The sequence below is a fragment of the Mycobacterium kiyosense genome, from assembly GCA_021654635.1.
Classification (GTDB): domain Bacteria; phylum Actinomycetota; class Actinomycetes; order Mycobacteriales; family Mycobacteriaceae; genus Mycobacterium; species Mycobacterium kiyosense.
Map to the genome: position 1 here is coordinate 5,580,883 of AP025179.1, position 115,343 is coordinate 5,696,225.

Here is a 115,343-nt window from a genome sequence, read left to right on the forward strand (position 1 = left end):
AGCTGCGACACGGTTGGATGTGACCCAGCGGAAATGGAAGTGGAGGTGCGCCGGATGCGTCGTCTCACCGGTGTCGACAACCTGTTTCTCAAACAGGAGAAGAGCACGCAACCCCAGCACACCATCAAGGCCGTCGTCCTCGATCCCGCCGCGGCACAGCAACCACTGACCTTCGAGGCGATCCGGGCGGCGTTACCGGCTCTGGTGGAACGGATCGAGCCGCTGCGCTGGCAGTTGCTGCGATCGCGGCTGGGCCGACCCTGGTGGATCGAGCGTCCCAATATCGACCTCGACCACCACGTCAAGCGGGTTTCCGTGCCGGCTCCCGGCGGTGACCGGGAGTTGTCCGCGCAGATCAACGAGATCAACATGGGCGGGCTCGACCACAGCCGGCCGTCCTGGCAACTGTGGTATGTCGACGGGCTCGTCGACGGCCGAATCGCGTTGGTGCTCAAGCTGCATCACACGCTGGCCGATGGTATGGCGTCATTGCGTCTGCTCGAGACGATGCTCAGTGCCGATCCCGACGAACCCTTGCCGGGCGTCACACGCAGCCTGACCGATGAGCGCCGGCCCGGTGCGGCTCGGTGGTATGGAACGCTGTTGCGGCACCAGGCTGCGGCGGCCGCAAGGTTTCCCAATGTGCTGGCCCGATCGGCGCGCACGATCCAGACGGTCCGTGCCCGCCGTAAGGCCGGTCGCCCCGGCTTCGCCGAGGCTTTCGCGGCTCCGTCCGCCCCGTTCAACGCTCCGTTCACCGAGCGGCGCGAATTCGCCTTCGTGACTTGCGATCTCGATCAGATCAAGACGGTGAAGACGGCGTTCGGGGTGACGGTCAACGACGTGTACCTGGCTGTGTGCAGTGGCGCCGTCCGGTCGTACCTGCAGCGGCACGGCGAGTTGGCTGCCGAATCGTTGTCCGCCGTTGTCCCAGTGGCGATTCGGCCGCGCGGCGCCGAAGTGGACTGGGGCAATCAGGTCACTACTTGGTACACCTCGCTGGCCACCGACATAGCCGATCCCGTCCGGCGGTTGCACCAGATCTCGGCCAACACCAAGGCCGCGCGAGCGGTCCACGACGAGCGCGACCTGTGGTTGTTCGGCGACTGGATGGAGTACTGGCCGTTGTTCTGGTTCTACGGGCGCGCCCTGCCGATCCTCGGGGCGGCGACCAAAAAGCGTCCGACGTACAGCCTGATCGCCTCCAACGTTCCCGGACCTCGGGGTCGGCTGTATTTCGGTGGGGCGCCGGTGGAGAAGCTGATCTCGGTGGGGCCCATCGTCTATCCGTACGGCTTGAACTTCACCGGCTGGAGCTACAGAGACGATATGACCATCGGGATGCAGGCATGCAGCGACCACATTCCGGACATCTGGGAGATTGCCGACGGCATTCAGGTCGCGCTGGCCGAATTGTGTTCGCTGGCAGGGGAATCGGTCGCTGTCGGTCAGGCGGGCACGGGGTAGGACGACGCGGAGCTGCGCCGGCGCGGCTTGGATTATCCACAGTTGGGAGTTTGTCCACAGGGTCGCGCTCGGGGGCGGTGTCGTGTCACACCCCGGCGATATCATTCGAACATGCTTGCGAACACGCGTGCGGAGATCGTCGAGGTTCTCGACGCGTGCGATGCGGCCGTCGAGCGGTTGTGCGAGTTGCGGTTTGAGGTGCTGAGCACCCCGGAGCGGATGGCGATCCTGGAGCGCTTGGAGACGGTGGTGCGGCGGCTGCCGGTGCCCCAGCATCAGTTGTTGAATCAGCTCGCCGCGGTGAGCAAGGAGGAGTTGGGTGACACCCTGCGTAACGCGCTGGCCGATCGGCTGCGGATCACGACTTCGGAGGCTGGCCGGCGGATCGGCGACGCCGCCGATCTCGGTGAACGGCATGGTTTGACGGGGGAGCCGTTGGCGCCGCGGTTGGAGGCCACCGCCGCCGCCCAACGCCGCGGCCGTATCGGTAGCGGCCACGTGAACGAGATCCGCGACTTCGTCAAACACTTACCGACGGAAGTGGATGCCGGCACCCGCGAACAGGCCGAAGCCGACCTGGCCGGCCAAGCCGCCGCCATGCGCCCCGACCAACTCAAGGACTACGCCCTCACGCTGCTGGCCTACCTGCACCCCGACGGGGAATTCTCCGACGACGAACGCGCCCGCAAGCGCGGCCTGAGTCTGGGCAAACAAGACCCCGACGGCATGTCCAAACTCACCGGCTGGATCACCCCGCCCTGCGCGCCGCCCTGGAAGCCGCCTGGGCCAAACTGGCCGCCCCCGGCATCGCCAACCCCGAGGACCACCTGCCCCACATCGACGAGGGCGAGCCGGACCCCGAAGCGGTCCGCCGCGACACCCGCGGTACCGCTCAGCGTCAGCATGATGGGCTGCACGCCGGGCTGATGGCGCTACTGGCCTCCGGGGACCTCGGCCGCCACCACGGGCTGCCCGTCACCATCGTGGTCACCACCACCCTGGCCGAACTGGAAGCCGGCACCGGCACAGCCCGCACCGGCGGCGGCAGTCTAGTGCCGATGTCCGATGTGATCCGCTGGTCGGGCGCCGCGCACCCCTACCTCGCCCTGTTCGACGGCGCCACACCCCTGGCGCTCTACCACACCAAGCGGCTGGCCAACCGCGCCCAACGCCTGATGCTGTATGCCCGCGATCGCGGCTGCACCCGACCCGGCTGCACCGCTGCGGCGTATCACACCGAGGTCCATCACCTCACCGCCTGGCACACCTGCCTGAGCACCCACATCACCAACCTCGCCCTGGCCTGCGGCATCCACAACCGCCTCGCCGAACACGGCTGGACCACCCGCACCAACCACCGCGGCCTCATCGAATGGCTACCCCCGGCACACCACGACCGGGGCCAACCACGCATCAACACCATCCACCACCCCGAACGACTCTTCGCCCCCGACGAAGACAACGACGATCCCTAGGTAGGCAAGAGTTTTGGCACACGTCTTCGGCCCTACAGGTCGAAGAACTCCAGCAGCAGTTCGTTGACCACGGCGGCCTGCTCGATCTGCGGGCAGTGCCCCGCACGATCGACCACGACCGAACGCGCGCCGTCGATCTGCCCGGCGATCGCGGCTGCCCAGCCCGACGGGAGCAGCTTGTCACCTCTGCCTTCGATGACCAGCGTCGGCACCCGGATGCGCTGATAGGCCCGTTCACTCGACGGCGTCGTCATAGCGGCGGCGTTGGGCCGCCGAAAACGGGCTGCCGCCACCGCTTCCCACGCTCCGGGCGCGATGCTCGATTGGTAGCGGCGCCAGACGTAATCGTCGTCAGCCGGATAGCCGGGGCCGTAGAACAGCGCTTCGACGATGTTGCGCATCGCCGGCAGCGTCGCGTCGTACTGCTGCAGCGCGTCGAAGTGGTGGTTCTGCTGAATCTCCCCGCCCCCACAGATGATCGCCATGCTGCGCACCGGCAGCAGCGGTGTCTCCGACGTGGTGTCAGTCAGCAAATTGATTGCGCCCATGGAGTTTCCGGCGAAATGCGCGGCTTCGACGCCGAGGATCTCGCAGAATCGTGCCACGTGCCTGATCCGCATCGCACGGCTGTTGACGAAGTCGATGACCTTCGCCGATTCGCCGAACCCGAGCTGGTCGGGCGCCAGCACGTGAAACCGGTCGGCAAGCGCGGAAATGTTTCGCTCCCAGCCCAATTCAGCGCTGGCACCGAATTCGCCACCGTGCAGCAGCACCACCGGGTCACCCGCACCCGCCTCGAGGTAGGCCGTGGTGAGTCCGTCGACCTCGACGGTTCGGCGCTGCACCTCCATCACTTGATCGCGATCGGGTTCAACGGCGAACCCACCGCACCGGTGAACCGCAGCGGTGGCGCGATCAGCTGGAACTCGTACACGCCGTCGGCCGCACAGTCTTCGGCGAGCGCGGTGAAGTCCCAGTACTCCCCGAGCATCAGCCCCATGTCGCGTAGACACAACAAATGGAAAGGCAGGAACAGCCCCTCGACCCCCGACACCGGATCCTCGACCTGCAGGTTGTCGGCCGCCACGGCGGCCACCTCGTTGTCGTGCAGCCACTGTGCGCAACGCCAGTCCAGCCCGGAATAGGGCTCGACCTTATCGCCGGTCAACGCAAACCTCGTCCACCACCCGGTGCGGACCAGCACGATGTCGCCGGTCTCGATGGTCACTCCCTGAGCCCGCACGACGTCGTCCAATTCTTCGGGCGTGATCGGGTTTCCGTGTTCCAGAAAGACATCGGCGCCGCGGTGCCGCACCAGGTCCAGCAGCACACCGCGCGAGGTGATCCCCTTGACGTCGACCTTGTCGATGCCGCAGTGCAATGCCCCCAGGCTGGTCACCGAGTCAGCCGGAAAACCGTTGTACAGCTTGCCCTCGTAGTAGACGTGCGACAAGGCGTCCCACTGGGTCGCGGCCTGCAACGGCATGATGATCATGTCGTCGTTGAAGCGAAATGGATTGTCGGCGAAGTAACCGCTCAGCTGCGCCGCTGTCGGGTTCTTCGCCCACCCGGGCCCGTACTGCGCCAGCGAGGTCGCATCGCCACCGTCGACCGTCATCACATGAATCGGGTTGTGCCGGAAACCGAATGCCCCCTGCGGACCCGACGAACCGAAGTCCACGCCCAGCGGGAACACCTTGCCGTGCCGGACCAGGCCGGCCGCCTGCCGCACCTTCTCGGGGGTGATCAAGTTCAGGGTGCCCAGCTCGTCCTCGTCACCCCACCTGCCCCAGTTGCTGACATCGGCGGCGACCCGGCGAAAGTCGGTCATGGTGGCCATCAGGCCCGTCCTTCCTCGATTTCCGCCGCGATTGCGGCGCCCACACTGCCCCCGTCGACCCACACCACCTGGCCCGAAATATAGCTCGCCGCGCGGCTATTCAGGAACAACAGCACCGCGGCCTGCTCCTGCGGATCCGACACCCGCCCGAGCGGCTTGGGAATGTCGTCGAGGAACTGCGGCCCGTAGGCGGTGCGCAGCTGGTCGAGGATCGGTGTCTCGGTGACACCCGGCCCGGTGCAGTTGATCCGGATCCCGCGCGCCCCAAGATCGTTGACGCTGCGCATCGTGTAGAGGATGAGGGCTTCCTTGGATAGCTGGTAGCCGGTGCCCACTAGGTCCGGGTGACGCTTGCACCACTCGATGCCCTCCGGCATGGTCGCCGTCCGCAGCAGCGGAGCCACGTCGCGCAGATGCTCCCGGTAGGCCGACGCCGCCAGCGACGACACACTGACGATCGACGATCCCGCGGCCAGCCGCGGCAGCAGCGCCTCGGTCAGATGGCGCAAGCCCAGGAAGTTGATCGTGACCACCAACAGCGGGTCGCCGATTCCCGACGAGACACCGGCGATGTTGAACAAGGCGTCGACCGGCCCGGCGATGCACGCCACAGCCTGGTCGATCGACGCCGGCTCGGACAGGTCGACTTCGTGAAATTCGTTGAGCCCCAGCGCAGGTCGGCGCCGATCCAGCCCCACCACCTCCGCTCCGAGTTCGCCGAGTTGCGACACCACCTGCGCGCCGATGCCCGAGGCGCATCCGGTGACCACGGCACGGCGGCCGTCATAACGCAGCAGCTCGTCGACTCTGGCCAACGCTCAGTTACCCTCGGACGCTGCCTGCTCCTTCAGCCGCTGCGCGGCCTGCACGCGGCCCTCGTTGATCTCGGCCATCGCCTCGGGAATCTCACTGGCGGTGAACTTTCCGCCGCGCCCGGTCGGCAGGCCGCCGAACGAGTAGTGCTCGTCGAACGGCGGAGTGGTCGACTCGGGCCGGCGTGCCTCCACCTTCTCGATCACCGGCGCCAACCGGGCGGCCTTCTCGGCGACCTGCTTGGCGTCGCGTTCGATGAACTCGGGCAGCACCTCCTTTGCCCATCAGCTCGATGGACTCCATGGTGCCCTCGTGGCTACGCGGGTTGAGCAGCAGGATGATCTCGTCCACGCCGCTTTCCTCATAGCCCCGTAAGAACTCCCGCACCGTGGCCGGCGAGCCGATCGCCCCGCGTCCCGGCCCGTACGCCAGCGTCGGATCCTTCTCCACCTCCTCGAGGTAGCGTTCCCACACCCCGGTACGCCCCGGCGTGTGCACGCCGGTCATGTAGTAGTGCATGATGCCGAACGAGAAGAATCCGCCGCCCTGGCCCAGCCGCTGCAAGGCCACCTCGTCGGTCTTGGCGACCATCATCGACAGGTCGCCGCCGATGGCCAGGATGTTCGGGTTGATCTGCGGGGTGATCGGCACCCCGTTCTCCTCGAACTCCTTGTAGTAGCCGTTCACCCGCTCAGTGAGCGGCCCGGGCCCGGTGTAGGCGAAACTCAGTGCGCCGATGCACTTTTGCGCCGCCATCTGCACGCTGGCCGGCCTTGTGCAAGCCACCCAGACGGGCGGGTGCGGCTTTTTGCAGCGGCTTGGGGATGACGTTGCGGGCAGGCATCTGGATGTGCTCACCCTTGAAGCCCGAGAAGGGCTCCTCGACCATGCAGCGGATCGAGACCTCGAGCGCTTCCTCCCACTGGGCGCGCTTGTCCGCGGGGTCGATGTTGAAGCCACCGAGTTCGCCCACCGACGAGGATTCGCCGGTACCGAACTCGACGCGACCGTTGGAGAGCAGATCCAGGGTGGCGATGCGCTCGGCCACCCGGGCCGGGTGATTCACCGCAGGAGGCAGGTGCATGATGCCGAAGCCCAGTCGGATGTTCTTGGTGCGCTGGCTGGCTGCCGCCAGGAATATCTCCGGTGCGGTGGAGTGACAGTACTCTTCGAGGAAGTGGTGCTCGGTGAGCCAGACGGTGGAGAAGCCGGCTTTGTCGGCGGCCTCCACCTCGTCCAGGCAGTCCTGCAGCATCTGGCGCTCGTCGTCGGGAACCCAGGGCCGCGGTAGCGCGAACTCGTAGAACAGCGAGATTTTCATTGCTTCCTCCTATGGGGGTCAAAGTCCGGTGGGCTGTGGGCGTCATGGTCCGGTGGGATAGAGGGATCGTGCGGCGGGCTGTTCGGCGATGTGCTTGGCCGCCACGTACCCGAAAGTCATTGCCGGCCCGATGGTTGCGCCCGCACCGGCGTAGCTGCGGCCCATCACCGGCGCGGAAACATTGCCCACCGCGTACAGCCCGGGCACCACCGTGTCGTCGGCGCGCAGCACGCGGGCGAACTCGTCGGTGCGCAACCCCCCCGAGGTGCCCAGGTCACCGAGCACGATGCGGAACGCGTAATAGGGCGGATCACCCAGCGGATACAGGTTCGGGTTGGGCAGCGTCGGGTCGCCATAGTAATTGTCGTAGACACTGTCGCCGCGATTGAAGTCGTCATCGTGCCCGCGACGCGCCAGCTCATTGAACCGGGTGGCAGTGGCCCGAAGTTGTTGCGCCGGAACGCCGATCTTCTCGGCGAGTTCCTCCCAACTCGACGCTGCCTTGACGACGCCGGAATCCAGCCAGGCCGCCGGCACCTTGCGTCCGGTAGGCACCGGCGCGCCGGGGATCTTCGGAATCGGCAGGTGGCCGCCGACCACGTAGCGGTTGAACGAGCGGTGGTCGGTGACAAGCCAGCACGGGATATGCGTGACACCGGACTTCTGGCCTTCGATCATCGCGTGGCCGAAATCCATGTACGGCGCCGCCTCGTTGATGAACCGCTTGCCGTCGCCGTTGACGATGAACTGCGCTGGCATCATCCGCTCGTTGAGCATGAATTGCATTCGCCCGTCCGGCCATTGGATGGCCGGGAACCACCACGCCTCGTCCATCAGCTCGGTGGCGGCACCCACCTTTTCCCCGGCGCGGATCCCCTCGCCCAGTGCCGCCGGGTTGCCGAAGCTCCAGTCCTGGTCGATTACGGGCTGATGTTCCTTGCGCCGTGCCATGTCGTGGTCGAAGCCGCCCGAAGCCAATATCACTCTCCGCGGCGCGCACCGATCCGCAGCTGTTCGCCGCCGCGCTGGACCAGCGCACCAACCACGGCTCCTTTTGCATCCGTGAGCAGTTCGAGCATCGGCGTGTCCAGCCAGAGCGGGATCCCGCGATCCTTCATCGCCAGCCGCAACCGCGCCGCCAGCGACTGCCCGATCGCCGCCATCCGCTCCCCGAACACCCTGGCCCGGACCATCCGCGACACCAGCTTCAGCAACACCCCTTTGCCGGCCCAGGACTGCCGGATCCGGTAAAACGAACGAAGTTCCTTTGGGACCCAGCCAGATACCCTTCGGCGCCAACGCCAACGGCGTCAGCAGCCGCTGTTCGTCGTCACCCAGTGCGCGCAGGTCGATCGGGGGCACGTTGATGGTGCTGCCGAGTTCCGAGCCGCCCGGCAACTCCGGGTAGTAGTCGGCATAGCCCGGCTTCCAGACGAATTCGAGCCACGGGCTGAGTTTCTCGAGAAACTCCAACATTTGCGGCGCCGCCTCGACGTAGCGGCGCAGCCGCGCCTCGCTGACCAGTCCGTCGGTGATCTGCCGCAGGTATTCCACGACGCCTTCCGGGGAAGGCCAGTAGCCCGCGCGGCGCTGCGCGGGTGCGCCCGGCACCCAGATGCCACCGCCGGACAGAGCAGTGGAACCACCGAACTGCGGCGACTTCTCGATGACCAGCGCGTCCAGACCCGAGGCGTTCGCGGTCAACGCGGCCGTCATACCGCCACCGCCGGACCCGACCACGAGCACATCCACCACTCGATCGAAACCCGCTGATCCAGTCATGCGCTGACCGCCGTCCGGATGGCGAATCCGGCGATCAGGTCGGCGGCCTGCCGGTAGTAACGCGTGATTGTGCGGTAGGGTCCGGCGCTCGCCATGGCCGCGAAAGCCGCAACCCAGGTGCGGATCTCATGCGCCGAGCTGCCCCCCTCGTGCGTCACGAACGAATTGGACCACTGATCCAGCTGAGCCAGTTGCCCGGTATCGACGATATCCAGAAATTGCCGGTCCCAGACCGGGTTCAGCGGTTGCAGGTCGCTGTCGCCCCCGGGCGAAACTGCGGGCCGCCTCGATCACCTGCGTCTGCCGGGCTTGGCGCTGCTCGGCGGTCATCGGCCGGCCCTGCACGATGCGTTCCAGCACCGCCGGCGCGGCCGTGGCCAGGGTGGGCACCGGGGGGCTGTGCGACAGGCCGCCGGAGCCGACCAGCAGCACCCTTTTTGTCCAGCTTGCCAACGAAATTGCCGACAGCGGTGCCCAGCGCCCGGCAGCGGTGCAACGGCCCCAGCGGAACCGCGATCGCGTTGACGAAAATCGGGATCACCGGCACGGCGGTCGCCGAACCACACAGCTTCTCCAACGGCTGCACGGTGCCGTGGTCGACATCCATGCCCGCCGACACCGCGACATCGACGCCGGCGTCCAGCACGGCTGTCGCACAGTCGAGGGCGAGGTCTTCGGCCACCTCGAGTGGGCCGGCGTGGGTGCCGTAGTCGCCGACTCCGCTGGCGCGCATGCCGATACAGAACGGTGGCATCACCTTGTAGAAGAACCCATTGTAGTGGTCCGGGGAGAAGATCACGACGAGTTCGGGGTCGTAGTCGGCGACGAAGGCGCGGGCACGGGCTATCTCGGCCTCGACCTCGTCAAGCAGACTCCGCGGCGGCCCCGGTAGATTCAGCAGCGGGCTGTGGGACATACAGCAAAGAGCTAGTGGCACTGTCGTTTTCACCCCCCTCCGGTGTCAGCGAGAGGGCGTCGATCAGCGCGGCGCTCAATTCCGGCGATCGTTGTGCGATGCAGGCACCGGCGATGCACCGGTCCGGGCGCAGGAAAACCACCGATTCCGGATGGGTGTCGAACCAGGCCTTGAGATCACCGCACCGGTCACCGACGATCACGACGTCGGGATCGTCCTGACCGGTCCAATGCAGCTGCGTGGCCGGCCGCAGCGCAACGAACTTGGCGCCCAGCGCTTTCCAGTCCGCGAAGGCCTGCTCGCCGAGGATCTTGCGTGGGTTGTTGTTCCAGCACGCGACCGCAAACCAGGTGCCCAGCACATCGTCGAGCAGCACGTTCTGCTGGGTACGGGTGTCGACGCGGGGCTGAATGAACAACGTGCCGGCCGGCGAGCTTGCCGCGGGGGTCGAATGCACCACCGCACCCTGCTCGTAGCGCGGCATCGGCTTGAACCGCATTTCCAGCACATACCGTTTGAGCGTCGGCACGATCGACGCCGAACGGATCAGCAGGTCCCGCGCGCCGGCGACCCGGCGATTGGTCGGCGAGATGACGCGGCCCACCATGGTCGACAGGTCGATCATCGCGCGTGCATGCTTGCGCCGTTCCACGTCGTAGCTGTCCAGCAGCGTCTCGCCGGCGCGGCCGTTGACGACGGCCGCCAGCTTCCAGCCCAGGTTCGCCGCATCGCGGATTCCGCTGTTGTAGCCCTGTCCCTGCCACACCGGCATCAGGTGTGCGGCGTCCCCGGCAAGCAGCAGCCGTCCGCTGCGGAAGGAGCCGGCGATGCGCGAATGGTGGGTGTAGACGCGGCGGCGGATCACCTCGACACGCTCGGGGTGCGGGACCATCCGGGCCAGCATCCGGGTCAGAAACGCCGGGTCCTCGGCCTGCTCGTCGGTCTCGTCGGCGTGAATCATGAACTCGAAGCGACGAATTCCGTGCGCGATCGAGATGGAGGCGTACGGGCGTTCCGGATCGGCGCCGACCTCGCTGTTGGGGTGGCCGAGCGGATCGTTGGCGATGTCCACGACCAGCCACCGGGTAGCCGAGGTGGTGCCGTCGAACGACACGCCCATCATGCCGCGGGTCATGCTGCGCCCGCCGTCGCAGCCCACCACGTAGCGCGCCCGCACGAAACTCCCGTCGCTGCCGCCCAGCTCGACGGTCACCCCGCCGTCGTCCTGCACGCACGCGGCCATCGGGCTGCTCCAGCGCACCTGCACATGGTCGAATCTGTCCAGCCCGCGCAGCAATTCGGCATCGACGAGCGGCTGGACAAACCCGTTGCGCTTGGGCCAGCCGAATCGCGCGTCCGGCGGCGCCATTTCGGCCAGCACCCGGCGCTTGGCATCGTAGAAGCGCAGTATCTGATTCGGCACGGTGTGCGGCAGCACCCGTTCCACCAGGCCGATCGCCTGAAAGGTGCGCAACGACTCGTCGTCCAGCCCGACGCCGCGGGGATAGTCGATCAGCGACACCCGTTCCTCGACGACCAGCGTCCGAACCCCTTGCAAACCAAGGATATTGGCAAGAGTGAGGCCCACCGGCCCGGCGCCGACGACCAGGACGTCGACGTCCGCGACACCAGTGCCGTCACCCTGGGCCATCAGCGACCCAGCAGGAAATCGATGTGCAGGCGGTTGAATGTCTTGGCGTCTTCGTACTGCGGCCAGTGGCCACAGCCCGGCATCACCTCGAACCGCGCACCGGGAATCATCGACGCGATGCGGCGACCTTCGGGCACGTCGGCGGTGGGGTCGTCGCTGGTCCACAGCACCAGCGTGGGAGCGGTGATCGCGTCGTATTCGTTCGGGCCCAACAGGTTCCGGGCCCGGACCTCGGGGTCCTGCAGCGCCATGATGTCGCGCATCGCGGCCACGAAGCCCGGCTGACGGTAGATCCGCTGCCGACTGGCCACCAGGTCGTCGTAGCCTTTGGACTTGTCCGCCATCAGCCATTTGATGCGGGCCTGCACAGTCTCCCAGGACGGGTCCTCGGCGGCGGCCATCGACAGGGTGATGATCCGTTTCATCACCTCCGGGTCGGCCTGCGAGCCGCCGGCGGTGTTGAGCACCAATCGGTCGATGACGTCGGGGTGATCGATAGCGGCGCGTGCCGCCACCCAGCCGCCCAGCGACTCACCGCTGAGCTTGATGCGGTCGGCGCCGATGGCGTGCACCACTGCCATCAAATGCGCTACGTAGTGCGGTATTTCGAGCGGGTGCCCGGGCTTGTCGGTGTAGCCGTGTCCGAGCATGTCGATCGACCAGGTCCAGAAGTGCTCGGCGTGCGCGGCGAGGTTGCGGACGTAGGCCTCGGCGTGGCCACCCGAGCCGTGCAACAGGATCAGCACCGGCTGGCCGGGGTCGCCGGCCCGCAGGTAGCGGGTCCGCACTCCGCCGGCGCTGAGGTATCCCTGCTCAAACGGCACGCCCTGCAGGTCGCTCCAGACGCTCTCGAACTCCGTCACGGTTCCCCTCTGCCTGGCCCGGTGAAAACTTTGCTCTCGTTTCCGGCATATCTGCTGTGCTAATATCGCACACTGATGTGCGTTATATATAGAGCTTGGCTCTCCCGCCGAGGTCTGTCAAGACCGTGAGCGGTTCCCAGACGCTGGCCCGTGGGCTCACCGCACTGCACTGGTGGCCGCTGCCCCGGGCGGGCTCACCATGCAGGAGGTCGCCGATCAAGTCGGCGTGCACCGAACCATCGCCTACCGGCTACTAGCCACATTGACGCAGTTCAAGCTGGTCGCGAAGGGAGAAGATGGGCGCTATCGGCCGGCTGCGGGGGCTGGTACCGCTGGGCGCGTCGTTCGACCGCAACGTCCGCCAACTGTGCCTGCCGACACTGCGCTGCCTGGCCGATGAACTGGGTACCACGGTGTCGCTGCTGGTGGCCGAGGGAGACGAGCAGGTGGCGCTGGCGGTGATCGTGCCGACGCAGGTCGCCTACCAACTCGCCTTCCACGAGGGCAGCCGGTATCCACTGGACCGCGGCGCCGCCGGAATCGCGTTGCTCGCGGCCATGCCGCCCCGTCCCGCGGAACGCGACCTGGTCAGTGCGACCCGGCAACGAGGCTGGGTCACCACCCACGGGGAGATCGAACCGAACACCTACGGTCTGGCGGTCCCGGTCATCCGGCCGACGCCGTCACCACCCACCTGCATCAACCTCATCTCGCACCGCGAAGACGTGGTGATGCGCGGCAAGGATGCCGTCATCCGGGCCGCCGCGAAATTATCGGCGCTGTTGAGCTAGCAGCTGGAAGGGGACACACCGATGCCAGAGGACCGACCTTGGGACCACGAATGTGATGTCGTGGTGCTCGGCAGCGGCGCCGCCGGCCTGACCGCCGCGCTAGCTGCGGCCGTCACCGGCGCTACGGTGGCGGTTTTCGAGAAGGCGGCGACGGTCGGCGGCACCACCGCCGTCTCCGGTGGGATCGCCTGGATTCCTGCGCACAATCGTTGCCCTGGAAGGGAATTGACGACCGAGGACGCGTTGCGCTACCTGCGCGCACAGTCGTACGGCTCGATGGACGACGAACTGGTGGAGACGTTCGTGCGGACCGGCCCGGTGATGCTGGATTTCGTCGAATCGCACAGCGGCCTGCGCTTCGAGGTGGCCGCCGGATTTCCCGACTACCAGCCCGAGTTACCGGGTGGCCAACCAACCGGCGGTCGATCGCTCAGCGCGGCGCCGTTCGACCTGGGCCTGCTCGGCGACTGGGCCACCCGGATCACCGCGTTTCCCGCGGACTGGTCCAACGTCGGATTCGACGCCGAGACCCGGGCCCGACTGCACGCCGACATCGAACGGGCCGGCGAACTCTGCGTGGCCGGCACCGCGCTGATCGCCGGACTGCTCAAGGGCCTGCTGGACATCGGGGTCACGCCGGCCACCGGGTCGCGCGCAACCGAACTGCTCACCGACCGTGACGGCGGTGTCGCGGGCGTGCGCATCGCCGGGCCCGAGCGGACCACGGAGGTGCGGGCCCGCCGCGGCGTCATCCTGGGCACCGGCGGCTTCGAATGGGATCCGTTGTTGGCGCAGGCTTTTCTGCGCGGACCCATGCACGGCGCCGTCTCGCCGCCCAACAACACCGGCGACGGATTGCGCATGGCGATGGCCCTGGGCGCGGACCTGGCCAACATGGGCGAGGCCTGGTGGGTGCCGATCGTACGGATTCCCGACGACACCATCGAGGGCAAGCAGCGCAGCCGCAGCGTGCGACTGGAACGCACCCGGCCGCGCAGCATCATCGTCAACCGCGCAGGCCGGCGGTTCGTCAACGAGGCCGGCGAATACAACTCGATGGCCGGAGCGTTCCACTACCTCGAACCCGGCAAGGGCTACGTCAACGATCCCGCGTGGATGGTCTTCGACTCGGTTCACCTGCGCCGCTACGGTTTTCTCGGTATCGCGCCGGGCGACCCGGTGCCCGACTGGTTCTGCGGGTCCGCTGACCTGGCCGAGCTGAGCGCAAAGACCGGCATCGACGCCGCCGGACTCGCCGACACGCTGCAACGGTGGAACCGCAACGTCGCCGCCGGCAGCGATCCCGACTTCGGCCGCGGCTCCAGCGCCTACGACGGTTATTGGGGGGACGACAGCGCCCCCACCCTGGCCGGAAAAACATTGGGGCCCATCGACACCGGCCCCTTTTACGCGGTGCCGATCAGCGTGGGTTCGATGGGCACCAAGGGCGGACCGCGGACCGACGCCGACGGCCGCGTCCTGCACGTCACCGGCCGGCCGATACCCGGGCTGTTCGCGGCGGGCAACGCCATGGCCGGCGCGACCGGCCGCGCCTACGGCGGCGCGGGCGGAACCATCGGGCCGGCAATGGTTTTCGGATACCGGGCCGGTTATGCCGCGGCGACCGGCGAGTCGGTCAAGGTTTGAGCGGTAACTCGACACAGACGTGTGTGCCCGCCGGCGCGTCCAGAAAGACGAAGGTACCTCCGGCGGCGTCGACACGAGCCCGGTGTGAAGCCAGCCCGATGTGCCCCTCCCCAACCGCCGGGCCATGGTCTCGCCGTTGACCCCACCCCGTCGTCGGACACCTCCAACACACACATCCCCTCGGCCACCCGCAGTCTCACCGAAGCGTGCGCCGCCCGGGAATGACGCACCACATTGGACAACAACTCCCGCACCACCCCGAACACGATCGGGTCCACCTCGCTGCGCACCGGATAGTCGATCTCGGTACGCACCTCGATGCCCGACCGCTGCGCGGTGAAACCCGCCAACTGCTGCACCGCCGGACCCAGCCCGACCTGCTCGAGCACCGCCGGATGCAACTCGAAAGTGGCCTGCCGCAACCGTTCCGAGGCACTCTGCAGTCCCACCAGGGCACGGCCGACCCGATCGTCATCCGGATCTTCGGTGGCCAGCTCCACCATCTCTTGACGCGCGGCCAGCACATCCTGCAACGGCCCGTCGTGAATGGCCTCCGAGATGCGGCGCTGCAACTCCTCCGAGGCCGTCATCGTCTGCGCCAGCAACTCCTCGCGCAACGCGCTCAACCCTGCGACCGAGCGTGCGTGCCGTTCCTCGATGCGCACCACCACCAGCGCGGTACCGCACAGGAAGGCGTACAGCGCGAACCGAAAGACGGCTTCGGGCCAACCGATCGCACGCACCATCACCGGGTCCTCGACGACGGCGATCGCGAAGCCGACCAACGTGAACGCCAGCACCACCGCCGCCCGCCGGGTCGACACGTCGAGGCCTACGAACACCGGCAGCAGGGTCATGATCAGCAGCGGATAGATCCCGTCTGAGGACAGCAGCTGGAAACCGGTCAGTGCCACCACGTCGAGCACGGTGAAAGCGAACGGCTCCAGCCGCCACGCGCCGACCTTGGGTCCCATGCCCACCCGCCGGCGCAGCGGCGCAAACGCCAGTACCACCGAACACAGTGCGATGAACGCGTACACCGCGATGAGGACTGTTTGCTGAGGCCACTCCGAGTGGCGGGTGCCGATGCGCATGGCAGCCACCATGAGCGCCACCACGCCGATCCGCAGCACCGAGGCGATGCGAAAGGAGCGCAACCGGTGCACGGTACGAACGCGATCCAGTTCCACGTCGCTGGCCGCCACACGAACACCGTACTAACGGCGGCCGCCCGTCCGGCGGTCGCGAACAGTTCTTTGCGAGGCAACCACTAGACTTTGCGCCATGGTCGGCGCTGTGACGCCCGAAAAGGTGCGTGTGGTGGTCGGCGATGATCACCCGCTGTTTCGCGAGGGTGTGGTGCGCGCGCTGTCGTTGAGCGGCTCGGTGAACGTCGTCGGCGAAGCCGACGACGGCACGGGTGCCCTGGAACTGATCAAAGAACACCGGCCAGATGTCGCGCTACTGGACTACCGCATGCCCGGAATGGACGGCGCTCAGGTGGCCGCGGCCGTCCGCAACAACGATCTGCCCACCCGGGTGCTGCTGATCTCGGCGCACGACGAATCCGCGATCGTGTATCAGGCCCTGCAACAGGGGGCCGCCGGATTTCTGCTCAAGGACTCGACGCGCACCGAGATCGTCAAAGCGGTGCTCGATTGCGCGCAGGGCCGCGATGTCGTCGCACCGTCACTGGTCGGCGGCCTCGCCGGTGAGATCCGCCAACGGGCCACCCCGGCCACTCCGATGCTCAGCGCACGTGAAAAGGAAGTGCTGCAACGCATTTCCCGCGGGCAGAGCATCCCCGCAATCGCCGCGGAGCTGTATGTGGCGCCGTCGACGGTCAAGACGCACGTGCAGCGCCTCTACGACAAGCTCGGCGTCAGTGATCGCGCCGCCGCGGTGGCCGAGGCGATGCGCCAGGGGATACTCGACTAATCGGTTGTTCGCAACGGAAGTCGCACGCTGACGTGCGTGCCTGCCGGCGCATCGGAGAAGACGAAGGTGCCTCCGGCGGCGTCGACACGAGCCCGGTGCGAGGCCAGCCCGATATGCCCTCCCCAACCGCCGGGCCATGGTCTCGCCGTTGACCCCCACCCGTCGTCGGACACCTCCAGCACGCACACGCCATCAGCCACCCGCAGCCTCACCGAGGCATGCGCCGCCCGGGAATGACGCACCACATTGGACAACAACTCCCGCGCCACCCCGAACACGATCGGGTCGACCCTGTCGCGTACCGGATAGTCGATGTCGGTACGCACCTCGATGCCCGACCGCTTCGCGGTCAACTCCGCCAACTGCTGCACCGCCGGACCCAGCCCGACCTGCTCGAGCACCGCCGGATGCAACTCGAAAGTGGCCTGCCGCAACCGTTCCGAGGCACTCTGCAGTCCCACCAGCGCACGGCCGACCCGATCGTCATCCGGATCTTCGGTGGCCAGCTCGGCAACCTCGAGCCGCGCGGCCAGCACATCCTGCAACGGCCCGTCGTGAATGGCTTCCGAGATGCGGCGCTGCAACTCCTCCGAGGCCGTCATCGTCTGCGCCAGCAACTCCTCGCGCAAGGTACACAGACCCGCCACCGAGCGCACGTGTCGTTCCTCGATGCGCACCATCACCAACGCTGCCACACACAGAAACGCGTAGAACCCGAACAAGAACGCGGTATCCGGCCAGCCGATCGCCCGCTTCTGCAGATGGTCCTGGATCCCGGCGAACGCGAACCCGACCAGGGTGCACGCCAGCAACGCCGCGGCCCGGCGGGTCGACATGTCCACGCCGACCAGCACCGGCAACAGGATCATGATCAGCAGCGGATAGATCCCGTCACTGGACAGCAGTTGCAGGGCAGTCAAGACGACCACGTCGATCGCGATGAAGGCGACCGGCTCGATCGGGCTCAGCTCGGCGAACCGGCTCATCCCGAATCGCCGAAACGGCATGAACGCCAGTATCAGAGCGCTGACGGTGGCAACCGAGTAGAGGGCGACGAGCGTGAGCTGCCCACCCCACTCCGAACGGGGGGTGGCCACCACCATGGCGCCGACCACGAACGCCAGCACACCGATCCGCAGCACGGAGACAACTCGATAGGAGCGCAGCGTATGAACCCTGCGCACCCGCTCCATCTCACGGTCACCGGCCCGCCCAGCAGCACTGGCCACCGGAACACCGTACTCACATGACGGGCTGCTGTTCAGAGTCGCGCGCCGGTGCAGTTTCGGTGCTTTGCGGTGGCGCAGCGACGACCGCCGCCGGCCGGGACGCACGCTGTTCGGCTCCGGCGCGCGCTATTCGCGACTCGATGTCGTAGGGCACGATGATCGCGGTCGCCCCCCGGATGCGACTGACGGCGCGCGCCATCTTGTCGGCGGTGCGATCGTGCAGCAGCCTGCCCAGCAGTGGCGAGTAGGTCCGGCGCGGCAACAGCACGGTCACCTTGCTGTCGGGGTGCTCGCGGAGCACCCCGACGACCAACTCGTAGGCGGCCTTACTCAGATGACGATCCGGACAGTCGACCATCCGCAGCGCGGTGTCGTGCTCGAAACGCTCCCAGCGTTGTCGCAGCAGCGCGGCATGATCGGCGTCGATCACGAAGTGCACCGCGGTCAGATCGTCGGCGTGCAGCCCGTTTCCGTAGCGCAGCGCCTCGATCTCGGCGAGGTCGACCGAATCCACGAAGATCAGCACCCGCAGTCGCGCATGCTTGGCCACTACCGGCTTTTCGGTCCGCGACATCTCCAAAACCGATGCCTCCGAACGATATTGGCGGTTGAGCCGCATCAGGATCAGCACCAGCAACGGGAAGATGACGACCACCAGCCACGCGCCCTCGGTGAACTTGGCCACCGCGAAGATGCCGACCACGATCGTCGACAGGACTCCCGCCGCAAGATTGACCGCCACGTTGACCCGCCAACGCTTTCCACGATGGACCAGGTGGTGCTTGGTCATGCCGTAACCGGCCATGGAGAAACCGGTGAACACGCCGATGGCGTAGAACGGCACCAACGCGGTGACCGAGCCCTCGGTGACCAACAGCAACGCCACGGCCAGCGCGGCCAGGGTGATGATGCCGTTGGAGAACACCAGGCGATGACCCCGCTTCATCAGCGGGCGTGGCAGAAAGCGGTCCTCGGCCACGAAACTGGCCAACCCCGGAAAGCCGTTGAAGCTGGTGTTGCATCCGGTGAACAGAATCGCCGCGGTCGACGCCTGCACCAGGAAGTACAAGGTGTTGCCCAGAACGCCCTTCCCGAAGACCGCCCGGGTGATCTCGGACAGCATCGAGGGGTATTCGTGCAGGTAGGGCGTGGCGTGAGTGACGTGCGCCAGCCAGGCCACCCCGAACAGCAGAAAGCCCAGAATGCAGGCCATCACGGTCAGCACCCGGCGCGCGTTGACACCCTCGGGCTTGCGGAAGGCACTGACGGTGTTCGAGATCGCCTCGACCCCGGTCAACGAGGTACCGCCGTTGGCGAAGGCACGCAGCACCACCAGAACGGTTGCGCCCATCACCAGACCGCTGCCCTGGTGCACCGGCACCGTGCCGACCAGCTTGTGCGGATCGTATTTCGGTAAGCCCCAGAGGATTTCACGAACAAACCCGGTCACGATCGTCAGCGTGATCATCGCCACGAACGAATATGTGGTGATCGCGAACGCCCGGCCCGACCGCCGCAATCCCCGCAGGTTGGTCAGACACATCAGTACCACCACACCGACAGTGAGCTCCAGGTGGTAGGGGCGCAGCTCGGGAATCGCGGAGACCACCGCCAACGTGCCGGCCGCGGGTTGGACGGCCACGGTCACCACATAATCGATCAGCAGCGCTGCCGCCGCGACCTGTGCGGTGCGGGGACCGAAGTTCTCCCGCGCAACCATGTATGCGCCCCCGGACCGGGTGTAGGTCGTCACGACCTGGCGGTACGAGGCGGTGACCAACACCAGGATCAGCAGCACCACACCGGTAATCGGCAGCAGCAACGTGAATGCCGCCATCCCGGCGGCAGGCAGCAACTCGATCATCACCTGCTCGGGGCCGTACGCGGTCGATGAAATCGCATCGGGCGCAAGTGCGCCCAGCGCAATGGGATTGGACAATCGCTCGGAGTCCAGTTGATCGCTGGTCAGTGTCTTGCCGAGGAAGATCCGCTTCCAACGGTCGGAAAACGACTGCGGTATACCGCCAGCCGGGGTCGTCGTCACGATAGGTTCGCTTTCTTGTAGTACATCGGGGATTCCGGCGCGCTCCTACAGCGGGTCCACTCCGGATGGGACAACCTGCCGATCAGCCCACTCCGGTCACTTCCGCCACCCGGGATTCGATGTCGAAGGGCACGATCTGCGCGGTGGCGCCGGGAATTCGGCTGACCGCGCGGGCGATCTTGTCCGCGGTGCGGTCGTGCAACAGCCGGCCGACCAGCGGCGAGTAGGTTCGCCGCGGCAACAGCACCGTCACCTTGCTTTCGGGGTGGTCACGCAGCATCCGCGCGATCAACTCGTGCGCAGCCCTGCCCAGATGGCGGTCGGCGCAGTCGACCATTTGCAGTGCGGTGCCGTGCTCGAAGTGCGCCCAGCGCTCGGTGAGTCGCGCCGCGTGGTCGGCGTCGATCACGAAATGCACCGCGGTCAGTTCGTCGGCGTGCAGTCCGTTCCCGTAGCGCAGCGCCTCGACCTCCGCCAGATCGACGGCATCGACGAAGACGACGACCCGGTGTTTGGTGTAGCGGGCCAAATCCGGCGGTTCGGTCTGAGACAACTCCAACACCGAGGCCTCGGCTCGGTACTGCCGATTGAGCCGCATCAGCACCATCACCAGCAGCGGGAAGACGACTACCACCAGCCACGCGCCCTCGGTGAACTTGGCCACCGCGAAGATGCCTACCACGATCGTGGACAGGATCCCGGCCGAGAGGTTGACCGCCAGTTTGCGCCGCCACCCCTGGCCGCGATGGACCAAATAGTGCTTGGTCATGCCATAGCCCGCCATGGAGAAACCTGTGAATACCCCGATCGCGTAGAACGGCACCAACGCGTCGAGCGAGCCGCCGGTGACCACCAGCAAGGCCACCGCCAGCGCGGCCAAGGTGAGGATGCCGTTGGAGAAGACCAGCCGATGGCCCCGCTTCATCAGCGGACGCGGCAGGAAGCGGTCCTCGGCGACGAAGCTGGCCAGCGCCGGAAAACCGTTGAAGCTGGTGTTACCGCCGGTGTAGAGGATCGCCGCGGTCGACGCCTGCACCAGGAAGTACAAGACGTCGCCGATGGCGCCATGGCCGAAGACCGCGCGGGCGATCTCGGACAGCATCGACGGATACCCGTTGACGTACGGGGTGGCATGGGTGGCGTGCGCCAGCCAGGCCACCCCGGCCAGCAGAAACGCCAGGATGCACGCCATCACGGTCAGCACCCGGCGAGCGTTGAGACCCTCGGGCTTGCGGAAGCTGGTCACGGTGTTGGAGATCGCCTCGACACCGGTCAGCGACGACCCGCCGTTGGCGAAAGCCCGCAACACCACCAGGATCGTGGCGCCCATCACCAGTCCGTTGCCCTGATGGACCGGTACCGCGCCGGCAATGTGCGCCGGGTCGTAGACGGGCAGAGTTCCCATGACTTGGCGGACGAGGCCGACCACGATCGTCAGCGACACCATGACGACGAATGCGTAGGTCGGCACCGCGAACGGCGCCCCGGCCTCCCGCAAACCACGCAGGTTCGCCAGGCACATCGTCAACACCACACCCACCGTGATCTCGAGGCTGTACGGGCCCAGCACCGGCACCGCGGAGACCACCGCCACCGTCCCGGCCGCACATTGCACCGCGACGGTCACCACATAGTCGATCAGCAGGGACGCCGCTGCGATCTGGGCCACTCGCGGGCCGAAGTTCTCCCGGGCCACCACATAAGATCCGCCGGATCGGGTGTAGACCATAACCACCTGGCGGTACGACGCGGCGACCAGCACCAGGATCAGCAGGATGACTCCGGTGATCGGAAGCAGCAACGCGAACGCTGCCATGCCGGCCGCGGGCAGCAACTCGATCATGATCTGCTCCGAGCCGTAGGCGGTCGACGAGATCGCGTCCGGCGAGAGAACACCCAGCGCGACGGGATTGGACAACCTCTCGTGCTGCAGCTGATTGTTAATCAACGGCCTGCCGAGGAAGCCTCGTTTGCACACGTCGGAAAACGACGACCAGCTTTTTTGTCCGTGATCCAAAGTTGTTGCCAAGACGCAATATTCCTTTACCCAATCGGCAATTGACGTCAAAAGCCTAGCGTCTCAGCACACCTCGTCAGCCGGTCAGAGGGCCACAGACAGGATGTTGTCAGGATATTCCCAAGATAACTTGATATCGATGTAATTATGACAAGCCAGTATGGAGTCCGGAGCGCGCCACGGCGGCCGCTGCGCAAGTACGATTCCGACGAAGATGGAGGTTGGCGCGCCATCACAGCCAGGCACGGCAACACAGTCCGCCGCGACCTCGTAGGCTCGCCGGCGCCCGCCCCGGCTGTTGTTCGGCGTTCATCGGGCACCGCACCATTGACGAGTTCTGTCGCAGATCGACTGACGCGGCAACCATTCAGCACGGCCAAATTGGCTATGGCAGCAGCGTTTAGCGAAACGACTGCGAATAGCCGAAACAATAGGGGAACGGATGTTGCAGCAAGATCAATGCTCATGTCAGACGAACAATATTGATCAGCAAAAACATTCGCGTCGATCACGCCGCAATCTGGTCGTAGCCAGCGCAGGTCAGCACCGCGAGGAGTCGAATCAGATGCAGCAGCGTGTAATCGTCAGCGGTGACGACGCGCTCGCCACGACGATCATCGACGAATTGAAGCGAGCGGGTGCCAGCGTCGTCAAGCTCATCGGTCCAGAACTGGCCGGCACCAGAGTCAAGGCGGAGCTGGCTCGGGCCGGAGTTGCCGAGGCGGTAGCCGTCATCTGCGCCGGGGACGACGATGCGACCAACCTCGAGATCGCCTTGCTGGCAAGAAAAGCCAACCCGGAAATCCGGGTGGTGTCACGGCTGTCGAACGAAGTGCTGCGCGAAGCGGTGGCCGATGACGAGGGACCCAGCGCAATCTTCGGTGTCGCCGAACTCGCCGCACCGGCGGTCGTCGAGGCATGTCTGTCGCGCACCACGCACCCCTTCGAGGCGGCCGGCATCCAATTCGCGGTTTTCGGCACCGAGGCGCCGCGCGGGGGAACGCTGCGCGAAATCTACGGAGACCTCGCCCCAGTGGCGATCATGCACGGCCAGAACGCATCTGCGCCCGGTCAGGTCGTGGTGTGCCCAGGCCGCGATGAAGAAGTCTGCGCGGGCGACTGGACGGCGTTGATCGGAACACAGGACGAATTAACCACTTTCGGTGTTCAGGTTCCGCAGCAGACGCGGACGCTTTCGCACCATTCTCGATTGCGCCGGATGCTCGACGCCGCTCGCATCCTGCCCGCCGAGGTCAACCCGGCTTTCTACCCGGTGATAATCGCGCTGTTCGTGCTGATTCTCGGCTCGACCATGCTGCTGCACTTCTCCTACACGCACCCCGGTATGTCATGGGTCGACGCGTTCTACTTCACCATCGAGACCATCACGACGACCGGTTACGGCGACTTCAGCTTCGCCGAGCAACCCACTTGGCTGCGCGTGTATGCGGCCGTGTTGATGCTGGGCGGGGTCACCACCACCGCCCTGCTGGTCGCCTTCGTCGCCGACGTGCTGTTGTCCCGTCGCTTCGTCTGGTCGTCCGGACGACCACGGGCACGCCACCTGCGCAACCACATCATCGTCGTCGGACTCAGCGCCCTGGGCATCAAGGTCGTCCGTGACCTGACCGAGGCCGGACACGACGTCGCGGTGATCGAACGAGACCAGGGCAACCCGTTCGTGGCGGAGGCGAACGAATTGGACGTCCCGGTCATCTACGGCGACGCCACGCTGCGCCAGACGCTGGAGTCCGCCCGGGTCGACACCGCGCGTGCCGTGGCGGTGCTGACGCGTGACGACATGGTCAACATCGAGGCGGGAATGGTGCTTCGGGAGATGCTGAGCGCCCAGGTGACCCCGGAGGTCAACCGGTGGAACGAGGTACCGCTGGTCTTGCGGGTCTTCGACCACGACCTGGGCTCCGCGGTGGCGCAGCGCTTCGGCTTCGACAACGTCCGCTCCACGGTGGAGATCGCCGCGCCGTGGTTCGTCGGCGCCGCACTGGGCCTGGAGATACTCGGCACTTTCTCGGTGGGCAACCGCTCCTTTCTGATCGGAAAGATGCATGTCCAGCCGGGCAGCGAACTCGACGGTCTGCAAATGTTCGAGATGTCGACCCAAACCCGCGTCTTCGCCATCACCCGGGACGACACCCCGATTCAACTGCATCCGCGCCGCGATGCTCGGCTCTGCGCCGGTGACACCGTGTACCTGGCCGGGCCGTACCGGGAACTGCTGGCCACATTGCGTAAGGGACAGCAGTCCAAGCCGATTTCTGACGACGAGTCCCTGGGCGCTGAACAAGGGGTGAGTGCCGGCTCGAACAACTGACGTCCGTCCGGCTGGTGTGACCGGCATCTGACTGGACAGCAACGCCTTTGACGGATGCACACGGTTGCCACTCACGTTCAGCCACGGACGCCACCGTTTTCCATCGTTGTCCATGACCGACCAGGACGGGGCAAAAACGCTCCGTCTGACTTGAATTGTGAATCACTGCAATGTATTTCGCTGCTATACCACCTGAAGTGAATTCCGGCCGAATGTACACCGGCCCGGGTTCGGCACCGATGCTGGCCGCCGCCGCGGCGCGTGGGAGAGTCTGGCATCCGAGCTGCATTCGGCGGCCGGCTCCTACCAAGCTGTGGTGTCGGGGCTGGCCGCGGGACCGTGGCTGGGTCCGTCGTCGGCGATGATGGCCGGCGCCGCGGCAACCTATGTGAGCTGGCTCAGCGGCGCCGCGGCGCAGGCCGAGGAGACGGCCGACCAGGCCACCGCCGCGGCCGCGGCCTTCGAGTCCGCGTTCGCCGCCACGGTGCCCCCCCGAGGTGGTGGCGGCCAACCGCAGCCTGCTGGCCGCGCTGGTGGCTACGAACCTGTTGGGGCAGAACACACCTGCCATCGCTGCCACCGAGGCCCAGTACCTCGAGATGTGGGCGCAGGACGCCACCGCGATGTACGGCTACGCCGGTTCGTCGGCGAGCGCCACACGGTTGACTCCGTTCAGTGCGCCACAGCAGGTTGCCAGTCCGGCCGCAGCGGCCAACCAGTCCGGTGCCGTCAGCCAAGCCGCCGACACCGCCGCCGGCTCCGCGCAGAGCACGGTGTCGCAGCTGGCGCAGATCTTCTCCGCCGTGCCCGACGCGCTGGGCAGTCTGCTGACCTCGTCGCCGAGCGCCGCCGGCGTGTCGTTGTCACCGCTCGACCTGCTCGACATCGGGGCCGACCTGATCGCGTTCGGGATCGATGCGCCGATGTCCCCCCTGGGCGTGATCTCGCTGCCGATCGACCTCGTCGGCGCGCAGACCGGTTTACACACCGACGACATCGTCTCCGGCTGGGATGACGCGGGCGCCACCGCCCCCGAGTTACCGGAAGGGTCAACGTTCGAGCCGGTGCCGCAATCGGTTTCGGCGGGTTTCGGCGAAGCCAACGCCGTCGGCGCGCTGTCGGTGCCGCCGACCTGGACCGCCGCCACACCCGCGGTGCGGCCGATCGCGCTGGCCCGACCGGCCAGCTTCGGTGTCGACCAACAGGCGCTGACGGCCGGCCTGTCGAACAGCCTGCAGAACAGCGTCGACAACGCCGCCGGCGACATGGCCATGGCGAGCGCGGCCGGCCGAGTCGTCGGCGACACCGCAGGCGGCCGGGGCGTCCAGGTCGCCCAGGCCGCCACCAGGGGCCGGAAAGCCGCGGCCGAGAACACCAAGGCCGGCGCCGACGAGGCACCCGATCACGAGGAACCGCGCGCCGTGGTGACCGGAATCGCGGCCGAGATACGCGAATTCGCCAGACTTCGCGACGAAGGCCTGATCACCGACGAGCAGTTCGTCGAGCAGCGGAATCGGCTGCTCGGCCTCTAGCATTCGGGCGCGATGCTAGTCCGGGGGCGCCGACAGCAGTCGCTCAGCCGCCGCGTAGGGGTCGTTGCGGCCGTCGACCACCGACTCGGCGAGCAGCTCGAGGTCCGGCCGGGTCCGCAGCCGGGTCTGCGCCAGCGACAGGATCTGCGCCCGCGCGCGGGCCAGCCGGCGCGCACGATTGTCGGCGCGGTGATGCACCTCGATCGCCTCGACCAGGTCGGCCAGCCCCGCACCGCGGGCGGCGACCAGACTCACGATCGGGGCCTTGGTCTCGGCCCGCAGGTCCCGCACGGTTTGTTCGGCGCCGTCCCGATCCGCCTTGTTCACCACCACGATGTCGGCGACCTCCAGGAGACCCGCCTTGGCCGCCTGCACCGCGTCGCCGGCGCCAGGATTGAGGATGACGATGGTCGGATCGGCGACGGCGGCGATCTCGATCTCGGACTGGCCGACGCCCACCGTCTCGGCGAGCACCACGTCGTAGCCGATGGCCCCGACCAGCCGGATGGCCGCGGGCACCGCCGCGGCCAGGCCACCGAGGTGCCCCCGGCTGGCCACCGATCTGATCAACACATCGGAATCGTTGATGTGCGCGGTCATTCGAATGCGATCGCCGAGCAGCGCACCGCCGCTGAACGGTGACGAGGGATCCACAGCCAGCACCGCCACCCGGCACCCGCGCTGCCGGTAGGCGCCGACCAGTGCCCCGATCGTCGTCGACTTGCCCGCTCCGGGCGGCCCGGTGATGCCGATGACACGTACGTCGGATACCGGCGCCCCCAGGGCGGCGAGGGTGGACAGCACCTCGTCGCGGCGGTCGCTTTCCACCAGGCTGAGCAGCCGGCCCGCGGCGCGCGGAGATCCGTTGCGCGCCTTGATGATCAGCTCAGAGACGTCCGTAGGGTGGTTGCGCACGGCGTCGGGCACGGACCGTTCTCCACTTCGGTGGCGCGCGGCGGAAGATCCGGCCGCGCGTTTGTGAGAATTATATTCTCTCAGTTTGAGAGTACGAGTTGCAAGCGGGCTCCGGCCCGCCCGTCCCGATCGCGGCATGGGACTCTGTGTGCTCACCGACGAAAGGACGCCCGGGTGATGACGCCGCAGCCGACGATCTCCGTCCCCGGCGGACTGGTGTGGGCAAAGCGGGTCCGACCCGCTCAGCCGAGCGCTGCCCGCCCACTGCTGGTGGTGCACGGCGGACCCGGGTTGCCGCACTATTACCTGAGTGCGCTGGAACGCCTGTCCGACGAGCGCGAGGTCATCTTCTGGGATCAGCTGGGCTGCGGCAACTCGCAGCGGCCCGCCGACCGGACGCTGTGGACCATGCCGCGCTCGGTAGCCGAAATGGCCTCGGTGATAACGACTCTGAGACTGTCCGACTTCCACGTCTTCGGCAATTCGTGGGGGGCCATGCTCGCCCTGCAGTACCTGCTGGATGCGCCCGGCGGCGTGCGCACCCTGACCCTGTCCAATAGCGCAGCCTCCATTCCGGTGTTCGCCGCCAACGTGATTCGGCTCAAAGCCGACCTGGACTGGGCGACCCGGGACGCCATCGACCGGCACGAGGCCGCCGGCACCACCGGCTCCGCCGCGTACCGGGCCGCGGTCACCACGTGGAACCAGACACACCTGTGCCGCCGCCAACCCTGGCCCGACGACCTCTACGACGCCTTCGCGGACATGGGCACCGAGATCTTCGAGACGATGTTCGGGCCCAGCGTCTTTCGTATCGTCGGGACGATGCGGGACTGGGATGTGGTCGATCGGCTCGGCGGGATCACCACGCCGACGCTGCTGCTCGCCGCGCGCTACGACGAGTTTCCACCCGAGCACATGCGCGAGATGCACCGCCGCATCCAGGGTTCGAGCTTCGAGTTTTTCGAGCACAGCGCCCACCTGCCGTTCATCGAAGAGCCCGAACGCTTCGACGCACTGATGCGCGATTTCCTGCGTCGGCACGATTGATGCACTCGGCGGCGGCAAGGGGGGTTCGAAACTGCGGATGCGGGTATAGGCCCGGCGTGATTGGCTTCAGAGGATGAAGTTGCGACGGGATCGAAATAGACATCGGGATCGGGGAAAAACAGTGACCAAGCGTGAGGTCGGGGCCAGCCTGCAAGTTCGCGTGACCGAGCCGACGACGCTGGAGTTCCAGATCGCGGTGGCAGCCCTGCCCGGCTTGCAGGTGAACGAATCGCTGAAGGTGACCCTGGACGGCACCCCGGTGACAGTTCGGGAGGTCGCCGGCGACCACGGCTCCCGGATCCACACCGGCGAATTCGGTGTCGGGGATGTCCGGATCGACTACGAGGCGACCGTCACCGGCCGGGCCGAGCCACCTCCGATCAACGAGATCGACGCCTCGACCTACCTGCGGCCCAGCCGGTACGCCGAAGCCGACAAGTTCTTCGGTTTCGCGGGCACCGAGTTCGGCCAGTTCACCGACTCGGTGACCGTGCTGGAGAAGGTGTCGTCGTGGGTGGGCACCCGGCTGAAATATGTTCCAGGTTCCAGTGATCCGATCGACGGCGCGACGGACACGCTGCTCGCCGGCGCCGGGGTGTGCCGCGACTACGCCCACCTGGTGATCGCGTTGCTGCGGGCGGTCAACATCCCCGCCCGACTCGTGTCGGTGTACGCACCGGGATGTGACCCGATGGACTTCCACGCCGTGGCCGAGGCGTTGATCGACGGACAGTGGCGCGTTGTCGACGCGACCTGCCTGGCCCCGCGGCAGGCCATGCTGCGCATCGCCACCGGCCGCGACGCCGCCGACACCGCCTTTCTGGACAACCACCGGGGTGCAATCGAGCTGAGCGACATGGTGGTCACCGCGGTAACCAGCGACGACCTGCCCCGGGACTCCGTCGAAGACCTGGTGACACTGGGCTGAGCCCCTGGGCCGGCTGGAGTGATTGATCCCATAATCAGGTGGTCGCTCGACCCCGCGCGGGGTATGCGCCGGCTAGACGTGATTCCACGGAATCAAACCAGTCAAGCGAAGGGAGCGCAGCAGTGAGTAACCGCGACAGTGGCCCGGTGGCGGCCGTCAAGGGCATCGTCGAAGACGTTATCGGCAAGTCCAAGGAAATCGCCGGCATCGTGATCAACAACGAGAACCTTCGCAACGAAGGCCGGGCGCAGCAGGACAAGGCGCAGGCCCAGCGCGACGTCGCGAAGAAGGAAGCCCAAGCCGAGTCGGCGCGGGCGGCCGCGAGCGCGGCCGAGGCCCGGCAGAAGACCAAGTCGGCTAAGTAACTCGCGCGTGCGGTGGGGCCGTCCCGGTGTGGGCGGCCCCATCGTCGTGTGGTGGCGCGCTAGTTTTTAGTCGCGTTGAGTTTGGTGACGATCGAGCGGAAGTCTTCGGTGACGAAGGACTGATGCTCCGCAGATAGCGCGTAGTCGATGCTGGCGAGCACCGCGCGCTCCAAATGGATGTTGAGCACCCGCTTGGTGCTTTCCACCGCCTGCTGCGGCAACTTCAGGATGCGCTCTGCGCAGGCCACCGCCTCGGCGACCGGATCGTCGGCGACATGGTTGGCCAGGCCGAGCTCGACTGCCCGCTCGGCGCGAATCCTGGTGCCGGTCAACGCATATTCCTTGGCCAGCAACAGGCTGATGTGCAGCGGCCAGGTCAGCGGGCCGCCGTCGGCGGCCACCAGTCCCACCTGCACGTGCGGGTCGGCCAGAAAGGCGTGCGGCGCGATGTAGACGATGTCGCTGAGTGCCACCAGGCTGCAGCCCAACCCGACCGCGGGGCCGTTGACCGCCGCCACCACCGGGATTCGGCAGCGGGCCATGCCCAGCACGATTTCGCGGCCGTCCCGGATGGTCTTGGCGCGCAGGTCGGCGTCCTCGGCGAGTTCGGCCAGGTACGCGAAGTCACCGCCGGCGGAGAATGCCTTCCCGGCGCCGGTCAACACCGCCGCGCGCGCCGACGCATCGTCGGTGAGCCGCTGCCACAGCCGCGCCAGGCCGACGTGCAGGTTGTCGTTGACCGCGTTGAGGTCGTCGGGCCGGTTGAGCGTGATGATCCGCAGCGGCCCGTCGGCGCGGACGTCGATTTCGCTTGGCATGTCGTACATTTCAGACTCCCAATCCCAGGATTCGTGAGGCGATGATGTTCTTCTGTATCTGTGACGTGCCGCCCATGACGCTTTGCGCGCGGCTGTAGAGGTAGGCGCTGAGCAGGTCCGGGTCGCGGGTGCCGCCGACGGCCAGCGCGGCGTGCCCGACGGACTGTTCCACCCAGGTCATCAACAACTTGTCCAGCGAACCTTCCGGGCCGTGCGACACACCGTCGAGTTGTTCGGACAGCCGCCGGCGCACGTGGTGGGTCAGCATCTGCGCCTGCACCGCCGCCCACGCCACATCGTCGTCCACTTCCCCTTGGCTACGGTCCACCAGCTGCGCCACCAGTTTGTTGTATCGCGCGGCGTAGCCCAGCGTGGACGGTTCACGCTCGTGCCCGACGACGGTCATCGCGACCGCCCAGCCGTCGCCGGGGGCGCCCACCATCCGATCCGCGGGCACCCGGGCGCCGTCGAAACTCACCTGCCCGAATTCGTTGGTGACGCCGTTGATCATCTGCAACGGCCGTTGTTGCACCCCATCCTGTTTCATCGAGATGACGAACGCGGAGATGCCGCGGTGCCGCTTGGCGACCGGGTCGGTGCGCGCCAGCAGCAGGCACCAGTCGGCGACGTCGGAGTAGCTGGTCCAGATCTTGTGGCCGTGGATCACGTACTCGTCGCCGTCCGGCCTGAGGGTGGCGGTGGTGGTCAGCGACGCCAGGTCCGATCCCGCGCCCGGCTCGCTGAAGCCCTGACACCAGCGTTCGGTGCCGTTGATGATGCCCGGCAGGAACCGTTGCCGCAGTTCGTCGCTGCCGTGCCGGCCGATGCCGATCACCAGGTAGCCGACGCTGGGCCGCGGCGGGGCACCGGCGCGCGCGATCTCCTCGTCGACGATGACGTCGTAGACCGGCGGCAGCTCCCAACCGCCGTACTCCCGCGGCCACGACAAACCGAAGAACCCCTCCTGGTAGAGGGCCCGATGCCAGTCCGCCTGGCGCGCCCAGTACTCGTCACCGGAGCCGCCGAACTCCTTGGCGTGCAAGGCAAGCCACGACCGCAGCCGTTCCCGGAACTCCGCCTCCTGCGGTGAGTCACGAAAGTCCACGGCCGACCTCCCTCAAAGTGACCGGCCACAGCTCGGTCGACGTCAGGGCCCGGCGCAGGTACACGTGCACCAGGCATTCCCAGGTGTTGCCGATCCCGCCGTGCACTTGGATGGCGGTCTCGCACACGGTTCTGGCGGCGCGGGCACAGTAGACCTTGGCCACCCGCGCGGCCTGGACGGCCTCGGTTGGTTCCAGTTCGTCGACGGCCCACGCGGCGTGGCGCAGCACGCTCACCGAACCCTCGATGAGCGCCAGGGATTCGGCCAGCAGGTGGGCGATCGCCTGATACGACCCGATCGGTTTGCCGTACTGCTCGCGGATCTTCGCGTAGTCGCAGGCGACGGCGTGTGCTCCGCGCGCGGCACCGACCAGGTCGGCGGCCGTGGCGACCAGCGCCAGCGCTCGCCACCGCTCGGCGGCTTCGGCGGACACCTCGCCCAGCGGCGTCGGCGACCCGGTGAGCCCGACGCAGGACCGGGTCAGGTCGGCGCCGTCGGCGTCCGCACCGAGGTCGCAGGCCAGGACCGTGGTGCCCGAAAGCGTAACGGCGCGTTGGTAACCGCGGGCGTCGATGGCGCGATCGTCGACGGCCACGGTGGCCTGGCCGGCGCCCGAGTCGAGATGGCGGGTCAGGTCGTCGGCCAGCACCGGGCCCAGGAACGGGGCGTCGACGAGCCGGCGTCCGAATTCCTCTGCGACGATGGCAACTTCGACGCCCGAGGCGTCATCCGAGCGCAGCGACCGCCATCCGGTCAACTCGATCTGCTTGTCCAGCCGGGCGATTCGGCTCTGGTCGGCCAGGTCTCCCACCGCGCCCGGCCCGAGGTCGTCGGCCAGCTTCGCGGCGGCGTCGCGCAATTGCTGCTGTTCAGCCGTCAGACGTACATCCATAGCTCTCCTTGAGCACTCTGCGTAACACCTTGCCCGAGGGCAGGCGGGGAATATCGGGCACGAACACCACCCGGCTCAGCCTTTTGTAGGACGCCAGCTTCGCGTCCACCCGCGCACTGAGTTCCGCGGCGAGTTCGGTGTCGTCGAACGCGGCTTGCGTGCCCTGCCTGGCGATGGCGGCCACCACCGCCTCGCCGTTGACACCGTCGGGAACGCCGAAAACAGCGCAGTCCCGCACCGCCGGATGGCCGTGCAGCACCGTCTCGATCTCGGCGGGCGCGACCTGGAAGCCGCGCACCTTGACCATCTCCTTGAGGCGGTCGGTGATGCGCAACCAACCGTCGCCGTCGAGGTGGCCGACGTCCCCGGTTCGGTACCAACCGTCGTGCAACACCTCGGCGGTCGCCTCGACCGGCAGGTAGCCGGCCATCAGGGAGTCCGACCGCGCCTGGATCTCGCCGACCTCGCCGGGCCCGACCGGCTCACCCGTCTGCAGCGACACCACCCGCACCTGCACCCCGGACACCGCGCGGCCGACCGAGTCCAGCCGGGGCGCCTCGATCGGGTTGCACGCGATCACCGGCAACTCGGTGGTGCCGTACGCCGGAACCCACCGAACGCCGGTGCGCCGGGTGACCGTCTCGGCGACGGTGGCGGTCACCGGCGTCGCACCCCACATGAAATACCGCAACGACGAGAGGTCGTAGGACTCCAGGCCGGGGTGCGAGGCGATGGCCAGCGCGATCGGCGCCACGGCCATTTCGACTGTGATGCGGTCTGTTTCGATGTGCCGCAGCATCCGGTCGACATCGAAGCGGCGGTGCAACCGCACCCAGATGCCGGTGCGCAACGCGGTCAGGATGTTCAGCAGACCGAGGATGTGCGACGGCGGGGTGGCGACCTGGATGCGGTCTCGGTAGCTCAACCCGAGCGCGTCGCGCCAGTGCCGCACGGCCGCATCCAGCGACGCGTGCGTGTGCCGCACGGCCTTCGGCAAGCCGGTGGTGCCGGAGCTGAACACCAGCACCGCGTCGCCGCCGGGCGGCACGGCGCCGGCGGTGTCACCGGGGTCGATCGGTTCGTCCAGGTGCAGCATCGGCATCAGTCCGGCCAGGACCGGGTGGTCCCCCACGGCGTCGGTGGGTCCGGTGAGCGCGACGGCGTGCTCGACCTCAGTGCGCTTCCAGGCCGGGCTGACCAGTACCGCCGCCGCACCGAGGCGCCAGATCGCCAGCACGGCGGCGACGAACTCGGGCCGGTTGGACGACATGACCGCCACCCGGTGGCCTGGACCTACCCCCCGTTTGCGTAAAGCGGCGGCCAGCCCACCGGTCAGCGCGTCGAGTTCAGGCAGGCTGAATTGCTGCTCCTCGAACACGAGCGCGGCCGGCTCGGTCACGTCCCGCCCTCCTAGCTGCCTGAGAGAAGATACTATCGCTAGGTGAGAATAGTATTCTCTATACTGAAGAACGCAAAGTACGCAGCAATGGTGGCGACCCGGTGGTAGATAGGCGGTCATGACGGAGCTGGGCACGGTAACGATTCATCTCGACCGTAAGAAAGTCACGGTGCCGCTGGTTCCCGGCGAAACACTGCTGGAGAGCGCGCGCCGCGCCGGGCTGGAACCACCGTTCAACTGCGAGGCCGGCAACTGCGGCACCTGCATGGCCAGGCTGACCGAAGGCACCGCGACGATGCGGACCAACGACGCCCTCGACGACGACGAGGTCGAGGACGGTTACATTCTGACCTGCCAGGCCGTACCGGACGCGGCACCGATCACCGTGCTGTACGAGTAACCAGGAGGCGACGATGGCAAAAGGCATCATCTACGTCGAGACGTACCCCAGTTCGCCGGACCGCGAGCAGGAATACAACACCTGGTACGACGAGGTCCACCTGGGCGAACTCGTCGCACTCGACGGCATCGTCTCGGCACGCCGGTTGCGGCCGGTCAACGGCGAAGGTCCTTACATCGCCCTCTACGAGATCGAGGGCGACGACCTCGAGGCCGTGCTGCGCGGTATGAGCGGCGCAAAGCTGACCATGTCCAGTGCGCTGCAACTCGATCCGCCGCCGATTCCGCGGCTGCTGGAGACCATCACGGAGCACCACGGCTGACCGGGTCAGCTCGGGCCGCTGCGCGGAAAGGACTGCTCGATGAAGGATGACGACCTGATTCTGGTGAGCATCGACGACCACGTGGTCGAACCGCCGGACATGTTCCGGCGGCACGTGCCCGCCAAATATCGAGACGAAGCCCCGATCGTCGTCACCGACGACAAGGGTGTGGACCAGTGGATGTACCAGGGCAGGCCGCAAGGGGTGAGCGGACTGAACGCGGTGGTGTCCTGGCCGGCCGAGGAATGGGGCCGCGACCCAGCCGGTTTCGCCGAGATGCGCCCCGGTGTCTACGACGTCCACGAACGCGTCCGGGACATGAACCGCAACGGAATCCTCGCGTCGATGTGCTTCCCGACCTTCACCGGATTCTCGGCCCGGCACCTCAACATGACGCGCGAGGACGTCACCCTGGTGATGGTGTCGGCCTACAACGACTGGCACATCGACGAGTGGGCCGGGTCCTATCCCGACCGGTTCATCCCGATCGCGATCCTGCCCACCTGGACGCCCGAGGGGATGTGCGCCGAGATCCGCCGGGTGGCCGCCAAGGGCTGCCGAGCGGTCACCATGCCGGAATTGCCGCATCTGGAAGGACTTCCGAGCTATCACGACGAGGACTACTGGGGACCCGTGTTCCGCACCCTGTCCGAGCAGAACGTGGTGATGTGCCTGCACATCGGCACCGGGTTCGGCGCGATCAGCATGGCGCCCAACGCGCCGATCGACAACCTGATCATCCTGGCCACCCAGGTCTCGGCGATGTGCGCCCAGGACCTGTTGTGGGGCCCCGCCATGCGCAACTATCCGGACCTGAAATTCGCCTTCTCCGAAGGCGGTATCGGCTGGATCCCGTTCTACCTGGACCGCAGCGACCGCCATTACACCAACCAGAAATGGTTGCGCCGCGACTTCGGGGACAAGCTGCCCAGCGACGTCTTCCGGGAGCACTCGCTGGCCTGCTACGTCACCGACAAGACGTCGCTGAAGCTGCGCCACGAGATCGGCATCGACATCATCGCCTGGGAGTGCGACTATCCCCACTCGGACTGCTTCTGGCCGGACGCCCCGGAGCAGGTGCTGGCCGAGCTGAACGCGGCCGGTGCCGACGACGCCGACATCAACAAGATCACCTGGGCCAACGCCTGCCGGTTCTTCGGCTGGGACCCGTTCGCCCGAACCCCGCGCGAGCAGGCGACGGTTCAGGCGCTGCGCGCCAAGGCAACCGACGTGGACGTGTCGATCCGGTCGCGGGCCGAGTGGGCACGGCGCTACCGGGAAAAGCAGCTCGAGACGCTTTAGCTTTGCGGCAACTCCGGCGGCGGCCGGTACTCGGGTTCGTACCCTGAGACGTGAATGGGGCTGCCGACCAACCGGAATTCGCCCGCTCGCACCACCACTTCCGGAGTGGCTTCCAGCGCCTCGGGCAGGGTCCGCACGGCGGCCGCCGGAACACCGAGCGGACGCAGTCGTCGTTCCCACCCGACGGCACTGTCGGTGGCCAGCATCGCGGTGACGACGGCGAGTACTTCGTCGCGGCGGGCGACCCGCTCGGCCATCGTCTCGAAACCTCCGATGCCGGCTTCGGCGGCGAAGGATTTCCAGAATCCGTCGTGCGTGATGAACAGCGCCAGATAGCCATCGGAGGTCGGAAATAGTTGCGCGGGAACGTAATACGAGTGAGCACCGTACGGGCGGCGCTGCGGTTCGATGCCGCTGTTGAGATAGGCCGAGGCATGGTAGTTCAGCTGCGACAGCATCACGTCGCGCAGCGACACATCGACCTGGCCGCCGGTGCCGGAGATGATCTTGGCCAACAGCCCCAGTGCCGCGGTCATTCCGGTGGAGTTGTCGGCCGATGAATAACCGGGCAGGGTGGGCGGACCGTCCGGGTCACCCGTCAAGGCGGCGGTGCCGACGCCGGCCTGCACCACGTAGTCGAACGCCGGGTCGTCGCCACCGTACAGACCGAAGCCGGTGATCGCCACGCAGACGATCTGCTCGTTGTGCCGCTTCAACTCGTCGTAGGTCAACCTCAGCCGGCGGATGGCCGACGGCTTCAAATTGACCAGCAGCGCGTGCGAGTCGGCCACCAGTTCGCCCAATCGCCGTTGTCCCGCATCGGAATTCAAGTCCAGTACGATACTGGACTTGTTGCGGTTGAGGCTGGCGAAGTAGGTGGCGCCAACGCTGCGGGATATCTCACCGCCGGGCGGCTCGATCTTGGTGACCTCGGCACCGAGGTCGGCCAGCAGCATAGTCGCGTACGGGCCCGCCAGCATGGTGCCGACCTCGAGGATGCGTATCCCCGACAGCGGCCCGGCTCCGGTCACCGCAGCTCCCTGGCGAGTTCGGCGATCATCTCCCGGGTCCGGCGCTTGGACGCGACGAGTTCGTCGCGGTTCTCGCCGATCGGCAACAACCGCACCGACAGATCTGTCACACCGGCGTCGGCGAAACGTCGCATCCGCGCCAGGATCTGTTCCGGGTCACCGGCCGCGCACAGGTCGCCGACGTCGCGGGCGTCGCCACGCTCGAGCAACCGCTGATAGTTGGGCGACACCTCGGCCTCGCCCAGGATACGGTTGGCCCGCTCTTTGGCCTCGTCGACTTGCGAAGGCGCACAGAGGCATACCGGGATACCCGCGACGATGCGCGGCGCCGGGCGGCCGGCGTCCGCGGCGGCCTTGGTGATCTTCGGCGCGATGTGCTCGCCGATGGCGCGTTCGTCGGCCATCCACAACACGGTGCCGTCGGCCAGTTCGCCGGCCAGCTGCAGCATCACCGGACCCAATGCGGCGACCAGCACCGGCATCGGCGTGTCGGCTCCGATCGCCAGCGGGTTGTGCACGGTGAACGAATCATTCTCGACGTCAACGGGTCCCGGCCCGGCGATAGCGGCATTGAGCACCTGCAGATAGTCGCGGGTGTACGCGGCCGGCTTCTGGTACGGCAGGCCGAGCATGTCCCGGATGATCCAGTGGTGCGACGGCCCGACACCGAGCGCCAACCGGCCGTCGGCCACCGCGTGCGTCGAAAGTGCCTGGCGGGCAAGGGCAATCGGGTGTTGGACCTGCAGTGGAACCACTGCGGTGCCCAGCTCGATGCGCGAGCTGTGCGCGGCCATCAAAGTCACCATGGTCAGGCAGTCGAAGTCGTTGGGCACCTGCGGCATCCACGCCGTGTCCAGGCCCGCCGATTCGGCCCACTCGATATCGGAGACCAGCTTGGCCACCTTGCGGGCCATGTCGCCGCGCTCGGCGCCGATCATCACTCCGATACGCACGGTTCCTCCTGTGCCGGTTCGGCCGTGCCGGTCAGTTGGCGGATCTCGCGCACCAGTGCATCCAGCGGCGTGCCGGTCGGAAACACCGCTGCCGCACCGGCTTCCAGCAGCTTGGGGACGTCGGCGTGCGGAATGGTGCCACCCACCACCACGGCGATGTCGCCGGCGTCGGCGGCGCGCAGCGCCTCGATGGTGCGCGCGGTCAGGGTCAGGTGGGCACCGGACAGGATGCTCAGGCCGACCACGGCCACGTCCTCCTGGACCGCGATCGACGCGATGTCCTCGATGCGCTGCCGGATGCCGGTGTAGATGACCTCGAAGCCGGCGTCGCGCAGGGTGCGGGCGACGATCTTGGCGCCGCGGTCATGTCCGTCCAGACCGGGCTTGGCCACCAGGATGCGGGCGGTCATCAGAACACCACCGGCTGCTGGAATTCGCCCCAGACCGCCTTGAGCGTGGAGACCATTTCGCCCACCGTGCAGTACGCGTTGGCGCAGTCGATCAACTTGTGCATCAGGTTGTCGTCTCCCTCGGCGCTGCGGGCCAGCGCGGCCAGGCTGGATTGCACTGCGCCGCTGTCCCTTTCGGCCTTCACCTTGGCCAGGCGCTTGAGCTGCAGATCGCGGCCCTCGGCGTCGAGTTCGTAGGTGGCGATGTCGGGTTCGGGTTCCTCGGAGACGAACCGGTTGACCCCGACCACCGGCTTGGCGCCGCTCTCGATGTCCTGGTGCATGCGGTAGGCCTCGTCGGCGATCAGGCCCTGCAGATAGCCGTCTTCGATCGCGCTGACCATGCCGCCGTGAGCCTCGAGGTCGGCCATGATCTCGATGATGCGGGCCTCGGTGGCGTCGGTGAGCGCCTCGACGAAGTACGAGCCGCCCAGCGGGTCGGCGACCTGGGTCACCCCGGTCTCATACGCCAGCACCTGCTGGGTGCGCAGCGCCAGGGTGGTGGACTCCTCGGAGGGCAGCGCGAACGGCTCGTCCCAAGCGGCGGTGAACATCGATTGCACGCCGCCCAGCACCGCCGCCATCGCCTCGTAGGCCACCCGCACCACGTTGTTCTGCGCCTGCGGTCCGTACAGCGACGCCCCGCCACACACGCAGCCGAACCGGAACATCGACGCCTTGTCCTTGCTGGACCCGTAGCGTTCCCGCACGATCGTGGCCCAACGCCGCCGTCCCGCACGGTATTTGGCGATCTCCTCGAAGAAGTCGCCGTGGGTGTAGAAGAAGAACGAGATCTGCGGTGCGAACTCGTCGATGCTCATCCGGCCGCGTTCCACCACGGTGTCGCAGTAGGTGACACCGTCGGCCAGCGTGAAGGCCATCTCCTGCACCGCGGTGGCCCCGGCGTCGCGGAAATGCGCGCCGGCCACCGAGATGGCGTTGAACCGGGGCACCTCGGCGGCGCAGAACTCGATGGTGTCGGCGATCAGCCGCAGCGACGGTTCCGGCGGCCAGATCCAGGTGCCGCGGGAGGCGTATTCCTTGAGGATGTCGTTCTGGATGGTCCCGGTGAGCTTGGCGCGCGGTATCCCCTTCTTCTCGGCAGCGGCGACGTAGAACGCCAGCAGGATCGCCGCGGTGCCGTTGATCGTCATGCTGGTGCTCAGCTTGTCCAACGGGATGCCGTCGAACAGGATCTCGAAGTCGGCCAGGGTGTCCACCGCGACACCCACCCGGCCGACCTCCTCGCCGAAGTCCGGATCGTCGGAGTCGTAACCGCATTGGGTGGGCAAGTCGAGCGCGACCGACAGGCCGGTACCGCCCTGGTCGAGCAGATAGCGATAGCGCCGGTTGGACTCCTCGGCGGTGCCGAAGCCGGAGTACTGCCGGAAGGTCCACAGCTTGCCCCGGTATCCGGACGCGAAATTGCCCCGGGTGAAGGGGAACTCGCCGGGCGGCGGCGGCTCGGTGTGTCGGTCCCCCGGGCCGTACACCGGCGCGAGCGGTATGCCCGATGGGGTCTGGGCTGCGTTATTCATCGGTGAATAACGTACTTGCAAAAAAAGAGAATGCCAATACCAGTAGGTTGACCTGGCGAAATGCCCCGCCGCGACGGGTTTGGGAACCCTTTGCGGCGTTGATTCTGCGCTGGGGGCGCGGTGGTCTCGTACTTTTGCGCCCTGGACGCAGGATCGACGCGTGGCGCCGGTTTCGACCCGGCGCCGGTTTTGACACAATTGCCCCTCGTGGCTGACGAGTCCGATCGCGTGCGCAACGGGAGCCTGCCAATCGTCGGGAACCTGTTGCGCCGGCAGCGACGGGAAGCCGAACGGGCCCTGCACGGGCTCGTCGACACCGTCGTGCGGGACGGCAAGAGCCTGGAGAGACTCGTGCGGCGGATCAACATGGACGCGATCATCGCCCGGTTGGACATCAACGGCATTGTCGCGCGCATCGACCTCGACGCATTCCTTGCCCGGCTGGACATCAACACCATCGTGCAGCGGCTCGACGTCGACGCCATGCTGGCCCGCCTCGACATGCAGGCCATCGTGGATCGGCTCGACGTCGACGCGATGCTGGCCCGCCTGGATATGGACGCCATCGTCGCCCGAGTCGACCTGGACGCCCTCTTGGCGCGACTGGACCCTGCCGCGCTGGACGCCCTGGCCGCCAGAGTCGACCTGGCAAAGCGGGAAAATCGCCCACAAGACTTGTGAACATGGCCACACCTACTCGTGCCGACGGGCGTCGAGGCCCAATCTGAACACCACCGGTCACCCGCCGAAATGACTGCGTGCGCCCCGTATTGCCGGCCTGCTCGGCCGGGGTCGTCGGCGCTGCACCGGCCCGACCCGTGTTTTAAGCTCACCGAGTTGCCTTGCACAGCGTGGGCCCGGAACAAATCGCGGCGCCACGAGTTCGTACTCGGCGAATTCCCTGCATACCCTCTCAAACGAAAAGAGTTAGCGTGCGCCGCACCGGTTCTCCCGCCCCGTCGGTTCAGCGGACGGCTCGTTGGCTGGCGGCGGCTTCCGTTTCCGTCGCGGCCCTGCTGACGCCGGTGCCGGGCGACGTCGCGCGGGCCAACGCCGATCCCGGGTGCCCGGATGTCAAAGTGGTATTCGCGCGCGGGACGTTCGAGGCGCCCGGCATCGGGGCCACCGGACAGGCGTTCGTCGATGCCCTCAGCGCCCGACTGGGAGGCAAGAACGTCGCAGTCGAACCCGTCGACTATCCGGCATCGCTGGACTTCGGCAGGGCGGTCGACGGAGTCGCCGATGCCAGCACCAAGGTTGAGGCCACGGCGGCGAATTGCCCGAGGACCAAGATTGTGCTGGGTGGCTATTCCCAAGGTGCGGCCGTCGCCGCCTACACGACGGCCGACTCCGTTCCGGACGGTATTTCGCTGCCCGACGGGATAACCGGGCCGATGCCGCCCGCGGTCGCCTCCAACGTGGCCGCGGTGGTGCTGTTCGCGGCTCCCTCAGACGCGTTCCTGCACTTCGTCGATCACAGCGCACCGCCGATCAACATCGGTCCGCTCTACGCCGCCAAGACCCTGCAACTGTGCGCCGACGGAGATCCGGTGTGCTCCCCGGGCGGCCGGGACCGCGCCGCGCACAGCACTTACCGCGACAACGGCATGGCCAACCAAGCCGCCGAGTTCACCCGCAACGCCATCGTTTCCGCCTGACGTAATCACGTATCGTCATGCGCGGCAGAGGATTTCGCCGTGCGGGATGGCCAGCCAACCGTCCGGGTCGGCGGCCCACGCTCGCCATGCCGCCGAGATCTCCTCGAGCTCGGCGCCGGTGGCCAGGCCGGAATCCGCCAGTTGGCCTCCCAGATCCGAATGCAGGATCCGGTCGGCCCACATGCCGCCCCACCACTGTCGGGTGTCCTCGGTTGCGTAACACCACATGCTGGCACCGGCGGTGATGTCGGTGAAGCCGGCTCGACGGGCCCACGACAGCAGGTGCCGCCCGGCATCCGGTTCGCCGCCGTTGTGCCGCCCGGCTTGTTCGTAAAGGTCGCGCCAGCGATCCAGTGGCGCAAGCCGCGGATACCAGATGAACCCGGCATAGTCGGCGTCCCTGGCGGCGACGATTCCGCCCGGTGCGCACACCCGCTTCATCTCGCGCAGCGCCTGCACCGGGTCGGCCACATGCTGCAGCACCTGATGGGCGTGCACGACGTCGAAGGCGCCGTCGGGCAGGTCGAGCGCATGCACGTCCGAGGTCAGGAACGTGACGTTGGTCAGACCTCGCGACCGCACCTCGGCGTGGGCAAGACTGAGCGCATCGTCGGTCTGCTCGACGGCCGTCACCAGGCCGGGCGCGATGCGGGCGGCGAAGTCCGCGGTGATGGTGCCGGGGCCGCAACCGATGTCGAGCAGGGAGATGCCAGGCCGCAGCTGCGGCAACAGGTACCCCGCGGAGTCCTCGGCGGTGCGCCGCCGGTGGCTGCGCAACACGGACTCATGATGACCGTGGGTGTAGGTGGCCCGAGGTTGCTCCGTCATGCGCCCAGGCTAACGCTTATCTCACATTTTGGGTTATTCGTCTCGAATCATGAGACGCTTAGTCGACCGGGACGTTCAGGATGGGGCGCTGCACCCCGGCGCCGCGACCGTCGAAGTGCCACCACTCCCCCCGCGTACACCGACAGCCCGCCGTACTGCATCGCCTCACGCAGCCGAGCCCGATTCGCGTAGGCGGCGGCACTGACATCCTGGGTGGCGAAAGCCTTTGCACGGTCGGTGAAGTCGTCGAAATCCGTGCCCATATCGGCCAGGCAGAAATACCCCGCCCGGCGTTCGGTAGGACACGGTTGCTGCGAGCTGGTGAAGGTCACATCCACCGAACGCCCGGCCTCGTGGCTGGTCGCGTACGGGCCCGGGGCGCGCCACCCAGGCCGGATTCGGCACCACCTGATACATCTTCACCTGGACCTCGTGCGGCCGATAGCAGTCCCAGAAGACCAGGAACTGCCCTTGCGGTCGCAGCGCCGCGGCGGCGGACTCCAGTCCGTGCGCCATCGACTGGTGCACCAAACAACGCGCGTCGGCGGGGTAGAGCTGAGTGTGGGTGAAATTGTCGGTTGTGGCGTAGCGCAGATCGATCACGGCATCGGGAACCACGCTGCGCACGTCGACGAAACCCGCCGCGGCGGCGTCGGCACTCACCGGGGGGGACGCTGGGACTGAGCGCCACCGTGGTACCCACCGGCCGGACCGACGGCCCGGCCACCTGCCAACGCGCACCGCACGCAGCGACCGCACCCACCATCCAGGCGATCAGCAAGACCGACAACGCACGACGCATGGACGTCATTGTCCCGTCGCGAGCGCCGCGGACGCGGAACGCCACGACCGGGCGTCAGCGAATCCGGTCCGGCGCCGGCTGCAGGACAGCCCCGGCGATCTGGGCGGCCGGCTCGACGCCGAGCAGGCCCGCAACCCTGCTGGGAGTTCGTTCCACGGCCTGACAAGCGGCGTTCGGACTATAGTCGGGCGCATCGGGCTGTTGGTTTTTTCTGTCAGATTCCGGCGCGGAGTGAGCCATCATTTCCAGAAATAGTTTTGCCGTGACCGCCGCCGAGACGGCCCGCGTGCAGGCATTCGAGCGGTACCGCTTGCACGAAACATCGCCCGACCCGGTGCTCGGGCGAATCGCCGCGCTGGCGGCGCGACTCTTCGGTGTGCCAATGGCGCTGGTGTCGGTCGTCGGTGGAGACCGCAGCTGTTTTCTGGCCACCCACGGATTGGCAGGCGCCCCACCGGCCGCCGGCGCCGAAGGCTTGGCAGCAAGCATTGGCGTGGCCGGTCAGGCGGCCTCGGTCGAGGACGCCCTCACCGATCCGCGTACCGCCGGCAATGTGTTCGTCCAAGAACGCCGGATCCGCTTCTATGCGCAGGCACCGATCACGACCGCCGACAACCATCGACTCGGCGCCGTGGCGGTGTTCGACACCGAGGCCGGTGCCGCCAGCGAAGAACAACTGGGTCTGCTCGGCGATCTCGCCGCCCTGGTGATGGCTCAGCTGGATAGCCGGCTGTCGTCGCTGGACGACCTGCGCACCGAGCGGCGGCAACGGGACGCGGCCGAATTCGCGCGCGACGACGCCCGGCACGACCGCGACGCAGCACAGCTGGACCGCGACGATGCCCGTCGCGCACGCGACGATGCCCAGCTGGACCGCGACGACGCGATCCGCACTCGGGACATCGCACAGCACACCCGCGACGTCGCGGAGCACGAACGGGATCTGATCACGCAGTATGCGAACGTCCTGCAACGGACCCTGCTGCCACCTTCACTGCCGGAGATCGACGGGCTCGAGCTGGCCGCGCACTACTATCCGGCATCGCCACGGCAGGTCGGCGGCGACTTCTACGACGTCTTCGCCCTCGGTGACAACCGGTGGGCGTTCTTCATCGGCGACGTCGAGGGCCATGGCGCGGAAGCCGCCGTGGCGACGTCGCTGATCCGCTACACGCTGCGCGCCACTGCGCTGCACTTCGCCGATCCCACCGACGTGCTGGCCGAACTCAACACGGCGTTGCTCCGCGAGCTGGACCCGCGGCGATTCTGCACGGCACTGTTCGGGAACTTAGAACCCGACCCCGACGGCCAGGGTTTCGACGTCACCATCGCCACCGGCGGTCATCCTCCGGCGCTGCTGCTCAACCCCGGCAACGGCAGCGCGACACAAGTCCGCTCCGCCGAAGGAATGCTGGTCGGGATGACACCCAAAGCCACCTTCAACTCGTGCCGGGTTCGGCTGCGAGCGGGCCAGACGTTGCTGTTCTACACCGACGGCATCATCGAATCCCGCCAAGCCAGTCCACCGTTCGACGAGGCCAGTCTGGCCGAGTTCGCCGTCGAACACGCCGGCCTGGGCGCCGCCAGCCTGATCGACCGGTTCGTCACCCTGGTTCCCAAGTTGCATCCCGACGACGACATAGCCCTGCTGGCGATCGGTGCCCACTAAAACCTGTTGTCGGCGTTAGAGTCGCGTGTGCCTAAGATCAGCGCCTCGTCGGTGGAGGAGCACCGCGAGCAGGTCCAGCGACGAGTATTCGAGGCGTTCGCCACCCTGATGGCCGAGCAGAGCTTCGACGCCATCACGATGGCCAAACTGGCGGCGGCCGCCGACATCGGCCGCACCGCGATCTACCACCATTTCGCCGACAAAGAAGCGGTGGTGGTCGCCTTCGCGTCGCACGAGACCAGCCGCTACATCGACGGGCTGCGTGGTGACCTGGCCGACGTCGACGACCCGGTGGAACGGCTGCGGATCTACATCCGGCATCAGCTCGGCGCCGGCGAGCAGTTCCACATGGGGCTCGGGCCGCAGCTCTACGGCGCGCTGTCACACGACACGATGCGCGCCATCCGCGACCACGTGGTGGCCATCGAGGACGTGCTGCGCGAGATCCTGGCCGACGGCGTGGCCAGCGGGCAGTTCGTGATCGAGGACGAGGCCGCCACCATGTCGTTGTTGCACGCCTGCCTTGCGCCGCGCGAATTGCCGGTCGCAGCCATCGAGCGGTTTATCCTGCGCGCGCTCGGGGCACGACCTTAGGGCACGACATCCGCCGCAGGCTGTGCTATCTTTTCTGACACGTTGTCAGTATCGTTTTGACACGTTGTCAGAGTTGTTGGAGCAGAGGCCGAATACCCGGGAGTAAACGTGTCACTCAGCGCAGCCGAGGCCGTGCGACCCTTCTCCGTGGCGATGAAAGAAGGTTCGACCGCCGAGCACGAAGCCGCCGAACACTCGCCCTACGTGTCTGAGTTGCTGTCCGGTCGGGTCAACCGGCAGGGCTACGCCGACTACCTGCTACGGCTCCGGGTGATCTACCAGGCACTCGAGGAAGCCGTGCGGGCGCACCGTGACGACCCGCTGGTGGCCGCCGTCTACGACCCGGCATTGGAGCGTCTGGCCGCAATAGATGCCGACCTGGAGTACTGGGCACCCGGCGCCGGGCACCAGGTGGACTCCCCCGCCGCCCGCGCCTACCGCGACCGGCTCGCCGCAGCGTCCTGGGGCGGCGCGCTGGTGGCGCATCACTACACCCGCTATCTCGGCGACCTGTCCGGCGGGCAGGCCATCGGCAAGATTCTGGACCGCACCTTCGGCCTGGACGGCGCCGGCCTGTCGTTCTACGAGTTCCCGATGCGTCCCAAGCCGTACAAGGACGCCTACCGCGCCCGCCTGGACGGCCTGGACCTCGACGCCGAGCAGATCGACCGTGCCGTCGACGAGGTCAAGATTGCGTTCAACCTCAACCAGGCCCTGTTCAACGAACTGGCGGAGAACCTGCCGGCCTATCGGAGCTGATCCGTCACAGACTCGGGCGTAACGCCGCTGGAAGATACCCCTCAATTTTCTCAGCGGCGTTACGCTCGTTCCGCCGTTCTGGGCTGAGTTACGCTGGCCCGCAATGACTTTGAAGATTTCGTCGGGCGTTCACCGCATAAAGCCGCCGCCGACGGTGATCGTCGGCGGCGGGCTTTGTTTCGAGGGGGACGATCAGTGCGGCAACCGGGTGCGCCGGCGACCGGTGACCGCTTCGTAGATCGCGATGAACACGATCGCCACCGCGATACCGACGAAGAAGGGCACCCAGGCGACGCCGCCGTTGGCGTTGGAGTAGCCGAATTGCGCGGCCACCGCCGAGCCGACCAAACCACCGAGGGCGCCCAGTACCACCGTCATGATCATCCCGATGTTCTGTTTGCCGGGCATGACGAGGCGCGCCACCACGCCAATCACCGCGCCGACGATGAGGGAGAGGATTATTGCTCCGATCATTTTGGATCTCCTTGTCCTGGCGGGCGCCTGATCGGCCCCGTCTGCGACAACGGATTCCCCAATTCGTGCAGCCCTAACACGTCCCGAAGCGTCATTTACCCGTTGGTATGAAGGCGTTTAGCTGACCGTGACCGCGGGTAGATCGAAGGGGCGTTCGACGCACGTTCACTAGGAGGTCTCGCCGTGAGCACCAATGCCTGCCCCGCATGCGGCTACCCCACGCTGGAGCCTGTGCTGTGTGCTTTCTGCGGTCCTGACGCCATGTTTGCCGGAGACCAAGTGTTCGGATCCATCTCGCCGGTCGCAGCGCTGCGCGGCAGTTCGCTTGCCGGCGTTGCGGACGTTCGCTCGGTCGCGGCGCTACACCCCACGCTCGGACCCGCCGCATAGTCGGCGAGCGCTTTCGAATCCTGCTGCGGCACCTGTGAATCGGCTGATTCTTCGCGGGTGAACATCGTGTTCGACTGCGCGTGACCGGCTGGGCGTGGCAGCCTGCTAGGCGTGCTCACGACGCAATTGCCGGCACTGACAGCAGCGGCCACCGACGTGGCCGCCATCGGTTCTACAGTCCGTGCGGCCACCTCGACCGCGGCCCGCGCCACCACCGGGCTGGTGGCGGCCGCCGCCGACGAGGTATCCGAGGCCATCGCAGGCCTGTTCAACGCGTATGCCGTGGAGTGCCAAGCGGTCCTGCGCCAGCTCGCGGCGTTGCAAGCCGAGTTCGGCCAGGCGCTGGCCGCATCCGGCGCCGCGTACGCCGGCACCGAGTCCGCCAACCTGAGCGCCCTGGCCGCGGACCCGACCGTCACCTTCGTGATGGCCGGCAGCGGCACGCCGACACCGTCGTCGCAGTTCGTGGCCGACGTCGTCAGCCGCTACCTCACCCCCAATTTCCCGGCCGGAATCATCCAAGCGCTGACGCTGCCGGCCGGGGAATACCCCGACAGCGGAATCAAGGACCTCACCCAGGCGGTGTCGCTGTCGCGCGGCGTGACGATCCTGAACAACGCGGTCCAACAGCAACTCGCACTCGGCAACAGCGTCAACGTGCTGGGCTATTCGCAGAGCGCCAACATCGCCTCACTGCTGATGCAGCAGTTGGACCCTTCCGGGACTCCCAGCTCGTTACCGATAAACTTTGTGCTGCTTGGCAATTCGATGAATCCCAACGGCGGCTGGGACGCACGCTTCCCCGGTTTGAGTCTGCCGACCCTGGGCTTCAGCACGCTGGGCGCGGCGCCCACCAACAGCTTCCACACCATCTCCTACACCCTCGAATACGACGGCTGGGCGGACTTCCCGCGCTACCCGATCAATATCGTGTCCGACCTCAACGCGCTGTTCGGGATGGTCACCGTGCACGGGACCTACGACAGCCTGACCGCCGCGCAGCTCGCCTCGGCGGTCATGTTGCCCACGGCCGGGTCCACCATGACCACCTACTACATGATTCCCAGCCAAAACCTGCCGCTGCTGGAGCCGCTGCGGTACCTCCCGGTGGTCGGCGACCCGCTGGCCGACCTGATCCAGCCGGTGCTGCGGCCATTGGTGAACTGGGGCTACGGCGACCCGAACTACGGCTGGTCCACCGGGCCGGCCAATGTGCCCACCCCATTCGGCTTCCTGCCGCCGCTGAGCGACACCATGGCACTGGGTCCGGCGATGCTGGCTGGGATCCCGGCGGGAATCACGGCCGCTGTCAACGACATTCAGGGGATCGGCATGCCGTCGTTCGGTTCGCTCGGGTCGCTCGGGTCGCTGCTGTCGGGGACCGGAGCCCTGACCCTGCCGAAGGTGCCGATGTCGATCCCGGACCTGCTGGCGGGGCTGCAGATGGCGAACACCCAGATCATCGGTGGCGCCACGACGGCCGTCTCGACGGCCTACGCGACTCTGCTCCCGACCGCCGACATCGCCACGGCGGCACTGGTTTCGCTGCCGTCCTACGACCTGAACCTGTTCCTCGGCGGCATCAGCCAGATGGTGACCGGACAACCGCTGCAGGGGCTGCTCAACGCGCTCGGCGACCCGATCGCGGCGAACTTCGGCCTGCTGCCGTTCCTGGGCGGTCTGGAACTCACGGTGCTGGCCGAGGCGGCCGATTCGATCGTGACCGGGACGCCGTACCCGAGCCCGTGAGGAACGCCACTTACGGTGCGTCGCCATCGGAGATCGACAGAGTCGCGGATCATGCTGAAAGCCAAGGTCTTACGATCGTCGACACCTGCATCGCGCGGCGGACCGTGTGGGCTACCGGGACAGTCGAACAGATGCAGAACGCGTTCGGCGTCCGACTCAACCACTACCAGACGGCCGAACAGACCTATCGCAGCTACGAGGGGACCGCGACGGTGGACTCGACCGTCGCCGAATTCATCGAGGGCATCTACGGGCTCGATATCAAACGCACCCTGCAGCGCATCAAGCTGCGAAAGGGTGTGCGGCCGATTGTTTCACGTGGCCGGCCGACCGGGCATACCGTCCGCTGGCGCGAGGACCTCTGGTGCAGAGCAAATCGGCTCCACCTCGTTACGCGCTGGGCTGGCCGAATTCGAACCGGACCTTTTGCGGGTCGGCGGGATCAACCTGTACCGGGATAGTCGCGCCGACCTGGACGCGGGGCACATGGATAAGGTCGATGTCCCGCTCAACGTCGACGTCATAGGGTTGGCGGCCAGCGATTTCCACCCTGAGGCCAAGCCGGACCGTGAGCCGACGGTACTGATGCTCGTCGCCGCCGCCACCTACTTGCTTCACCGATAGAACCCGCGCCGTCCCCGTCAGCGCGGTACCGCGAATTTCGGGATTCCGTCGCTTCCTGTCCCGTACGAAGATGAAAGCCAGCAGGGCGAGGATGATCGGTCCGTAGACGTACGGATGATTCAGGAAGTGGCCGACCCGCGGCACTATCCCCAGGGCGTGAGCGACTTCCATTGCCGCACGCTAGCACCGGTTTCACCGCTACCGATCCCAAACTGAGCCAGTGCCCGGGGTGCTGAAAGTCGACCGTGGAAACGGTCGTCAGGTCTGCCGCTGAGAGGTCGGAGGCCGGGCCCATCCGGCCACCCGGAGCACTAGGTACAGACGGGTGCTGACAGCAGTTGATACAGGGTGGCCAGGGGCGGGATCGAACCGCCGACCTTCCGCTTTTCAGGCGGACGCTCGTACCGACTGAGCTACCTGGCCGGAAGCCGGCAGGCAGCGTGTGCCTCGCCGTGCTGGCGACCCTGACGGGACTCGAACCCGCGACCTCCGCCGTGACAGGGCGGCGCGCTAACCAACTGCGCCACAGGGCCTTGCTGCTGCCCCGCGCGATCCGCGGCGCAAGTACCCCCTACGGGATTCGAACCCGCGCTACCGCCTTGAAAGGGCGGCGTCCTAGGCCGCTAGACGAAGGGGGCCAGAACCGAATCTCTCCGGGGCACTCGCAACGAGATCAACGTTGGGAGCCAAGCCAGCTTAGGGCACCCCGGCCCCAATCCTCAAACGAGGGCTACACCGGCAGGCAGTATCCTGAGTCTCCCGCCCCTATAGCTCAGTTGGTAGAGCTACGGACTTTTAATCCGCAGGTCGTAGGTTCGAGTCCTACTGGGGGCACCAGCCGAGCGTCATTTGAGCACGTGTCGGGCCCCTTCGGGGAGCAATCGAGCACCAATCGGGGCAGTCCTTTTCAATGCCGCCCGCTTGGTTATGCTCGCGGCTATGCTTCCCGACGTGAATCAGGCTGACCAACCCAACGCCCCCGTAGCCCTGGTGACGCTCGAAATCCGTCACCCCGCAACAGACTCGCTCACCGAAACGGCAAACCGCGAACTCAAGCAGCTCCTGCTCAACGATCTGCCGATCGAGCGCCAAGCCCAGGACGTCCAGTGGGGCGTGACCGCCCCCGGCCAGCCCCCCCAGCCGGTTGCCGACCGCTTCGTGCGCTTCTCCAACCGCGACAACACCACGGCCGCGTCGCTGAAGAACCAGGCGATCGTCGTCGAGACCAGCGCGTACACCAACTTCGACTCCTTCCTGGACATCGCGATGCGGGTGGTCGACGCCCGCGCCGCGGTCTCGTCGATCGTGGGCGTCGAGCGCATCGGCCTGCGCTACGTCCTGGAGGTCCGGGTGCCCCCCGGCGTCGACGGCCGCATCGAGTGGAGCAACTGGATCGACGACAGCCTGCTCGGTCCGCAGCGCCTGGCTCCCAGCGGCCTGGCCCTGACCGAATGGCAGGGCGCCGCGGTCTACCGCGAGGCACAGCCCGGCAAATCGCTGATCGTGCGGTACGGCCCGGGTGTCGGCCAGGCGCTGGACGCCAACTACCACCTGCGCCGGGTGACCCCGCCGGCAACCGGTCAGTTCTTCCTGATGGACCTCGACAGCTTCTGGACCCCGCCCACCGGGGCGATTCCGGAGTACAGCCGCGAAGCGCTGGTGTCGACCTTCCGGGACCTGTACGCCCCGGCGCAGACGGTGTTCCAGGACATGCTGACCACGCGGCTCAAGGACGAGCTGCTGCGCAATTCCAGCACCACCAACTAACCCTCGGGCACCGCGCTGGTGCGATGACTTCGGCGAAGGCCTCAGCGACTTCGTCGTTGGGGTGGCCGAGGTCGTTGAAGGCGCGCAATCGTCGCGCAGGCCGGCGGACACGGTTCGGCGCTCGGTGGTCGGGACTACCCTGCCAGCTGTGACCGACTTCGCCCAGCGCACCATCGACCTGGCCCGTCGCAACGTCGCCGAAGGCGGCCGGCCGTTCGCGACCGTCATCGTCAAGGACGGGGCGGTACTGGCCGAGAGCGCCAATAGGGTCGCCCAGACCAACGACCCCACCGCGCATGCCGAGATCCTGGCGATCCGCGCGGCGTGCACGAAGCTTGGCACCGAGCACCTGGTCGGCACCACCATCTACGTCCTGGCCCATCCGTGTCCGATGTGTCTGGGCTCGCTGTACTACTGCTCACCCGACGAGGTGGTGTTCCTGACCACCCGCGAGGCCTACGAGCCCCACTACGTCGACGATCGCAAGTACTTCGAGCTGGCCACGTTCTACGACGAATTCGGCAAAGACTGGCGGGACCGACGGCTGCCGATGCGCCACGAGCCGCGCGACACCGCGGTGCAGGTCTACCGGTTGTGGCAGGAGCGTAACGGCGGCGACCGCGCCGCGACCCGGGTCCCGCCCGGCTGAGACCCCGGCCTTGACACCCGGACCCGCCTGTTAACTATTATCTGCGCATGCATGCAGATAACAAGCTACGGCGCCTGCCGCCGGACCAGGTCGCGTTGGTGGTCGAGGTCTTCCGCATGCTCGCCGACGCCACCCGGGTGCAGGTGCTGTGGTCGCTGTCCCACCATGAGATGTCGGTGAACGAGCTCGCCGAACACGTGGGCAAGCCAGCCCCCTCGGTCTCCCAGCACCTGGCCAAGCTGCGCATGGCACGGCTGGTGCGCACCCGCCGGGACGGCACCACGATCTTCTACAGCCTGGAAAACGATCACGTGCGCCAACTCGTCATCGACGCCGTCCACAACGCCGAACACGCCGGCCCCGGCGTCCCCCGTCACCACCGCGGCGCGGACGGGCTGCACGCCGTCAGCGAAAAATGAAGTGGCACAACCTTATAGAGGAGTCAGAAATGTCAGAGCACAGCCACGACGCCCCCCACGCGCACGAACACCAGCACGGCGGCGTATCCCACAGCCACCCCCACACAGCTCATGACCACGACCACGTGGTGCACGAGCACACCCACACCCATGACGACGGCACCCAGCACACCCACCAGCACGTGCACCAGTCCGGCCTGGAAGCCACGCACAGCCACCCGCATTAGGTAGGCCGGCGCCTCGGCGTCAGACCGTGGGGCAGTAATGCATCGGGTTGTCCCGCTCGTCCAGCGGCGGCAAGTTGCGCGCCGGCGTCTGCGGCAGCGGTGCGTCGGCGGGGATCCGACCCCTGACGCGATCCAGGCCGGCCCGGGGCCGCGGATGCTTGCGGTACCGTCGCGGCACGAAGGTGAAGACCACCCGCACCAGGTCTCCGAACCGGCGGTGCAACCATTCGTCGCGCGCGGACCAGCTGTAGCCCATCAGGTCTCGGACCGGCTGGTCGTAGAGACCCACGGTCAGCCAGACCATGAACGGGGCGAGCAGCTTGCGCTGGGCGGCCCACAGCCGATCGGGAATCCAGCTCGCGAACGGCGGCTGCGGCAGTTCGGAGAGGTCGAGTACGGCACGCGCGGCGTAGTTGTTCTCCAGCACGTTGCGGCACATGTGGTCCCAGTACTGCTGGAACTCCTCCCACGAGCCCGGCACCGGGCGCATGCTCATCCCATACATCCGGTACCACTGCACGTGCTCGTCGAAGAGCTGGCGCTTCTCCGCCTCGGTCAGACCTCCGCAGAACCGTTCGGCAACCAGGATGGTGCCGACGAAAAAGGTGGCGTGCGCCCAGTAGAAGACGTCGGGGTTCAGCGCGTGGTAGCGGCGGCCCTGCGCGTCGACGCCCTTGATGGTGACGTGATAGTCACGCACCTCCGCGGCGGTCGCCGGGGCCCGGTCGCCGTCGAACACCACCCCGCCGATCGGGTACAGCGAACGCATCAGCCGCGGCCAGCGCTCCCGGAAAAACGTCGAATGCTCCTCGACCGCGGCGCCCAGCTGCGGATGCATGTTCTGCATCGATCCCGCCCACGGACCCTGCAGCATGCCGCGCCAGTCACCGAAGTACTTCCAGGTCAACGATTCCGGCCCGAGCGGCACCGGTGGAGCGTCGTATCCCAGCGGCGATACCGGGCAGCCGCCGGCGACGGTGTCCTCGGTGGTGGTCATCGGGCAGGCAGCGGACGTATCTTGGGTCACTGGTAGCTTTCCTCGGTGTTCAGCATTTTGACTACAAGCGTTGTCAAATCGATCTTAGGAGCAGAAGTGCAGGCGGGTCAACGACGGGGCCGCTGGTCGGGCGTCCCCTTGCAGGACCGCCACGCCCTGCGCCGCGACGATCTGCTCGCCGCGGGTGTGCAACTGCTCGGCAGCGAAAACGGCCCGGCCCTCACCGTGCGCGCGGTCTGTCGCCAAGCCGGACTGACCGAGCGGTACTTCTACGAGAGCTTCACCGACCGCGAGCACTTCGTCCGCGCGGTCTACGACGACGTCTGCACCCGGGCGATGAGCACCCTGGCCTGCGCGAAGACACCACGCGAAGCCGTCGAGCAGTTCGTCGCGCTGATGGTCGACGACCCGGTGCGGGGCCGGGTGCTGCTACTGGCGCCCGCGGTGGAGCCGATATTGACCCAGTCCGGCGCCGAATGGATGCCGAATTTCATCGAATTACTGCAGCGCAAGCTGTCGCGGATCGTCGACCCGGTGGTGCAGAAACTGGTCGCCACCAGCCTGATCGGCGCGCTGACCGGGCTTTTCACGGCTTACCTGAACGGGCAACTCGGGGCCACCCGCGAGCAGTTCATCGACTACTGCGTCGAGATGCTGCTCAGCAGGGCCACCAGCTACGTCCCGCAGCCGGAGCATGGCGGCATCGAAATTCCCGTCGGTGCCCGCCCGCACGATTGACACCGCGAGCTGCCGGGCACCCTTTTCGGACAGCGGCCCATCAGGGCACACACCGTAATAATGGCGTAATACGCCACACCGCGACCAAACTTGATGCTACCGGTAGACACAGATATTCTGACTGCTACCCAAAGACACAGATAACTGGAGGGGCTATGTCAGCGGAGCTGACCAACCTGCAGCTTTTGCACGAGCTCGAGCCGGTCGTCGAGAAATACATCAACCGGCACGAAAAGATGCACAAGGACTGGAACCCGCACGACTACATTCCGTGGTCGGACGGCAAGAACTTCTACGCCCTCGGTGGCCAGGATTGGCATCCCGAGGAGAGCAAGCTGTCCGACGTCGCCCAGGTGGCGATGGTCCAGAACCTGATGACCGAAGACAACCTGCCGTCCTACCACCGCGAGATCGCGATGAATTTCGGCCTGGACGGCCCCTGGGGCCACTGGGTCAACCGGTGGACCGCCGAGGAGAACCGGCACGGCATCGCGCTGCGCGACTACCTGGTGGTGACCCGCGCGGTCGACCCCTACGAGCTGGAGAAGCTGCGAATCGAGGTGATCAACCGCGGCTTCAGTCCCGGCCAGAACCACCAGGTCCGCGAAGATCTGTTCGCCGAGAGCCTGTTCGATTCGGTCATCTACGTCACCTTCCAGGAGTTGGCGACCCGGATCTCGCACCGCAACACCGGTCGCGCCTGCAACGAGACCATCGCCGACCAGATGCTGGCCAAGATCTCCGCCGACGAGAACCTGCACATGATCTTCTACCGGGACGTCAGCGAAGCCGGCTTCGACGCAGCGCCCAACCAGGCGATGAAGTCGCTGCACAAGGTGCTGCGCAACTTCCAGATGCCCGGCTACCAGGTGCCGGAGTTCCGGCGCAAGGCCGTGATGATCGCCGTCGGTGGGGTCTACGACCCCCGCATCCACCTCGACGACGTCGTGATGCCGGTGCTGAAGAAGTGGCGCATCTTCGAGCGCGACGACTTCACCGGTGAGGCGGCCGCACTGCGTGACGACCTCGCTCTGCTGATCAAGGAACTGGAGACCACCTGCGACAAGTTCGAGGTGTCCAAGCAGCGCCAGCTCGACCGGGAAGCCCGCACCGGCAAGAAGACCACCGCGATGGAACTGCACAAAACCGCCGGCACGCTGACGATGAGCCGCCGGTAGCGGTCTTGCGCATCGGTCCGATCACGCTGGCCAGCCCGGTGGTGCTGGCGCCCATGGCCGGCGTGACCAACGTCGCATTCCGCACGCTGTGCCGCGAGCAGGAGCAGGCCAAGGTCGGCACGGTCAGCGGCCTGTACGTCTGCGAAATGGTCACCGCCCGCGCGCTCGTCGAGCGCCACCCGGTGACGATGCACATGACGACGTTCGCCCCGGACGAATCGCCGCGGTCGCTGCAGCTCTACACCGTCGACCCCGACACCACCTACGCCGCGGCCAAGATGATCGCCGACGAAGGCCTGGCCGACCACATCGACATGAACTTCGGCTGTCCCGTGCCCAAGGTCACCAAGCGCGGCGGCGGCGCCGCGCTGCCCTACAAACGTCGGCTGTTCGGCCAGATCGTCGCCGCGGCAGTGCGCGCCACGGCAGGGACCGACATCCCGGTGACGGTCAAGTTCCGCATCGGCATCGACGACGAGCACCACACCCACCTGGACGCCGGACGCATCGCCGAGGCCGAGGGTGCGGCCGCTGTCGCGCTGCACGCCCGCACAGCCGCCCAGCGCTACTCCGGGACCGCCGACTGGGACCAGATCGCGCTGCTCAAGCAGCAGGTCCGCACCATTCCGGTGCTGGGCAACGGCGACATCTACGACGCCAGCGACGCCCTGGCCATGATGGCCGCCACCGGATGCGACGGCGTGGTCATCGGCCGCGGCTGTCTGGGTCGGCCGTGGCTTTTCGCCGAACTGTCGGCCGCGTTCACCGGCAGCCCGGCACCCGTCCCGCCCAACCTGGGCGAGGTCGCCGACATCATCCGCCGGCACGGCGAGCTCCTGAGCCAGCACTTCGGCGAGGACAAAGGGATGCGCGAGATCCGCAAGCACGTCGCCTGGTACCTGCACGGGTTCCCGGCCGGCTCCGAGCTGCGGCGCGGATTGGCGCTGGTCAAGACGCTCGCCGAGCTCGACGAACTGCTGGCCAAGCTGGACCGCGACGTGGCGTTCCCGGTGGCCGCCACCGGCCCACGCGGCCGGCAGGGCTCGCCGGCGCGGGTCTGCCTGCCCGAGGGCTGGCTGGACGATCCCGACGACTGCAGGGTGCCCGAGGGCGCCGACGTGATGCACTCGGGGGGCTGATCCGCAAGGGGCAGTGGCCGAACCGAAACGGTCTCGAAATCGCGTCTCGGCCGACTAGTCAGTACGATATGAGCCTTACTGCTATTCTGCGGCGCCGATCGACGCGCTGCTGCGTTTACCTGCGCGCATCTACACGCACGCGACTGTTGGAGGCCAGTAGGACATGAGTGACGGCGATAAGGACGCCACTCCTGACCCTCGGCGCAGCTCCGGCAGCGGTAATGACTTCAGTACCGCAAACCCGCACCAGATGCCAGGCGCCGCGCCGTGGGAGCGCTTCTCCGCGCCGGTGGTGGACGAAGAACTGTGCCGGTGGTCGCCCAAACCGCGCCCGAAGGAGCCGACCGAGCACACCGCCACGCCGTCCGGGGACGCCGGCGGCCGCACCAGCGGCGCGCTGAGCGTCGCCGAGCTGATCGCCAGGCTCGGCGCCACGCTGCCGGAGCGCCCCACCCACCATCACGTGGCCGACGAGCCGGAGCCGGCCGGCGAGCAACCGGAAACCGAGCCCGAACCGGAACCGGAACCAGAGCCCGCCGAGATCGACCTGTCCGACACCCAGGTCCTGCCGATCCCCGCCTACTCACTGCAGCTGCAATCCGAGTTGCCCGACCTCGGCGCCACCAACTACCCGGCCGACTCCGCCGAGGAAGACCTGGCCCCGAAGCGACGGCTCAGGCGGTTCGGCAAGACGGCGCCCGCCACCGGCCGCCCCCCGAAGAACCGCGAGCCCAAGCAGCGAAACCGTCGACACCGGATCCTGATCGCGGGCCGCGCATTGGCCGTCGTCATCGCCATGATGTCGCTGGCGATGACCGGCGGTGCCTACCAATGGAGCGCGTCGAAGAACAACAAGCTGAATACCGTCAGCGCGCTGGATCCGCAGTCGACCGACATCGTCGATCCCAACGCGCAATACGGTGACGAGAACTTCCTGATCGTCGGCATGGACTCCCGGCTGGGTGCCAACGCCAACGTCGGGGCCGGCGACGCCGACGACGCCGGTGGCGCCCGGTCGGACACCGTCATGCTGGTCAACATCCCGGCCAACCGGCAGCGGGTGGTCGCCGTCTCGTTCCCCCGCGACCTGGCGATCAGCCCGATCCAATGCGAGGCGTGGAATCCCGAGACCGGCAAGTACGGCCCCATCTACGACCCCAAGACCAAAACCACCGGCCCACGGATGGTCTACACCGAGACCAAGCTGAACTCCGCCTTCTCCTTCGGCGGACCCAAGTGTCTGGTCAAGGTCATCCAGAAGCTCTCGGGCCTGAGCGTGAACCGCTTCATCGCCATTGACTTCGTCGGTTTCGGCCGGATGGTCGAGGCGCTCGGCGGGGTGGAGGTATGTAGCACCACGCCGCTGAAGGACTACGAGCTGGGCACGGTGCTCGAGCACGCCGGGCGGCAGGTCATCGACGGACCCACCGCGCTGAGCTACGTGCGTGCCCGCCAGGTGACCACCGAGGTGAACGGCGACTACGGACGCATCAAGCGGCAGCAGCTGTTCCTGTCGTCGCTGCTGCGCACGATGATCTCCGAGGACACGTTGATGAACCTCAACAAGCTCAACAACGTCGTCAACATGTTCATCGGCAACAGTTACGTCGACAACGTCAAGACCAGAGACCTGGTCGAACTCGGACGCTCGCTGCAGCACATGGCCGCCGGCCACGTCACGTTCGTCACCGTCCCCACCGGGGTCACCGACCAGGACGGCAACGAGCCGCCCCGCACGGCCGACATGAAAGCGTTGTTCGCGGCCATCATCAACGACGATCCGCTGCCCAAGGAGAACGACAACAACGCCCAGAGCCTGGGCAACTCAGCGGCGTCGGGCGGGGCCAGCTCGCCGTCGCCCGCCAAGAAGCCTCCGGCCAACCCGTCCAACGAGACCCGCCACGAGCAGGTGACCACGACCTCGCCGCAAGAGGTCACCGTGCAGGTCTCCAACGGGACCAGTACCGAGGGGCTGGCCGCCACCGCCGCCGGCCAGCTCAAGCGCAACGGCTTCAACGTCATGACGCCCGACGACTACCCGAACGCGCTCAAGGCCACCACCGTGTTCTTCTCGCCGGGCAACGAGCAGGCGGCCGCCACCGTGGCTGCGGCCTTCGGCAACTCGAAGACCGAGCGGGTCACCGGGATCGGCTCCGTGGTTCAGGTGGTCCTGGGCGCCGACTTCAGCACCGTGAGCGCACCCCCGCCCAGCGGCTCGTCGGTGAGCATGCAGATCACCCGCGGCACCGTCAGCACGCCCACCAAGCTGCCCGAAGACCTCACGATCACCAACGCCGCCGACACCAGCTGCGAATAACCTGTAGGTGAGCGGCATGCCTCCGTTTGACCTGATTGGACCGTAGGCTTTACCCCATGCGGACCGCGTATCACGAGCAACTCAACGAACTGTCGCAACGGCTCGGGCAGATGTGCGGGCTGGCGGGTGCGGCGATGGAACGGGCCACCCAGGCTCTCTTGCAGGCCGACCTGGTGCTGGCCGAACAAGTGATCTCCGACCACGAACAAATCTCAGCGCTCAGCACCCAGGCCGAAGAGAGCGCGTTCGTGCTGCTGGCCCTGCAAGCGCCGGTCGCCGGCGACCTGAGGTCCATCGTGAGCGCGATCCAGATCGTCGCCGACATCGACCGGATGGGCGCGCTGGCCCTGCACGTGGCCAAGATCGCCCGGCGCCGCCATCCCCAACACGCCCTGCCCGAAGAGGTGAACGGCTATTTCGCCGAAATGGGAAGGGTCGCAGTCGAACTGGGCAACAGCGCGCAGGAGGTGCTGATATCCCGCGACCCCGAGAAGGCCGCGCGGATCCGCGAAGAAGACGACGCGATGGACGACCTGCACCGGCACCTGTTCAGCGTGCTGATGGACCGCGAATGGCGCTACGGGGTGGCGGCCGCCGTCGACGTGACGTTGCTGGGCCGGTTCTACGAGCGCTTCGCCGACCATGCCGTCGAGGTCGCGCGCCGGGTCATCTTTCAGGCCACCGGCAAATTCGAGGACGACCTCCCGACCGCGTCCGGCTAGCCGAACCGGCCGGAAATGTAGTCCTCGGTGGCTTTCTGGGTGGGGTTGGAGAAGATCTTCTCGGTGTCGTCGATCTCGACCAAGCGGCCGGGTTTTCCCTGCGATTCCAGGTTGAAGAACGCCGTCTGATCGCTCACCCGGGCGGCCTGCTGCATGTTGTGGGTGACGATCACGATGGTGTAGTCCTGCTTGAGTTCGCTGATCAGTTCTTCGATCGCCATCGTCGAGATCGGGTCCAGCGCCGAGCACGGTTCGTCCATCAGCAACACGTCGGGTTGCACCGCGATGGCCCGCGCGATGCAAAGTCGCTGCTGCTGCCCACCGGACAAGCCGCCGCCGGGCCGGTCCAGCCTGTCCTTCACCTCGTCCCACAGGTTCGCCCCGCGCAGCGAATGTTCCGCGGTCTCGTTGAGTACCTTGCGATTTCGGACACCCTGCAACTTCAGACCGGCCACCACGTTGTCGCGGATCGACATGGCCGGGAACGGGTTCGGCCGCTGGAACACCATTCCGATCGCCCGGCGCACCCCCACCGGGTCGATGCGGGTCCCGTAGATGTCTTCGTCGTCGAGCATCACGCTGCCTTCGACCCGCGCGCCCGGAATCACCTCGTGCATCCGGTTCAGGGTGCGCAACACCGTCGTCTTGCCACAGCCCGACGGCCCGATGAACGCTGTGACGCTGCGCGGCAGCACCGACAGCGAGACATCGGCGACCGCGTGAAACGAGCCGTAATAGATGTTGACCTCTTTGAGGTCCAACCGTTTGGCCACGGCAAACTCCCCTAACTACGACTTCTCGGGTCAAAGATCTTCGCCACCACTCTGGCTCCCACGTTGATCATCCCAATCAATACGATCAGTGTCAGGCCAGCGCCCCACAACCGCTCGGTGGAGACCGGATCCGCGCCCGCCCCCGCCGTCGTCTGGAAATACATCATTCCGGGCAACGTCCCGATGAACCCGCTGAATACGTCGAAATTCATCGCGCGGGAGTAACCCACCAGGATCAGCAACGGTGCCGTCTCCCCCAGCACGCGGGCCAACGCCAGCAGGATGCCCGTCAATATGCCGGACCGGCCGGTGGGCAGCACCACCCGTGTGATCGTCTTCCACTTCGTCACTCCCAGCGCATAACTGGCCTCGCGCAGGTCGACCGGAACAATCCGCAACATCTCCTCGGTCGCGCGGACGATCACCGGCAGCATCAACAGCACCAACGCCAGCGAAACCGCGAACTCCGAACGAGGCAGACCCATCGCCGAAACCCACACCGCATAGATGAACAGCGCGGCAACCATCGAGGGAACGCCGGCCAAGATGTCCACCATGAAGCTGACCAGCCGCCCCAACGGGCTGCAGCCGCCGTATTCCACCAGGTAGATCCCCACCAAGACACCGATCGGAATGGACATCGCCGCACACATCAACCCGAGCAGCAGGGTGCCCACGATCGCGTGGTAGGCACCCCCGCCCGGTTCGAAGGCCGTGGTACCCGCCTGCGAATGGGTCCACCAGACGCTCGAGGTCAGCGAGCGAAACCCACGGACGACCACTGACCACAACACCCAGATCAACGGCGCCAACGCGATCAGCATCGCCGACGTCACCAACACGGTGGCGACGGAGTCGGCGAGACGACGCCGCCGGCTGATGCCCGAGATTCGGCGCCACTTCAGCGGGCGATCCAGCATCGAGGTCATCGGAGTTCCCTGCCGCCCCGGGTTCCGGCCACCACCGCGCGCGCCAGCGCGTTGACCACGAACGTGAGCAGGAAAAGCACCAGACCGGCGGCGATGTAGGCGCCGGCCTTATATGGATTGTCGAACTCGGGCGCCGCCGCGGCGATCTTGGTGGCGAAGGTGGAACCGCCGTCGAACAGCGACCAGCCGAACGCCTCCTGCGTACCGCGCAAGATGATCAGCAGCGCCATCGTTTCACCCAGGGCGCGGCCCAAACCCAAAATCGCGCCGCTGACGAATCCCGACCGGCCGAACGGCAGCACGGTCGTCTTGACCACCTCCCAACGGGTGGCGCCCAGCGCCAGCGCGGCCTCGATCTCCTCATGCGGTGTCTGCACGAACACTTCGCGGGTGACCGCAGTGATGATCGGCAGGATCATCACCGCCAGCACCATCCCGCCGGTGAAAATCGTGCCGCCACCGGACACCGAGGCGTTGCCGGTGGCGAACAGGAAGCAACCACCCAGGTGGGCGTTCAGCCAGGTGGCGACCGGCCGCAGCTGAGGCGCCAGCACGTACAGTCCCCAGACGCCGTAGATGATCGACGGCACCGCGGCCAACAGATCGACCAGGTAGGACATCGGCCCGCCGAGCCGGCGCGGCGCGTACTGGGTGAGGTAGATCGCCACCCCGAGCGCCACCGGCATCGCCACGAGCAGGGCGAACACCGCCACCAGCACGGTGACCTGCAGCAATTCGAAGATCCCGAACCGCATCGCCGAGGTATCCGCGGTAGACCAGCTTCCGGCGTAGGTGAAGAAGTTCACCCGGTTGCGCGCCAACGCCGGAAGCGCGCTGGCCGACAGGAACATGCCGATGGCGGCGATCAGCACCACGATGAGCACACCGGCGCCCTCCGCCAGCCGACGGAAGATCCGGTCGCCCAGCGACGGCCGAGTATGGCCCCACGGACTGATCGGAACGACCGGTGGTTCCGGGTATGGCGCAGCGACCACCTCACCCGAACCCGCAGCGGCTGGGTCTGGAATCGTCACTGCTATCCCGTCGCTCCCGTATCCCGCGGCTCGGCCGATCCTCGGCAGCCCACTTGTGCGCGTGCCCGGGTCATCCGTGGTCGAAAGTCACTGCAGTGCGTTGATCGCGGCGACCAGGCGCTCCTTGAGCGTATCGGGCAACGGCACATAACCGGCGGACGGAAGCTCGGTTTGGCCGTGATCGACAGCGGTGGTGAGGAACGCTCTGACAGCGGCGGCGGTGTCGGCGTCGTATCCCCTGGAACACACCACCTCGTAGGTGGCCATCACCAGGGGATACGCGGCCGGGTCCTGGATTCGGTAGATCGAGCTCAGCTCCAGCACGAGGTCGTGGCCGGAGGCGGCGAACGTGACGGAGCGGACGGCGTTGCGGGCGGTGTCGTCGCTGAGCGGCACGACACCGTTGCCGTTGTCGATCTGCGCGAACGGCACGCCGGCCCGATCCGCGAAACCTTTCTCCACATATCCGATCGCTCCCGGGGTGGACTGCACCGCCTGGATCACCCCGCCGGAGCGCTGCGCTCCTTCGCCGACCCCGCCCTGAAACTCGGTGCCCACCCCTTTGGTCCAGCTCTGCGGGGCGGCTGCGGTCAGGTACTTCTGGAAATTGTCAGTAGTGCCCGAGGAATCCTTGCGGTAGATCGACGTGATCCTGGTGTGCGGCAGGGCCACACCGGGATTGAGCGCGATCAGGATCGGGTCGTCCCACATCCGGATTCCGCCACTGAAAATCTTGGCCGCCGCGTCGGCGTCCAGGACCAGCTTCGAAACGCCAGTCAGGTTGTACACCAACGCAATTGGTCCGAAAACCAGGGGCAGGTCCCACGCCGGATTGCCGCCGCAGCGGCTGGCGGGCCGGCCCGATCTGGGTGGCAACCAGCGGCGAGTCCGAGCCGGCGAAGTCGACGTGGCCGGCGATGAATTGTTCGCGCCCGGCACCAGACCCCGTCCCGTTGTAGGCGACCTGCTTGCCCGGGCACAGCGCTGACCCCACACCTTGTTGAACAACCCCATCGCGTTCTGCTGGGCGGTCGACCCCTCGGCGGTCACCACGTTCTTTCCGCCGCATGACCCGGCCCCGGCAGCGGCACCGGACATTCCGGTTGTGCCGCGATTGTCGTCGCTGCCGCAGCCGGTCACGACGGCACCGCACACCGTCATGGTCGCCACCAAAGCAGCCGTCGTCCTGAGTATCGAACCGGGTTTCACCAACCCCACTTCCCCAACGCCTCGCCACGGTCGGCCGGCGGACTGGCCGCCCCCTGGTTCATTGCCAACCCGCGGGCAAAGTATGCGCGCCGGCGAAGATCAGCCGGCGCCCGCCGCGTACGCGGTGTCGACGCTGTAGACCACAAAGCCCGTCTTCTGGTAGGTCCGCACCGCGGCGAGGTTGTCGGACTCCACGTAGAGCAGCGCGGTCGGCTCGGGCTTGTCGGCGAGCCGCTGCGCCAACGACGCCAGGCCGATCGCCGTCAATGCCTGACCCAGACCGCGGCCCTGCGCCGCGGGATCGACACCCAGTACATAGACCTCACCCAGGCCCGCGGGATCGGGATGCACCTTGGTCCAGTGGAAGCCCAGCAGCGTGTCGTCTGCCCCGAAAGCCAGGAACAATCCGTCCGGATCGAACCACGGCTCGCTGCGCCGCTCATCCAAGTCGCGTTCGGTCCAACCGCCCTGCTCGGGATGGTAGGAGAATGCGGCGTTGTTGACCCGCAGCAGTTCGGCGTCATCGGACGGCCCGGCATAACTGCGAATCCGCACCCCGGGAAGCTGCACCGGGCCCGGTTGTCCGGTCCGCAGGGGTCGGCGCATCTGGAGCAGCTCCCGGACCGGAACCAAACCCAACGCCGCCGCGGTCGCGCGGGCCGGCTGGAGGGTGCCGTGCGCCCAGAACTGGTTGTTCCCCTGGGTTTTCTCCAGTGCCGCGCGCGCCAGGGCGGCGCCGACGCCACGCCCCCGGTTCCGCGGATGCACCACCAGCTCAGCCATCGCGGGAGAAGCCTCCCGGGCCGGGCTGAGGTTCAGATATCCGATGACCGAACCGTCAGCTGTATCCGTGGCCAGCAGATGGCCGGTGCGCCCGTGCGGCAACTCCCGAAGCACCTGTTCGCCTACCGGCGCAACACCATCGAATTCTGTTGCCGCATCGATTAATTCGCGAATCGTCCGCTGTTCGTCGGCGGTCGGGGCCGAGCGCCAGCCCAGTGTCGTCACTGACTGCGCAGCGGGTCGGCGAGGGGGTCGGCCAGACCGTCGCCGCTGGGATCCGCAGCCGAATCGTCGTCGGCGGATGCAGTTCTGCCGCGGGCCGGGCGGACCGCCTTGTAGCCGACGTTGCGCACCGTGCCGATCAGCGCTTCGTGCTCGGAGCCGAGTTTGGCCCGCAGCCGACGCACGTGCACGTCGACGGTGCGGGTGCCGCCGAAGAAGTCGTAGCCCCAAACCTCGTGCAGCAACTGCGCGCGCGTGAAGACCCGCCCGGCATGCTGCGCCAGATACTTCAACAGTTCGAACTCTTTATAGGTCAGGTCCAGCGGACGGCCACGCAGGCGGGCGGTGTACGTACCCTCGTCGATCACCAGCTCGCCCAGACTGACCTTGCCGACGCTCTCCTGATCCGCCAGGCCGCCGCGCCGACCGACGACCAGCCGCAGCCGGGCGTCGACCTCGGCGGGACCGGTGGTGGGCAACAGAATCTCGTCCAGCCCCCAGTCGGCGCTGACGGCCACCAGACCACCCTCGCTGACCACCGCCAGCACCGGCACCGACCGGCCCGCCGTGCTCAGCAGCCGGCACAGTCCCCGCGCCGCCGACAGGTCGTTGCGCGCATCGACGAGCACGACGTCGGCGTTACCCGCCTCCAGCAACGAAGAGGCCTCCGCGGGCGCTGTCCGCACGGTATGAGGGAGCAGCGACAGCGACGGCAGGACCGGGTCGGGATACAGCTCCGAGGTCAGCAGTAGTAGCTCCAACAAGCCCCTCCAGCGTCGTGGGCAAGGCCTCCAGACTCATCGCGAAATATGACGTTAGCGGCCAGAACATCTAACGATAACTTGCAACCTGGCCTTTTGCCTCGCGACGCAGCCCGCACGGACGGGCTGCAACCGCGACCGGACCAGCGGGTTCCGACCGGATGAGAAGGCCCGGCGGGGTTAGGTCGCCGCATGCCAGGCACTTTGACCTAGCGGCGCCGCGGCACCCGGCCGGGCTCGGCTGTGATCAATACAACATGGGCGACCGGCGGTGTCACAATGTCCGGGTGCGCAAGATCCTGCTCGGTGCAACCGCCGCGGCGATCACGATCGGCGTCGTCGGGCTGGGCGCCGTCGGCGTCGACTTCGGCGCCAGCATCTACGCCGAATACCGGCTATCGCGGGCCGTCCGCGACGCTGCCGACCTGGGCACCGACCCCTTCGTAGCCATCCTGAGCTTCCCGTTCATCCCGCAGGCGATGCGCCGCCACTACAACGAGCTGGAGATCAAAGCCAACGCCGTCAACCAGCCGAAGGTCGGCAAGGCCACCCTCGAGGCCACCATGCACTCCATCGGCCTCACCGACGCGTCCTGGCTGATCCGACCGGACGCCAAACTGCCGGTGGGCGAGCTGGAGAGCAGGATCATCATCGATTCGGTGCACCTGGGCCGATACCTGGGGATCACCGACCTGATGGTCGAGGCGCCGCCCCAGGAGTCCAACGACGCCACCGGCGGCACCACCGAATCGGGCATCTCGGGCAACCACGGCCTGGTGTTCAGCGGCACACCGACGTCGGCGAAATTCGACCACCGGGTCAGCGTCTCGGTGGATCTGTCCATCGCCGCCGACGACCCCGCGACCCTGGTGATCACCCCCACCGGTGTGCTGCTCGGCCCCGAAACCGCCGATCAGCCGGTCCCCGCCGACCAGCGCGACGCGGTGCTGCGCGCCTTCAGCAGCAGGTTATCCAGCCAGAAGCTGCCGTTCGCGGTGGCCCCAAACACCGTCGGCGCCCGCGGTTCCGACGTCATCATCGAAGGCATCACCCGTGACGTGACGGTCACACTCGACGATTTCCGTCAGCCGTGACCCCCGGCCACCCGCAATTGGCCTGATCACCATGCCATTAGGTAAGCTGGCCGGCGTGTCAACCCGCACCGAGCTTTCGCTCACCAAGTGCCGCGCAGTCGAACTGTGCCGCACCGCGGGTTGTTGCTGTTGCTGTAGCTGCTGAGTAGCCGCGCCGATCTGCGCAGCACTCGGAACAGCCCGGAGCCCCCACCGCGGCATGTCTCCCACGCGCAACAGGCATACCTAGGAGTAATCCGTGTCGAGCACCATCCCCACCCGAGTGCGCGGACGGCCGCGCCGAGCGGTCCGGTAGCGCCCGCACGTTCATCAGAAGAAATCGAAAGGATCCACACCATGGCACGCTCCGACGTCCTGGTCTCCGCCGAGTGGGCGGAGAAGAATCTGGATGCCGCAGGCGTCGTCTTCGTCGAGGTCGACGAGGACACCAGCGCTTACGACGGCGGTCATATCCCCGGCGCGGTCAAGCTGGACTGGCGAGACGACCTGCAGGACCCGGTCAAGCGGGACTTCGTCGACGCCGAGCAGTTCTCCAAGCTGTTGTCCGACCGCGGCATCGCCAACGACGACACGGTGATCATCTACGGCGGCAACAACAACTGGTTCGCCGCGTACGCGTACTGGTACTTCAAGCTGTACGGCCACCGCGACGTCAAGCTGCTCGACGGCGGCCGCAAGAAGTGGGAGCTCGACGGCCGCCCGCTGTCGTCCGAGCCGGTCAGCCGGCCCGCCACCTCCTACACCGCCGCGCCGCCGGACACCTCGATCCGCGCCTTCCGCGACGACGTGATCGCCGCCATCGGGGTCAAGAACCTGGTCGACGTCCGCTCCCCCGACGAGTTCTCAGGCAAGATCCTGGCTCCGGCCCACCTGCCCCAGGAGCAGAGCCAGCGGCCCGGCCACGTCCCGGGCGCCATCAACGTGCCGTGGAGCAAAGCGGCCAACGAGGACGGCACCTTCAAATCCGACGAGGAGCTGGCCAAGCTGTACGCCGACGCCGGGTTGGACGGCACGAAAGAGACGATTGCCTACTGTCGGATCGGGGAGCGTTCGTCGCACACCTGGTTCGTGCTGCAGGAATTGTTGGGCCACAAGAACGTCAAGAACTACGACGGCAGTTGGACGGAATACGGCTCCCTGGTGGGTGCCCCGATCGAGTTGGGAAGCTGACATGTGCTCTGCACCAAAGCAAGGACTGACATTGCCCGCCAGTGTCGACCTGGAGAAGGAAACGGTGATCACCGGCCGCGTCGTAGACCGGGACGGTCAGGCGGTCGGCGGAGCGTTCGTGCGTCTGCTGGACTCCTCCGACGAATTCACCGCCGAAGTGGTCGCCTCGGCCACCGGTGACTTCCGCTTCTTCGCCGCGCCGGGTTCGTGGACGCTGCGCGCGTTGTCCAGGGTGGGCAACGGCGACGCCGCGGTGACGCCGTCGGGGGCGGGCATCCACGAGGTGGACATCAAGATCGCCTGACGGCAACGCTCGCGGGCAGAATAGACTCGTCGCCGTGGTGCTGTTCTTCGAGATCATGCTGGTCCTGTCGACCGGGGTCATCTCCTGGTTTGCGCTGTACGCGCTGTACCGGCTGATCACCGACGAGTCGTGACGTCCAACGAGGGCGATGACGCGGTCGGCGACCTGGCGAGTTCGGGAGACCGGGCCGTCGCCGCCGCGGCCGAACGCGCCAAGCTGACCGCCGCGCGCAACATTCCCGCGTTCGACGACCTGCCGGTTCCGCCGGACACGGCGAACCTGCGTGAGGGCGCCAGCCTGCACGACGCGCTGCTGGCGCTGTTGCCGCTGGTCGGGGTGTGGCGCGGCGAGGGCGAGGGCCGCGGAACGCACGGCGACTACCGGTTCGGCCAGCAGATCGTGGTCTCCCACGACGGCGGCGACTACCTGATCTGGGAGGCCCGGTCCTGGCGGCTCGACGACGCCGGCGAATATGAAGAGCCCGGCCTGCGCGAAACCGGCTTCTGGCGCTTCGTCAGCGACCCCGACGATCCCACCGAGTCCACCGCGATCGAGTTGTTGCTGGCCCACTCGGCGGGGTACATCGAGTTGTTCTACGGCCGGCCCCTGACCCAGTCGTCGTGGGAACTGGCCACCGACGCCCTGGCCCGCAGCCGGTCCGGCGTGCTGGTCGGCGGCGCCAAGCGGCTGTACGGCATCGTCGAGGGCGGTGACCTCGGCTATGTCGAGGAGCGGGTGGACGCCGACGGCGCGCTGGTGCCGCACTTGTCGGCGCGGCTGACCCGATTCGTCGGCTGACCACCCGGATGCGCACCCGCAAGACGGCCCCGCCTCGGCTGCGGTGGGCGGTGTCCGCGCTCGCCGTGCTGTTGATCGGTTACCTCGCCGCGGTGGCGGCCCGGCCCGCCATCTTGGGCGCGCTGCCCGGCTGGCTGCGCTGGTTCGGCCGGCCCGGATCGATGGCGACGACCGCGATCGTGGTCGGCGTGCTGGTCACGGCCTGCGTGATGACGTTTCGCTCCAGTGCCAATCACCGGGTGGTGGGCGTTTCGTTCACCGTGATCGCTGCGCTCATCACGATGAGCGCGGTGCTGGGCCTCAGCGCGTACTGGGGCTGCCACGACACCAACCACCCCGCCGTCTTCACGCCGTTGATGTTGACGGCCCAGCTGATCAAGGGCAGCAGCAGCGACTACTCGCTCGGCGGCCACGTGTGCCCGGATCCCACCCCTGTCGGACTCGAATTAGCCCGGCTGGCAGCGGTTTCGGCGATCTTCACCGGTCTGGGCGGCGTGGTGGTCGGCGTGTTCCGATCCCAGGTGGACCGGCTGCGGGCCAATCTCGCCGACTCCGTCACGGCGGTCGTCGGCGTCGACGACGACACCGAGTCGATGGTCAGCGGCATCGCGCGGACGCTGGACCGGCGCAGCACGCTGGTGGTCATCACCGGCGCCAGCGACGACCGGGTGAACCGGGTCCGCAGGCTGGGCGCCCGGGTGGTGTTGGTGGACTTCAACACACCGTCCACCCTGGTGTCGCTGCGGCTGTGGCGCCACCTCGGCCGCCTCTACCTGATGGCGCCCGACCCCGCGGTCAACCTGCTGTGGCTGGACCTGATCAGCCGTCGACTCGCCGAGGTCGCCGACAAGCGCCGGCTGCCGCTGATCGTGCGTATCGACGACCCGTGGCTGGCCGAAGCCTGGCGAGCCCAGCAGTTCGGCGGATCCGACACCCGCTGGGCCGCCGACGTGGTGGGCAAGTACGAGGTGACCGCGGCCCGGCTGCTCGACGGCATCATCGCGACGGGCCGGATCAAGCGCGTGTTCGTCTGCGGCACTTCGCAATTGACCCTGGCACTGTGTGCGGATCTGACCCGGCGCGCCTTGGAGCGCGACTTCTACGCCCCGCCCGGAGCGCATCCGCTGCCCGCGCTGACCCTGGTCGAGAGGGACGCCGCGGAATACCTGCAGGATCATCAGTTCTACCGCCGGCAAGCGGGTTTCGCCTCCGACGGGCCGTCGATCGACGCCGTAGCGGAAGCGCCGAGCATTCCCACCGTGCTGCGACTGCTGGCCGACACCGAACCCACCACCTGCGCGGTGATCCTGGTCGACGCCCATACCGCGACCACCGGCACCCGGCTGGCGGCCCGCTTCCCCGACATGCCGGTCTACACCTCGGATCTGAACACCAGCATCGACGACGACTCGATTCAGGTGGTCGGCATGCTGCAGTCTTACTCGCTGGTGTTGGACACCCGCGAAGGGCAGGTGCAAGACGCCTGGGAACGCGCCGCGCGGCTGATTCACGAGCGTTATGTCGCCACCCTCGACCCCAGTTGGCCGCGTGGGCCGGCCGCGGTGCCGTGGGTCGAGCTCGACGAGTTCTACCGCGGCTCCAACCGTCGTCAGGTCCGCAACGCCCTGTGGATGGTCGAACAGATCGCCGGGCACACGTGGAACACCTGGGGCAGCCCGCCCGCGCAGTTGTCCGGCCGGCAGATGGCTGATTCGCCGCCGCTGGAGCAGCTGGCGATGATGGGTTTCGACGAAGCCTCGGCGCTGGCCATGGCGCGGGCCGAGCACGAAGACTGGTGCCGCTACTACCGCCGCAACGGCTGGAAGTACGGCACACCCCGCGACGACGCGCGCAAGATCCACGACAAGCTGGTGGACTGGTCGGTGGTCGAGAGCAACCCGGACCTGCTCGGCGCCGCCGTGCGCAGCCTGGCGGCCACGCTGTGGAGTCTGCGCCAGCTCGGTTACCGATCACGCCCGCTGTGGCGCTCGTTCACCCGGGTCGGCACGGTGGCCGCCGAACAACGGCACGAGGCGTGGACGTGGAAGTCGGACTCGGGGCAGACCATGCGCGCCGACGCCGGCGACTGGGAGGTCCGATGCGACGGCAAGACGTGGTCGGTGCGCGACGACATCTTCCACGCCACCTACGAACCGGCCGGCCCTGGCGACGAAGGCTTGTGGCGCCGCAAGGGCCGGGTGCAGGCGCGGCCGGCGCAGCCCGGCGAGACCGTCAACACCCTGGAAGGACCCACAACCGCGGCCGACGGCGACTGGGTGGTGCGCGGCGCGGAGGGTGAGCAGTGGCCGGTCCCGGGCCCTGAATTCGCGCGGCGGTACGCCGAGATCCATGCCCCGGCCGACGCCGCGGTCCCCGACCGGGATTGACCGCGCACGCCGTTCGCCCGATGACCGCCCCGGGTTTGCCGGAAGCCGGTCGCCCGGGAACGGAAATGCGCTACGGTCGCAGGACGGTTTTCACCGTATTGACTTCCCCCTGCCCTCAATTGAGGAGACCGCTGTGGCCATATTCATCAGCTATTCGAGCCAGGACAGAACGTCGCTGGACGCGCTGACGACCGCACTCAAGCGCGCTCAGCAGAAAGTCTGGTTCGACCAGGAGCTCGGCGGCGGCGACGCGTGGTGGAACGCCATCCTCGAGCAGATCCGTTCCTGCGACGTGTTCATCGTCGCGCTGTCCAACAACTGGCTGCAGTCCAAGCCAAGCCAGGCCGAGCTGCGTTACGCGCAGGCCCTGAACCGGCCGATACTGCCGGTCCAGGTGGGCCCGGTCGACAGCGTGCGCGTCAACCCCGTCTCCGCGCTGCAGATCATCGACTACCAGAACCCGACGGTGGACGCCGGGATCCAGTTGGTCACCGCCATCCACGGGCTGGCCGCCAAGGAGTCGCCGCTGCCGTCCCCGCTGCCCGACGAGCCGCCGCTGCCGTTCGGCTACATCATGCGCTTGGGCAACACCCTCTCGGAGAAGGAACTCACTCCGCAGCAGCAGCTGCAGCTGCTGGTCGAGTTGCGGTCGGGCCTCGACGAGGATGGCAGCGACCCCAGTGCCCGCAGCGACATCGCCCAGCTGCTGCGGATGCTGCGGATGCGCCATGACGTCACGTACCGCACCCGCACCGAGATCGACAATGTGCTGGCCGAGATCGAGGCCAAGGACGGCTCGCCGGCCGGCCCGAAACCACCGGCACCGGCCGCCACCGAAGCCGCCGCGCCCACCTCCGCCGCGCCCACACAGCCGGCTATCGCTGCGGCGCGCCCGGCGACCGGTTCGGGCACCGCGTCGGCTGCCGGTCCGGGTGGCGGATCCAGCAAGCGACTGCTCCTGATCGGCGGCGCCGCCCTGGCCGCCGTGGTGGCCGTGGTGCTGATCGTCGTCTTCGCTACCCAGGGTGGCGGTCGCAAGCCGGCCGCCAAACCGAGCGCGTCCAGCGCTGCGACGGCTGCCCCGGCGGGGGCTGGTGCTCAGAACGCCGACAAGCTCGATTCGTTTCTGCTCAGCGCCGCCGAAATCGGCACCATCATGGGCGATCCTGGTATGGCGGTCGCCGGTAAGACCGACGAGCTGCGCCCCAGCCCGGGCACCCTGTCCGCTCCCGAGTGCTTCGGAGCGTACGAACCATTGCTTCGCGAGTCCTACGAAGGCGCCGACGGCTTCGTCGCGGCGCGGGGTCAGGCGATCCAGACGCCGGGAGAGGACCCGGCGCACCGGACCTACGAGGCGGTGGTCGCGTTCGGGTCCGCCGAGAAGGCGCATGCGTTCGTGCAGGCGTCCGCGGACAAATGGCGGCCCTGCGCTGACCGGGCGGTGACCCTGACCACGCAGAAGCGGACCTTCGAGTGGACCTTCGGGCGCCTCGAGGGTGAACCGCGGAACAGAATCTGGATGGAGAAAGTGGAGACGGGCGGAGCGGGCCGCACCTGCCACCGTCTGTTGAGCGCGCAGACGGACGTGGTGGTCGACGTGCTGGCCTGCGCCGCGGCCGGGACGGAGAGCCCCGCCGGTAAGGTCGCCGATCAGATCGCGGCCAAGATCGAGCACTAGCCGGGCCGAGAAATGGAGCGGCCCCCGAGCCGTACTCCGGTTGGACAGACCGAAGACTCGGGGGCCGGGTGGCTGCGGGAAATTCGCCAGCGCGCGTTGATCGCTGACTCTTCCGAGCCATGCAGCTAGCGCGCAGCCACCTCACATGTCCATGCAGCTATCAATTTCGCGGACCACCTCCCTTCTTGTGTACGACCGACGCTACCGCGGCTTCCGTCCGCCGACAACAGATTTAACGCCTCAGCGATCGCTGACGATTGCGGCGTCGACCAGTTCGGCGAAGCGGTCGGCGAACGCGGCGCGAGGCAGCGGCCGACCGTCGAGGGTGTGCACGCGCGCCGCCAGCGTCATGCTGGAGATAAGCCAAATACCTTGGGCGGCAAACAGATCCGGTACGCGCAGGGCGCGATAGTCGCAGTCGTAGCCCTTGGCGCGAGCGACCTCGAAGAGCGCCTGCTGGGTGGTGCCGCGCAGGATGGGGAACCAGGGCGGCGGGGTGAGCAGGCACGGGTTGCCGTCGTCGCCTTCGGTGGCGATGACGACAGTGGACCGCGGGCCCTCCAGCACAAAGCCGTCGGTGCTGACGAAGACGACGTCGCCGGCGCCGTGACGGGCTGCGTGGCGTAACACCGCCATGTTGACCGCATAGGAGAGCGTCTTGGCGCCGGCCAACAGCCAGGGCATGGCGTCGATCCCCTTGGCCGGCAGCCCTCGGTCCAATGTGATCGCCGCTACGCCGTCGCGCCGCACCGCCGCGACCCGGTCCGGGACCGGGCTGACCGCGACGTAGGCGGTCGGCACGGTCGGCGCGCTCTCCCGGCCCCGGCTGTAGATCAGCCGCATCGCGGCTTCGTCGGCGCTGCTCGAGGTCCACTCGCAGGTCGCCGCGTCGATCGCGCGCCGCCAGGCCGGCAGATCCGGTGCGGGCAGCTCCATGAGTGCGGCGGATTGGGTCAGCCGCTGCAGGTGCGCCTCGATCAGGCAGGCCCGGCCGTCGCGCACCAGCAGCGTCTCGAACACCCCGTCACCGCGCACCGCGGCCAGATCGTCGGCGTGCAGCAGCGGTGTCGCGGGATCCAGGACTGCACCGTCAAGCGTGACCACCACTCCAGCCATGGAGTGAGAGCCTAACGACACCCGCCCGCCAGCCGCCCGCCACCGCCGTCAGCCGCCGCCATCCCGCCGCCCTCCCACGCCGCCCGCGGCCCGCCGCCCTCCCCGAACGTTGCGCCAGCGTGACGGTGGGCGCCGAACGCCACGCTGACGTGACGCTCGGGGCGGTTGGAGGCAACCGTAGAGTTGACACATGAATCCAGTTCCCGCTCCGGATCCCGGACCCGACGCCGGCGCGATCTGGCATTTCGGCGATCCGCTGGGCGAGCAGCGGGCCGCCGAGACCGCGGCCGTGGTGGTGGATCGTTCGCACCGCGCGGTGCTGACCCTGACCGGCAAGGACCGGCAACCCTGGCTGCACAACATCTCCACCCAGCACGTCAGCGACCTGCCCGAGGGCGCAAGCACGCAGAACCTGAGCCTGGACGGCCAGGGCCGGGTCGAGGACCACTGGTTGCAGACCGAGCTGGGCGGCACCACCTACCTGGACACCGAACCGTGGCGGGGCGAGCCGCTGCTGAACTATCTGCGCAAGATGGTGTTCTGGTCCGAGGTCACCGTCGAGGCCGCCGACCTGGCGGTGCTGTCGCTGATCGGTCCGCAGCTAGCCGACCGGGGCGTGCTCGACGTCCTGGGGCTCGCAGCGCTGCCCGACGAATGGCGGGCCGTCCCGCTGGCCGGGGGCGGTTTCCTGCGGCGGGTGGCCGGCACGCCCGGCGGCCCACCCGAACTCGACCTGCTGGTACCCCGTGCAGAAGCGGCAGAGTGGCGGCAGCGTCTGACCGCGGCGGGCGTGCGCCCGGCCGGAGTGTGGGCCTATGAGGCGCACCGGGTGGCGGCCCTGCGGCCGCGGTTGGGCGTGGACACCGACGAACGCACCATCCCGCATGAAGTGCGCTGGATCGGCGGGCCGGGCGCAGGAGCCGTGCACCTGGACAAGGGGTGTTACCGCGGCCAGGAGACCGTCGCACGGGTGCATAACCTGGGCAAACCGCCGCGGATGCTGGTGTTGTTGCACCTGGATGGCTCGGCGGACCGGCCGTCGACCGGCGACGCGGTGCTGGCCGGTGGCCGGTCGGTGGGCCGGCTGGGCACGGTGGTCGAGCACGTCGATCTGGGTCCGGTGGCGCTGGCCCTGGTGAAGCGGGGCATACCCGGCGACACCGAATTGGCGACCGGCGCCGACGGCGCGGTGGCCGCGGTGATCGACCCCGAATCCCTGCCGCCGGCCGACGAGCTGGGCGCCGGACGCCTCGCGGTGGAGCGGCTGCGCGGCGGCGGCCGCTGATCTCGAGGGCCGTTAAGGCTAGCTGGCAGGGCGCGCCTACGTTAGGCCGCGCGGCACGGTAAGCTGTCGGCAGGACAATAACGACACTAAGAGATCGGAGCCGCCTACTCGTAGGCCGCTCCGTTATTTCGCGAGGGGGTTCCCCCATGGGCCGCGGCCGGGCTAAGGCAAAGCAGACCAAGGTTGCTCGAGAACTGAAATACAGCTCCCCCCAGACCGACTTCCAGCGGCTTCAGCGCGAGCTGTCCGGGACGAGCACCGACGAATCCGACCCCCTGGGCGGTGACGACTCGTGGGAAGACGACGACTGGCGCCGCTAGCTCGCTGATCCAGACTGTGCCGATGCTCCTTCGCATCGGCACAATGCTGTGCGAGTCCTCGCTTTAGAATCGCGGGTGCTGCCCGACGAGGGTCGCTCGCGGGCCTTCCTTGCCGCCCTTGCACACGGTGCCCAGCTCCCAGCAATTGAGGTGCCGCGCCGTCAGGATGGCCTGGGCCCGATCGGTGTCCTCGGGGGCGACGACGGCGATCATGCCGACGCCCATGTTGAATGTCTTTTCCATCTCCGCCTGGGTGACGCGGCCACGCTGGGCGATCATCGCGAACACCGGAGCGGGCGTCCAGGTGCCGCGGTCCACCTCGGCGACCAGCCCGGGCGGGATGACGCGGGACAGGTTCCCGGCCAGCCCGCCGCCGGTGACGTGGCAGAACGTGCGCACCTGGGTTTCGGCCGCCAGCGCCAGGCAGTCCTTGGCGTAGATGAGCGTGGGCTCGAGTAGTTCCTCGCCCAGCGTGCGGCCGAATTCCTCGACGTAACCGGCCAGGTTCATCCGGTCGATGTCCAGCAACACGGTGCGGGCCAGCGAGTAGCCATTGGAATGCAGGCCCGAGGATCCCATCCCGATGATGACGTCGCCGGGTTTGACGCGGTCCGGCCCCAGCACGTCGTCGGCCTCGACCACGCCGACGCCGGTGGCCGAGATGTCGTAGTGGTCGGGTTCCATCAGGCCGGGGTGCTCGGCGGTCTCCCCGCCCAACAACGCACACCCGGCACGCACGCAGCCCTCCGCGATGCCGCTGACGATCGCCGCCACCCGCTCTGGGACGGTGCGTCCGACCGCGATGTAGTCCTGCAGGAATAGCGGCTCGGCCCCGCACACGACGAGGTCGTCCACCACCATGGCGACCAGGTCGAGTCCGATGGTGTCGTGCTTGTCCATCGCCTGTGCGACCGCCAGCTTGGTACCTACGCCGTCGGTGGACGCCGCCAGCACCGGTTCGCGATAGTCACCGCGCAGCGCGAACAGACCGGCGAACCCGCCGAGCCCCCCGCGTACCTCCGGCCTGGTGGCCTTGGTGGCCAGCGGCTTGAACAAGTCGACAGCGCGGTCACCGGCTTCAATGTCCACCCCGGCCGCTGCGTAGGTGACGCCCTGGTTGCGTTCGGGATCCGTCATCGCGATAAAGGCTACCGTCCGGTGCGCACCGTCGGCAGCAGTTACCGCTTGTTGCGCGCTCGGGTCAGCGCCCGACGGGGACTTCCGGTACTTCGGGACCGGACAGTTCGCCCAGTCCGGCGCCGCGCGCTGCGTTGGCGAGCATCTGCTCGATGACGTTCTTGCCCAACGCGCTGCCGCTGGGCAGCTCGATCGGGTAGCTGCCGTCGAAGCAGGCGGTGCACAGTCGCGAGGCGGGTTGCTCGGTGGCGGCGATCAGGCCGCGCAGCGAGATGTAGCCGAGCGTGTCGGCGTTGATCGCGTGCCGAACCGCCTCCAGCATCTCGCTCTGATCCTCGACCGCGTTGGCGATCAGCTCGGCCGGGGACGGGAAGTCGATGCCGTAGAAGCAGGGCCATTTCACCGGCGGCGAGGCGATCCGGACGTGCACTTCCACCGCCCCGGCTTCGCGCAGCATGCGTACCAGCGCGCGCTGGGTGTTGCCCCGCACGATCGAGTCGTCGACGACGATGAGCCGCTTGCCGCGGATCACCTCTTTGAGCGGGTTCAGCTTGAGCCGGATGCCGAGTTGGCGGATGGTCTGCGACGGCTGGATGAAGGTGCGCCCGACGTAGGCGTTCTTCATCAGGCCCTGACCGTAGGGAACGCCGGATTCCTGGGCGTATCCCACCGCGGCCGGGGTACCGGACTCCGGCACGCCGATCACCAGGTCGGCGTCCACCGGGCACTCGCGGGCCAGCCGACGGCCGATCGCCAGGCGGGCGCCGTGGATGGAGCGTCCGGCGATGACACTGTCGGGCCGGGCCAGATAGACGTATTCGAAGACGCAGCCCTTGGGCGAGGGGTTGGCGAACCGGGTGGACCGCACCCCGTCGGCGTCGATGGCCAGCAGCTCGCCCGGCTCGATGTCGCGGACGAAGGAGGCGCCGACGATGTCGAGCGCCGCCGTTTCGGAGGCGACCACCCAGCCGCGGTCCAGCCGCCCCAGCGATAGCGGACGCACGCCGTGCGGGTCGCGGCAGGCGTAGAGGGTGTTCTCGTCCATGAACGTCAGGCAGAACGCGCCACGCACGGTCGGCAGCAGTTCCAGGGCGGCCTGTTCCAGGCTGGAGTCGGCCGCTCCGTGGGCGAGCAGCGCACCCAGGATGTCGGAGTCCGTCGTCGCCGGCGCCGGGTACCGTTTGGCCATCAACCCCGCGTCGCGGGCCCGCGCGGCAAGTTCGGCCGCGTTGACGAGGTTGCCGTTGTGTCCCAACGCGACACCGGTTCCGGCGGCGGTGTTACGAAAGACCGGTTGGGCATTCTCCCAGGTGGTGTCGCCGCTGGTGGAGTAGCGGCAGTGCCCGATGGCGACGTGGCCGTCCATGGCGGCCAGCGTCTGCTCGTCGAATACCTGACTGACCAGGCCGAGGTCCTTGAAGACCAGGACCTGAGAACCGTCGGCGACCGCAATGCCGGCGGCCTCCTGACCGCGATGCTGCAACGCATACAGTCCGTAGTAGGTGAGTTTGGCGACATCTTCGCCGGGGGCCCAGACCCCGAATACGCCACACTCTTCACGAGGCGAACTGAAGTCTTGCTCGGGCTGCTGCGCGGTCACGGTTTGGCGACTCCCTAGGGCGCGGTTGGTGACGCCTCGGAGTCTACGGGCCGCATCGCCCGGCCGTGCAATCCAACCCGCGTGTCGGGCCGCGACGCGCCGTGCGTATGGGCACAAAACCTATGGTCAGTACCCCAATTGCAACACTGGTAACCAGTGATCAATGTCACGGGACCGGGAGCCCGAGAGGGCCAGTGCGCCGGTCGCAACCGCCTCGTCCACGCTCAGCAGCCCCGTTGCCAGCAGTAACCAGGTCCTGGGGTCGGTCTCCACGACGTTGGGGGGCGTGCCCCGGGTGTGCCGGGGGCCCGAAATACATTGCACGGCGACGAACGGCGGCACCCGTATCTCGACGCTGGCCCCCGGTGCCGAGGTGGCCAGGGTGCGGGCGGTGAGCCGCACGGCCGCACCGAGCGCGTCCCGGCCCGGCTCCGGGGCCGATTCGTCGCGCAACCAGTCCGCGAGGACCGACACGGCCTGCCGGGTCTTCGCCGGATCTGTTCTGTTGCGGACAGCCATACCCTAGGGTCTCAAAGTCATGGAGCGCCGTCGCTCGGGCACGCGACCGCCATTCAAGACCATCGGGCTGGTGGCACTGATGGTGGTGGGGCTCGTGCTCGGGGCGCTGTACTGGCAGTTCCGCGGGAACTTCACCCCGAAAACCAAGCTGACCATGATCGCCCCACGCGCCGGTCTGGTACTGGACCCGGGCGCCAAGGTCACCTACAACGGTGTGCAGATCGGCCGGGTCTCCGACATCGCCGAGATCACCCACGACGGCGTGCCGGCGGCGCAACTGGTACTGGACATCTACCCGCGCTACATCCCGCAGATCCCGGCCAACGTGGCCGCCCAGATCACCGCGACCACGGTGTTCGGCAACAAATACGTGTCGCTGACATCGCCGCAAAACCCTGCGCCGCAACACATCACACCGTCGATGGTGATCAACGCGACACACGTCACCACGGAGTTCAACTCGCTGTTCCAGACCCTGACCGCGCTGGCCGAGAAGGTCGATCCGGTCAAGCTCAACCTCACGCTCAGCGCGGCCGGCCAGGCCCTGACCGGATTGGGGGACAAGTTCGGCGCTTCTGTGACCAACGGCAACGCGATCCTGGACGACCTGAACCCGCGGATGCCGCAGGCCCGCTTCGACATGCAGCGGCTGGCGGCGCTGGGCGACGTCTACGCCGACGCCGCACCCGACCTGGTGGAAGCGCTGAACCAGGCCGCGACGACGGCGCGCACCGTCGACCGGCAACGCGACGCCCTGGATGCGGCGCTGCTGGCGGCCGCCGGTCTGGGCAACGATGCGGCACCGGTTTTCGAGCGGGCCGGGCCGTATCTGGCGCGCGGCGCCACCGACCTGGGTGCGACCGCAGCGCTGTTCGACGAGTACAGCCCCGAGATCTTCTGCACGCTGCGCAACTACAACCTGGTGGCGCCGCGGATCCACAACGCGCTCGGGTTCAACGGCTACGCGCTGGGGGCCACCTCGGCGGGCGCCATCTCCGGTTCCCCGAACCCGTACATCTATCCGGACAACCTGCCCCGGATCAACGCGCGTGGCGGGCCGGGAGGCAAACCCGGCTGTTGGCAGACCATCACCCGCGACCTGTGGCCGGCGCCGCTTCTGGTGATGGACGTGGGCGCCAGCCTGGCGCCCTACAACCACTTCGAAGTCGGGACGCCGGTCGTCGTCGACTACGTGTGGGGCCGCCAGGTGGGCGATCCCACCATCAACCCCTGAGGTCGGCATACATGACGTCAGGGTAAACCAGCAGTTACGAACCGATGTTGCACCGAGCCTAAATCGACTGTCCTGCAACAGTTATCGGAATTTGCCCGCGACACCGCGCGGGCAAGTCGCAAGTGTGAGATTCTCCGGTTGCCGTGCTCCCTTCTCACTAAGGCGGTGTTCCGATGCCCAGAACCTCTTCGCGCAGCAACCGGGACGCCCAATGCCGGTCGAACCCGATCGTGGTGAGCCGACGCGGCAAGATCGCCCGGGTGGAATCGGGTTTGCCCCCGCACGAGGCACAGATCGAAGATCTGGTGTTTCTGCGAAAGACGTTGAACCGGGCGGATATTCCGTTCCTGCTGATCCGCAACCATAAGAACCGGCCGGTGCTGGCGGTCGATCTGCGACTGCGCCCGCACGTCGAACGGGCTCTCGCGGCGGCCTGCGCCCGAGAACCGATGTACGCGAAAACCCTTGACGAGAAGGGGTTTTCACCGGTCCTGCTGGCCGAGGGTCGACTTTCGGAACACCCGGATGCGCGTATCCTGCGACTGTACCGGCGACGGATAGCTCCGGGCGGGTTCCGATACGGCTCGGCATTCGGGGTGGACCTGCAGTTCTGGACCTTCGGGGACACCGTGATCGGCTGCCCGGTGGAGAATGCGTTGACCCGCAGGGAGCTGCCGCGCGCAGAACTCACGCCTGCCACGGTCCGGCTGCACGGCTACAAGTGGCCGACGATGCAGGGAATGTTCACCCCGCACGCCAGCGATGTGACGTTCGACATCGATCTGGTGTTCTCCTGGGTCGACGGCAGCGATCCGGAGTTCCGGGCCCGGCGCGCCGCGCGGATGTCCGGTCATGTGGTGGGCGAAGGTGACGACGCGGACGCGCGGATCCGCCAGATCGACGAGCTGAAATACGCACTGCGGTCGGTGAACATGTTCGCGCCGTGGATCCGGCGCATCTTCATCGCGACGGATTCGGCGGCACCGGCGTGGTTGGTCGACCACCCCAAGATCACCCTGGTGCGGGCCGCGGAGCACTTCTCGGACACCGCCGCGCTGCCCACCTACAATTCGCACGCGGTGGAGAGCCAGCTCCACCACATCGCCGGCCTCAGCGAGCATTTCCTGTACTCCAACGACGACATGTTCTTCGGACGGCCGGTCCGGCCCGGCATGTTCTTCTCACCCGGCGGCGTCAGCCGGTTCATCGAAGCGGACACCCGGATCGGCCTCGGCGCAAATCATCCCGGCCGCAGCGGATTCGAGAACGCGGCCCGGGTCAACCGCCAACTGCTGCGTCAGCGCTTCGGGCAGACCATCACCCGTCATCTCGAGCACACCGCCGTCCCGCTGCGCAAGAGCGTGCTGCGCGAGATGGAGCAGGAGTTCGGCGAAGAGTTCGCCCGCACTCAGGCCAGTGCATTCCGGTCCAGCACCGACATCTCGGTGACCAACTCGTTCTACCACTACTACGCGTTGCTGACCGGACGCGCTGTGCAGCAAGAGAAGGCGAAGGTTCGCTACGTCAACACGACGACCCAGGCGGGGCTGAGCCTGCTGCCCAAGCTCCGCAAGAGCCGCGGCTACGACTTCTTCTGCCTCAACGACAGCAGCTTCCCGGAGGTGTCGGCGGCGCGGCGCGCCGAGCTGGTCGTGGACTTCCTGGAGCGCTACTTCCCGATCCCGGCTCCGTGGGAGCGGGTGGCGGCCGGGATCAGTCGACAGCATCCTGGGTCGACGTCAACGCCAGCTGCGGGTGCCGAAACAGCGAATCGCGGCGCGACGGTTCGATGAAGATGCCGGCCTCGGCCAGGTTGCGTTGCGCCTGACCCGGAGAAACGAAGGTGCCCACCGTCTTTCCGCCGCCGAGCGGAACGACCGAGTGCACCACGGTGTCGGGGTAGACGTGCACGAGGTTGCAGGCCTGCGCCGCGTCGCGGCCGCGGGTGCCGCCGGCACAGACCGTGAGGTCCTGGGTGTAGCAGGTCGCCGAGGCCACCGACACCGGGATCCCGACGAACGTCGCGTTCGTCGAGTAGTGCAGGTGCCCGGCCAGGATGGCCCGTACGTCAGTGCCTTTCAGCACCCGACCGAGCGAGGCCTGGTCGCGCAGTTCCACGGTGACGGCCATGTCCAGCACGCTCGGGATCGGCGGATGATGCAGGGCAAGGATGGTGCCGTCGGGCGCGGGGCTGGCCAATTCGTCTGCCAGCCAATCCAATTGGGCTGGGCGCAGCTCACCGTAGTGGTGACCGGGTACCGAGGTGTCCAGCGTGACGATGCGCAGCCCGTCGATCATCCGCACCGCGTCCAGCGGCGCCAGCGACGGGGCCTCGTCGAGCAGCTGCCTGCGCAGCTCGGCGCGGTCGTCATGATTGCCCATCACCCAGACCAGTTCGGCACCCAATTCGGTCGCGAACGGCTCGACCAAATCTCGCAGTTTGCGGTACGCCGCGGGCTCCCCCTTGTCGGCAAGGTCGCCGGTGCAGACGATCGCGTCAGGACGCAGTCCGGATCGGTCCAGCTGGTCCAGCAGTTCGGCCAGCCGGCCGTCGGCGTCGACATCGCCGTAGAGCGGGCCGTCGCCGCCGGCGAGGTGGGTGTCGCTGATGTGTAGCAGCACGTAATCCGGCCGCGGGTGTTCCGCGGCACGCAGCCTATGCACCGAAGGTGCCAACCTCTCTTGGGCTTGAATCCGGGCGATTTAACACGCAGTTAACAAGTGTAGGGCGCCGGGCCGCTCACCGCAGCGCGTGTGAGCCGTTGCACGTCCAGCGCTGGACGGCTACCGCGGCCACCGCCCCGGACTCGTTGATCGCCAGGTGCGCAAGCATCGGTGCGGCCAGGCTGCCGGACCGCTCGGCCAGCCAGCCGAACACCCAGCCGGCAACGGCGGTGACCAACGCGACGGGCACCACCGGCTCGCCGGTCGCCCGCGCGTCGGCGATGTGGGACAGCCCGAATGCCCCGGCCTGCAGCAGCCGTCCACCGGTGGTGCCGAAGGCGCGGGCCGCCGTGACGCCCAAGGCGGCGCGGAAGGCAGCCTCCTCGGCCCACACCGTGCCTATCGGTATCTGCAGCCCGAGCCAGCTCGGCACCGACGGCGGCAGCTCACGCGCGGCCATCGAGAGGCGCACGATGGGCACCGGTGTGCTGGCCCCGATCGCCGCCGACACGACGGCCGCGGCCACCGACCCGGAGCGCAAGCCCGACCACACCTGCGGAGCCCGAAAACCCAACGGCGCCCGCGTGATCCACACCAGCAGGGCGCCGGCAACGGCCTGCACCGGGGATCGCCAGACGGTCGGGAGCCGCAGGCCGATGAAGCTCCAGCCGACCAGTGCGGCCGCCAGAGCCAGTGCGCGCAGACTCACCCGAACAATCGCGGCAGCACCGCCTCGGAAGTCTCGCGCAGTTCGGCCAGTGAAACGGTGAACAACCCCTGCACCTCGATCTGGTCGGAGGCCTGGTCCACCACACCGATGCGGACGGCCGGCAAGCCGCGTGCCTCGCACATGGAACGGAACCGGCTCTCCTCGGTGCGCGGCACGGCGACCAGCACCCGGCCGGCCGACTCGGAGAACAACGCCACGAACGGGTCGGCCGCCTCGGGAAGCACGATGCGGCAGCCGGTTTCACCGGCGAGGGCGGCTTCCACGACGGCCTGGGCTAATCCGCCCTCGGACAGGTCGTGCGCGGCGGTGATCAACCCGTCCCGGGACGCGGCACGCAATACCTCGGCCACCAATTTCTCGCGGGCGAGATCGACCGCGGGTGGCGAACCGCCCAGGTGTCCGGCGGTGACCTGGGCCCAGACGGATCCGTCGAACTCGTCGCGGGTGTCGCCGAGCAACAGCAGGGTTTCGCCGGGCTCGGTGCCCAGGGCGGTGGGGACACGCCGGGCGACGTCGTCGAGGACGCCGAGCACGCCGACCACCGGGGTCGGCAGGATCGCCGACGAGCCGGTCTGGTTGTAGAAGCTGACGTTGCCGCCGGTGACCGGAATGCCCAGGGCCGCACAGCCATCGGCCAGACCGTGTACCGCCTGGGAGAACTGCCACATCACACCGGGATCTTCGGGTGAGCCGAAGTTGAGGCAGTTGGTCACCGCGACCGGGGTGGCGCCGGTGACCGCGACGTTGCGGTAGGCCTCCGCCAGCGCCAGCTGGGCGCCGGTGTAGGGGTCCAGTTGGGTGTAGCGCCCGGACGCGTCGGTGGACAGCGCGATGCCGCGGCCGGTGGTCTCGTCGATACGCAGCACGCCACCGTCGGCGTGCTCGGCCAGTACGGTATTGCCGCGCACGTAGCGGTCGTACTGCTCGGTGATGAAGGCGCGACTGCACAGGTGCGGACTGCCAAGCAGCGCAAGCAAAGTCGCCCGCAGTTCGGCGCCGGTGGCCGGGCGGGGCAGCTTGGCCGACGTGTCGGCGACCAGCGCGTCCTGGGTGTCCGGGCGGGCGACCGCTCGCTGGTACACCGGCCCCTCGTGGGCCACCGTGCGCGGCGGTACGTCCACCACCGTCTCGCCGTGCCAGGTGATGCGCAGCCGGTCGCCGTCGGTGACCTCGCCGATCACCGTGGCCAGCACCTCCCACTTGCGGCACACCGCCAGGAACGCATCGACGTTCTCCGGTGTCACCACCGCGCACATCCGTTCCTGCGACTCACTGCACAGGATCTCGGCGGGCGTCATCTGTTTGGCCCGCAACGGGACCGCGTCCAGGTCGATCACCATGCCACCATCACCCGCGGAGGCCAATTCAGATGTGGCACAAGATAATCCGGCACCGCCCAGATCCTGGATGCCCACCACGAGTTTGCCGGCGTACAGCTCCAGGCAGCACTCGATCAGGACCTTCTCCATGAAGGGGTCACCGACCTGCACCGACGGCAGTTTCTTGCGGGAATTCTCCGCGTCGAACGTGTCCGAGGCCAGCACCGAAACCCCGCCGATCCCGTCCAGGCCGGTGCGCGCCCCGAACAGGATGATCTTGTTCCCGGTTCCGGAGGCGAATGCCAGGTGCAGGTCCTCCTGACGTAACACACCGACGCACAACGCATTCACCAACGGGTTGCCGGCGTAACACTCGTCGAAGACGGTCTCGCCGCCGATGTTCGGCAGGCCCAGCGAGTTGCCGTACCCACCGACGCCGCGGACCACCCCGTCGAGCACGCGGCGGGTGTCGGGCGCGTCGGCGGCGCCGAACCGCAGCTGGTCCATCACCGCCACCGGACGCGCTCCCATGGCCATGATGTCGCGCACGATGCCGCCGACTCCGGTGGCCGCGCCCTGGTAGGGCTCGACATAAGAGGGATGGTTGTGCGACTCGACCTTGAAGGTGACCGCCCAGCCGTCGCCGATGTCGACCACGCCGGCGTTTTCGCCGATGCCGGCCAACATCCCGGTGCGCATCTCGTCGCTGGTGGTCTCACCGAAATAGCGCAGGTGCACCTTGGAGGACTTGTACGAGCAGTGCTCGCTCCACATCACCGAGTACATGGCCAGCTCGGTGTCGGTGGGCCGGCGGCCGAGGATCTCGCGGATCCGCTGGTATTCGTCCTCTTTGAGGCCGAGCTCACCGAATGGTTGCGGGTACTCCGGAGTGGTTGCGGCGTGTTCGACGGTATCGATCGTGTGGGTGCTCGCGCCTGTCACGACGACAGTCTAGAGTCCGGCGGTCTGTGGTGCTCAGGACGCGCGCGGCGACCCGTGGGATGCGCCGGACCGGCAGGCGTGCCGACTTCAACCGACTTGCCCCGGCAACTAAAATTCAGTGACGTGCCATCCCCGGAGCAGTGGTTGTCCACCCTGACGTCAGCCGGGGTGCCCGCATTCCGGTGCCGCGTCGACAACTCCGGACCCTCCATCGTGGCGCGCACGCCGGAGTTCATGGCGATGATGCAGGACCTGACCGGCCAGCTGGACGAATACACGCTGTTGGCACGGCTCGCCGCCGCGTGGCCGGCGGACCCCGGCGACGCACCGTTCATGCTCGGAGCCGCGAACCTGGACTGGCAGTGTGTGCTGACCCGCTTCGACGCCCCGAGCGCCGACTACCTGGCGATCTTTCGTGTCTGCGAACGACTGCAGGTGCCCAGCGTCGCCTTCTCGACGATGATCGACAACCTGCCGGACGTGGTGACGCGCCATGACCGCCACTTCCGTTGCGTCTACGCCAATCCCGCCATCGAGCAACTGACCGGGATCAGCGCCGATCAGCACATCGGCCGGGACCTGCGAACGCTGTTCATGGCCGAGGAGCGCAGAGCCAACACCGATTCGGTCTATCAACGGGTCTTCGACACCGGCGAGATCGTCACCGTGGACTTCGGTTACGCCGGACCAGGCGGCCTGCGCAACTACCAGGCCCGGGCAATGCCGGAATTCGACCATGACGGTCGCGTACAGACCGTGTTGTCGATCATCCGCGACGTCACCGAGCTCACGCAATTGCAACAGCAGTTGGAGCGTCTGGCCCGCACTGACCCGTTGACCTCCTTGTTGAATCGGCGCAGTTTTCTCGAATGCGCCGGCGCGGCGCTGGATCGGGCTCGGCGCGGGCACTGTGAGCTGAGCCTGCTGATGCTCGACGTGGACAACATGAAGTGCATCAACGATCGATTCGGCCACGCGGCCGGGGACCGGGTGCTCGAGGCGCTGAGCCGCATGCTGGTCACCGAGACCCGCGCCCAAGACTTCGTCGCACGATTGGGCGGCGACGAGTTCTGCATCGCGTTGATCGACACCGACGCCACCCAGGCCGACGCGGTTGCCGAGCGACTGTGCCGGCGCGTCAACGACATCGCTGTCTGCGACGACCGCTCGGTCGAACTCAGCGTGAGCGTCGGAGTCACCCAGGCGGGACCGACGGATACCTGCGCGGCCGACCTGATCGCCCGGGTCGACACCTTGATGTATCAGGCGAAGTTACGCGTCCGGGAAATGTCATGAGCGACCGGTGGCTGCAGGCCATGTGTCTGGCCGGCGTGCCCGCCTGCACCTGTCGACACAGCCGCGATCTGGTCGAGATATGCACGCGTACACCGAAATTCGTTTCATTGATGGAGTCGGGTGCGTTGACGGAGTCGGCGTTGACCGCGCAGCTGGCGGCGGAATGGCCATCCGAGGCCGCGGACTTCACCTTGAGCGGCACTGGCCCGCCGGTCTGGCAGTGCGTGATCACGCCCCTCGACGAGCCGGACGGCTCGGCTACTCATATGGCGATCGTTCGGCTGCCCACCGACAGCCAGTTGCGCAACGATGCGGACTTCGCGTTGGTCGAAAGCCTGCCCGACATCGTGTCACGGTACGACCGCAACCTGCGCCACCTCTACGTCAACCCGAGCCTGGACAAGGTGACGGCGCCACTGACGGCGCAAGACCATATCGGCAAGGACCATTACGAGCTCAACAACGCCCCGGAGATGGCCGCGCTGTTCCAGTCGGTGTATCGCACCGTGTTCGCCACCGGCGAAGTGACGCAACAGGATTTCGAATACCCGGCGCTGGACGGCCCGCGCCATTTCGTGTTCCGCGTGGTGCCCGAGTACGGGCCGGATGGCGAGATTCGCACCGTGCTGAACACCGCCCGGGATATCACCGAAATCAAAGCGCTGCAGCGGGAGTTGGAGAAGCTCGCCCGGTCCGATCCGCTGACCTCGCTGTTGAATCGGCGTGGTTTCGTCGACCGGGCCGAGGCCGAGTTGCAGCGGGTCCGCCGCGGTGACGGCCGGTTGAGTCTGCTGCTGCTCGACATCGACGATTTCAAGTTGGTCAACGACCGGTCCGGCCACGGCGCGGGCGATCTGGTGCTGATCGCCATCGGCGACGTCCTGCGCGAGGAGCTTGCGTCGGGTGACTTCGCCGGCCGTGTCGGCGGCGACGAGTTCTGCGTCGCCTTCGTCGACAGCCCGGCCGCCGAGGTGCGCGCGCAACGGATCCGGCACCGCATCAGCGGACTCGACGAGCGGTACGGATGCACTCCGGGGGTCGGCGTGAGCATCGGGCTGACCGCGGCCGGCGCCGACGACAGCTTCGCGGATCTGATCGTGCGGGTCGACGAGGCGATGTACCGGGAGAAGGCGGCCAACCGAGCGCGCGCGAATCATGGTTCTGCGTAGCGCATTTCGCGGGGGAAGATGATCCGATGTCCCGTCACTGGCCGCTGTTCGACCTGCGGATCAGCACCCCCCGGCTGCAGCTGCGGCTGCCCACCGAAGAGCTGATCGACCAGCTGATCGACACGATTCTCGACGGCGTGCACGATCCGGCTCGGATGCCGTTCGCGGTGCCGTGGACGCGGGCGCCCCGCGAACAGCTGCCGTTCAACACCTTGTCTTTTCTGTGGCGGGAATTGGCCGCCTTCCGAGCTCATGGTTGGCACCTGCCGCTGGCGGTCGTCGTCGACGGAAAAGCCGTCGGCGTTCAGGCGCTGATCGCCGAGGATTTCCCGATCACCCGGCAGGTACAGTCCGGTTCCTGGTTGGGCCGGCGTTACCAGGGGCGCGGCTACGGCACCGAGATGCGCTCAGCGGCTTTATCTTTCGCGTTCGAATCGTTGGGCGCCCAGGTGGCCACGTCGACCTCGTTCGTCGACAACCCGGCTTCGATCGCGGTGTCGCGCCGCGTCGGGTATCGCGACGACGGCGTGGAACGGGTGCAGCGCGAGGGGATTGATGGTCGAGCAGCTCCGGTTTCGGCTGACCCGCGCGGATTGGCATCGGCGCCGCGACCTGGATGTGCGGGTGGACGGATTCGAGCGGTGCCGCCCGCTGTTCGGCCTGGGCCGCTGACGTCAGCCCGGTGCGAGAAACGCCCGTAGCGCGGCGGCATACCGGGCTACGTCGTGGGCGCCCATCAACTCGCGCGCCGAGTGCATGGCGAGTTGGGCAGCGCCGACGTCGACGGTCGGAATCCCGGTCCGCGCCGAGGCCATCGGCCCGATGGTCGACCCGCACGGCAGGTCGGCGCGGTGTTCGTAACGTTGCAGCGACACCCCCTGCCTGCTCACAGGCCAACGCGAACGCCGCGGCCGTGCGTCCGTCGGTGGCGTAGCGCAGGTTGGGGTGCACCTTGAGCACCGGCCCGCCGTTGACCTCGATCCAGTGGCCCGGCTCGTGGCGCTCCGGATAGTTGGGATGGGTGGCGTGCGCCATGTCGGCCGAAGCCAGCAGCGAGGCGGGCAGCAGCCGCAGGTAGTCCTCCCGGCCACCGCCGCCGGCCAGCACCATGCGCTCCAGGATGGTGGTCAGCAGGTTGGATTGGGCACCGTGGTCGGAGGTCGACCCCACTTCCTCGTGGTCGAACAGCGCCAGCACCGGCACGAATTCGCCCGGCTCGACGGCCAGCAGGGCCTCCAGTCCGGCGTAGCAGCTGGCCTGGTTGTCCAGCCGCGGCGCGCTGAGCAGGCTGGCGTCCGCGCCGATCACCGCCGACGGGGTCAGGTCGTGCGTCATCAGGTCCGCGGCCAGCAAGTCGGCCACCGCGACGCCCGCGCGGCCGGTGACGTACTCGAGGAACGACCCCTCCCCGACCCCCCATACCGCGTTGAGGTGGCGCTGCGGATCCAGCGTCACCGACTTGCGGTCGTCGGCCAGGTGGATGGCCAGCTGCGGCACCCGCAGGATGGGCTCGTCGATCCGCACCAGCCGATGGCTGACCCCGGTGCCGTCGCGCACCGACAACCGCCCGCTGATGCCCAGGTCGCGGTCCAGCCAGGAGTTCAGCCACGCGCCGCCGTACGGTTCGAGCGCCACCAGCCGCCAGCCGGCGACCGCGCGGTCCGGGTGCTGCTTGACCCGCAGGTTCGGACTGTCGGTGTGGGCGCCGACGATGCGAAACGGCGTGCCCGGCGCCCCGCCGTGCCAGGCGACCAGCGATCCGGCCCGCACCACGAAATAGCGGCCCGGCTCGGCGGGCCAGCGGTCGGGCTCGCGCAATTCGGTGTACCCGGCATCGAGCAGACGTACGGCCGCCGTCGCGCAGGCGTGAAACGGCGACGGGGACGCGTCGATGAATTCACCCAGCCCGGGCGCGGTGGCCACCATGTAGCCAGGTTAAGCACCACTGCGTGGACCGGGGAGGTTAGGGTCGACCCTGTGCCCGCTGTTCAGCCACAGCCCATTCTGGCGCCCCTGACGCCCGCCGCGATCTTCCTGGTGGCCACCATCGACGAAGGTGGCGAGGAGACAGTCCACGACGCATTGGCCGACATCTCCGGATTGGTGCGCGCGATCGGCTTTCGCGACCCGGCCAAACGACTGTCGGTGATCACCTCGATCGGCTCGGATGCCTGGGACCGGTTGTTCTCCGGACCGCGGCCCGCCGAGTTGCACCCGTTCGTCGCGTTGCAGGGTCCGCGCCACACGGCGCCGGCCACCCCGGGTGACCTGTTGTTCCACATCCGCGCCGAAACCATGGACGTGTGTTTCGAACTGGCCGGGCGCATTCTCAAGGCGATGGCCGGCGCGGTGACGGTGGTCGACGAGGTGCACGGCTTCCGTTTCTTCGACAACCGCGACCTGCTCGGCTTCGTCGACGGCACCGAGAACCCGGACGGCCCAATCGCGGTGAGCGCCACCGCAATCGGCGACGAGGACCCCGACTTCACCGGCTCCTGCTACGTGCACGTGCAGAAGTACGTGCACGACATGACGTCGTGGGAATCGCTGTCGGTCACTGAGCAGGAGCGGGTGATCGGGCGGACCAAACTCGAAGACATCGAGATGGACGACGACGTGAAGCCGTCCAACTCGCACATCGCCCTCAATGTGATCACCGACGACGACGGCACCGAGCTGAAGATCGTGCGGCACAACATGCCGTTCGGCGAAGTCGGCAAAGGCGAGTACGGCACCTACTTCATCGGGTATTCGCGCAGCCCCGCCGTCACCGAACAGATGTTGCGGAACATGTTCCTCGGCGACCCGCCTGGCAACACCGATCGGGTGCTGGACTTCTCCACCGCCGTCACCGGCACCATGTTCTTCTCCCCCACCGTCGACTTCCTCGACGACCCGCCGCCGCTGCCCCAGACGCCCGCGCCCGCCCCGGCGATAGCTGCACCCTCCTCCGACGGTTCCCTCTCGATCGGCAGCCTGAAAGGAATGTCCCGATGAACAACCTGTACCGCGATCTGGCACCGGTCACCGAAGTCGCTTGGGCCGAAATCGAATTGGAGGCCTCGCGCACCTTCAAACGGCACCTCGCCGGGCGCCGCGTGGTTGACGTCAGCGAGCCCGGCGGCCCGGTTACCGCGGCGGTCAGCACCGGCCGCCTGCTCGACGTGGCGGCACCCACCGACGGCGTGGTGGCCCACCTGCGCGCCAGCAAACCGCTGGTGCGGTTGCGGGTTCCGTTCACCTTGTCCCGCGCCGAGATCGACGACGTGGAGCGCGGGTCCAACGACTCCGACTGGGACCCGGTCAAGGCGGCCGCCAAGAAGCTGGCGTTCGTCGAGGACCGCGCCATCTTCGAGGGCTACCCCGCGGCGTCGATCGACGGCATCCGCAAGTCCAGCTCCAATCCGCCCCTGACGCTGCCGGAGGATCCGCGCGACATCCCCGACGTGATCACCCAGGCGCTGACCGAGCTGCGGTTGGCCGGGGTGGACGGACCGTACTCGGTGCTGCTGTCGGCGGACGCCTACACCAAGGTCAGCGAGACCACCGCGCACGGCTATCCGATCCTCGAGCACCTCAACCGGCTGGTCGACGGCGACATCATCTGGGCGCCGGCCATCGACGGCGCCTTCCTGCTGACCACTCGCGGCGGCGACTTCGACCTGCAACTGGGTACCGACGTGTCGATCGGCTACCTCAGTCACGACGCCGACACCGTGCAGTTGTATCTGCAGGAGACCCTGACGTTCCTGTGCTACACCGCCGAGGCGTCGGTGGCGCTGAGCCCACCCGCATAGCAGGTCTGCGGGGCCGGACTGAACTGCGCTGCCGGACTGAAAGGACGATCGACGATGACCGAGCGGGACTTCGACGTGGTGGTGCTGGGCGCTGGGCCGGTCGGCGAGAACGTCGCGGACCGGGCCCGGGTGGCCGGCTTGAGTGTCGCGATCGTCGAGCGCGAACTCGCCGGTGGCGAGTGCTCGTACTGGGCCTGCGTGCCGAGCAAGGCGCTGCTGCGTCCGGTCCTCGCCTTAGCCGATGCGCGCCGCGTCGACGGCGCACGGCAGGCGGTCAGCGGCTCGATTGACGCCGCCGCCGCGTTCGCCCGTCGCGACCACTATGTCGGCAACTGGGACGACTCCGGTCAGGCCGATTGGATCGCCGGTACGGGCGCGACGCTGATCCGTGGGCACGGCCGGTTGGCGGGTCCGCGTCGGGTCACGGTAGCCGAGCCCGGCGGCGGCCAGAGCACCCTGACCGCCCGGCATGCCGTCGTCGTGTGCACCGGTACCCGCGCCGCGCTACCCGAACTGCCGGGCATCGACGACGTCCGGCCGTGGACGAATCGCCAAGGTACCGATAGCAGTTCGGTCCCGGGCCGGCTCGCGATCGTCGGTGCCGGCGGTGTCGGCGTCGAATTGGCAACGGCCTGGCAGGGTTTGGGTGCGTCGGTCACGCTGCTGGTCCGTTCGCGGCTGTTGCCGCGGATGGAGCCGTTCGTCGGCGAACTCATCGAGAAGGGTCTGCGCGATGCCGGCGTCGACGTCCGCAAAGGCGTTTCGGTAACCAAGCTGAGCAGACCCGGACCGGTGCTGGCCGAGCTCGACGACGGCAGCACACTGGAGGTCGACGAGATCCTGTTCGCCACCGGCCGGGCACCGAGCACCGACGACATCGGTTTGGAGACAGTCGGATTGGAGCCGGGCAGCTGGTTGGACGTCGACGACACCTGTCGGGTGCGGGCCGTCGGCGAGGGGTGGTTGTATGCCGCCGGTGACGTCAACCACCGCGCCCTGCTCACCCATCAGGGCAAGTATCAGGCGCGGATCGCGGGGGCGGCCATCGCCGCTCGCGCGCAGGGCCGGCCACTGGACACCTCGCCGTGGGGCGAGCACGCCACCACCGCCGACCACTATGCGGTGCCGCAGGCATTCTTCACCGACCCGGAAGCGGCGTCGGTGGGGCTGACCGCCGAGCAGGCTGCGCAACACGGGCACCGCGCCAAGATCGTCGACGTCGAGATCGGCGACGTCGTGACCGGTGCCAAGCTGTTCGCCGACGGCTACACCGGGCGGGCCAGGATGGTGGTCGGCGTCGACGACGGCCGCGTACTGGGCGTGACGCTGGTGGGGCCCGGTGTCACCGAACTGCTGCATGCGGCCACCGTCGCCGTTGCCGGGCAGGTTGCCATCGACCGGTTGTGGCATGCGGTGCCGTGCTTTCCGACGATCAGCGAGCTGTGGCTCAGACTCCTTGAGGCGTACCGGGATTCGGACTATGTGCTGGTCTAGGAAGAGACGGCCGGCGGCGACCTCGGACGGCTCCTAGCACCGGGGAACCGGAAACCGCGGAAACCGACTCGCTCAGCGAATTCTCAACTGATTCTTCGCCATCCCTGGCTTTGCCGAAAGCGTCCGCATAGCCGGGTGCCGGAGCATCGACATCATGACTGACTTCTCGGCCGAGCCGCTGAGCACCGACTTGATCGAGCGCTACCTGCGCACCCGCGGGCGGCGGTACTTCCGCGGCCGCCACGACGGCGAGTTCTTCTTCGTCCTCGACGTCGAGCGGCGCCTGCATGTGCACTTGGAGATACCGCCCGCGCACCCCGATGTGTTCACCATTCGGGTCACTCCCGCGTGCTTCTTTCCGGCCGACGATCGTCGGCGGCTGACCCAGTTCGCCGACAGCTGGAACCGGGTGAACCGCGACGTCACCGCCGTGGTGCACGGGTCCTCGGACCCGCAGCGAATCGGAGTCAGCGCCGAGCAGACCCGCCGGGTCGGGGGCCGGGTGGACTTCCACGAATTGACCGGCTTCGCCGACCGTGCCATCGCCGCCGCGATCGATCTTTTCAGCAGGTTGGCTCCGGTCGTCGAATTGCCTTCTCCGACACTGGTACTGGATGCCGGCTGAACCTCTCAGACCAGGCGCCCGGCGAGCACCCTGTCCGGCCGTGGTTCGCCGAGCTTGGTACGCATAGCGCCCCACGGGTCCGCGTAGCGTCCCGGCGCGTCCCGATAAGCCGCACGCCGCTTGAGCACCAACCGGGCCAGGGGCGCCAGCAATCGCATCGGGTGCCGGCGCCAGCCGGTGGCCGCACGCATCTCGGCCAGCATGTCCGGCCACCGGTGGTGCTGGAAGTCCAGCAGCTCCTGGGATCGGGTGGTGTCCATCCAGTCGGTGACGAACCAGTTCTCGTCGCTGTCGGGGTCACCGGGCCGTCCTCCGGGTAATACGTCGTCCAGGCCGCGGGTGGCCGCCAACGCCGCGCCCACCTCGCCCTGCAACAGCTGGTGCGATTCGTCGCCGGCGATCAGCAAGATCTCGCCGACCACGTCTCGCGCGGGAGCGGTTGTTGCGGCAGCGAACGCGACCGCGACATCGCGGACGTCGACGCTGTGCATCCGCCCGTCGGTGGGCAGCGCGCTTTCGAAGTAGAGCGCGTCGAACGTGAACGGCATCGCGCCGGGGTCGACGCTCATCACGCCGCCCAGCCGCAGGATCACCCACGGCAGGCTCGAGCTCCGCACGTGGCGCTCGGCTTCCGCCTTGTGTGCCCCGTAGCTGTCCGACGGGGCGAGGGGGCTGTCGGCGGTCAGCAGCTGCGGGTGGCGGTGCGGATTGCGGGCCCCGTGCACGGCGTTGCTGGACGCCTGGATGAAGCGGGGCGGTTGCCGGCATGATTCGGCAGCCCGCAACAGCGACACCGTCGCGTCGACGTTGACCCGGCGCGCGAGCTCGGGCTGGCCGTAGATCACCGGCGGGATCACCGCGGCCAGGTGGATGACCACGGCCGGCTCGACCTGGGCGATCAGCTTCGCGACGGCCTGCGGATCGGTGAGGTCCGCCCAGTACGCCTGGGCGCCGGCGGGCAGCGACCTGGCCGCCTTGCGCTGCGCCGGGGTGCCGAGGTCGGTGGCCACCACCTGGTGGCCACCGGCGGCCAGCCGGCGCACGGTTTGCGATCCGACCAGCCCGAATCCTCCTGTGACAAGCACTATTTCGGCCATGGCGCCTCCCCTGACTCGTTGCTGTGCGGTATGCCACACTGTGTGATAATGACATTCTCTTTATTCGAGAGTAGCATATTCTCTACATACGTAGAGCGGCGGAACGGGTAATCCCCATCACAACGCCACCATCGCCGACCATCGGAGAACGCCATGACCGCCAGCGACAATCCGGACGCACGCGAGATCGCCAAGTGGGATCCCGCATTCACCAAGCAGGTCATCGACACCGTCGCACCGATGGTCAGGCGGTGGCACCGCGCCGAAGTACGAAATCTGCAGAACATCCCTGCCGCCGGCGGCGCGCTGGTGGTCTCCAACCACTCCGGCGGCATGTTCACCCCGGATGTGTTCATCTTCTCGCCGGCCTACTACGACACCTTCGGCTACGACCGCCCCGTCTACACCCTCGGCCACTACGGACTGTTCATCGGTCCGATGGACGGCTGGCTGCGCCGGCTCGGGGTGATCGAGGCTAGCCGGGAAAATGCCGCCGCCGCACTGCATTCCGGCGCGGTGGTGCTGGTCTTCCCAGGCGGCGACTACGACTCCTACCGACCGACGTTCGAAGCGAACACCGTCGACTTCAACGGCCGCACCGGCTACGTCACCACCGCCGTCGAAGCCGGGGTACCAATCGTGCCGACGGTGTCGATCGGCGCGCAGGAAACCCAGCTGTTCCTCACCCGCGGCAACTGGCTGGCCCGCAAACTGGGGCTGACCAAGGCCCGGATGGACATCCTGCCGGTCAGCTTCGGTTTCCCGTTCGGCATCAGTGTGATCTTCCCGCCCAACCTGCCGCTGCCGGCCAAGATCGTGACCGAGGTGCTCGAGCCGATCGACGTCGTCGCGCAATTCGGCACCGACCCCGACGTCGCCGAAGTGGATGCTTACGTCCGCTCGGTGATGCAGCGCGCGCTGGACCGGTTATCCGCCCAGCGCCGGCTGCCCGTGTTGGGTTGAGAGCAGGTCGTAATGAAACGGCTGAACGGCATGGACGCGATGCTGCTCTACAGCGAAACGCCCAACCTGCACACCCACACCCTGAAAGTGGCCGTGATCGATCCGGGCACAGCACCTTTCGGCTTCGAGGCATTCCGCCGCCACCTGTCCGGGCGGATGCACCTGCTGGAGCCGTTGCGCTACCAGCTGGTCGAGATGCCCTGGCGGCTCGGCCATCCGATGTGGCGAGAGAACTGCGAGGCGGACCTGGACTACCACCTGCGCCGGGTACAGATCCCGGCACCGGGTGGTCGGCGCGAACTGGACCAGGTGATCGGTGAGATCGCCTCGACGCCGCTGGACCGCGGACGTCCGCTGTGGGAGTTCCATTTCGCCGAGGGACTGGCCGGCGGCCGGTGCGCGGTGATCGGGAAGGTACACCACTGTCTGGCCGACGGCATCGCGTCGGCGAACCTGTTGGCACGCCTGATGAACCTGGTTGACGTGGCCGCAACCGACTGCGAGACGGATTGCACTGCAACGACTTTCGGTCTGGTCCGGGCAGCGCTGGCGGACCAGTTCCGCCAGCTCGCGGCGTTGCCCGGGTTGATCAGGGACGCCGCGCGGGGCGTGGCCGGGGTGCGCCGACGCTCCCGGGAACGCGGCGGCCACCCCGATCTCGCCGCCGCATTCGACGCCCCACCGACCTTCCTCAACAGTCACGTGGTGTCGCCCCAACGCCGATTCGCCAGCGCGGCGCTGCCATTGGCCGAGGTCAAGGCCACCGCCGCGGAGCTAGGTGTGACGATCAACGACCTGATCCTTTCGATGGCCGCCGGGGGCCTGCGCACGCTGCTACTGGACTACGACGGAGTCGCCGACCGGCCCATCGTCGCGTCGGTCCCGACCGCCACCGACAAGTCGGACCGAATCACCGGCAACGAGATCAGCGGTCTGTCCGTCTCGCTGCCGGTGCACATCGACGACCCGGTCGAACGGGTACGGCTGGTGGCGCTGGCCACCCGGATCGCCAAGGAGGACCACGAGATCCTCGGCCCCGGCCTGTACGGGCGGATGATGAGCTACCTGCCCGCGGCAATCGCGCCGGCGATGTTCCGCTGGCTGGGCCGGCGCGACGCGCCGAACAAGATCATGAACGTGGCGGTGTCCAGCGTGCTGGGCCCGCGCCGGCGCGGGAACTTCGCCGGTGCCCCGGTCAGCGAGATCTACTCCACCGGGGTACTCTCCCCCGCGGCGCCGGTCAACATCACCGTGTGGAGCTACGCCGACCAGCTCGGCATCGCGGTGCTGACCGACGACAAGACCTTCACCGACACCCACGACGCGACCGCGGCGCTCACCGCGGCGTTCGACGAGTTACGCAGTGCCGCAACACCTTACGCGACGCTCACGGCCTGATCAGGTTCAGGCGGCCAGCACCGCGTCGAGCGCGGAGTAGAACAGGCCCAGCCCGTCTTCGGACGGCCCGGTCAGCGCTTCGATCGCGTGCTCGGGGTGCGGCATCAGGCCGACCACGCGCCGGTTGGCCGAGGTGACACCGGCGATGTCGTGCTGCGAACCGTTGATGTTGTCCCGGTAGCGGAACACCACCCGGCCCTCGCCCTCCAGCTCGTCGAGCACCTGCTTGGGTGCCACATAGCGACCCTCGCCGGACTTCAGCGGGATCAGCAGGTCGGCGTCGGGCTCGAAGCGCGACGTCCAGGCCGTCGCCGTCGAGGCCACCCGCAGCCAGACGTCGCGGCAGACGAAATGCAGGCCCACGTTGCGGGTCAGCGCGCCGGGCAGCAGGCCCGCTTCGCACAGCACCTGAAAACCGTTGCAAATACCCAACACCGGCATGCCGCGGCCGGCGGCGGCGACCACTTCGCCCATCACCGGAGCGAACCGGGCGATCGCTCCCGCGCGCAGATAGTCCCCGTAGGAGAAGCCGCCCGGTACCACCACCGCGTCGACGCCTTTGAGATCGGCGTCGGCGTGCCAGAGGTTGACCACCTCGGCGCCCACCTTGCGCGCCGCTCGCGCGGCGTCCACGTCGTCGAGGCTGCCGGGAAAGGTGATGACGCCGATACGGGCCGTCACCGCGGTTCCCGGCTGATCGTCCAGTCCTCGATCACGGTGTTGGCCAATAACGACTCGGCGATCTCGGCCAGCGCGACGTCGTCGACGGTGTCGTCGACCTCCAGCTCAAACCGCTTGCCCTGACGGACATCCGAAATACCCCGATGACCCAGCCGGCCCAGCGCGCCGACGATTGCCTGACCCTGCGGATCGAGAATCTCCGCTTTGGGCATCACATGCACGACCACCCGGGCCAACGCGCTCCTCCTCAGCTCCGATCCCCGTCTCGCCCGACGGGCGGACAGACGGGCCAACTCTACCGCGCCTAGCCGACCAGGATCAGGCCGTCGCCGCCCAACTCGGCGATGCGGCGCTGCGCTGCGCCGTCGGGATCGAGTGCCGCCTCGGACAGCGCCGTCCAGGCGTTGAGCAGCAGCGCAGCATCCGGTTGCGCCGACGCCGCGCGGGCGGCGCGGGCCGCCTCGAAAAACTCGCCGATGCGGGGGTGCTCGAGTGCGACGTTCACCGCATCGCATCGCTGTCCGGCGAGCTCGGCCAGGGCGATGCTGTTGACTCCGAGCAGCACCGGCGGACGCGGGTCGGGCAGCGGAAACCCCGTCCACTGTGCGGCCCGGTTCGGGTCCCACTGAGCGTCGCACAGGTCGAGCACGTCGCGCAGGTGCCGGTGCCGCTGCCGCATCGAGTCGCTGAGCGCGATTCCGACAAGTTCGTGCTCACGCGACCAGGGGCTGCCCGGCGCCGCTCCCGCGCCCAGCCCGAACACGAAGCGGCCGCCACTGATTTCCTGGACCGAGGCGGCCGCCGCCACGGTCACCCCGGCGGGCCGGTTGGCCGCGTTCACCACCAGGGTGCCGACCTTTATCGAGGACGTCGCCGCGGCCAGCGCCCCGGCCAGCGTGAAGCACTCCAGCATCCGGGAGCCGGACAACATCGCGCCGGAGAGGTGGTCGAACACCCACGCGGTGCCGAACCCGTCGGCTTCGGCTCGCAGCACGCTGTCCCGCAACTGCGGCCAGGGATGGGAAGCGGCGCTGTAGAGCACGTCGAGTGTCACCATCGACCCAACATACCGGTTAAAAATACGGCGCCGGAACGGATTTCGCGCGTCACGAACAGGACGCGATGTAGGCCTCGCACAGCGGAGCGGTCATCGCGTCCAGGACGGCGGCGTCGGAGATCACCGGCCACGCCACTTCGGGGGACCCGCTCGCCCACAGCGTCAGCTCGCTGATCGTGCTGCTGGCGACGTGAGCCAGCAGATAGGTGTGCACGAGGACCGGTCCGCTGATCACCGCCGCCATCCGGGTGGGCTCGTCATCGGTGACCGACGGCGACTGTGCCGGTGCGCCCAGCTGGCAGGCGCGCAGTGCGGCGACCGCGCTGCCGAAGACCGATGCGGCCAGCGCGCCGCCGCGGGCGGTGTCACCGCGCCAGTGCATGATCTGGGCGTGCAGTTGCCACTGGCCGTCGGGACGGGTCACCGTGACGCGGGCCGCGACGGTCGAGTTGCGAGTGTCCTGCGGGACGGCCGGGGTTGCGCAGACCTGCTCGAACTTGAACTGCGGCGTCGTGCCGGTCACCGGCACCGCGCGGCCGGCGAGCGGCGGCCAGCCGGACACCGCATCCAGCGGCACCGACCGATGGGCGATCCACGCGGTTGACGGGATCTGGTCACAGATCGGCGGGCAGGTCTGCGGCTCGGCGTGTGCGGGCGCCACCACGATCAGCGCGACGACGACATTGCCGGCGACCAGCATCGTCGCCAGAATCATCCGCAGCTGCACGGCCCCCATCAGGGCACAATCGTAGACATGCAACTGACGCATTTCGGCCATTCGTGCCTTCTCGCCGAGTTCGGTCAAACGAAAGTCTTATTCGACCCGGGCAGCTTCGCCCACGGCTTCGAGGGCATCACCGGCCTGTCGGCGATCCTGATCACCCACCAACACCCCGACCACGTCGACGTCTCGCGGCTGCCGGCGTTGCTGGAAGCCAACCCGGACGCCCCGCTGTACGCCGACCCGCAGACCACCGCGCAGCTGGGCGAGCCCTGCCAGGCGGTGCACGTGGGTGACGAACTTTCGGTGGGGCAGCTGACCATTCGCGCCCTGGGCGGTCGGCATGCGGTGATTCATCCGGAAATCCCGGTAATCGAGAACATCTCGTTTGTGATCGGCGACGGCGACCACCCGGCCAGGTTGATGCATCCCGGCGATGCGCTGTTCGTGCCCGACGAACCCGTGGACGTGTTGGCCACTCCCGCGGCGGCGCCGTGGATGAAGATCTCCGAAGCTGTCGACTACCTGCGGGCGGTGAACCCTGTCCGGGCGGTCCCCATCCACCAGGGCATCGTGGCGCCCGCGGCGCGCGGCATCTACTACGGGCGGCTCACCGAGATGACCGACACCGACTTCCAGGTGCTACCGGAGGAGGACGCGGTCAGCTTCTGACCGCGAGTCAGCCGTGCTGTTTGCGGCGGCGCCGCGGCCGGTGGTATCGCCGAGCTGCCGACGTCAGCCGCGAGCGTTGCGCTGGCGTGACGCTCGGCGCCGACTGCTGCGCTGGCGTGACGCTCGGCGGGGTAGACGCGGGGTAGACGTGGGGTAGACGTGGGGTAGACGCGGGGTGGACTAGGCGATGTCGGCGGCGGCGCCGCGGCCGGCGGCCCGGCCGGAGAAGATGCAGCCGCCCAGGAAGGTGCCCTCCAGCGCACGGTAACCGTGCACGCCGCCACCGCCGAAGCCGGCGACCTCGCCGGCCGCATACAGCCCGGCCACCGGGCTGCCGTCGGCCTTGAGGACCCGCGAGTCCAGGTCGGTCTCTATGCCGCCCAACGTCTTCGGGTGAGGATGTGCAACTTGACCGCGATCAGCGGGCCAGCCTTGGGATCGGCCAGACGATGCGGCGCGACCACCCGACCCAAACGGTCACCCAGATAGGTGCGGGCGGCGCGGATCGCGGTGATCTGACCGTCCTTGGTGAACCGGTTGGCCACCTCACGATCGCGCGCGGTGACGGCCGCCGCCACGGTGTCGTAGTCCAGCGGCTGCACGTCGGGCAACTCGTTCATGGCGGCCACCAGCCCGGGCAGTGAATCGGCGGTGACGAAGTCCACGCCCCGGTCGATGAACGCCTGCACTGGCGCCGGCGGACCGGAACTGGCCCGCGAGCGCAGCAACTGGCGCACGCTCTGCCCGGTCAGGTCCGGGTTCTGCTCCTGGCCCGACAGCGCGAATTCCTTCTCAATGATCTTGGCGTTCAACACAAACCACGTGTAGTCGTAACCGGTATGGGCGATGTGCTCCAAGGTGCCCAGCGTGTCGAAGCCCGGATACAGCGGCACCGGCAGCCGATTGCCCTCCCCGTCCAGCCACAGCGACGACGGCCCGGGAATGATCCGGATACCGTGCTGCGGCCAGACCGGTTCGTAGTTGGTGATGCCTTCGGTGTAGTGCCACATCCGGTCGGGGTTGATCACCCGCGCACCGGCTTTCTGGGCGATGCCGAGCATCCGGCCGTCCACGTGCGCGGGCACCCCGCTGAGCAACTGCTTGGGCGCGCGGCCCATCCGACGCGGCCAGTTCTTGCGCACCAGATCGTGGTTGCCGCCGATGCCCCCGCTGGTGACGATCACCGCGCCGGCGCGAAACTCGAACTTTCTCAACCCTTTCCGTGAGGACGGCACCCCGCGCGGCTGATCGGACGGTTCCAACACGGTGCCCCGGACACCGGTCACCGCGTCGCCCGCCACGATCAACCGGTCCACCTGATGGCGGTGCGCGAACCGCACGTTCGGCCGGTTGCGCAGCTGCCGGGCGAAGATCTCGACCAGCGCGGGCCCGGTGCCCCAGGTGATGTGGAACCGCGGCACCGAATTGCCGTGTCCCTGTGCGTCGTAACCTCCCCGCTCGGCCCAGCCGACCAGCGGGAAGATCTTCAGGCCGCGGGCCCGTAGCCAGCTGCGCTTCTCCCCCGCCGCGAAGTCGACGTACGCGTGCGCCCACTGCTCCGGCCAGTAATCCTCGGGCCGGTCGAACGCTGCGGTGCCCAGCCAGTCCTGCAGCGCGAGTTCGTGGCTGTCGCGAATGCCCAGCCGACGCTGCTCGGGGCTGTTGACGAAGAACAGGCCACCGAACGACCAGTACGCCTGCCCGCCCAGGTTGGCGCTGTTCTCCTGGTCCAGGATCAGCACCCGCAGACCGCGTTCCGCCAGTTCGCAGGCCGCCACCAGTCCGGCCAGCCCGGCACCGACGACGATCGCGTCCGCCGTGAAGGCTTTCAACTCGTCGGAACCCGCAGTCGCTTCGCTCATGTCGGTACAGGGTAGTGCCACCGATGTGGTGGCCGGCCCGCCGCGCGAAGACGCTACGCGGCGTCTAGAACCGCCTTGTCGGCGCGCCACCGGTACACCATCGGCGTGCATTGCTGCAGCAGGGCAAGGTCGACGGCGTCGAGCATGGCTTGGCGCGGTCCGGGCTTACGCAAGTGGCGGGCGGCGACCGCGATGCGCACCACCCCGCCGCGCCGCGCGGTGCGCTCGGCGGACATCACCACCATCCGGCACCACCACGGCTCGGCCAGATACCCTTCGCCGATGCCCAGCACGCGGGCCCGCACGGTGGTGTCGCGCACCAGGTCGCTGATCCCGTAAGCATCGGCGAGCAGGCGAAAGCCGTTGCCCGGCAACGCCTTGACCACGCCCGGTGAAACCAGCCAGCCCGGCGCCGCGAACAGCCGGGTGCGCAGCCCGAGATGCTCGAGCACCCGGTCGGCGCCCTTGAGCCGGAGGCTGGCCTCGTGGGCGTGCAGCGTGGCGAACTCGCCGCGGCGCTTCTTGACGGCGGATTCGTCGAAGCCGTGCAGCACCAGCGCGTCGCCGCCGGAACGCCGGGCGGCCAGCCAGTCGACGGTGCGCGGGTCGCGGTCGAGGCGGTAGCGGTCGCCGAGGCGCGGTGCCACCAACAGCGACACCGGGACGGCGCGGGAGTCCATCTGCGCGCAGAAGTCCTCGACGTCGGACAGGGTGTGCTCACCGATACCCGAGACCGAGACGATCAGTTTTCCAGACACGCTTGTAGTTTGCCGATCGCAGGTGTCACGACAGTGAAGGACACGCAGACTCCAGACGTCCATCCGCCCGCTGATCAGGTCGAACGATCCGTTAGATATCCTCAGTAACGCCATGGATAAGGCGCCTTCCGCACCGGCTGACGCCGCGCTGCCCGCCACCGCCACGGGGCAGTCGAATGTCCACCACGACTACCCCGACAAGCTCGACGCCGCGACTTTCCGGACGGCCGGGGTGTGCATCCTGGCGTCGATGATGATGGCGGTCGACGCCACCATCGTCAACGTCGCCCAACGCACCTTCATCGTCGACTTCGAGTCCACTCAGGCCGTGGTCGGCTGGACCATGACCGGCTACACGCTGGCGCTGGCCACCGTCATCCCGATAGCCGGCTGGGCGGCCGACCGATTCGGCACCAAGCGGCTGTGGATGGGTTCGGTGCTGGCGTTCATCGTCGGTTCGCTGCTGTGCGCGATGGCGCCGAACATCCTGCTGCTCATCATCTTTCGCGTGGTGCAGGGCATGTGCGGCGGGATGATGATGCCGTTGGGATTCACGATTCTGACGCAGGTGGCGGGTCCGAAACGGCTCGGCCGGCTGATGTCGATCCTGGGTATCCCGATGCTGATCGGCCCGATCAGCGGGCCGATCCTGGGCGGCTGGCTGATCGGCGAATTCGGCTGGCCGTGGATCTTCCTGGTCAATCTGCCGATCGGATTGTGCGCGTTCTGCTTGGCGTTGTTCGTGTTCCCGCGCGACGAGCCGGCGCCGTCGGAGACCTTCGACGTGGTCGGCGTGCTGCTGCTGTCACCCGGCCTGGCCACCTTTCTGTTCGGGGTGTCGTCGGTTCCCGGCCGCGGCACGGTGGCCGATCGGCACGTGCTGATACCGGTGATCGCCGGCCTCGCCTTGATCGTGATGTTCGTCCTGCACGCCTGGTTCCGCGCCGAGCATCCGCTGATCGACCTACGCCTGTTCAAGATCCCACTGGTCACCCGCGCCAATGTGACGGCCCTGCTGTTCGCGATCGCCTTCTTCGGCAGCGCGCTGCTGTTGCCGAGCTATCTGCAGCAGGTCTCCCACCAGACGCCGCTGCAATCCGGGATGCTGCTCATCCCGCAGGGCATCGGCGCGATGCTGACCATGCCGTTGGCCGGCGTGTTCGTGGACCGCAGCGGACCCGGGAAGGCGGTGCTGTTCGGCATCGGGCTGATCACGGTGGGCATGGCCGCGATCACCTTTGCCGTCGCGCGGCATGCCGACTATCTGCCGACGATGTGCGCCGGGCTGGTGATCGTCGGGATGGGCATGGGTTGCACGATGATGCCGTTGTCCGGGGCCGCGGTCCAGGCCCTGAGCCCGCACGACATCGCCCGCGGTTCGACGTTGATCAGCGTGAACCACCAGGTCGGCGGATCCATCGGCACGGCGCTGATGTCGATGGTGCTGACCTCCCAGTTCAACCGGAGCGAGACCATCACCGCGGCGAACAAACTCGCGCGTCTGCAGCAGGAGTCGATCAGGCGCGGGGTACCGATCGAACCGTCGGCGATACCGCGGCGGACGCTGGATCCGGAGTTCGGCACCGTTTTGCTGCACGATCTGTCGCACGCCTACACGGTGGTGTTGGCGATCGCGGTGGTGCTGGTGGCGTTGACGCTGATCCCGGCGGCGTTCCTGCCGAAGACTCCGGCCCTCTGACTCAGCCGTCGAAGAGCATCGTCGCGATGCGGGCGACGGTGTCCATCGGGTCGGCCGCCTTCACCCGGACCGCGCCGTTGAGCCACAACATCGAAAAGCCGTGCACCAGAGACCACGCCGCCAGTTCGGCACCCGCGGGATCGGCACGAGCCTTCGGGTCGTGCAACGTCGCCACCCCACGGGACAACTCGGCCGCCGCGGCGGCCTCGGCGGCGGCGAGTTCGGCGTCGGAGCCGTCCAGCAGAGACCTGTTGAACATGACCTGGTAGTGGCCGGGGTGCTGCAGGGCGAACCGCACATAGGCCAGGGCCGCGTCGGAGAACTGAGCACCGGGCGCCGGCATCGCCGCGATGAGGGCCGCGGCCAGCAGCTGGAACCCCTGGGTGGCCAGCGCGGTGAACAGGCCCCGGCGGTCGGTGAAATGGTGGGCCGGGGCGGCGTGCGACACTCCGGCATCGCGCGCGAGTTCGCGCAGCGAAATCCGTTCGGCGCCGCGCTCGGCCACGGCTCGGGCGGCTTCGGCCAGGATGACGGCCCGCAGATCGCCGTGGTGGTAGGTCGGCCGGCTCACGCCGAACAGCATAGCGAACAAATCTTGACAATGGCTAGATAACCCCCATAACCTGACGGAGCGATCTTGTCACTGTCTAGATTGGAGGTGCGATGGCTCCGCCGATCGCTCTGCTGTTCGGCACTCTGCTCGCCCGCATCATCGGCTGGTTCGGCGTGAGCTACCTCGACGGCTGGCCGAAGGCGGCCGCGGTCGGCCTGGCCGTGATGTTCGTGGTCACCGGCGTGGCGCATTTCGTGCCGCCACTGCGCCGGGATCTGATCGCGATCGTCCCGACCCGCCTACCCGCGCCGGTCCTACTCGTGACCGTTACCGGCGTGCTGGAACTGCTCGGTGCGGCGGGCCTGCTGCTGCCCGCCACCCGGGTGATCGCCGCTGTCTGCCTACTGCTGCTGATGCTGGCGATGTTCCCGGCCAACATCTACGCCGCGCGGATGCCCGACCCGCCGGAGTCGATGACAACGCGTCTTTCGGTGCGCACCGCCGAGGAAGTCGTGTTTCTAGGCGCCGCGCTCGTCGTCGCCCTCGGCGGTGCTTAGCAACCACGCGTACTGGAACGCGGTCTCCTTCCAGCGTTCGTAACGTCCGCTGATTCCGCCATGACCGGCCTTCATCTGAGTCTTCAGCAGCACCCGATTACCCTCGGCGTTGGCGTACCGCAGCGCGGCGACCCATTTGGCCGGTTCGACGTAGTAGACCCGGGTGTCGTTCAGCGACGTCATCGCCAGGATCGCCGGATACCGCTGGCGCACCACGTTCTCGTAGGGCGAATACGACTTCATATACGCATAGACATCGCTGTCGCTCAACGGATTTCCCCACTCGTCCCACTCGGTGACGGTGAGCGGCAGCGACGGATCCAGGATGGTGGTCAGCGGGTCGACGAACGGCACCTGGGCCAGGATCCCGGCGAACAGGTCCGGGGCCATGTTGGCCACCGCACCCATCAGCAGACCACCGGCGCTGCCGCCCAGGGCCACCAGTTGCTGCGGCCGGGTCAGCCCCGAATCCACCAGATGCCTTGCCACCGCGATGAAGTCGGTGAAGGTGTTCTTCTTACGCAGTAGCTTGCCGTCCTCGTACCACAGCCGGCCCATCTCGCCGCCGCCACGCACATGCGCCACGACGAACACCATGCCCCGATCGAGCAGCGACAACCGGGCGATGGAGAACCGCGGGTCCTCGCACATCTCGTAGGCGCCATAACCGTAAATCAGTGCCGGAGCCGGGAATTCGATGTCAGCGCGGTGCACGATCGAGACCGGGATGCGGGCGCCGTCCGCGGCGATAGCCCAGTCGCGCCGTTCCACGTAGTCTTCGCGACGGTAATCACCGAGCACCGGCTGTTCCTTGAGCAGGGTGCGTTCGCCGGTCACCAGATCCATGTCGTAGATCCGGACCGGCGTCACGAACGACCCGGCGCCGACCCGCAACTTGGGTGTCACCCAGTTCGGGTTGGCGCCCAGACCGGACGACATCAGCTCCGAGTCGAACTCCAATTCCGTCGGGGTGCCGTAGCTCCCGTCAGAACCGAACGGCCACAACTGGATTCGCGGCAGCGCCGCGCGGCGGTAGCTGACCACCAGGTGGTCGGCGAAGGCGTCCACACCGTCGAGGCGGACGTCGTCGCGGTGGGCAATCAGGGTGGTCTGCCGCGACGGGTCCTCGACCGGCGCCTGCACCAGCGTGAAGTTCACCGCTTCGTCGTTGTGCAGGATCAAGAACCGCTCCTGGCCGCCGATGACGGCGTGCTCCACCGAGTACTCGACACCCTCGCGGCGCGGCAGCACGACGCGGAACTGCGCGTCGGGGTCGGCCGCGTCGGCGTAACGCACTTCCGAGGTGATCGACGATCCCGCCGCGATCACCACGTAGGCGTCGCTGCGGGTACGTCCCACGCCCAGCCAGAACCGTTCGTCGGGTTCGTGGTAGACCTGCACCGGAGGGCCGCCGGAACCGAGTCGGTAGCGCCACACCGTATCCGGTCGCCAGGCGTCGTCCACCGTGCTGTAGTAGACGGTGGCGTTGTCGGCCGCCCAGGTCACCCCGGCGCCGATGCCGGTGATCTCGTCGGGATACAGCTCGCCGGTGCGTAAGTCCTTGAACCGCAGCGTGTATCGCTCGTCGCCGACCACGTCGACGGAGTACGCCAGCAGGTTGGCGTCCAGGCTGACACTGGCGGCACCGAGCGCGAAGAAGTCGTGGCCGTCGGCCTCGCTGTTCTCGTCCAGCAGCACCTGCTCACCGGGGATCTCGGTGCGCTCGTCGAACTGCGGCGGGGACCAGTCGTCGGGATCGCTTACCGGACAACGACAATGGACCCCGTACTGCTTGCCCTCGAAGGTACGGGCGTAGTACCACCAGTCGCCGCGCCGGGTGGGCACCGACAGATCGGTCTCCTTGGTGCGCGCCTTGATCTCCTCGAAGATCTGCTGCCGCAACGGCTCGAGGTGGCTGGTGACCTGATCGACGTAGTCGTTCTCGGCTTCCAGGTAGGCGATCACCTCGGGATTGTCTTTGTCGCGCAACCACTCATAGGGATCGACGAAGACGTCGCCGTGATGCTCGCGGCGGGTTTCCACCCGCTTGGCAACGGGTGGTGCCGAATGTCCGGTCATGCGCCGGGACCGATCCAGTCGTCGAACTTCAAGCCCGAAATACGTTCGTATGCTTCGATATACCGACCGCGGGTGGCGTCGATGACCTCGTCGGGCAGCGGCGGCGGCGGCTCGGTGCCGTGCCGGTCCCAGCCGGACTCGGCGCTGGTGAGCCAGTTGCGCACGAACTGCTTGTCGAACGCGGTCTGCACCACGCCCGGCCGGTACTCGGCGGCCGGCCAGTACCGCGACGAATCCGGTGTGAAGATCTCGTCGGCCAGCACCAGCTGTCCGCCGGCGTCGGTACCGAACTCGAACTTGGTGTCGGCGATGATGATTCCTCTGCTCAGCGCATGATCGGCGGCCTGCACGTAGATCTGCAAGGTACGGTCACGCAACTGGTTGGCGCGCACCGCGCCGACCAGCTCGATGACCCGGTCGAAGGCGATGTTCTCGTCGTGGTCGCCCAGCTCGGCCTTGGTGGCCGGGGTGAACAGCGGCGTGGTGAACTTGCTGGCCTCCACCAGCCCCGGCGGCAACGGAATGCCGCAGACGCTGCCGGTCGCCTGATAGTCCAGCAGCCCCGAGCCGGTGAGATAACCGCGGGCCACGCATTCCACCGGCATCATCTCCAGGCGCCGCACCACCAGCGCCCGGCCCAGCACCTCGTCCGGGATCCGCGGGTCGTCCGGCGGGCCGGCCAAGTGGTTGGGGAAGTCGGTGAGCCGGGAGACGAGGCCGAAGAAGAACACGCTCATCGCGGTCAGGATGCGGCCCTTGTCGGGGATGGTGCTGGCCAGGATGAAGTCGTACGCGGAGATCCGGTCGGAGGCAACCAGCAGCAGGTGGTCATCGTCGACGACGTAGATCTCGCGAACCTTGCCGCTGGCCAGATGCCGGTAATCGGACAATGCGGGTCGCATCGGGTCAGCCTATCGGGCCAGCCGGCACCATTCGGATGCGAGCTGTGCTGGTATCAGTGTCATGAGCCGGTACCTGCCCTACTCCACCAGACCCGTTCGCCTGTTCGGTCAGCTGATCAGCGACATCACCATCTCGATATGGACGGTGATCTGGGTGTTCGTCGGCCTCGCCGTGCACGAGGCGATCGCCGCCATCGCCGAGGCCGGACGCCAGGTCGAGTCGGGCTCGAAGGGGCTGGCCGGCAACCTCGCGTCGGCCGGTCACGGCGCGCACAACGTGCCGCTGCTCGGTGACGCACTGGGCAAGCCCCTGGACGCGGCCAGCCAGGCGGCCCTCGACGTCGCCGGCGCCGGCCACGACCTGAGCACCACGGCGACCTGGCTGGCGGTGGTGCTGGCGCTGGCCGTGGCCCTGCCGCCCATCCTCGCGGTGACCGTGCCGTGGCTGTATCTGCGAATCCGGTTCTTCCGCCGCAAATGGGTGGTGACCGCGCTGGCGGGCACCGCGGCCGGCCAGCAGCTGCTGGCGTTGCGGGCGCTGGCGAACCGGCCGCCGGCCAAGCTGGCGGCCGTCAGCGCGGACCCGGTCGGCGGCTGGCGTTACGAGGACCCGATGGTGATCCGCGGCCTGGCCGCACTCGAACTGCGGGCGGCGGGAATCCGGCTCCGGATGGACTGAGCGCCGACGAGCCCGGCCATCCGGCGCGGTCAGGCGCTGTTGACCAGGATGGCGTACTGGGCGGCGGCCCGCTGACGAACGTCCTTCTCCTCGTTGCTGTGCACCGAGGCGATGTAGCGCCCGAACGTGACGAAACACGAGAAGCGCGCATCGGGGTTGTCGGACACGATGTCCGGCTTAATCTCATGACACCGCGCGTCCGGCAACCGGTCCGGCGGGGCGATGTCGTGGGCGATGTACTCGTTGCGGCCGGCCTCGACTATTTTCGGCATGAACGCTTTCGCGGTGGCCTCGTCCTTCGCCCGCAGCAACGACGCATCCATGCTGAACGCGCATCGGTCGATCCCGGCTTGCTCGAACAGCCCGTCTTTGACGGCTTGGCTGTCTGCACAGAAGGCGGCCGCGCGTGGACCGATACTGCCGAACGTGCCGGACACCTTCGGCTGGTCGCCCGCGAAGAAGATCCGGCTCAGCATGCGGTCGGGGTCCAGTGGTAGCTCGGTCAGTGCCACCGCATTGGTGGGGATCACCTTGGCCATCAGCGGCACCTGCAGGTCGAGGGCGCGTTTGATCCGCTGCGTCAGATTGCCGAGGTCGGGGTTCGCGTCGCTGCGCACGACGAACGAAATGACCATGGCACCCGAGGCCATGGTGGCCCCGATCGACGGAGAACCCGGCCGGTAATGGGCCATGGCTTGCTTGTAATCGGGAATTTGGACTGTCCGGTTCTCCGGATTGACCGCGAAATCGGTCGCGTCGATCTCGGTGGCGGCCCGCGCGGCGGCGTCGTCGTTGGGAAAGCTGGTCACCATGGTGAGCAGCAGTTCGCCCTCGTGGTCGCGGGCAAAGTCGTTGATGCGCTTGTTCAAACCTTCGACGACGTAGCCCGAGACCATGTGGTACTTCTCGAACACGGGTTGGGTCAGTGGCTCTCCGGTGCCCGAAATAGTGGCGGCCGCCTTGTCGGGGGTTGGAACCGCATCACCGTAGATGTGGTCCAGGACGGAGTCCACCGCGTGCGGGTCCGCGATGCCCTCGGCGAGCCGGAACCCTTCCAGCACTCGGCCTTCGTCGACCGTGGTGGGACCGGGCAGCGGCCGCGGCTGGGTGCCGTAGCGCCCTACGTCGAGTTTGCTGATGTCCACCGCGTTTTCGGACCCGGAATTGTTTTTGGTCAGCTGCCAGATCGCGACCCCGGCCACCAGGGCGACCACGGCAAGGATTGCCGCCCCCACGAGGATCCACCGGTTGCGCTTGCCGGCCGCCGGTTGCGGGGGCCCGCCGGGAATCGGCGGCGGATACTGGCCGGGCGGCGGTGTCCACTGTCGCGCAACGGGCTGTTGCGCAACGGGCTGCTGCGCCGCCGGAGGCGCTGTTTGCGTTGGCGCCACCTGGGTGGGCTCGGGTTGGTTCGGCACGATCGGGGCGGTGGCCGCCGGAACGGTGAAGGCAGATGTCGAACTGCCCAGCGACGCCAGGGCCGCCTCGGCCGCTCGGGCGAACTCACCGCTGGTCGCGTACCGCTGCGCGGGATCTTTGGCCATGCCGCGGGCGATCACTTCGTCCAGCGCGGGGGGCAGGCCGATGCGTGCGCTGAGTCGGGGCGGCGGCTCACTCAGGTGCGCACCGACCAGGCTCGCGGTGTCACCCGCGAACGGCGGTGCCCCGGTGAGGGCTTCGAACAGCACACAGGCCAGCGCGTAGGTGTCCGAGCGCAACGTCACCTGGCTCTCGTCGCCCCGGAACCGCTCGGGTGCCATGTAGGTCCAAGTGCCCAGGACGTCGCCCATCTGGGTCAGCCTGGACTCGGTGGCCGCGTTGGCGATTCCGAAATCGACCAGGTAGGCGAAGTCGTCCGGGGTGATCAGGATGTTCCCCGGCTTGACGTCGCGGTGCAGCACACCGGCGGCGTGGGCGGCATCCAGCGCCGAGGCGATCTGGCGCACCATCGCCACCGCCTTTTCCGGCGGCAGCGGTCCCGACTGCTGCAGGATCGTCTCCAGGTCGGTGCCGTTGATCAGCCGCATGTCGACATAGAGTTGCCCGTCGATCTCACCGGTGGAGTGGATCGGCACCACATGGGGGTCCTGCAGCCGCCCGGCGATGCGGGCCTCCCGCTGCAGCCGTTGCCGGTAATTCGGGTCCTGCGCGTACGGCCCCGAGATGAGCTTCAACGCCACCACCCGGTCCATCGTGGTGTCCTGGGCTTCATACACGGTGCCCATGCCGCCGCTGCCGAGCATCCGCTTGAGCAGATATGGCCCGAACTGCGTTCCAACCTCTGGCCGTGCCTCAGTCATCGCCCCTCCTGTGCCGGGCATCCGCGCAAACGTCGCAGGGGCATCCTAAACCCGACACCTGGCTGGTCGCACTACCTGACCGGCGCCACTCAGCAACCGGCTTTCGGTGCGGCTGCCGGACCGACGACGCGCAGCGCTACGCCTCTCGCAATTCCACCACCAGATGGCGCAGGCCGGTGTGCCGGTTGCTGCGGGTCCACTCCGGTGGTTGCACCAGTCGCACCGAGCCGAACCGGGACCACAGTTCCTCGTAGAGCACCCGCAGTTCCAGCCTGGCCAGGTTGGCCCCCAGGCAGTAATGCACACCCTGGCCAAAACCCAAGTGCGGATTGGGTTTACGGGTGATGTCGAATCGGTCGGCCGACTCGAACACGGTGTCGTCGCGGTTGGCGGAGCCTTCCCAGATCTGCACCTTTTCGCCGGCGCGGATGGCCTGGCCACCGAGCGTGACGTCGCGGGTGGCGGTGCGCCGCTTGGACGGCGACGGCGTGGTCCAGCGCACGATCTCCTCAACGGCGGTGGGCAGTTTCTCGAGATCATCACGCAGCGAACGCAATTGGTCGGGGTGCTCGGCCAGCGCCAACATTCCCCCGGCGACGGCGTTACGGGTGGTCTCGGCGCCGGCGCTGAACAGCAGGCTGAAGAACAGATACAACTCCAGATCCGACAGCACGGCGCCACCCCCGGCGTTGGCGACGACCGAGAGCATGTCGTCGGTGGGCCGGGCACGTTTGGCCGCGATCAGCTCCTGCCCGAAGGCGTACATCCGCGATCCGGCCTCTTCGACGGAGAGTTGCGACAGCGACGCCTTACGCGAACCGCCGAAGTCGAACTGCGGCTCGATCGCCTCGAACAGCCAATGCCGTTCGGACTCAGGCACTCCCAGCAGAATGCAGATCATCTGCATCGGCAGTTCGGCGGCCACTTCGACCACGAAGTCGAACGGCTCGCCCGGTACCACCGCGTCCAGCAACCCGCGCGACCTCGACCGCAGATCGTCCTCCACGCGCCGGATCATCCGCGGCGTCAGCCCGGAGCTGACCAGCCGGCGAATCTGGGAATGCCGCGGGTCGTCCATCATGTTGAGCACCTGGCCGGCGATGGCCAGATCCTGCAACAGCGTGCCACCGAACGGCCGGTCCCCACCGGTCACCGACGAGTAGGTGACCGGATCACGCAGCACCTCCAGGGTCTCCGGGTAGGCGGCCACCGACCAGAAGCCCTCGCCGTCGGGGGTGTGCTCGGTGGGCTCATGCCAGTACACCGGCGCCTCGCGGCGATGCACGGCGAACAAGTCGTGCGGAAAACCGTCGGCGAAGTTGTCGAGGTCGGTGAAGTCGATCTCGGCCAGCGCGGCCGTCACCGTCACAGAATCGCCCCGGGCACGTACTTGGCCGCCTCCGGATACCGCGCCACCAGTTGCTGCACCGCTGCGGCGATTTCGTCGACCTGATCACCGGCCGCCCCGGTGAACGCCGCCTTGTCGGCCAGCGCCGCATCCAACGCCGCCCGATCCAGCGGCAACCGCGCATCGGCGGCCAACCGGTCCAGCAGGTCGGGCTCGGCGCCGTGTTCACGCATGGCCAGCGCGGTGGCCACCGCGTGCTCGCGGATCACGTGGTGGGCCGCTTCCCGCCCCATGCCGGCGCGCACCGCGGCGATCAACACCTTGGTGGTGGCCAGGAATGGCAGGTAGCGGTCCAGCTCACGCTGGATCACCGCGGGGTAGGCGCCGAACTCGTCGAGCACCGTCAGGAACGTCTCGATCTGTCCGTCGATGGCAAAGAAGCTGTCCGGCAACGCAACCCGGCGCACCACCGAGCAGAACACGTCACCCTCGTTCCACTGCGCGCCGGCCAGTTCGGCGGCCATCGAGGCATACCCGCGCAGCACCACCTGCAGGCCGTTGACCCGCTCGCAGCTGCGCGTGTTCATCTTGTGCGGCATCGCCGAGGAACCGACCTGGCCCGCGGCGAAGCCCTCGGTGACCAGCTCGTGGCCGGCCATCAACCGGATGGTGTGGGCCAGCGACGACGGCCCGGCACCCAACTGCACCAGCGCGGAAATCACGTCATGATCCAGCGAACGCGGATACACCTGGCCGACGCTGTTCAAAACCGTTGCGAAGCCCAGGAATTCGGCTGTCTGGCGCTCGAGTTCGGCCAGTTTGCCGGCGTCGCCGCCGAGCAGGTCGAGCATGTCCTGCGCGGTGCCCATCGGCCCCTTCACGCCGCGCAGCGGGTAGCGGTCGATCAACTCGCGCAGCCTGGTCAGCGCGATCAGGGTCTCCTGCGCGGCCGAGGCGAACCGTTTGCCCAAGGTGGTGGCCTGGGCGGCGACATTGTGACTGCGCCCGGCCATAACCAGGTCGCGGTGGGACACCGCCTTTTCCGCGAGCCGGGCCACCACCGCCACCCCGTGGGCGAACACCAGCTCCAGCGACTGCCGGATCTGCAGCTGCTCGACGTTCTCGGTGAGGTCGCGGCTGGTCATCCCTTTATGCACGTGCTCGTGACCGGCCAGGGCGTTGAATTCCTCGATGCGGGCCTTGACGTCGTGGCGCAGCACCCGCTCGCGGGCGGCGATGGAGGCCAGGTCCACGTTGTCGAGAACCCGCTCGTAGTCGTCGATGGCCGCGGCGGGAACCTCGACGCCGAGGCGGGCCTGGGCCCGCAGCACCGCCAGCCACAGCCGCCGCTCCGCGACGATCTTGGCCTCGGGCGACCAGATCGCCACCATCTCGGCGCTGGCGTACCGCGCCGCCAGAACGTTCGGAATGCTCACTTGGCCATCACGGACACACAGTTTACGGCTGCCGACCCGGCGATTTGATGCTGCGCTCAGGCCTGCGTTCGGTCCAGTGGGTTGCGCCCGCACCGCGGCGTGAAGGCAGGATCGACGAATGTTCTTCGGCGGGGTCGACCTGGCCTGGGCGGGCCGCAATCCGACCGGCGTCGCGGTGCTCGACGACGTCGGCACCCTGCTGACAGTCGGAGCGGTCCGCGACGACGCCGATGTGCTGGCCGCGCTGCGGCCCTACACCCAGGGCGATTGCCTGATCGGGTTCGACGCACCGCTGGTGGTGACCAACCCGACCGGTCAGCGCCCGGCCGAGACCGCGCTCAACCGCGACTTCCGCAGCTTCCAGGCCGGTGCGCACCCGGCCAACACCAGCAAACCGGAGTTCGCCCACGGCCCACGCGCCGGACGACTGGCCCGCATCCTGGACCTGAACCTGGATCCACGCTCGGGCGCGGCCCGCCGCGCGATCGAGGTCTACCCGCACGCGGCGACGGTGGCACTGTTTCGGCTGCCCCGGACGCTGAAATACAAGGCCAAACCCGGCCGCGACGTCGACGGGCTCAAGTCGGAGTTGCTGCGGCTGATGGACGGTGTCGAGTCACTCGCGGCGGCGCCGGTGCCGCTGCGGGTCGCCGGTCAGGCCGGTTGGGCCGAACTGCGGCGCTCGGTCGTGGCCGCCCGGCGCAAGTGCGAGCTGCGGCGCGCGGAGGACCCGGTCGACGCCGTCGTCTGCGCGTATGTGGCGCTGTACGCGCACCGGCGCCCGGCGGCCATCACCATCTACGGCGACGTAGCCACCGGCTGCATCGTCACGCCGTCTCTACCGGCAGACCTGGCTCCGGCGGCGCCAGGCTGATCCGAACCGGCGGCTGCTCGACCGGTGCGAGCACGTCGATCAGGTCGATCACGGTGGCCAGCGCCGCGGCCCGCGGGTCACGCCCCTCGACCAGCGCGGAAACCACCGAACCATCGACCGCGCAGATCAGCGTGCACACCAGCTCGATTTGGACCGCTCGCCCCGATCTTTCCACCGCTTCGGCCACCGCCTCCGCGCGTTGGCGCAGGCTGCGCCGCATGCTCTCCTGCAGCGCGGGCAGGCGGGTGCAGGCGATGTGCCGCTCGTACCGGGATATCAGCTGTTCGGCGAGCCCAGGACCGGACACGTCGCCCACCAGCAGGTCAACCAGCACCTCGGCGGTGGTCTCCGGTCCGCGCCGCCGCCGCGACAGGGCGTTGACCCGGGCCCGTAGCTGGGCCACCTCGATCATCCCGATGTGTTCGACCGCGCGGGCTATCAAGTCGTCGAGCGAGGAGAAGTAGTAAGTGGTGGACGCCAGGGGCAAGCCGGC

The 115,343-nt window shown here is 67.7% G+C and carries 95 protein-coding genes, 4 tRNA genes and 12 pseudogenes (1 of these 111 running past the window's edge); 54 read left to right on the plus strand and 57 right to left on the minus strand.

Annotation, left to right across the window (positions count from 1 at the left end; all coding sequences use genetic code 11):
- Positions 1-54 precede the first annotated feature (54 nt).
- Together L6444_RS26225 and L6444_RS26230 are read left to right on the plus strand one after the other, a co-directional pair.
- Positions 55-1,467 carry a WS/DGAT/MGAT family O-acyltransferase gene (locus L6444_RS26225; RefSeq protein WP_236978126.1) on the plus strand — a complete coding sequence of 471 codons (1,413 nt, stop codon included), beginning with the start codon at positions 55-57 and terminating at the stop codon, positions 1,465-1,467.
- Positions 1,468-1,578: 111 nt separating this feature from the next.
- Positions 1,579-2,942: pseudogene (locus L6444_RS26230) on the plus strand (HNH endonuclease signature motif containing protein).
- Positions 2,943-2,974: 32 nt separating this feature from the next.
- Here L6444_RS26230 and L6444_RS26235 read toward each other — a convergent pair.
- The 8 genes and pseudogenes from L6444_RS26235 to L6444_RS26270 form a co-directional block, all read right to left on the minus strand.
- Entirely contained in the window at positions 2,975-3,793 is an 819-nt protein-coding gene (locus L6444_RS26235; protein WP_236978127.1) for an alpha/beta fold hydrolase, read from the minus strand.
- The gene (locus L6444_RS26240; RefSeq protein WP_236978128.1) at positions 3,793-4,782 is read right to left on the minus strand and encodes a cyclase family protein; all 990 of its coding nucleotides are present in this window, start codon (positions 4,780-4,782) and stop codon (positions 3,793-3,795) included. Before L6444_RS26240 ends, L6444_RS26235 begins: the two co-directional genes overlap by 1 nt.
- Positions 4,782-5,597 carry a coniferyl-alcohol dehydrogenase gene (locus tag L6444_RS26245; RefSeq protein ID WP_236978129.1) on the minus strand — a complete coding sequence of 272 codons (816 nt, stop codon included), beginning with the start codon at positions 5,595-5,597 and terminating at the stop codon, positions 4,782-4,784. The genes L6444_RS26240 and L6444_RS26245 overlap by 1 nt, the downstream gene beginning before the upstream one ends.
- A 3-nt stretch (positions 5,598-5,600) precedes the next feature.
- Positions 5,601-6,916: pseudogene (locus tag L6444_RS26250) on the minus strand (LLM class flavin-dependent oxidoreductase).
- Positions 6,917-6,958: 42 nt separating this feature from the next.
- Positions 6,959-8,668, minus strand: coding sequence for an FAD-dependent oxidoreductase (locus L6444_RS26255; RefSeq protein WP_236978130.1), 1,710 nt, complete (start codon positions 8,666-8,668; stop codon positions 6,959-6,961).
- A 26-nt stretch (positions 8,669-8,694) separates the two neighbouring features.
- Positions 8,695-9,614, minus strand: a pseudogene (locus L6444_RS26260) (3-carboxyethylcatechol 2,3-dioxygenase).
- A complete protein-coding gene (locus L6444_RS26265) occupies positions 9,562-11,265 on the minus strand; it encodes a bifunctional 3-(3-hydroxy-phenyl)propionate/3-hydroxycinnamic acid hydroxylase (RefSeq protein WP_236978131.1) in 1,704 nt (567 codons plus the stop codon). The pseudogene L6444_RS26260 and the gene L6444_RS26265 overlap by 53 nt, the downstream one beginning before the upstream one ends.
- Positions 11,265-12,128: an alpha/beta fold hydrolase gene (locus tag L6444_RS26270; RefSeq protein ID WP_236978132.1), complete on the minus strand. Its 864-nt coding sequence runs from the start codon at positions 12,126-12,128 to the stop codon at positions 11,265-11,267. Before L6444_RS26270 ends, L6444_RS26265 begins: the two co-directional genes overlap by 1 nt.
- Before the next feature lie 125 nt (positions 12,129-12,253).
- Here L6444_RS26270 and L6444_RS26275 point away from each other — a divergent pair.
- Both L6444_RS26275 and L6444_RS26280 read left to right on the plus strand, forming a co-directional pair.
- Positions 12,254-12,919 (plus strand): annotated as a pseudogene (locus L6444_RS26275) (IclR family transcriptional regulator).
- A 21-nt stretch (positions 12,920-12,940) separates the two neighbouring features.
- Positions 12,941-14,566: an FAD-dependent oxidoreductase gene (locus L6444_RS26280; RefSeq protein ID WP_236978134.1), complete on the plus strand. Its 1,626-nt coding sequence runs from the start codon at positions 12,941-12,943 to the stop codon at positions 14,564-14,566.
- On the opposite strand, the pseudogene L6444_RS26285 reads toward L6444_RS26280, so the two are convergent.
- Positions 14,556-15,771 (minus strand): annotated as a pseudogene (locus L6444_RS26285) (sensor histidine kinase). The gene L6444_RS26280 and the pseudogene L6444_RS26285 overlap by 11 nt on opposite strands.
- A 79-nt stretch (positions 15,772-15,850) precedes the next feature.
- On the opposite strand from L6444_RS26285, the gene L6444_RS26290 reads away from it, so the two are divergent.
- Positions 15,851-16,504, plus strand: a complete 654-nt coding sequence (locus L6444_RS26290) for a response regulator (RefSeq protein WP_236978137.1) — start codon at positions 15,851-15,853, stop codon at positions 16,502-16,504.
- Here the strand turns inward: L6444_RS26290 and L6444_RS26295 are convergent.
- The 3 genes and pseudogenes from L6444_RS26295 to L6444_RS26305 form a co-directional block, all read right to left on the minus strand.
- Positions 16,501-17,733 (minus strand): sensor histidine kinase, encoded by a 1,233-nt coding sequence (locus L6444_RS26295; protein WP_236978138.1) that lies wholly within the window; start codon positions 17,731-17,733, stop codon positions 16,501-16,503. The genes L6444_RS26290 and L6444_RS26295 overlap by 4 nt on opposite strands.
- A gap of 118 nt (positions 17,734-17,851) precedes the next feature.
- Positions 17,852-19,780 (minus strand): annotated as a pseudogene (locus L6444_RS26300) (APC family permease); the annotation flags it as partial.
- A gap of 97 nt (positions 19,781-19,877) precedes the next feature.
- Positions 19,878-21,794, minus strand: a pseudogene (locus L6444_RS26305) (APC family permease); the annotation flags it as partial.
- 565 nt (positions 21,795-22,359) lie between these two features.
- On the opposite strand from L6444_RS26305, the gene L6444_RS26310 reads away from it, so the two are divergent.
- Both L6444_RS26310 and L6444_RS26315 read left to right on the plus strand, forming a co-directional pair.
- Positions 22,360-24,126, plus strand: coding sequence for an NAD-binding protein (locus L6444_RS26310; protein WP_236978139.1), 1,767 nt, complete (start codon positions 22,360-22,362; stop codon positions 24,124-24,126).
- Between the two features lie 170 nt (positions 24,127-24,296).
- A pseudogene (locus tag L6444_RS26315) lies at positions 24,297-25,658 on the plus strand (PPE family protein, SVP subgroup).
- Positions 25,659-25,673: 15 nt separating this feature from the next.
- Here the strand turns inward: L6444_RS26315 and meaB are convergent.
- A complete protein-coding gene (gene meaB, locus L6444_RS26320; RefSeq protein WP_236978140.1) occupies positions 25,674-26,585 on the minus strand; it encodes a methylmalonyl Co-A mutase-associated GTPase MeaB in 912 nt (303 codons plus the stop codon).
- A gap of 165 nt (positions 26,586-26,750) precedes the next feature.
- Between meaB and L6444_RS26325 the strand changes: the two genes are divergently transcribed.
- The 3 genes from L6444_RS26325 to mbp1 all read left to right on the plus strand — a co-directional run bounded on the left by L6444_RS26325 (position 26,751) and on the right by mbp1 (position 28,916).
- A complete protein-coding gene (locus tag L6444_RS26325) occupies positions 26,751-27,623 on the plus strand; it encodes a proline iminopeptidase-family hydrolase (protein ID WP_236984435.1) in 873 nt (290 codons plus the stop codon).
- Positions 27,624-27,696: 73 nt separating this feature from the next.
- Positions 27,697-28,551, plus strand: coding sequence for a transglutaminase-like domain-containing protein (locus L6444_RS26330; RefSeq protein WP_370653036.1), 855 nt, complete (start codon positions 27,697-27,699; stop codon positions 28,549-28,551).
- Positions 28,552-28,673: 122 nt separating this feature from the next.
- Positions 28,674-28,916: a microaggregate-binding protein 1 gene (gene mbp1, locus L6444_RS26335; protein ID WP_236978143.1), complete on the plus strand. Its 243-nt coding sequence runs from the start codon at positions 28,674-28,676 to the stop codon at positions 28,914-28,916.
- A 59-nt stretch (positions 28,917-28,975) separates the two neighbouring features.
- On the opposite strand, the gene L6444_RS26340 is transcribed toward mbp1, so the two are convergent.
- From L6444_RS26340 to L6444_RS26355, 4 genes are read right to left on the minus strand one after another with little or no spacing between them, the layout of a single operon-like run.
- The gene (locus L6444_RS26340) at positions 28,976-29,743 is read right to left on the minus strand and encodes an enoyl-CoA hydratase/isomerase family protein (protein ID WP_236978145.1); all 768 of its coding nucleotides are present in this window, start codon (positions 29,741-29,743) and stop codon (positions 28,976-28,978) included.
- Position 29,744: 1 nt separating this feature from the next.
- The gene (locus L6444_RS26345) at positions 29,745-30,839 is read right to left on the minus strand and encodes an acyl-CoA dehydrogenase family protein (protein WP_236978147.1); all 1,095 of its coding nucleotides are present in this window, start codon (positions 30,837-30,839) and stop codon (positions 29,745-29,747) included.
- Positions 30,826-31,731, minus strand: a complete 906-nt coding sequence (locus L6444_RS26350) for an acyl-CoA dehydrogenase family protein (protein ID WP_236978148.1) — start codon at positions 31,729-31,731, stop codon at positions 30,826-30,828. Before L6444_RS26350 ends, L6444_RS26345 begins: the two co-directional genes overlap by 14 nt.
- Positions 31,709-33,130: a class I adenylate-forming enzyme family protein gene (locus L6444_RS26355; RefSeq protein WP_236978149.1), complete on the minus strand. Its 1,422-nt coding sequence runs from the start codon at positions 33,128-33,130 to the stop codon at positions 31,709-31,711. Before L6444_RS26355 ends, L6444_RS26350 begins: the two co-directional genes overlap by 23 nt.
- A gap of 118 nt (positions 33,131-33,248) precedes the next feature.
- Here L6444_RS26355 and L6444_RS26360 point away from each other — a divergent pair, with 118 nt between their 5' ends.
- Genes L6444_RS26360 through L6444_RS26370 form a run of 3 tightly spaced genes read left to right on the plus strand, consistent with a single transcriptional unit; the run spans position 33,249 to position 35,154 of the window.
- Positions 33,249-33,530 carry a 2Fe-2S iron-sulfur cluster-binding protein gene (locus tag L6444_RS26360; RefSeq protein ID WP_236978150.1) on the plus strand — a complete coding sequence of 94 codons (282 nt, stop codon included), beginning with the start codon at positions 33,249-33,251 and terminating at the stop codon, positions 33,528-33,530.
- Between the two features lie 13 nt (positions 33,531-33,543).
- On the plus strand, positions 33,544-33,852 hold the full coding sequence (locus tag L6444_RS26365) for a DUF4286 family protein (RefSeq protein ID WP_236978151.1): 309 nt from the start codon (positions 33,544-33,546) through the stop codon (positions 33,850-33,852).
- Between the two features lie 39 nt (positions 33,853-33,891).
- Positions 33,892-35,154, plus strand: a complete 1,263-nt coding sequence (locus tag L6444_RS26370) for an amidohydrolase family protein (protein WP_236978152.1) — start codon at positions 33,892-33,894, stop codon at positions 35,152-35,154.
- Here L6444_RS26370 and L6444_RS26375 read toward each other — a convergent pair.
- The 4 genes from L6444_RS26375 to L6444_RS26390 are packed head-to-tail and all read right to left on the minus strand — an operon-like array spanning position 35,151 to position 39,125.
- The gene (locus L6444_RS26375) at positions 35,151-36,185 is read right to left on the minus strand and encodes a CaiB/BaiF CoA transferase family protein (protein WP_255731035.1); all 1,035 of its coding nucleotides are present in this window, start codon (positions 36,183-36,185) and stop codon (positions 35,151-35,153) included. The two genes, L6444_RS26370 and L6444_RS26375, sit on opposite strands and share 4 nt — an antisense overlap.
- Complete coding sequence (locus L6444_RS26380) at positions 36,182-37,138, minus strand: LLM class F420-dependent oxidoreductase (RefSeq protein ID WP_236978153.1); 957 nt, start codon at positions 37,136-37,138, stop codon at positions 36,182-36,184. The genes L6444_RS26375 and L6444_RS26380 overlap by 4 nt, the downstream gene beginning before the upstream one ends.
- The gene (locus L6444_RS26385; protein WP_236978155.1) at positions 37,123-37,548 is read right to left on the minus strand and encodes a cobalamin B12-binding domain-containing protein; all 426 of its coding nucleotides are present in this window, start codon (positions 37,546-37,548) and stop codon (positions 37,123-37,125) included. The genes L6444_RS26380 and L6444_RS26385 overlap by 16 nt, the downstream gene beginning before the upstream one ends.
- Entirely contained in the window at positions 37,548-39,125 is a 1,578-nt protein-coding gene (locus L6444_RS26390; protein WP_236978156.1) for a methylmalonyl-CoA mutase family protein, read from the minus strand. The genes L6444_RS26385 and L6444_RS26390 overlap by 1 nt, the downstream gene beginning before the upstream one ends.
- Before the next feature lie 207 nt (positions 39,126-39,332).
- Between L6444_RS26390 and L6444_RS26395 the strand changes: the two genes are divergently transcribed.
- A complete protein-coding gene (locus L6444_RS26395) occupies positions 39,333-39,806 on the plus strand; it encodes a hypothetical protein (protein WP_236978157.1) in 474 nt (157 codons plus the stop codon).
- Between the two features lie 251 nt (positions 39,807-40,057).
- Positions 40,058-40,783, plus strand: coding sequence for a cutinase family protein (locus L6444_RS26400; protein ID WP_370653037.1), 726 nt, complete (start codon positions 40,058-40,060; stop codon positions 40,781-40,783).
- Between the two features lie 15 nt (positions 40,784-40,798).
- On the opposite strand, the gene L6444_RS26405 is transcribed toward L6444_RS26400, so the two are convergent.
- Together L6444_RS26405 and L6444_RS26410 are read right to left on the minus strand one after the other, a co-directional pair.
- The gene (locus L6444_RS26405; RefSeq protein ID WP_236978158.1) at positions 40,799-41,611 is read right to left on the minus strand and encodes a class I SAM-dependent methyltransferase; all 813 of its coding nucleotides are present in this window, start codon (positions 41,609-41,611) and stop codon (positions 40,799-40,801) included.
- Positions 41,612-41,669: 58 nt separating this feature from the next.
- Positions 41,670-42,274 (minus strand): annotated as a pseudogene (locus L6444_RS26410) (M15 family metallopeptidase).
- Between the two features lie 401 nt (positions 42,275-42,675).
- On the opposite strand from L6444_RS26410, the gene L6444_RS26415 reads away from it, so the two are divergent.
- The 3 genes from L6444_RS26415 to L6444_RS26425 all read left to right on the plus strand — a co-directional run bounded on the left by L6444_RS26415 (position 42,676) and on the right by L6444_RS26425 (position 45,435).
- Positions 42,676-44,082 carry a PP2C family protein-serine/threonine phosphatase gene (locus L6444_RS26415; protein ID WP_236978159.1) on the plus strand — a complete coding sequence of 469 codons (1,407 nt, stop codon included), beginning with the start codon at positions 42,676-42,678 and terminating at the stop codon, positions 44,080-44,082.
- A gap of 27 nt (positions 44,083-44,109) precedes the next feature.
- Positions 44,110-44,676 carry a TetR/AcrR family transcriptional regulator gene (locus L6444_RS26420; RefSeq protein ID WP_236978160.1) on the plus strand — a complete coding sequence of 189 codons (567 nt, stop codon included), beginning with the start codon at positions 44,110-44,112 and terminating at the stop codon, positions 44,674-44,676.
- Positions 44,677-44,784: 108 nt separating this feature from the next.
- The gene (locus tag L6444_RS26425) at positions 44,785-45,435 is read left to right on the plus strand and encodes a biliverdin-producing heme oxygenase (protein ID WP_236978161.1); all 651 of its coding nucleotides are present in this window, start codon (positions 44,785-44,787) and stop codon (positions 45,433-45,435) included.
- A 192-nt stretch (positions 45,436-45,627) separates the two neighbouring features.
- Here the strand turns inward: L6444_RS26425 and L6444_RS26430 are convergent, their stop codons facing one another.
- Entirely contained in the window at positions 45,628-45,909 is a 282-nt protein-coding gene (locus tag L6444_RS26430; protein ID WP_236978163.1) for a GlsB/YeaQ/YmgE family stress response membrane protein, read from the minus strand.
- Between the two features lie 501 nt (positions 45,910-46,410).
- Between L6444_RS26430 and L6444_RS26435 the strand changes: the two genes are divergently transcribed.
- Positions 46,411-48,048, plus strand: coding sequence for a PE family protein (locus L6444_RS26435; protein WP_236978165.1), 1,638 nt, complete (start codon positions 46,411-46,413; stop codon positions 48,046-48,048).
- Positions 48,045-48,509 carry a protease pro-enzyme activation domain-containing protein gene (locus L6444_RS30865; protein ID WP_370653038.1) on the plus strand — a complete coding sequence of 155 codons (465 nt, stop codon included), beginning with the start codon at positions 48,045-48,047 and terminating at the stop codon, positions 48,507-48,509. The genes L6444_RS26435 and L6444_RS30865 overlap by 4 nt, the downstream gene beginning before the upstream one ends.
- Here the strand turns inward: L6444_RS30865 and L6444_RS26440 are convergent.
- The 4 genes from L6444_RS26440 to L6444_RS26455 form a co-directional block, all read right to left on the minus strand.
- A complete protein-coding gene (locus L6444_RS26440) occupies positions 48,439-48,843 on the minus strand; it encodes a hypothetical protein (protein WP_236978167.1) in 405 nt (134 codons plus the stop codon). The two genes, L6444_RS30865 and L6444_RS26440, sit on opposite strands and share 71 nt — an antisense overlap.
- 178 nt (positions 48,844-49,021) lie before the next feature.
- Positions 49,022-49,095, minus strand: a tRNA-Phe gene (locus tag L6444_RS26445).
- A 33-nt stretch (positions 49,096-49,128) separates the two neighbouring features.
- A tRNA-Asp gene (locus L6444_RS26450) sits at positions 49,129-49,205 on the minus strand.
- Between the two features lie 32 nt (positions 49,206-49,237).
- A tRNA-Glu gene (locus L6444_RS26455) sits at positions 49,238-49,310 on the minus strand.
- A gap of 123 nt (positions 49,311-49,433) precedes the next feature.
- Between L6444_RS26455 and L6444_RS26460 the strand changes: the two genes are divergently transcribed.
- From L6444_RS26460 to L6444_RS26480, 5 genes are all read left to right on the plus strand, one after another.
- Positions 49,434-49,509 (plus strand) — tRNA-Lys (locus tag L6444_RS26460).
- Positions 49,510-49,611: 102 nt separating this feature from the next.
- Positions 49,612-50,439 (plus strand): TIGR04255 family protein, encoded by an 828-nt coding sequence (locus L6444_RS26465; protein WP_236978169.1) that lies wholly within the window; start codon positions 49,612-49,614, stop codon positions 50,437-50,439.
- Between the two features lie 148 nt (positions 50,440-50,587).
- Positions 50,588-51,088: a nucleoside deaminase gene (locus tag L6444_RS26470; RefSeq protein ID WP_236978170.1), complete on the plus strand. Its 501-nt coding sequence runs from the start codon at positions 50,588-50,590 to the stop codon at positions 51,086-51,088.
- 47 nt (positions 51,089-51,135) lie between these two features.
- Positions 51,136-51,507, plus strand: a complete 372-nt coding sequence (locus L6444_RS26475) for an ArsR/SmtB family transcription factor (protein ID WP_236978171.1) — start codon at positions 51,136-51,138, stop codon at positions 51,505-51,507.
- Positions 51,508-51,536: 29 nt separating this feature from the next.
- Positions 51,537-51,734 carry a zinc transporter Slc39a7 gene (locus tag L6444_RS26480; RefSeq protein ID WP_236978172.1) on the plus strand — a complete coding sequence of 66 codons (198 nt, stop codon included), beginning with the start codon at positions 51,537-51,539 and terminating at the stop codon, positions 51,732-51,734.
- 19 nt (positions 51,735-51,753) lie between these two features.
- Here L6444_RS26480 and L6444_RS26485 read toward each other — a convergent pair whose 3' ends face one another.
- Positions 51,754-52,761, minus strand: coding sequence for an oxygenase MpaB family protein (locus tag L6444_RS26485; protein ID WP_236978173.1), 1,008 nt, complete (start codon positions 52,759-52,761; stop codon positions 51,754-51,756).
- A gap of 66 nt (positions 52,762-52,827) precedes the next feature.
- Here L6444_RS26485 and L6444_RS26490 point away from each other — a divergent pair, with 66 nt between their 5' ends.
- From L6444_RS26490 to phoU, 5 genes are all read left to right on the plus strand, one after another.
- On the plus strand, positions 52,828-53,469 hold the full coding sequence (locus L6444_RS26490; RefSeq protein WP_236978174.1) for a TetR/AcrR family transcriptional regulator: 642 nt from the start codon (positions 52,828-52,830) through the stop codon (positions 53,467-53,469).
- 155 nt (positions 53,470-53,624) lie between these two features.
- Positions 53,625-54,647 carry an acyl-ACP desaturase gene (locus L6444_RS26495; protein WP_236978175.1) on the plus strand — a complete coding sequence of 341 codons (1,023 nt, stop codon included), beginning with the start codon at positions 53,625-53,627 and terminating at the stop codon, positions 54,645-54,647.
- Positions 54,648-54,652: 5 nt separating this feature from the next.
- Positions 54,653-55,786 carry a tRNA dihydrouridine synthase DusB gene (dusB, locus tag L6444_RS26500; RefSeq protein ID WP_255731049.1) on the plus strand — a complete coding sequence of 378 codons (1,134 nt, stop codon included), beginning with the start codon at positions 54,653-54,655 and terminating at the stop codon, positions 55,784-55,786.
- A gap of 250 nt (positions 55,787-56,036) precedes the next feature.
- Entirely contained in the window at positions 56,037-58,103 is a 2,067-nt protein-coding gene (locus L6444_RS26505) for an LCP family protein (RefSeq protein ID WP_370653202.1), read from the plus strand.
- Positions 58,104-58,159: 56 nt separating this feature from the next.
- On the plus strand, positions 58,160-58,825 hold the full coding sequence (gene phoU, locus L6444_RS26510) for a phosphate signaling complex protein PhoU (RefSeq protein WP_236978179.1): 666 nt from the start codon (positions 58,160-58,162) through the stop codon (positions 58,823-58,825).
- Here the strand turns inward: phoU and pstB are convergent.
- The 6 genes from pstB to L6444_RS26540 all read right to left on the minus strand — a co-directional run bounded on the left by pstB (position 58,822) and on the right by L6444_RS26540 (position 64,539).
- A complete protein-coding gene (pstB, locus tag L6444_RS26515; protein WP_236978180.1) occupies positions 58,822-59,598 on the minus strand; it encodes a phosphate ABC transporter ATP-binding protein PstB in 777 nt (258 codons plus the stop codon). The two genes, phoU and pstB, sit on opposite strands and share 4 nt — an antisense overlap.
- 11 nt (positions 59,599-59,609) lie before the next feature.
- On the minus strand, positions 59,610-60,527 hold the full coding sequence (gene pstA / locus L6444_RS26520; RefSeq protein WP_236978181.1) for a phosphate ABC transporter permease PstA: 918 nt from the start codon (positions 60,525-60,527) through the stop codon (positions 59,610-59,612).
- Positions 60,524-61,567, minus strand: a complete 1,044-nt coding sequence (gene pstC, locus L6444_RS26525) for a phosphate ABC transporter permease subunit PstC (protein ID WP_370653203.1) — start codon at positions 61,565-61,567, stop codon at positions 60,524-60,526. Before pstC ends, pstA begins: the two co-directional genes overlap by 4 nt.
- An 81-nt stretch (positions 61,568-61,648) precedes the next feature.
- On the minus strand, positions 61,649-62,722 hold the full coding sequence (gene pstS / locus L6444_RS26530) for a phosphate ABC transporter substrate-binding protein PstS (protein WP_236984442.1): 1,074 nt from the start codon (positions 62,720-62,722) through the stop codon (positions 61,649-61,651).
- Positions 62,723-62,869: 147 nt separating this feature from the next.
- A complete protein-coding gene (gene mshD, locus L6444_RS26535; RefSeq protein ID WP_236978182.1) occupies positions 62,870-63,778 on the minus strand; it encodes a mycothiol synthase in 909 nt (302 codons plus the stop codon).
- Positions 63,775-64,539, minus strand: coding sequence for a winged helix-turn-helix transcriptional regulator (locus L6444_RS26540; RefSeq protein WP_236978183.1), 765 nt, complete (start codon positions 64,537-64,539; stop codon positions 63,775-63,777). The genes mshD and L6444_RS26540 overlap by 4 nt, the downstream gene beginning before the upstream one ends.
- Before the next feature lie 254 nt (positions 64,540-64,793).
- Between L6444_RS26540 and lmeA the strand changes: the two genes are divergently transcribed.
- From lmeA to L6444_RS26570, 6 genes are all read left to right on the plus strand, one after another.
- The gene (gene lmeA, locus L6444_RS26545) at positions 64,794-65,630 is read left to right on the plus strand and encodes a mannan chain length control protein LmeA (protein ID WP_236978184.1); all 837 of its coding nucleotides are present in this window, start codon (positions 64,794-64,796) and stop codon (positions 65,628-65,630) included.
- A gap of 336 nt (positions 65,631-65,966) precedes the next feature.
- Entirely contained in the window at positions 65,967-66,800 is an 834-nt protein-coding gene (locus L6444_RS26550) for a sulfurtransferase (protein WP_236978185.1), read from the plus strand.
- A gap of 1 nt (position 66,801) precedes the next feature.
- The gene (locus L6444_RS26555) at positions 66,802-67,104 is read left to right on the plus strand and encodes a DUF1416 domain-containing protein (RefSeq protein ID WP_236978186.1); all 303 of its coding nucleotides are present in this window, start codon (positions 66,802-66,804) and stop codon (positions 67,102-67,104) included.
- 129 nt (positions 67,105-67,233) lie between these two features.
- Entirely contained in the window at positions 67,234-67,902 is a 669-nt protein-coding gene (locus L6444_RS26560; RefSeq protein WP_236978189.1) for a heme-binding beta-barrel domain-containing protein, read from the plus strand.
- Between the two features lie 8 nt (positions 67,903-67,910).
- A complete protein-coding gene (locus tag L6444_RS26565; protein WP_236978191.1) occupies positions 67,911-70,289 on the plus strand; it encodes a hypothetical protein in 2,379 nt (792 codons plus the stop codon).
- Between the two features lie 133 nt (positions 70,290-70,422).
- The gene (locus L6444_RS26570; protein WP_236978193.1) at positions 70,423-71,967 is read left to right on the plus strand and encodes a sensor domain-containing protein; all 1,545 of its coding nucleotides are present in this window, start codon (positions 70,423-70,425) and stop codon (positions 71,965-71,967) included.
- Positions 71,968-72,207: 240 nt separating this feature from the next.
- Here L6444_RS26570 and L6444_RS26575 read toward each other — a convergent pair whose 3' ends face one another.
- Complete coding sequence (locus L6444_RS26575; protein WP_236984443.1) at positions 72,208-73,074, minus strand: aminodeoxychorismate lyase; 867 nt, start codon at positions 73,072-73,074, stop codon at positions 72,208-72,210.
- Positions 73,075-73,273: 199 nt separating this feature from the next.
- On the opposite strand from L6444_RS26575, the gene ygfZ reads away from it, so the two are divergent.
- Both ygfZ and L6444_RS26585 read left to right on the plus strand, forming a co-directional pair.
- Positions 73,274-74,368, plus strand: a complete 1,095-nt coding sequence (ygfZ, locus tag L6444_RS26580; protein ID WP_236978195.1) for a CAF17-like 4Fe-4S cluster assembly/insertion protein YgfZ — start codon at positions 73,274-73,276, stop codon at positions 74,366-74,368.
- 146 nt (positions 74,369-74,514) lie between these two features.
- A complete protein-coding gene (locus L6444_RS26585) occupies positions 74,515-74,688 on the plus strand; it encodes a DUF3073 domain-containing protein (protein WP_236978197.1) in 174 nt (57 codons plus the stop codon).
- A 63-nt stretch (positions 74,689-74,751) separates the two neighbouring features.
- On the opposite strand, the gene purM is transcribed toward L6444_RS26585, so the two are convergent.
- From purM to L6444_RS26600, 3 genes are all read right to left on the minus strand, one after another.
- The gene (gene purM, locus L6444_RS26590; protein WP_236978203.1) at positions 74,752-75,825 is read right to left on the minus strand and encodes a phosphoribosylformylglycinamidine cyclo-ligase; all 1,074 of its coding nucleotides are present in this window, start codon (positions 75,823-75,825) and stop codon (positions 74,752-74,754) included.
- 64 nt (positions 75,826-75,889) lie between these two features.
- Positions 75,890-77,425 (minus strand): amidophosphoribosyltransferase, encoded by a 1,536-nt coding sequence (gene purF / locus L6444_RS26595; RefSeq protein WP_236978205.1) that lies wholly within the window; start codon positions 77,423-77,425, stop codon positions 75,890-75,892.
- 126 nt (positions 77,426-77,551) lie between these two features.
- Complete coding sequence (locus tag L6444_RS26600) at positions 77,552-77,944, minus strand: sterol carrier family protein (protein WP_236978207.1); 393 nt, start codon at positions 77,942-77,944, stop codon at positions 77,552-77,554.
- Between the two features lie 19 nt (positions 77,945-77,963).
- Between L6444_RS26600 and L6444_RS26605 the strand changes: the two genes are divergently transcribed.
- Together L6444_RS26605 and L6444_RS26610 are read left to right on the plus strand one after the other, a co-directional pair.
- Entirely contained in the window at positions 77,964-79,178 is a 1,215-nt protein-coding gene (locus tag L6444_RS26605; RefSeq protein WP_236978209.1) for an MCE family protein, read from the plus strand.
- 173 nt (positions 79,179-79,351) lie between these two features.
- Complete coding sequence (locus tag L6444_RS26610; protein ID WP_236978211.1) at positions 79,352-80,971, plus strand: stealth family protein; 1,620 nt, start codon at positions 79,352-79,354, stop codon at positions 80,969-80,971.
- On the opposite strand, the gene L6444_RS26615 is transcribed toward L6444_RS26610, so the two are convergent.
- From L6444_RS26615 to purL, 3 genes are all read right to left on the minus strand, one after another.
- Positions 80,892-81,842, minus strand: coding sequence for a phosphodiesterase (locus tag L6444_RS26615; protein WP_236978214.1), 951 nt, complete (start codon positions 81,840-81,842; stop codon positions 80,892-80,894). The genes L6444_RS26610 and L6444_RS26615 overlap by 80 nt on opposite strands.
- Positions 81,843-81,918: 76 nt before the next feature.
- Positions 81,919-82,560, minus strand: coding sequence for an Rv0804 family intramembrane glutamic endopeptidase (locus L6444_RS26620; protein WP_370653204.1), 642 nt, complete (start codon positions 82,558-82,560; stop codon positions 81,919-81,921).
- Positions 82,548-84,809, minus strand: coding sequence for a phosphoribosylformylglycinamidine synthase subunit PurL (gene purL, locus L6444_RS26625; RefSeq protein ID WP_236984444.1), 2,262 nt, complete (start codon positions 84,807-84,809; stop codon positions 82,548-82,550). Before purL ends, L6444_RS26620 begins: the two co-directional genes overlap by 13 nt.
- Positions 84,810-84,956: 147 nt before the next feature.
- Here purL and L6444_RS26630 point away from each other — a divergent pair, with 147 nt between their 5' ends.
- The 3 genes and pseudogenes from L6444_RS26630 (at position 84,957) to L6444_RS26640 (ending at position 87,970) form a co-directional block, all read left to right on the plus strand.
- Entirely contained in the window at positions 84,957-86,129 is a 1,173-nt protein-coding gene (locus L6444_RS26630) for a GGDEF domain-containing protein (RefSeq protein WP_236978217.1), read from the plus strand.
- Complete coding sequence (locus tag L6444_RS26635; RefSeq protein ID WP_236978219.1) at positions 86,126-87,298, plus strand: sensor domain-containing diguanylate cyclase; 1,173 nt, start codon at positions 86,126-86,128, stop codon at positions 87,296-87,298. The genes L6444_RS26630 and L6444_RS26635 overlap by 4 nt, the downstream gene beginning before the upstream one ends.
- A gap of 26 nt (positions 87,299-87,324) precedes the next feature.
- Positions 87,325-87,970 (plus strand): annotated as a pseudogene (locus tag L6444_RS26640) (acetyl-/succinyl-CoA transferase).
- Positions 87,971-87,972: 2 nt separating this feature from the next.
- Here L6444_RS26640 and L6444_RS26645 read toward each other — a convergent pair.
- Positions 87,973-89,224 (minus strand): annotated as a pseudogene (locus tag L6444_RS26645) (M18 family aminopeptidase).
- Between the two features lie 51 nt (positions 89,225-89,275).
- Between L6444_RS26645 and L6444_RS26650 the strand changes: the two are divergent.
- The 4 genes from L6444_RS26650 to L6444_RS26665 all read left to right on the plus strand — a co-directional run bounded on the left by L6444_RS26650 (position 89,276) and on the right by L6444_RS26665 (position 93,214).
- Positions 89,276-90,295, plus strand: coding sequence for a Dyp-type peroxidase (locus L6444_RS26650; protein ID WP_236978221.1), 1,020 nt, complete (start codon positions 89,276-89,278; stop codon positions 90,293-90,295).
- Positions 90,292-91,095: a family 1 encapsulin nanocompartment shell protein gene (locus L6444_RS26655; RefSeq protein WP_236978223.1), complete on the plus strand. Its 804-nt coding sequence runs from the start codon at positions 90,292-90,294 to the stop codon at positions 91,093-91,095. Before L6444_RS26650 ends, L6444_RS26655 begins: the two co-directional genes overlap by 4 nt.
- A gap of 54 nt (positions 91,096-91,149) precedes the next feature.
- Complete coding sequence (locus L6444_RS26660; RefSeq protein ID WP_236978224.1) at positions 91,150-92,589, plus strand: dihydrolipoyl dehydrogenase family protein; 1,440 nt, start codon at positions 91,150-91,152, stop codon at positions 92,587-92,589.
- Between the two features lie 154 nt (positions 92,590-92,743).
- Complete coding sequence (locus L6444_RS26665; RefSeq protein WP_236978225.1) at positions 92,744-93,214, plus strand: hypothetical protein; 471 nt, start codon at positions 92,744-92,746, stop codon at positions 93,212-93,214.
- Between the two features lie 5 nt (positions 93,215-93,219).
- Here L6444_RS26665 and L6444_RS26670 read toward each other — a convergent pair whose 3' ends face one another.
- Positions 93,220-94,311, minus strand: a complete 1,092-nt coding sequence (locus L6444_RS26670; protein ID WP_236978226.1) for an NAD-dependent epimerase/dehydratase family protein — start codon at positions 94,309-94,311, stop codon at positions 93,220-93,222.
- 153 nt (positions 94,312-94,464) lie between these two features.
- On the opposite strand from L6444_RS26670, the gene L6444_RS26675 reads away from it, so the two are divergent.
- A complete protein-coding gene (locus L6444_RS26675; protein WP_236978227.1) occupies positions 94,465-95,274 on the plus strand; it encodes a lysophospholipid acyltransferase family protein in 810 nt (269 codons plus the stop codon).
- Positions 95,275-95,286: 12 nt separating this feature from the next.
- Positions 95,287-96,672 (plus strand): WS/DGAT/MGAT family O-acyltransferase, encoded by a 1,386-nt coding sequence (locus tag L6444_RS26680; protein ID WP_236978228.1) that lies wholly within the window; start codon positions 95,287-95,289, stop codon positions 96,670-96,672.
- 6 nt (positions 96,673-96,678) lie between these two features.
- Here L6444_RS26680 and purQ read toward each other — a convergent pair whose 3' ends face one another.
- From purQ to L6444_RS26700, 4 genes are all read right to left on the minus strand, one after another.
- A complete protein-coding gene (gene purQ, locus L6444_RS26685) occupies positions 96,679-97,353 on the minus strand; it encodes a phosphoribosylformylglycinamidine synthase subunit PurQ (protein WP_236978229.1) in 675 nt (224 codons plus the stop codon).
- Entirely contained in the window at positions 97,350-97,589 is a 240-nt protein-coding gene (gene purS, locus L6444_RS26690; RefSeq protein ID WP_236978231.1) for a phosphoribosylformylglycinamidine synthase subunit PurS, read from the minus strand. Before purS ends, purQ begins: the two co-directional genes overlap by 4 nt.
- A 68-nt stretch (positions 97,590-97,657) precedes the next feature.
- Positions 97,658-98,410 carry an LLM class flavin-dependent oxidoreductase gene (locus L6444_RS26695; protein WP_236978232.1) on the minus strand — a complete coding sequence of 251 codons (753 nt, stop codon included), beginning with the start codon at positions 98,408-98,410 and terminating at the stop codon, positions 97,658-97,660.
- A 49-nt stretch (positions 98,411-98,459) separates the two neighbouring features.
- Positions 98,460-99,188: an ATPase gene (locus tag L6444_RS26700; RefSeq protein ID WP_236978233.1), complete on the minus strand. Its 729-nt coding sequence runs from the start codon at positions 99,186-99,188 to the stop codon at positions 98,460-98,462.
- Between L6444_RS26700 and L6444_RS26705 the strand changes: the two genes are divergently transcribed.
- Entirely contained in the window at positions 99,165-99,803 is a 639-nt protein-coding gene (locus tag L6444_RS26705; protein ID WP_236978234.1) for an MBL fold metallo-hydrolase, read from the plus strand. The two genes, L6444_RS26700 and L6444_RS26705, sit on opposite strands and share 24 nt — an antisense overlap.
- A 180-nt stretch (positions 99,804-99,983) precedes the next feature.
- Here L6444_RS26705 and L6444_RS26710 read toward each other — a convergent pair.
- Together L6444_RS26710 and L6444_RS26715 are read right to left on the minus strand one after the other, a co-directional pair.
- Positions 99,984-101,686: pseudogene (locus L6444_RS26710) on the minus strand (FAD-binding dehydrogenase).
- 32 nt (positions 101,687-101,718) lie between these two features.
- Positions 101,719-102,423, minus strand: a complete 705-nt coding sequence (locus L6444_RS26715) for a DUF2334 domain-containing protein (RefSeq protein ID WP_236978235.1) — start codon at positions 102,421-102,423, stop codon at positions 101,719-101,721.
- Positions 102,424-102,520: 97 nt separating this feature from the next.
- Here L6444_RS26715 and L6444_RS26720 point away from each other — a divergent pair, with 97 nt between their 5' ends.
- Positions 102,521-104,122 carry a DHA2 family efflux MFS transporter permease subunit gene (locus tag L6444_RS26720; RefSeq protein WP_236984446.1) on the plus strand — a complete coding sequence of 534 codons (1,602 nt, stop codon included), beginning with the start codon at positions 102,521-102,523 and terminating at the stop codon, positions 104,120-104,122.
- Between the two features lies 1 nt (position 104,123).
- On the opposite strand, the gene L6444_RS26725 is transcribed toward L6444_RS26720, so the two are convergent.
- Complete coding sequence (locus L6444_RS26725) at positions 104,124-104,693, minus strand: TetR/AcrR family transcriptional regulator (protein WP_236978237.1); 570 nt, start codon at positions 104,691-104,693, stop codon at positions 104,124-104,126.
- Between the two features lie 92 nt (positions 104,694-104,785).
- Between L6444_RS26725 and L6444_RS26730 the strand changes: the two genes are divergently transcribed.
- The gene (locus L6444_RS26730) at positions 104,786-105,232 is read left to right on the plus strand and encodes a DoxX family protein (RefSeq protein WP_236978239.1); all 447 of its coding nucleotides are present in this window, start codon (positions 104,786-104,788) and stop codon (positions 105,230-105,232) included.
- Here the strand turns inward: L6444_RS26730 and L6444_RS26735 are convergent.
- Positions 105,194-107,311 carry a S9 family peptidase gene (locus L6444_RS26735; protein ID WP_236978240.1) on the minus strand — a complete coding sequence of 706 codons (2,118 nt, stop codon included), beginning with the start codon at positions 107,309-107,311 and terminating at the stop codon, positions 105,194-105,196. The two genes, L6444_RS26730 and L6444_RS26735, sit on opposite strands and share 39 nt — an antisense overlap.
- On the minus strand, positions 107,308-108,213 hold the full coding sequence (locus L6444_RS26740; protein ID WP_236978241.1) for a phosphoribosylaminoimidazolesuccinocarboxamide synthase: 906 nt from the start codon (positions 108,211-108,213) through the stop codon (positions 107,308-107,310). Before L6444_RS26740 ends, L6444_RS26735 begins: the two co-directional genes overlap by 4 nt.
- A gap of 61 nt (positions 108,214-108,274) precedes the next feature.
- On the opposite strand from L6444_RS26740, the gene L6444_RS26745 reads away from it, so the two are divergent.
- Positions 108,275-108,892, plus strand: coding sequence for a hypothetical protein (locus tag L6444_RS26745; RefSeq protein WP_236978242.1), 618 nt, complete (start codon positions 108,275-108,277; stop codon positions 108,890-108,892).
- Between the two features lie 29 nt (positions 108,893-108,921).
- On the opposite strand, the gene L6444_RS26750 is transcribed toward L6444_RS26745, so the two are convergent.
- The 3 genes from L6444_RS26750 to purB form a co-directional block, all read right to left on the minus strand.
- Complete coding sequence (locus L6444_RS26750; RefSeq protein WP_236978243.1) at positions 108,922-111,192, minus strand: serine/threonine-protein kinase; 2,271 nt, start codon at positions 111,190-111,192, stop codon at positions 108,922-108,924.
- Between the two features lie 136 nt (positions 111,193-111,328).
- Positions 111,329-112,561: a cytochrome P450 gene (locus tag L6444_RS26755; protein ID WP_236978248.1), complete on the minus strand. Its 1,233-nt coding sequence runs from the start codon at positions 112,559-112,561 to the stop codon at positions 111,329-111,331.
- Positions 112,558-113,976 (minus strand): adenylosuccinate lyase, encoded by a 1,419-nt coding sequence (purB, locus tag L6444_RS26760; protein WP_236978249.1) that lies wholly within the window; start codon positions 113,974-113,976, stop codon positions 112,558-112,560. Before purB ends, L6444_RS26755 begins: the two co-directional genes overlap by 4 nt.
- 118 nt (positions 113,977-114,094) lie before the next feature.
- On the opposite strand from purB, the gene L6444_RS26765 reads away from it, so the two are divergent.
- Positions 114,095-114,850, plus strand: coding sequence for a DUF429 domain-containing protein (locus tag L6444_RS26765; RefSeq protein ID WP_236978251.1), 756 nt, complete (start codon positions 114,095-114,097; stop codon positions 114,848-114,850).
- Here the strand turns inward: L6444_RS26765 and L6444_RS26770 are convergent.
- Positions 114,804-115,343: the 3' portion of a TetR/AcrR family transcriptional regulator gene (locus L6444_RS26770; RefSeq protein ID WP_236978252.1), read on the minus strand. The gene runs 126 nt beyond the window's last position; only the last 540 of its 666 coding nucleotides appear in the window; its start codon lies beyond the right edge, outside the window — the gene reads right to left on this strand; its stop codon occupies positions 114,804-114,806. The genes L6444_RS26765 and L6444_RS26770 overlap by 47 nt on opposite strands.

Excerpts from the sequence above, each read along its gene's own strand:
- L6444_RS26325 (WP_236984435.1), top strand. The coding sequence starts at position 26,751 with ATGACGCCGCAGCCGACGATCTCCGTCCCCGGCGGACTGGTGTGGGCA.
- L6444_RS26735 (WP_236978240.1), bottom strand. The coding sequence starts at position 107,311 with ATGACCGGACATTCGGCACCACCCGTTGCCAAGCGGGTGGAAACCCGC.
- L6444_RS26700 (WP_236978233.1), bottom strand. The coding sequence starts at position 99,188 with ATGGCCGAAATGCGTCAGTTGCATGTCTACGATTGTGCCCTGATGGGG.
- L6444_RS26350 (WP_236978148.1), bottom strand. The coding sequence starts at position 31,731 with ATGGATGTACGTCTGACGGCTGAACAGCAGCAATTGCGCGACGCCGCC.
- L6444_RS26750 (WP_236978243.1), bottom strand. The coding sequence starts at position 111,192 with ATGACTGAGGCACGGCCAGAGGTTGGAACGCAGTTCGGGCCATATCTG.
- L6444_RS26635 (WP_236978219.1), top strand. The coding sequence starts at position 86,126 with ATGAGCGACCGGTGGCTGCAGGCCATGTGTCTGGCCGGCGTGCCCGCC.
- phoU (WP_236978179.1), top strand. The coding sequence starts at position 58,160 with ATGCGGACCGCGTATCACGAGCAACTCAACGAACTGTCGCAACGGCTC.
- L6444_RS26670 (WP_236978226.1), bottom strand. The coding sequence starts at position 94,311 with ATGGCCGAAATAGTGCTTGTCACAGGAGGATTCGGGCTGGTCGGATCG.
- L6444_RS26555 (WP_236978186.1), top strand. The coding sequence starts at position 66,802 with ATGTGCTCTGCACCAAAGCAAGGACTGACATTGCCCGCCAGTGTCGAC.
- L6444_RS26605 (WP_236978209.1), top strand. The coding sequence starts at position 77,964 with ATGGAGCGCCGTCGCTCGGGCACGCGACCGCCATTCAAGACCATCGGG.
- L6444_RS26675 (WP_236978227.1), top strand. The coding sequence starts at position 94,465 with ATGACCGCCAGCGACAATCCGGACGCACGCGAGATCGCCAAGTGGGAT.
- L6444_RS26280 (WP_236978134.1), top strand. The coding sequence starts at position 12,941 with ATGCCAGAGGACCGACCTTGGGACCACGAATGTGATGTCGTGGTGCTC.
- pstA (WP_236978181.1), bottom strand. The coding sequence starts at position 60,527 with ATGACCTCGATGCTGGATCGCCCGCTGAAGTGGCGCCGAATCTCGGGC.
- pstS (WP_236984442.1), bottom strand. The coding sequence starts at position 62,722 with ATGACGGTGTGCGGTGCCGTCGTGACCGGCTGCGGCAGCGACGACAAT.
- L6444_RS26610 (WP_236978211.1), top strand. The coding sequence starts at position 79,352 with ATGCCCAGAACCTCTTCGCGCAGCAACCGGGACGCCCAATGCCGGTCG.
- L6444_RS26505 (WP_370653202.1), top strand. The coding sequence starts at position 56,037 with ATGCCAGGCGCCGCGCCGTGGGAGCGCTTCTCCGCGCCGGTGGTGGAC.
- L6444_RS26340 (WP_236978145.1), bottom strand. The coding sequence starts at position 29,743 with ATGTACGACATGCCAAGCGAAATCGACGTCCGCGCCGACGGGCCGCTG.
- L6444_RS26360 (WP_236978150.1), top strand. The coding sequence starts at position 33,249 with ATGACGGAGCTGGGCACGGTAACGATTCATCTCGACCGTAAGAAAGTC.
- L6444_RS26600 (WP_236978207.1), bottom strand. The coding sequence starts at position 77,944 with ATGGCTGTCCGCAACAGAACAGATCCGGCGAAGACCCGGCAGGCCGTG.
- L6444_RS26660 (WP_236978224.1), top strand. The coding sequence starts at position 91,150 with ATGACCGAGCGGGACTTCGACGTGGTGGTGCTGGGCGCTGGGCCGGTC.
- L6444_RS26330 (WP_370653036.1), top strand. The coding sequence starts at position 27,697 with ATGAAGTTGCGACGGGATCGAAATAGACATCGGGATCGGGGAAAAACA.
- L6444_RS26310 (WP_236978139.1), top strand. The coding sequence starts at position 22,360 with ATGCAGCAGCGTGTAATCGTCAGCGGTGACGACGCGCTCGCCACGACG.
- L6444_RS26390 (WP_236978156.1), bottom strand. The coding sequence starts at position 39,125 with ATGAATAACGCAGCCCAGACCCCATCGGGCATACCGCTCGCGCCGGTG.
- ygfZ (WP_236978195.1), top strand. The coding sequence starts at position 73,274 with ATGAATCCAGTTCCCGCTCCGGATCCCGGACCCGACGCCGGCGCGATC.
- purM (WP_236978203.1), bottom strand. The coding sequence starts at position 75,825 with ATGACGGATCCCGAACGCAACCAGGGCGTCACCTACGCAGCGGCCGGG.
- L6444_RS26585 (WP_236978197.1), top strand. The coding sequence starts at position 74,515 with ATGGGCCGCGGCCGGGCTAAGGCAAAGCAGACCAAGGTTGCTCGAGAA.
- L6444_RS26430 (WP_236978163.1), bottom strand. The coding sequence starts at position 45,909 with ATGATCGGAGCAATAATCCTCTCCCTCATCGTCGGCGCGGTGATTGGC.
- L6444_RS26655 (WP_236978223.1), top strand. The coding sequence starts at position 90,292 with ATGAACAACCTGTACCGCGATCTGGCACCGGTCACCGAAGTCGCTTGG.
- L6444_RS26665 (WP_236978225.1), top strand. The coding sequence starts at position 92,744 with ATGACTGACTTCTCGGCCGAGCCGCTGAGCACCGACTTGATCGAGCGC.
- L6444_RS26235 (WP_236978127.1), bottom strand. The coding sequence starts at position 3,793 with ATGGAGGTGCAGCGCCGAACCGTCGAGGTCGACGGACTCACCACGGCC.
- L6444_RS26405 (WP_236978158.1), bottom strand. The coding sequence starts at position 41,611 with ATGACGGAGCAACCTCGGGCCACCTACACCCACGGTCATCATGAGTCC.
- L6444_RS26440 (WP_236978167.1), bottom strand. The coding sequence starts at position 48,843 with ATGGAAGTCGCTCACGCCCTGGGGATAGTGCCGCGGGTCGGCCACTTC.
- L6444_RS26695 (WP_236978232.1), bottom strand. The coding sequence starts at position 98,410 with ATGGTGACACTCGACGTGCTCTACAGCGCCGCTTCCCATCCCTGGCCG.
- L6444_RS26225 (WP_236978126.1), top strand. The coding sequence starts at position 55 with ATGCGTCGTCTCACCGGTGTCGACAACCTGTTTCTCAAACAGGAGAAG.
- L6444_RS26370 (WP_236978152.1), top strand. The coding sequence starts at position 33,892 with ATGAAGGATGACGACCTGATTCTGGTGAGCATCGACGACCACGTGGTC.
- L6444_RS26730 (WP_236978239.1), top strand. The coding sequence starts at position 104,786 with ATGGCTCCGCCGATCGCTCTGCTGTTCGGCACTCTGCTCGCCCGCATC.
- L6444_RS26240 (WP_236978128.1), bottom strand. The coding sequence starts at position 4,782 with ATGGCCACCATGACCGACTTTCGCCGGGTCGCCGCCGATGTCAGCAAC.
- L6444_RS26740 (WP_236978241.1), bottom strand. The coding sequence starts at position 108,213 with ATGCGACCCGCATTGTCCGATTACCGGCATCTGGCCAGCGGCAAGGTT.
- L6444_RS26290 (WP_236978137.1), top strand. The coding sequence starts at position 15,851 with ATGGTCGGCGCTGTGACGCCCGAAAAGGTGCGTGTGGTGGTCGGCGAT.
- L6444_RS26705 (WP_236978234.1), top strand. The coding sequence starts at position 99,165 with ATGCAACTGACGCATTTCGGCCATTCGTGCCTTCTCGCCGAGTTCGGT.
- L6444_RS26765 (WP_236978251.1), top strand. The coding sequence starts at position 114,095 with ATGTTCTTCGGCGGGGTCGACCTGGCCTGGGCGGGCCGCAATCCGACC.
- L6444_RS26365 (WP_236978151.1), top strand. The coding sequence starts at position 33,544 with ATGGCAAAAGGCATCATCTACGTCGAGACGTACCCCAGTTCGCCGGAC.
- L6444_RS26680 (WP_236978228.1), top strand. The coding sequence starts at position 95,287 with ATGAAACGGCTGAACGGCATGGACGCGATGCTGCTCTACAGCGAAACG.
- L6444_RS26465 (WP_236978169.1), top strand. The coding sequence starts at position 49,612 with ATGCTTCCCGACGTGAATCAGGCTGACCAACCCAACGCCCCCGTAGCC.
- L6444_RS26385 (WP_236978155.1), bottom strand. The coding sequence starts at position 37,548 with ATGACCGCCCGCATCCTGGTGGCCAAGCCCGGTCTGGACGGACATGAC.
- L6444_RS26745 (WP_236978242.1), top strand. The coding sequence starts at position 108,275 with ATGAGCCGGTACCTGCCCTACTCCACCAGACCCGTTCGCCTGTTCGGT.
- L6444_RS26565 (WP_236978191.1), top strand. The coding sequence starts at position 67,911 with ATGCGCACCCGCAAGACGGCCCCGCCTCGGCTGCGGTGGGCGGTGTCC.
- L6444_RS26495 (WP_236978175.1), top strand. The coding sequence starts at position 53,625 with ATGTCAGCGGAGCTGACCAACCTGCAGCTTTTGCACGAGCTCGAGCCG.
- L6444_RS26475 (WP_236978171.1), top strand. The coding sequence starts at position 51,136 with ATGCATGCAGATAACAAGCTACGGCGCCTGCCGCCGGACCAGGTCGCG.
- L6444_RS26480 (WP_236978172.1), top strand. The coding sequence starts at position 51,537 with ATGTCAGAGCACAGCCACGACGCCCCCCACGCGCACGAACACCAGCAC.
- lmeA (WP_236978184.1), top strand. The coding sequence starts at position 64,794 with ATGGGCGACCGGCGGTGTCACAATGTCCGGGTGCGCAAGATCCTGCTC.
- L6444_RS26550 (WP_236978185.1), top strand. The coding sequence starts at position 65,967 with ATGGCACGCTCCGACGTCCTGGTCTCCGCCGAGTGGGCGGAGAAGAAT.
- L6444_RS26265 (WP_236978131.1), bottom strand. The coding sequence starts at position 11,265 with ATGGCCCAGGGTGACGGCACTGGTGTCGCGGACGTCGACGTCCTGGTC.